Consider the following 115,343-nt stretch of genomic DNA (forward strand, 5'->3'; position numbering starts at 1 on the left):
GGACAATCCAACTGACTACGTGCAATCTAACGGTTCGGTAGTTTTGACTAACCCTTGGGTGGATGGTTTGAAGGTTACATTATCGGGTGCGATTGACAAAAACAGCCAAACTAGTAAGACTTGGCAAACACCATGGATGTTGTACTATTGGGACAAACAAACCTATCAATCAGATGGCGTAACGCCATTGTTGGTAGGTGCGATTCGTTCAAACTTTACAGATCCTCGTTTGAACCAATCATATAGCAACGTTTTGAATACCAACTTGACTGCCATGATTAACTATGACAAGAAATTTGGTGCAGATCATAACTTGAGCTTCTTGGCTGGTGTAACTCGTGAGACTTTCGATGGAGATAATTTCTTTGCTTACAGACGTAACTATATTTCTTCGGCTGTTGACCAGTTGTTTGCAGGTGGTTCTTTGCAACAGAATACAGGAGGTAGTGCTTACAACCGTGCTCGTTTGGGTTATTATGGCCGTGTGCAATACAACTACAAGGAGAGATATTTATTAGAATACATTTGGCGTTATGATGGTTCTTATATATTCCCAGGTGCTCATCGTTTTGGTTTCTTCCCAGGGGTGTTAGTAGGTTGGAATATCTCTAACGAAGATTTCTTCAAAGTAAAAGGTGTTGACAATTTGAAACTTCGTGCTTCTTATGGTCAAATGGGTAACGACCAAGTATTCTTCAATAACCAATTGCAAGAATATGCTTACTTGTCGACATTTGGTTTTGGACAATATCCTATCAACAACCAAGTGGTAACTACTTTGAACGAGACAGTTTTAGCAAACCCTAACTTTACTTGGGAACGTGCTAATAACTATAACATTGGTCTCGATGGGTCATTCTTAAATAACAAGATTAACCTAACATTTGAATACTTCTACAATAGAAGAGATCAAATCTTGATTCAAAAAACAGGTTCTACGCCAGCATCTTCAGGTATCAACTCTTTGTTACCTCCAGTAAACGCAGGTATTGTTGAAAACCGTGGTTTTGAATTCAACGTAGGCTATAATGGCAAAGCGTCAAAAGATTTAACTTTTAGAGCGGCTGTTAATGGTGGTTATGCTAAAAACAAAGTAGTATTTATGGACGAAGTACCTGGCGCGCCTAGCTACCAGTTACAAGAAGGTAAGCCAATAAACGGCTACTTGGTATATGAATATGATGGTGTATTCAAAAACACTGCAGAAATTGATGCAAACAAACTTGATTATTCTGCTGTAACATCAAAATTGATTCCTGGTGACATGAAATTTAAAGATGTAAATGGCGACGGTAAAATCAACGGTGATGACCAAGTAAGATTAGACCAAAACTCTACTCCGACTTTCAACTTCGGTGCTACATTCGATGTACGTTACAAAGGCTTTGATGTGAGTGTATTGTTCCAAGGTGCAATGGGTGCGGCTATTCGTATTCAAACTGAATCGGGTGATATTGGTAACTATTTGAAGTACTCTTATGATCACAGATGGTCAGTAGACAACCCAAGTAGTGTAGACCCACGTTTGGCAAGTAGAGGAGATACCTACTTTACTGGCGGTAACTACGGTAACAATACCTATTACCTATTTAGTAAAAACTATGTTCGTTTGAAGAACATCGAATTAGGCTATAATTTTCCAAGTAATATTACTGAGAAGTTAAAATTAGGAAGTTTGAGAGTTTATGTCAATGCCTTGAATTTGTTGACAATTGACAAAAACAAAATCTTTGACCCAGAGGCGACTGCTCAAGGTGGTGTGTACTACCCACAATCACGTGTGATAAATGCAGGTTTGAGTCTAACCTTCTAAAAACGTAATTTAACATGAAGAAATTTAGTATAAAAGTAGGCTTATTCGCTGCTCTGATGGGGCTTACTTTATCTTGTGATCAAGAATTTTTGAATACCAAACCCTTAGATAAAATATCGAGTGCTGCAACATGGGCTGATGGACCACTTTCGGAGGCTTTTGTTTTTAATGTGTACTCTTTCTTAGGATATGGTGGTTTCGAAGAGCAAGCTTTGGCGGCTTACACCGATGAAGCGATGTTTACGCACGCTGGTCGTAACATCAACACCTTTACTGAAGGTACTGAAAGTCCAAACAACATTGCTTGGGTGAGTGATACCTACGGTTGGGATAAAATGTATCTTGCGATTCGTGAGGCAAACGTAGCATTAGAAAATTTACCAACAGCTACTTTTACCAACGCTACACTAAAAGATCGCTTAATTGGTGAGTCATATTTCTTGCGTGCTTATTACTATCAACAATTACTCCGTTTTTATGGTGGTGTACCTTTGATTAGTAAATCTTACGGTTTGAACGAAGATTATACGGTAGCAAGAAGCTCGTATGATGAGTGTGTGAAGTTTATCGTGAGTGATTTGGACAACGCTATCAAACTTTTGGATGGCAAACCGTCTACCCCAGGTCGTGCTACTAAGTTGTCAGCGATGGCATTAAAAGCTCGTGTATTGTTGTATGCAGCGAGTGATTTGCATGATGGTCCTACGGCAAAGGCAAAATCGCCAGTGTTAGCTTCATATCAAAATATTGATTTGTTAGCATACCCTTCTGGCGACCGTGCTGCACGTTGGCAAGCGGCAAAAGCTGCTGCAAAGGCAGTATTAGATGCTACTACGGGTTACAAATTGAATTTGACAGCGCCAGTATCTGCTGAAGAAGGTAAAAATAACTATAATGCCATCGCAATGGGTGGTCAGAGTGCTGTGGCTGATCCAGCTGCTGCCTCTGAGTTATTATTCCAACGTACACATACAGCCTTGTATACTCAAGAAGACAACTGGCCATTGGGAGGTATTCACTATGGTATCAACAACGGACCAAACGGTTATCACAACTGGGCAGGTAATACGCCAATCCAGCAATTAGTTGATGACTATGAAATGATGGATGGTACCAAATTTGACTGGAATAATGCTACACATAAGGCAGCTCCTTACGAAAATCGTGACCCACGTTTCTATGCTTCGGTATTGTATGATGGAGCACCTTGGAAGCCTCGCCCTGCCGATGTTAGTGCATTAGATCCTGCTAACCAGATTCAGACAGGTTATTATGATGACGGAAAAGGAGGATTGTTAAATGGTATTGATACACGTGAGTCTGCTGTAGAAAACTGGAATGGTAGCCGTACGCACTATTACACTCGCAAGTTTATCGATCCAAACCCAGCATTGGCTGATAATCAATCTTCTGCACAGGTGATTCCATGGCCGTTTATTCGTTACACAGAAATGGCATTGAGTTATGCTGAAGCAAGTATCGAAACTGGCGATGAAGCGGAAGCTTTAAAGTGGATCAATAAAATTCGTTTCCGCTCAGGTATGCCTGCTGTAAATGACAAAGGTACTGCTTTGCGTGACCGTTTGAGAAATGAAAGACGTATCGAGTTGTCTTATGAAGAGCATCGTTATCATGATGCACGTCGTTGGATGATTGCAGCTTCTACCTTAGGAAGAGGGGTAAAATCTATCCACGTTGAGGCTAAACTTAAACCGGGTATGACGGCGCCTGCTACCTATAAATTCGATAAGAATCGTTATAATTATAGCTATTCAGTAGAGGATAATACCTCTAACGAAACTCGTACTTGGAACGACAAAATGTACTATCGTGCGTTGAGTCGTAACGAGGTATTACGTAATACTAAGTTGATACAAAACCCTGGATATTCGAATTAATCCTATCCCTAATCCAAATATCAATTAGGCAGTCAGAAATGACTGCCTAATTTGGTTAAATCGTTTTACATCTCTGGAGATGCTTTACCACTAATTCAATGATTTATTTCACTTTATGATTTTAACAATATAAAATATACATATATTGTGCACTAATCAGTCAATATTGGAGTTTTACTATTAAGTAGAAAGCGTTTGACTTTTCCTCTTTCAACATAAATTTATAAAACATGAAATCTTCAATGAAAAGCTTGGGTATTCTCAACGGGATAGTAGCGGTTGCTTTAGTTGGCTTTTGTATGAGTTGTCAGTTTTTTCAAAAGAAAATTACAGAGCAAGACTATGCCACTCGCTGGTCGGATATGGCTTTGTATATTACTAAAAATACCCCTGGAAACTCGCCAACCTATGCTTCCAGATGTCTCGGTTATATCGGTCTTACCATGTACGAATCTGTGGTGCATAGCGACCAAACGTATGCCTCAATGGCAGGTCAGTTGGATAGTCTACAAAGCTTGCCTATGCCTCAGCCCAATCAAAAATACGATTGGATTGTTGCGCTCAACGCCTCACAGGCATCTATCATCAAGGCGCTTTACAAACAAACTTCTGAAATCAATAAAGCTCAAATAGATTCACTCGAAAATGCTCTGTTAGAAGTACGCTCTAAGGATATTACTGACCCAGAAATTACAAAACGCTCTATTGCTTACGGTCGTGAAGTCGCAGAAAAGATATTCGAGTGGTCAAAAACAGATGGAGGAAATGAAGGTTATTTTAAAAATTTTGATAAAAAAAGAGTCTATCCTCAAAAACTAGGAGGATGGCAACCTCCACTCTATAGTCAATCTTTTAGTCGTTCGCCATTACATCCAGATTGGGGTAAAAACCGCACATTTTTAGTATCAGATCATAAAATTGCGGCACCAAAGCCCATTCCTTTTGACTCAGTGCCTCAATCAGAATACTATCAACAGTTTTTGGCGGTTTATCGCCAGCGCAATGCCTTGACCCAACAACAGAAGGAAGCTGCTGTATGGTGGGGAGATGATCCAGACGAAACTTTTACTCCTCCTGGGCACTCGTATTATATCGCAACGCTAGTGATAAAGAAAATCAATCCTCCGCTCATTAAGTGTGCCGAAACGTATGCCCGTGTAGGTATAGGAGTTGCAGATGCATTTGTGAATTGTTGGAAATGGAAATATGAGTTTTTTACTGAGCGTCCTAATACGTTTATTCCAAAGTATATCGATAAGTTCTGGGAGTCATTTTGGCCAGATCCACCATTTCCTGCTTTCCCATCAGGTCATGCTATTCAAGCGGCTGCAACTGCTACCGTTTTGGGTAATTTATATGGTAATTCTATCACTATCACTGATGACTCACACGTAGGTCGAAAACCCGATGGACTGAGAAATGTGGAGTTTAAAGCTCGTACATTTAATGCGCTTTGGGATGTTGCCAACGAAGTTGCCAACTCTCGTTTTTACGGAGGTATTCATACGCCGATGGACAACAATGCAGGCTTGCAAAAGGGAAAAGAAATTGGAGAAAATATCAATAGCCTAATATGGCAAAAAAGCCTCTATAAAAAGGAATAGTAAAAGCTGAAGTTTGCTTTTGAGTTCCTTCTAATAACCTCTAGTTACCTACAAGTATAAATAATAAAATGCCTTACATAGCTCAAGTTTGACACCTACCACTAGTAATTAACCCAATGAGCTATTGTTAAACTACTTGATATTTGAATGAGACGTTCAGTCTTATTCATAATGCTCACATTGGCCAGCCTTGGCGTTCTACTGATTTCAGGATAGATTATGGTTTGCAATGATACCATTGCAAGGTGATTCTTTTGTAGCCAATTGGATGAATTTTATGTCCTATCAAGGCTACTCTCTTTCATGTCTTTAAGCAAATTTCTATGATTAAACCTTTACTAAAATTAGGAATAGTGTTTCTTGCGAGCACTACTATTATTCAAGCGCAAAAAATGTTTACGGAAGTGTCAAAACAAGCAGGTATCAATCACCAGTTCGAAGTGTTCGAAGGGTTTTTGGGTGGTGGAGCGTGTGTGATTGACATCAATAATGATGGCTTCGACGATATTTTTATCGCTGGTGGTAAAGCCGATGACGTATTGTATCTCAATAATCGAAACGGAACTTTTACCAATATTTATACAAAATCAGGGCTTACCAAAACTCGAAATTATCTAACACAAGGAGCAGTCGCCGCCGACGTAAACCGTGATGGTTGGGTAGATTTATATATTACGACGATTACTTCAAAAGGTACCAAAAAGATTATTCCCCGAGAAATCAATTTGCTTTTTTTGAATAATAAAAACAATACTTTCAGAGATGCTACCAAAGAATATGGATTAGGCGAACTGTATTCGTTTAGTACTGGAGCCAATTTTGGTGATGTCAATGCTGATGGATATCCCGATTTATACGTTGGAAATTATTTTACCCAATACCCAGGCGATTTGAGTACCATCAATGCCTCGATGATAGTTGGTGCCAATCAAATAGGAGAGGGTAATTTGTTGATTAACCAACAGGGCAAAGGTTTTAAAGATGAATACAAAAACTACGGACTTTCGCATAAAGGTTTTGGTTTTGGAGGTGTTTTTACCGATTATGACAACGATGGCGATCAAGACTTGATTGTCAACCATGATTTTGGGTACAAAAAGACCCCAAACTTGTTGTTGGACAACCAATATCCTATGAGTTATTTCAATGACGTTGCGCCTAAATTGGGGATGGATTTGAAAATTAATTCGATGGGTACTGCCGTTGGTGATTATAATAATGATGGTTTGATGGACTATTTTTTTACCAATATTCGGTTTAATAAGCTGATGATAAATAATGGTGCAGGGAAACCATTTTCTGACAAAACCGCAGAGGCTGGTCTGAATACAATCACGATTAGTTGGGGCGCAAATTTTGCTGATTTTGATCACGATGGCGACCTAGATTTGTTTGTGGTCAATGGCGACTTGAATCCTAATTGTGTACCAATGGGCGATTTTTATTTCGAGAATAACAATGGTAAATATACCGACTTGGCTGGTCTCAAAGGTATAAATGACTACGGCATTGGTCGTGGTTCGGTTATGTTAGATTATGACAACGATGGCGACTTGGATTTACTAGTGGTTAATCAAAAGCCTGTATTACCCAATTTCCCAACAGAGTCGGTTACCCATTTGTATCGCAATGATGGCGCAAAAGGAAATTGGATAAAAATTGCCTTGAAAGGTATTCAAGCCGAAACGCATGGTTTGGGTTCTAAAGTGGAAATTGTAGTTGGTGGTAAGCATTATATTCGTGAAATAGACGGTGGGGGTTCTAGCCATTTGTCTCAAAACGCCACATTTGCCCATTTCGGACTTGGGAATGCAACACAGGTCGACGAAATTATTGTGCATTGGACGGGGGGATACAAGCAAGTACTCAAAAATCAGAAGGCCAATCAATTAGTGGTAATCACCGAGGAGGAACATGTTGATCCCTTAGTATGGACCAAATTAATCATAGGAGTAGTCGTGGTACTGGTGCTTTTGGGAGGGTATTTTATTTGGAAAAACGTACGAAAAAAGAAATAAGCATTTTATGGATAAATGAATGAGCGATAAAGAAAGGGGGCGTATATTATGCTCCCTCTTCTATATTAGGCTTTCGATAAAAGTGATGATTTTAGGTAAAAAGATAATAATATGGCAAATCATAGAAGCCATGGCCGTTATCCAAACCGAGCCAGCAGCGATATCTTTGGCTTTTTTGGCTAAAGGATGAAAGTCTGGAGATGCCAAATCCACAACCGCTTCAATCGCGGAATTAAACCCTTCTGAGGCAATTGCCAGTCCGTTGCCCAATACCACAAACAGCCACTCGGTAATGCTAATATCGAAAAACCAGCCAAACAAAAGCCCAAAGCCGAAAATTAGCAGATGTATCCGAAAGTTATTTTCTTTCAGCAACATTCCTAAGCCCTGAAAAGCATAAGTAAGACTTTTGAAAAATTTGAGAAATTGAATCATGGGATAGTTAATAGTTAAAGACCTTTAATAAGGTGTTTCCCTCGCAAAATAACTAAAAAAAGGCCAGTCCCCTGAACTGACCTACTAAATTAATGCTATTAAATCGATATGTCTAAATTGCAAATACGCAATGCACTGTATCTCTACAACCGTATCACCTAGTCCGAGACTAAGTCTCGAACTAGGTGATACGGTTAAATGCTAATAATTAGAAATTAAATTCACAATTCTTAATTCACAACTCAGCATTAATACTTACTTGCCACAATCTTTTCTACGAGTATCTGCTAGTGCGATGATTCTCCAACCTTCTGGAGTTTTGAAAAGCTGGAAGGCATCAACGCCACAATGACTAAATTTACCATTGGCATAAAATTCATAGGGAGTCCAAGCGGTTGCCATCTGCCCATCAATTCTGATTTCATAGCTCAATAACCTTTCTTCAATTGCCAAACTGGCAGGAAGTGAGCCAATTTGTTTGACAAAATCTGCAATTCCATTTTCGGTAGTAAGTTCCATTTGTTGTGTTTTACGACTCATTCCTATCGATTGCATTCGGATAGATGGGTGAAAAACTGCTTTAATCATAGTTGTATCATGCTTTTGCATACCAGTAAATAGTTGGTCGATGACCGCCTTTACTGCAGTTTCGTCGGCAGACTGAGCAGATAGTGTTGCTGTAATTCCTATGATGAGGGAAAAGGTTAGTATAATTTTTTTCATATTAAAAAAAGGGTTTAAATACGTGTGTCGACTCTGAAGTGTAAGCTGTAATAAAGATATTCATTTTCACATAAATGATTGACATGCTGAATAGTAAAAAAGGTTGTGCCGACATTTTTTCAAACATCAGCACAACCTTTAACGTTATTTATTTCTGTAGCATACAAGATATATCTTTCGGGTTATTTTCTAATAACAGATATACGTATAACTACTAACTAGTTCCTAGAATTCAGCAGTTTTTGGCGTACGAGGGAAAGGAATTACGTCACGGATATTGGTCATACCCGTTACAAACATCACCAAACGTTCGAAACCAATACCGAAACCAGCGTGTGGTGCTGTACCAAACTGGCGAGTTTCTAAGTACCACCAAATTGATTCGATTGGAATACCTACTTCTTGACAACGTTGTGCCAATTTTTCGTAGTTATCTTCACGTTGCGAACCACCGATGATCTCACCAATACCTGGGAATAATACGTCCATTGCGCGTACAGTTTGCCCAGGAACATTATCAGTTACTTCATCCAACTTCATGTAGAAAGCTTTGATGTCTTTCGGATAGTTGGTTAAGATAACTGGTTTTTTGAAGTGTTTTTCTACCAAATAACGCTCATGCTCAGATTGCAAGTCGATACCCCAAGCTACAGGATATTGGAATTTACCTTCTTTATGACGTTTTGAGCTCAATAAGATTTGGATTGCTTCGGTATATGTCAACTTGACATAATCATTGTCAATCACAAATTTCAATTTCTCAATAAGCGCCAGTTCTGAACGTTCTTCTTGTTTCTTATTTTTCTCTTCTTCTTTCAAGCGACCTTCCAAGAATACCAAGTCATCATAACAGTTGTCAAGCGCATACTTGATAACATACTTAGTAAAATCTTCAGCCAAAGCCATGTTGTCTTCTAATTCATAGAACGCAACTTCTGGCTCAATCATCCAGAACTCAGCCAAGTGACGAGCCGTGTTTGAGTTTTCAGCACGGAAAGTAGGACCAAAAGTATAAACTTTTGATAACGCCATAGCGCCTAATTCACCTTCCAACTGACCCGAAACCGTTAGATTTGTTTCACGACCAAAGAAGTCTTCTTTGTAGTTAACAGACCCATCTTCGTTCAATGGTGGATTCTTAGGATCGAGCGTAGTTACACGAAACATTTCGCCTGCACCTTCAGCATCCGAACCAGTAATGATTGGAGTATGAAGATAGAAGAAACCATTGTCGTTGAAGTATTTATGAATGGCATATGCCAAAGTGTGACGAACACGAAGGATTGCTGAGAATGTATTTGTACGAGGACGCAAGTGACCAATTTCTCTCAAAAACTCCAATGAGTGTTTTTTAGGTTGTAATGGGTATTTCTCAGGGTCGGCAGTACCATATACAAGTGCAGATTTTACTTGTAATTCTACTTTTTGACCTGAACCTTGTGACTCGATTAAAGTTCCTGTAATGGCTACACATGCACCCGTTGTAATGAGTTTTTGAGTTTCCTCATTCAAAACACCTGCCTCAGCCACAGCTTGGATATTGTGAATAACCGAACCATCATTGATATTAATGAAAGTTACGTTTTTAGATTCACGCTTGGTTCTTACCCAGCCTTTTACTGTAATTTCTGAGCCTACAGCTGCTTCTGCTAAGATTTGTTTGATTTGCATTGTCTAGTTTTACAAAATGTATTTGAATAAATCTTCTTTATACCTCCATACGTAAGTATTTTAGTAAATAGGATTGCCATTTTGGTTACCTACTATTCAAAATTACTTACAATTCTGTCAATTACCGAATGATGAATGGCTTTTCATAAGTTTTTTGTAAGTGGTCGAAAAAAGTTTGAAAATGTAAGTTTCTGTTTTACAGATTTTTATGTAAAATGATTATTTGTATTTGGGATTTGTCAAACATCTTAATTATTTTTATCGAGCAAATTGGCAAGATTGTTGATAGAGGGTGAAAAGAAAGACCGTCCTCAAACCTTATACCAAACTTGATGGATGTTTCTACAGTAATCCTTACATGTCATAAAATATGCAAAAACTATCCTTAAACCAGTCGCTTCAGCAGCGACTATCACCACAACAAATTCAGTTTATAAAGCTCTTACAAATTCCAACGTTTGAGCTGGCGGCTAGAATTGAGGAGGAGCTTGAGATAAATCCAGCTTTGGAAGAAGGCATGGAGATGGATAATGACGTCCAAGAGCAAAAGGAAGAATTTGATGAAGAATTCGACGACTATAAAGAAGATGAATTTGCTGATTATGAGGACAGAGATTTGGATATAGACTCCTACCTCCATGATGATTATAGTGGCTACAAAATGCAAGGTGACGGAAACGGAGGGGAAGAAGAAGAAAAAGAAATGCCAATCATGATGGTGGAAAGTTTAACAGACCATCTCAACACTCAGCTCGGTTTTCTTCGATTAGACGAAACAAAAGAAACTATTGGAAAACAAATCATCGGTTCAATTGAAGCCGATGGCTATATTCGACGTCCAATGCAGGCCATCGTAAACGACCTTGCTTTCACACAAGGTGTTTATACCAGCATTGAAGAAGTCGAGGAGGTTTTGCGTGCCATTCAGACTTTCGACCCAGCGGGTATCGCTGCCAGAGATTTGAAGGAATGCCTATTACTCCAACTTGACCGCAAGTCCCAAAACGAGCCACGTATTCAGGATGCTATCCGAATAGTAGATGAGTACTTCGATGAATTTTCGAAAAAACACTACGAGAAGATACAAAAGCGCCTTGGTATCACTGATGAAGCAATGAAGGAAGCTATCTCTTTGATTACTAAATTGAATCCCAAACCCGGTGCTTCTGACGATGATTCGAATGTGACGCAGTTCTTAATGCCTGACTTCATTCTGACGAATAATAATGGTAAGTTGGAAATTTTCTTGAATTCCAAAAATGCACCAGAATTGCGTGTGAGTACTTCATTCCACGAAATGCTCGAAACATATGACAAGAGCGACAAGAACAATAAATCAATAAAAGAAACGGTTACGTTTATCAAACAAAAACTGGATTCGGCCAAATGGTTTATCGACGCCATCAAACAACGTCAACAAACGCTCTTGAAAACTATGCAGGCGATTGTGGATTATCAAAAGGAGTTCTTTTTGTCGGGGGATGAGTCAAAACTTAAACCAATGATATTGAAAGATATCGCCAACGAAATCGAAATGGATATTTCTACCGTTTCGAGGGTAGCGAGTAGCAAATCGGTACAAACAGAATTTGGCTTGTATTTGCTTAAATATTTCTTCTCAGAAGGTATTTCGACCGAATCGGGCGAAGATGCTTCAAGTCGTGAAGTGAAAAATATCTTGAAAGAATTGATCGAGAATGAACCTAAGAAAAATCCGCTTTCGGATGATAAACTAGAAAAATACTTAAACGAAAAAGGATATAATATTGCTCGAAGAACGGTGGCAAAATATCGTGAACAACTCAATATCCCTGTAGCCCGCCTTCGTAAACAACTTTAATTGCAAGTCTATCATAAGTGAATGATGAATAGTTTTAAATTTGCTGTTGCAAGAAAATTATTCATCATTCACTTTTATTTTATTCGACTTTGAACGCTCGTCTCGCATATATTCTCTCTGTAGTACTACATCCCTTAGTTATGCCAACCTTGTTGTTTGGGATTATTTTTTACCAAGCGCCAGCTGCTATACCCAACCTAGAACTTTTTAACAGTGCAGCCAAAGTAGGAATGCTAAGTCTTAAATTAGGACTTTTGATTCTGATTTTTCTTCAAACCTTCCTTGTTCCAGCGCTTTCTATCTATTTCGTATTTCGTTTAGGCTATATCAAAACACTTGATATGCAGACACTTCGCGACCGACGATTGCCCTATCTTCTTACCGTGATTATTTACACCTTTATTACGGCATTTTATACAAAATCCATTCAACAATTCCCTGAAGTAGCCGTGCTGATGAGCAGTATTACCTTTTCTATTGCGGTGGTATCTTTTGTTAGTTTGTACTGGAAAATATCCGCTCATGCTGTTGGCATATCAGGAACTATAGGCGCAATCTTGGGTATTGCGATTCACTTACCAGAGGCGCACTTGCTTGGAACACTTGCTACGTTAGTAATTTTAGGAGGCTTCTTACTTTCCGCTCGATTACAGTTGGCAGCACATACACTTTCCCAGATTATTGCAGGTGTAGCAGTGGGTCTAGCTATTAGTTTATCAGTCACTTTGCTTTTATTGTGAGCATATATTTTGAAGTTTTTGTATGAGATAATTATCAAAACTAAAATTAAATAGTATGCTTGCATAACAAATTATTTTTTTAGAACTTCAAACATTGATTGTAAAACCTTTTTAACAGAAAATCTATGTTTGAATTACTAAAATATGAAGTGAAAAATGCTATTGCATTTATTACGCTCAATCGACCTGAGGTGTATCATGCTTTAAATCCTGGTCTGATTCAGGAAATAACCAAAGCCGTAAATATGGCATCAGAAGATACTGCTGTTCGTGTGATGGTGTTGACCTCAGAAGGGGAGAAGGCATTTTGCTCTGGTGCAGACTTAAAAGAAGGGTTGGGCAATATAAAACTACCAAGCGAATCATTACGTAAAAACTACAATCCGATGGTATTGGCTATGCGAAATTCTCCCAAACCAATTATTGGGGGATTAAATGGCATCGCTGCAGGGGCAGGGTGTTCGTTGGCTTTGGCTTGTGATATATTAATTGCCTCTGAAACTGCGGCAATGTCTGAAATTTTTGTCAGTATTGGCTTAATTATCGACGCTGGCTCTTCGTATTTCTTACCAAGAATTGTTGGTTCACAACGTGCTTTTGAGCTATGCTCTACAGGTAGGCGCTTAAGTGCTCAGGAGTGTTTGGAATTAGGTTTGGTTTCGAAAGTAGTGCCAGCAAATGAATTTAGAGCAACATTGGAGCTTGTAGCGCAGCAATATGCTAAAGCGCCAACCAAGGCAATTGGTTTAATCAAGAAAGTATTGAATCAATCTTCACATTCTTCACTAGAGCAAATGTTGGAGTTGGAAGCTATTCATCAAGATGAGGCAGCTCAAAGCCATGATTTTGTGGAAGGCGTTACCGCATTTTTACAGAAAAGACCTGCCAATTTTCTGGGTAAATAAAGGTGAATTTGTGGGCAAAAGAAAATTCATAGATAATGTCTACGGCTTTAGCAAAACGAGATAGGTATAAAATTAGAAAAGTCAAGAGTATCACTCTTGACTTTTTCTGTAACCCGAACCCATAAAAAAATAATCTAATAAAAGATTACTTAGTTAGTATTTTGAATGCTTTCGCAATAGAATATCGTATATCAGTTAATGATTAATGTCTTGGTAAAGTGATGCCTTAAATGCTTATTGGACGCAATGAAGATGAGCTGAGACTATATCTCAGAAACAAGTATGAAGAAATTAGTTTTAAATTAAGTAAGGTTATAATTTATACTAATTATATCATATCGTCATCACATCTAGCGGAATGTTTTGAGGACATCTATAACAAGAGCAATTTGCATTAGAATTGTTGAAATAGCAATATTTTTTTTAAATATTTTTCATAAAAAAACTACGATTTTTTGAAAGTATATATTTTTATCGTTGAAAAATCATGATTTTCGAAAAAATAAGGTGATTTATTTTTGCCTAATTCCGAATATTCATTCATTTTAAGAATTGCTTTAAAGTCGATTTTCTCCTAAATTTTAGACCTAATCGTCTACGAAATATTCTAAAAACAATGGCTTTTTTGAGTGTTCAGCTTTGTGTACATACAGAATCAAAAAGCGCTATTTTCTACTATATTCTTCACCAACTCCTTGCCAAATTACCTACAGATGTTTTATGCATTAAATCAAGAAAGTACCCCTTGTGCTAATGAACTTTTTTCAAAATATCTCTTTTATTCAATAAAGCTGTACTCTTTTACAAGGAATTAAACAATATACCCCGATGTTTTAACATTTATTGAGTAATTTGCAGAGTAAATAGCAATAACAACCAAGTTCTTTAATTTACGATTGATTTTGTGTAAAATAAAGGCTTGCATAGTGTTGGAGAACTCTCAAAATGACTAGCTAAATGTGGTATTTCGGACCATAGGTCTGTAATCCTATGCCACATAGCGCATACACTATAATGAATAGAAACCTTACTGACGGTCTGAATTTTATCTCAAAACTTACATGGAAGCGTTTCTGGAATGCTACTCAGGTGTTGGCGAGCTACTATTTCTCTAAATTTACAGGTAAGGTTCATCATTGGGGGCTTCCTATCAGTATTTCGTTTGAGCCAACTACTTCTTGCAACCTACGATGTCCCGAATGTCCAAGTGGACTTCGTTCTTTTACCAGACCAACGGGTATGCTTTCTGATGAGATGTTTCGTCGGTCTATAGATGAGCTTGCGGATACACTTACGTATCTAATTTTTTATTTTCAAGGCGAACCTTATCTTCATCCACAATTCTTGGAATTAGTACAGTACGCTGCCAGCAAGAAAATTTACACGGCTACCTCTACCAATGCTCATTATCTTAGCGATATACAAGCTAAAAAAACAGTAGAATCAGGACTTGACAGGCTGATTATTTCGATTGATGGAACTACCCAAGAGGTGTATGAACAATATCGTGTTGGTGGTAAGCTCCATAAGGTAATTGAAGGAACAAAGCATGTTGTCAAATGGAAAAAAGCGCTTAATTCTTCCACGCCACATATCGTATTTCAGTTTTTGGTAGTACGTCCCAACGAACACCAAATTGAGGAGGTAAAGCAATTGGCGAAGGAGTTAGAGGTAGATGAAGTTGCCTTAAAAACAGCCCAAATATATGATTATGAGCAAGGTTCAGCCTTGATTCCGACAATAGAAAAATATGCTCGCTACCAACAACAAGCAGATGGAAGCTATCAAATCAAAAATCATTTGCTCAATCATTGTTGGAAAATGTGGCATTCATGCGTAATTACTTGGGATGGATTGGTAGTTCCATGCTGTTTTGACAAAGATGCAGAACATAGATTAGGTGATTTGAGTCAAACGTCATTTAAAACCCTTTGGAAAGCTGAATCCTATCAGAATTTTAGACAAGTCGTTTTGAAATCAAGGAGTGAGATTGAAATGTGTAAAAACTGTACTGAGGGTACACAGGTATGGGCCTAAAGCCTTTATACAAACAAGATTTTAAGACAAAAATGTTAATAGAAGAAATATTAAAAAAATATGATTTTGCTCCAGTTGTGCCTTTCGAATTGTCGGAAGATACTCTGTTGAAGATCGACCTTACCGCTGAGAATACTGACCTAAAAAAAATAGATCTAACCGATACTGCTATTTTTTCAGAATATGTATTTGCTAAAATTCAAGAAGCGCAGGCAGTTTGTGCTATCGGCGGATATTTTGAAAATCGGTATATCTATCGTAGAAGTGAACATTTCCAGCAAACCGTAGAACCTAGGTCTATTCACTTGGGAGTAGATATTTGGGCAGCTGCTGGTACGCCAGTATTTGCACCATTGGCTGGTAAAGTCCATAGTTTTGCTAACAATGATAACTTTGGTGATTATGGTCCAACCATAATTCTGGAACATGAACTAGAAGGTTATATTTTTTATACGCTGTATGGACATTTGAGTGTGAGCTCTTTGGATGGACTAGCAGTCAATCAGTTTATTGATAAGGGGCAGCGTATAGCAGAATTCGGCAATTTTCCTGAAAATGGCAACTGGCCTCCTCATTTGCATTTTCAAGTGATGACTGATATGTTGGGCAAACAAGGAGATTTTCCTGGCGTATGCGAACCCTCCAAAATTGATTTTTACCGAGCTATTTGTCCCAATGCTCATATCTTACTTAAAACCGACACTTTATATTAGTACTTTAATCGCAAAAACCTTAAAACTGTATGCACATTGGCTTTTTAAATATTGATTTTATAGATGTAGTTGACGTAATGCTGGTAGCTTTCTTGCTCTATCAGATATACCGACTCATTCAGGGGAGTATTGCGAATAAGATATTTTTTGGCTTTATCATCGTATATGCTGTTTATTTGTTAGCAACGGCCTTTGGCATGGAATTGCTTTCTGCCATTTTAGGGCAATTTATGAATGTTGGAGTATTGGCGCTTTTAATTATTTTTCAACAAGAAATTCGTCGTTTTCTATTAATGTTGGGTCGCTCGACCTCATTCCAAGAAAATGCGATTTTGAAAAGATTTTATACGCCCAAAATTTCCAAAGATAAGGTATCCAATCTTCAAGCTATCGTAGAAGCAACACGTACAATGGCTGCTACGCATACAGGTGCGTTGATTGTTATTGAAAAAGAAGATGATTTGAAAAAATTCATTGAATCTGGTGATGAAATCGACTCTCAGGTATCCAAAAGATTACTCTTGACCATTTTTCATAAAAACTCACCACTACACGATGGGGCTGTTATTATCAAAAATAGTCGCTTGGCTGCGGCTCGCTGTATGCTTCCTATCTCGGAAAGTGGTACGATTTCGCCAACGCTAGGTTTCAGACACCGTGCTGCATTTGGGATGAGCGAACAAACTGATGCCGCAGTGATTGTAGTATCAGAGGAAAAGGGTGAAATTTCTTTTGTTTCTCATGGAGGAATTTTTAGAAATATGTCTACCAAAGATTTAGAGTCAAAATTAAGCGAGTACCTATTGAATTAAGAAAGAAGACGTTATTCGTTAATAGTATATTCGTTATTTGAAGTAGCTCATAATTAGAAGGTTAAATTAAAATTACATCTCGGATATACTATTAATTCACAACTCGCAATTCAGCATTAATAGTAATACATAAAAACAAAAAGGCTGTTTCAAATTTGAAACAGCCTTTTTGTTTTTATGATAAGTAAAAAGCCTTCATTGGTTAATAGTAGGAGAACATCCATTGTTGAAGTAGATAATCTCTGATAACATTCACACTAATAACCAATAACTTTTACCTACAAGATAAATCTAGTTGACAAGAAGTTAGATTCTTGATTTTCAACAATTTGATTTACCAATGCTTTGTTTTCAGCAGTTTGTTTTGTTGCTACAACCGTACGAATCGAGAACGAACGAAGTGCTGCTGTTACAGACAAAGTACCTTCAGCAGAGTCTTTACGACCTGTGAATGGGAATGTGTCTGGTCCACGTTGACATTGAGCATTGATATTCACACGAGAAACTTGGTTTACCGCAGCATCGATCAATTCAGAAATTTGATTTACATCTGTTCCGAAAATAGATACTTGCTGTCCGTGTGACGAATTAGTAATATATTCGATTGGTTCTTCAATATTGTTGAAAGGTACCACTGGAACTACAGGGCCAAATTGCTCTTCATGCCAGATTTTCATTTGGCTAGTTACTGGTGAAAGTAAAGCAGGGAATACGAATGATTTGAAGCTTTCGCCACCATTTTCGTTAATCACTTTTGCACCGTGTAACTTAGCATCCTCGATAAGCTCCTTCAAATATGCTGGCTTGTTTGGCTCAGGAAGTGGCGTAATGTTTACACCTTTTTCCCACATCAAACCTAATTTCAATTTGCCAATTTCTTCAGCCATACGTTGGTTAAACTTCTCTATCAATGTTTCGTGAACGAACATGATTTTGAGTGCAGTACAACGCTGACCATTGAATGACAACGAACCTAGCATACATTCTTTAACGGCCAATTCAAGGTCTGAACTTTCTGTAACGATAGCTGCATTTTTAGCATCCAAACCTAAGATTGCTCTCAAACGGTTTACTTTAGGGTGCATTTTTTTCAACTTATCAGCTACCTTAGATGAACCAATCAAGGTCAATACATCGATTTTACCTGATTCCATTAAGCTAGGGATAACCGAGTTTCCGCGACCATAAACTGTGTTGATTACACCAGCAGGGAATGAATCACGGAATGCCTCTAATAATGGGTAGTGCAATAATGTACCGTGTTTCGGAGGTTTAAACAACAACGTATTTCCCATAATCAAAGCAGGAATCAACGTTGTGAAAGTCTCATTCAATGGATAGTTGAATGGTCCCATACACAATACAACACCTAGTGGTGAGCGACGTACTTGCCCGATAATACCTTCTTCAATCAAGAAAGTAGATGAGTTACGGTCGATATCTTTAAGCGCATCAATTGTATCGTAGATGTACTGAACAGTACGGTCAAATTCTTTCTGTGAATCACCTAAAGATTTACCGATTTCCCACATCAACAATTTTACAACCTCGTCGCGTTTTTGAATCATTTTTTGAGTAAAACGCTCAACGCATTCGATACGTTGTTTTACACTCATCGATGGCCATTTGCCACGACCATTGTTGTAAGCTTTCACGGCTGCATACAATACTTCGATAGCATCTGGGGCATCTGTGATAGGGTAAGAACCAATGCGTTTTTGTTCTAATCCTTTTTCAGTTTTTACATAAACAGGAGACCAAACATCTTGGGTTTTACCAGCCCATTGACGCATCTCACCATTTACCAAGTATTCACGTTGCTCAATCGGCTCGGTGATATTATATTCTGCTGGAATATCAGCTTCCGCAGGGAATAAATTTTCGAGTTGGGATGTGTTCATATTGCGCTAAAAAAAATTGGCTTGAGATTATTATTTTATTTCAGTTAACAGTTTTATTACAGTGTTTGAATATGCTACGAATTGTACAATTTTCGCTGATTGATTTCTTGCCAAAGTTCAATAAAAAGCTAATTTCATTCGTCAGGCTTCGATGATTTATTGAAATTTTACAATGTTGGATTAGTTTTGTTCAAAAAATATCTTTTCAGCTTTAAGAAATGTCTTTATTATTATAAGCGATATTATTTATTATGAGTTCTATTTTTTCTGATTTTAGCGCTAGTTTTTACTAGAAATTAAGAAAAAAAAATACCCTCAACATTTGCTATAACAAAGCAATGTTGAGGGTATTTTTACTCTATTGAAAGATATATTCCTGCGACGAAATTCTATAAATTAGTAAGTCACCACTGGAGCCAAAGTTTTTGCGTGCTCGATAAATCCTTCTACTTGAGACAAGCTTGGAACACGTCCGCTTAAGCCTTTTGCTTCATTTGTTTCTACCATTTTAGCATGCAAGTTAGCAGCATTACGAGTTGCTAATTCTTTTACAGTATCCACACCAGCAGCCTCTAAAAGGTCAGATGTTTCTTCTGCAACGCCTTTGATTCTGAACAAATCAGCCATGTTTACCCAACGAAGGATGCGTTTTTCATCGATTCCTGTTTCATTTGCTAACGAAGAGCGACCTTTTTTAGTAGCGCCAACTTCAAGAAGTTGTTCAACAGTTTTGATGTTTACGGCACCTAATTTTTCAGCATAAACTGGACCGATTCCTTCGATGTCTAAGATGTTATAAGCCATTTTTTTCTAAAAGTTAAATAATTGATTATTAGATTGTTGTTTTTGTTTTACTCCAATCCTCAATCGATTAAAGAAAGAGAGTTATTGAGTAAAGATTATATTAAATTTATGACAAAAACTTCGTGCAAGCATAAATGATGGCACAAATACAGGTCTTTTACACAAACTTAATAGACAAGAAAAGCTAGATAGGATTTTGATGCTAAGCTACAATCAAGCTATTGATTTTGAAAGTAAATTTTCGAGGAGTCAGAAATTCAACTATCCAAAGTTATAGCAAGATGATATAAATGAAAAAGGGGCAAAAAAACAACTACCAAGGTTATATCTTGTTGTGAGTAAATTTAGAAATATATCTATAAAAAAAACAAGGATTATTAAGCTTTTTTCTATTCTGATGGCTTAAAATCCTTGTTTTTTGAAATATGTTATTTGTATAAAGGTTATAAGTTCAACGGTTTCTTTTTCACATAAATGTTAGAAACAATTTAGTGGACCCTAATTGAGTAACAGGAAAGATTAAATGAATGATAAATCTAAGTGCCTTTCTAATAGTATACCTCGGATTATGAGAGTATTCTGATAACTGATATACTATTAACGAATAACCTTTTACTTTTAAAATGAACTGTCTATTAAATACATGCTACGCAAACTGCTTCAGCATATATTTACGACGAAGCTGGTTTATTAAAAACTTCTTCTGCGCTGTAAAGCCATCAGGGTGCATTTCATTAAAAATCTTTTTCAATTCTGCGAAATGCTTTGGATTGTCCCATAAAAACATTTCAGCATTGATATTTTTTTCTTCGAGATATTGCTCAAATACCATGATTTTGTGATTTAAATATTAAGCAACAAGGTGCTTTTTCTGATTCTTACGTAATATTACTAAATACACCAAACTTACCAAAGATAATACCGCCGCAATGATGTACGAATAGGGTAGGTTTTCTACTTTACCTTGATAAAGTTTTCCTGCTACTACAGCGCCAATACCAATTCCTGCTTCAAGGGCAATATACATGGTTGCCATAGCACGACCTCGGTATCGCTCGTCAGACAAATCTACTGTCCAAGCGGTGAGGGTAGGGGTATTAAAGCCCCAAGAGAAACCAAACAGAATAGAGGCTATCATCAAAGCTGTAAAGTTGTTGGCATACCCTAAAATCAGCATAGATACCGCCAACAAAACACTTGAAATGATGAGTACTGGAATTCGCCCGTATTTATCTGAACTTTTGGCAAAAAACATTCTCACAACCAATGATGCAATAGTATAAACTGTAAAGAATATTCCTTTGTTGCTCATACCCAACATCTTAGTTTGGTCAGGAATGAGAGTCAGAATCACACCAGATGAAAACGACACTAATAACATGACCAAAAAAGTAGGAATTACTCTCGGTTCGAAGACGTCGACCCAGCCTATTTTGAAAAGTTTTAGCGAAAAAGGCTGTTTTTGTTCTTTGGGAAGGGTTTCTTTCATATTTACCAAAATCAAAATCGATAATAAGGCAAATGAAGAAGAAGTATAAAACATGGTATTTATCGAGAATAACTCAGTGAGGTAGCCTCCAATGGTTGGTCCCATCGACATACCTGTAGCGGTAAAAATGCCTAACATTCCTTGTGCCTCGCCACGACGGTCTTCGGGAATAATATCGGCAACGTAGGCGGAAGTTGCCGTAGGTTTGGTGCCTGTAGACATCCCATGAATAAACCTTAAGAAAAGAAATGTGGCCACACCACTTACCCAAGGATAAATACCGCCACAAATAAAACATACCACTGAACCAAAAGCCATAATGGGAACGCGGCCAATGGTATCGGTTAGTTTTCCAGAGAATGGTCTCGAAATACCAGCAGTTAATGTAAATAAAGCAATAATATAACCGATGTATTCTTTTCCACCCATGGATGCCAAATAATCTGGCAACTCTGGAATCATCATTTGGAAACTTGCTGAAAACAGGAAATTACTTAAACATAAAAGCCAAAACTGAAGGGTGTAAATGGAATTTGTTTTTGTCATCTTACTAAATGGATTGTGTCAAAACTCATACGTCTGAGCAATACAACTTATGAGAATGTATTAGGAATGTATCGACTTTTCAAAGAGCCTTAATAGCTCAAGAGCAGCCTTGATGGGTAATTTTTTTCCTTCTGTTACCGCTGATTCTACACTCGAAAGTTCTTGTTGAATCTGTGGATTTTGGTAAAATCTTTCCTCTAGTGTCTGCTTGATAAAGTCATGCATCCAAGCTAGATTTTGTTGTTTGCGGTTAATAAAGAAATAGCCATTTTGTTGTAAAAGTTCACGATGAGCAAGGATCGTTTTCCAAATGTCATCTATCCCCGTTTGGGTCACAGCCGAGCAAGTCAATACTTTTGGATACCAGCCACTACCGCTCGCAGGGAACAAATGCAAGGCATTTTCATAGGAAACTTTCGCCTGACGAGCTTGTAGTTCGTTACCCGAATCGGCTTTGGTAATTGCCACCAAATCAGCCATTTCCATAATGCCTTTTTTGATACCTTGAAGCTCGTCGCCTGCACCAGCCAACATGAGCAATAAGAAAAAATCTACCATGCCATGTACAAACGTTTCGGATTGTCCAACGCCAACTGTTTCGATGATAATCACCTCAAAACCTGCGGCTTCGCATAGCAACATCGTTTCTCGTGTTTTATGAGTTACCCCTCCCAATGAGATACCCGCAGGCGAAGGTCGGATATACGCCAAGGGGTCTCTCGAAAGCTCTTCCATACGTGTCTTGTCTCCAAGAATACTGCCTTTTGAAATTTGACTACTTGGGTCAATCGCCAGCACAGCAATTTTTTTCCCTTGATTGGTCAAATGTTTTCCAAAAGTTTCTATGAAGGTACTTTTGCCTACGCCAGGTACTCCCGTAATGCCTAGTCGGACCGAGTTACCAGTGTGTGGCAAGAGTGTTTCGAGTACTTCTCTGGCTAGCGCCTTATCTGTATCGAGCTGACTTTCGATTAGGGTAATAGCTCTGCTCAGTATCATTCGGTTGCCTTCTAATACTCCAGCAACGTATTCGTCCTTGCTAAGTCGTTTTCTCATTTGGTTTTTATATGGGGTTTTGTTTTGTTTTTTTGAGTTAATAGGGGTGAGGGTATAGGGTTTAGTTTTTCTTTTGAAGTAGGCACAAAGTGTTTTTAGGGAATAATAGTGAGGGTATAGGGTTTCGTTTTTTCGAAAAAAGTTGAAAAATGTGCGTTGTAAATGAGTAGATAGTGTGTGAGACTTTTTTACCCAAATCCCAAATCCCAAATCTCTAATCCCTATACTTCTCTAAAAGCATATTGGCAAACAGCAAGTCTTCTGGCGTTGTAATTTTGATGTTTTCATAAGAACCATCAATCAAATGAATAGGAAAGCCTGCTGCTTCTACTACGCTAGCGTCGTCGGTAAATGTGCTTAGTTCTTCTGTTTCAAAAGCTTTTTTCAAAATACTTACCTGAAATGTCTGTGGTGTCTGAATCAAACGTACTGTAGATCGGTCAACGGCGACTCCATTGACTCTTACCGAATCTTTGGATGGAACGCTTACCACGGCACTACCCAATGCCTGTGCTGTTTGGTAACTATTTTGAATAACTGCTACCTCTACAAACGGACGCACGCCGTCATGAATACTGACCAATCCATCACCTTCGATACGAGAGAGACCGTTTTGGGAAGACTGAAAACGGGTTTGACCGCCATCCACCAACCAGTGAGGAACTCTCTGCGCTATATCCGAATGTTTTTCGCAAAGAGATTGCCAGTATGCCTGATGGGCTTTGGGTAATACCAAAATCAATTGGATACTTTCGTCGGCTTGTTTGAAGCGTAAAAGGGTATGAAAAAGGATTGGTAAACCACCTAGCTCAATGAATTGCTTGGGAAGTTGGCTTTGCATACGACTACCACTTCCGCCTGCAACAACGATGGCATATTTGTTTGAAGACATAATGATGATATAAATGAGGAAACAGCCTTTAAACAAGAAGTCGTAAGAAATTTGTGTTGAAACAAACTCTTACGACTTCTCAAAGTATTGCTAATTCTTACGCTGGAAAGAAATGGATTAGATAATCAACATTGCATCGCCGTAGCTAAAGAATTTGTATTTTTCTTTAATCGCAATTTCGTATGCTTCTTTGATTAGTTCATAACCACCAAATGCACTTGTCATCATAATAAGGATAGACTCAGGCAAGTGGAAATTAGTTAAAAGAGCATTTGGAATACGGAAATCGTAAGGAGGGAAGATAAATTTATCTGTCCAGCCTTCAATTGGCTTCAAGTGACCATCTGCCGATACAGAAGATTCCAACGCTTTCAACGCTGTAGTTCCAATCGCACAAATACGCTTGTTGGTATCAATACCGTCGTTTACTAGCTTACAAGTTTCTTCAGGAATAAAGAAATTCTCTGAATCTGTTTTGTGTTTGGTAAGGTCTTCTACATCTACCTGACGGAAAGTTCCTAAACCTACGTGCAAAGTCAACGGTGTAAATGCCACACCCTTCAACTCCATACGCTTCATGATGATTTTGTTGAAGTGCAAACCTGCTGTTGGAGCAGCCACAGCACCTACATGCTCAGCATAAATCGTTTGATAACGTTCTTCATCACTTGTTTCTACTTTGCGCTTAAAACGAATTTCGTCTGGAAGTGGCGTTTCTCCCAATTCATGAATGGCTTTCATCAATGCATCATGATCGCCATCGTACAAGAAACGAATCGTACGACCACGAGAAGTAGTGTTGTCGATTACTTCAGCTACCAAATCACTGTCACCAAAATATAATTTATTACCTACACGAATTTTACGAGCTGGATCTACCAACACGTCCCACAAGCGGTGCTCACGGTTTAATTCACGAAGTAAGAAAACTTCAATTTTAGCACCTGTTTTTTCTTTTTGTCCAAACAAACGTGCAGGAAATACTTTTGTATTGTTAGTTACCATTACATCACCATCTTCAAAGTAGTTGATGATGTCGGAAAACATCTTGTGTTCAATTTGTTTTGTCTTGCGATTTACAACCATCAAGCGAGACTCTCCACGGTTTTCTGATGGATAAAGTGCAATCAAGCTCTGTGGCAGGTCAAATCTAAATTCCGAAAGTTTCATTATGCTATTTATTGCTGTTTATGTTCTGTCAAAAGACAATAAATGACCTATGCTACTACCATGTTGGTATGGACTAGGTTGTCTATTTGAAAGCGATTCTTGCAAATATACAATTTTACTATAGGCCTTGTCAATACATTTTCTATTGTAATATGGTAATTTTTGTTAGTTTATTTGATTTTTCTAACAATTGTACCCAAGTTATTTACTCCAAAAAGTACAAAAAAGTGCTTTTAGAGCTTTGAGATGATATCTTCTGAAATTTCTTTCGAATTTGTGAGTAGATAAAGAAAAAATGTTTCGTGAGAATAAAATCTTCTTTATTTCGAAAATAAATGACGAATTCCTTTCTACAGATATCATTATGGATACAAGGGGATTACCTAAAATATGTTGAAATCCTACAGGGGAGGTATTTTTGAATGGTAGAAATAGGCAGGTGGTGCATGGATAAGGCTTTGATTCATAGTTGAAGGTTTTTAAATTATATCTTGAGAAAATTACATTTTTTTTAGCCTATTCCCCAAATTTTATTGAGGTAATCTTCAAACAATTTTAGCAAGTGGTGAGTTTAGTAAGGATAATCAAATTTTACTATGTCAAAATACACCCTTTTTTGGTTTAGAAGAGACCTTCGTCTCCATGATAACGCAGGCTTTTACAGAGCTTTACGCAACCACTCAAATGTATTGCCGATTTTTATTTTTGATAGAAATATTTTAGATAAACTCGATGATAAGAAAGACCGAAGAGTAGAATTTATTCATCAGGTAATCACCGATTTGAACACTCAACTCAAAGCATTTGGAAGTGGTTTGTTGGTAAAGTATGGTACGCCCGAAACGGTATTTCCTGAGCTTTTGTCAACCTATGATATCGAGGCTGTTTATACCAATCATGACTTTGAAAGTTATGCTATCGAGCGTGACAATATGGTACATGAGTACTTGCAATCGGAGGGAGTTGAGTTCCGTACTTTTAAAGATCATGTGATTTTTGAAAAGAATGAAGTACTCTCGGGTAGCAAAACGCCCTACACAGTATTTACACCTTACAGTCGTAAATGGAAAGAAACCCTCAACGACTTCTATGTAAAGTCCTATCCTACAGAAAAATATTTTTCTCATTTATCCAAAATAAATTTACCCGAGCCTCCAAGTCATGAGTCGATGGGATTTGCACCTGTTGGAATGAGTTTTCCTGTTAAAGAAGTGAAGGATTTACTCGTAAAAAATTATGCTGAAAAGAGAGATTTTCCAGCTATTTTAGGTACCTCTAGGTTATCCGTTCACTTGCGATTTGGGACTGTAAGTATTAGAGAATTAGTAAAAAAAGCACAAAATTTATCAGAAACTTGGTTGAATGAGTTAATTTGGCGCGATTTTTATTTTAATATTGTATATCATTTTCCTCACATTTGTCAGGGAGAAGCTTTTCGCCGTGAGTATGATCAAATCGAATGGCGAAACAATGAGCAAGAGTTTGAAGCTTGGTGTAAAGGGCAAACTGGTTATCCAATTGTGGATGCAGGAATGCGTGAGTTGAATGCTACAGGCTTTATGCACAATCGTGTACGCATGATTGTGGCAAGCTTTTTGACGAAACATTTGTTGATTGATTGGCGATGGGGTGAAGCTTATTTTGCCAAAAAATTACTAGATTTTGATTTTGCCGCCAACAATGGAGGTTGGCAGTGGGCTTCGGGTAGTGGTTGTGATGCAGCGCCTTACTTTAGAGTATTTAACCCGACTCTCCAAACGCAAAAATTCGATAAGCAATTAGAATACACCAAAAGGTGGGTACCCGAATTAAATTCATTGTCCTATCCACAACCAATAGTGAATCATGAAATGGCTCGAAAAAGAGTCCTAGAGGTTTATCAAAAAGCATTAAAAAAATAAGTTTTTGATAAAATTGATTCACATTCTGTGACTTTTAACCTAAAATATAGTCACAAAATTAGTTGTGTTGAAAAAGGGTAACCATTTCTAATGGTGGTTAAGATTATATAATGTTGTGTAGATTTCGAGAAAGGTGAGAGGCTGTTGCTCTCACCTTCTTTGTTTTATGACAGTTAAGAAAACTCTTAGTTGTTATCAAATTTCAAATCTTGTTTCAAGCCACTGTAGCTTCGTAAGTCGAGTGCCAAAGCTCCAATTTTTAAGCCAATTTCTACCCGAATCGGAATTTTGTTGGCATCGTTTGATACCCAAATAATTACCGATTCTTCATCTACAAAGAAATTATTTTTGGGAAGCATAGGGATAATTTTATAAGTTTCTATCTTGCCAAACTTAGTTTTGATAGTCTCTTTTCCTTTAAACTTCAATCTCATGTTGTAGATTTTATTGTCAAAGAAAAATGATAGAGGATAGCTCTCACCAGGCTTGGTTTTATTAAAATCCATTGCCCTGACATAGTAATAGCTACTCACCACATCTTGTATGCCATCGGGAATACTTAAGGTTTTCTTTTCTTTATCATCAATGAGTTCAAAGGTTTTGGCCACATTTTGTTGATGGTCAAATATGACTTTTTCTTCAGCTTTATAATTGCCTTCTTGCTTTTTCATGTAAAACTGATGGGGCATAATTTTTTCGCTGTCGATATGAGATGCCCATGTGTCACGCACTCTTGTCACCCAATCGGTTACGCCTGTAGTACGACCATTTACCACTACTTTATAACAAGGACGACCATTAGCCATTTGGAACTTGTCGTCCACATCTACCACAGCTTCAGCAGCATTTACAAAGCCATAATGCACTCTATATTCGATATGTTCGCCTTTGACCAAACTTGTAGAATCAACGATTTTGTTGTTTTCTTGAAAAAAGCTAAAAGCGGTCAAGGATAGCAAGATTGTTCCCCCGATAAGAATATTTTTCATGTTACTTGAGAAGTTTGTGGTTGTTGGCTAATTGGTTGCACTATTGGATTTTTTGAAAGGTTAATTCTGTTTGTTATCAACCCAATCCATTAACCTAAAGCGATATTTATTCAAATCGCTTTTCTAAATACTCTAAAAATTTACGAAAGTCACCGCGAAATTGTTTTTCAAAAATCTGCTCAAACTCATTTTGTTTTGAATGATAAGTTTTAAAGCTCACAAAATACGCATTGTTTGGTAAGTCTTCGTTTTTTAACTTACTGGAAAGTAGCGGTTTATGTGATAGTTGTGCATAAAGACTATCTTCTTTCGCTACTATTTTTCTGATAAACGTATATTTTAAAGAATCCTTGTATGTTTTGGTGTATTCTGGTTTGAAAGTTTTGTATAAACTGTCCAGTGCAAGGGTAGATTTATTGAGATGCGTCACCAAAATTTTGCGCCATTCTTTTCCACGAGCAAATTTTTGGTATTCCTCAGATTCGATGCCATATTTAGCTTTTAGGTATCTTTTAGCGCCATATTCTCCAATAAAATTGGCTAGATTTTCGCTAGTTTCATGCTCGTTTTTGACAAAAATAGTTCCATGCGTCATTTCATGAATAATAAGGCTCGCGAGTTTGCCTTCCGAATAAAATAGCATACTCGACAGGATAGGCTCTGGGAGCCACCCCAATGTTGAATAGGCAATACCTTGTCCCAAATCGGTATCATAGCCTTTTTGCTGCCAAATTTTTAGTTCTTGAGCAGCCATGGTAGAATCAAAAAAACCTTTGTAAGTAAAATTCCCAATAATAGGAAAATGAAACTCTACGGCCTCCATTTTGTAAGGTTCGGCAGCCGTAACGAGATATACCAGTGGTTTGCCATGCTGATCGAATAGAGTTTGATACACGTCGGGATTATCTTTTAGGCCTAGCGAGTCTATGGCATATCTTTTGATTTCGCTGATCAGACGAATTCTTGCCTTGAGAGAATCAGGAACTTTCGGGTCTTTCAATACTTCGCTGAGAGGGCGAGTGTTAAAGGCAACATTCAATCCTCCTTTGGCTTGTGTATACAAGTAGACTGTCCAGTTACGTTGCCATAGCGCGATACCTAGCAGTAAGCATAGAATTAATAAAAGCCAGTATCTTTTTTTATTGATTATTTTTGACATGATTACTTCGAATAAGAATTTAAAGTTACGAAGACCTATTACATATGTGCTAAGGTTTTATAAAATCAAACCAATAAATCTAGGTCTATCACAATGAAATAAATATTGGTTATATCTCGGGTATTGACCCTCATGTAGCTTAGTTTTCATTCCTATTTGTTAGTTTGATTAATATTGTATACTTTTTTTATTTTTGTATAAAAATAATAGACTTTTTGCTGAAAAATATTTTCAAAAAGATTACTTTTTTTAGACTAAAGCTTGTAAATTCACATTCGGAAATCAAACAAGTAAAGAATTTCAAGATGATATGATTGCTACAAGCTCTCTCGATAAAAAAGGAAAGAAGTAATAGCTCATTGAATTTTTTTGTGTAAATTTTGCCTCAAATCAATCTATAGATTTGATTTTGAAGCGTAAAAATTTGTAAGTCAAAGCAAGCTTATTTATTTTTCGAATCTGATAGTAAAATCATTTTTGTTACCTATTGTGTTTTTTGCGTAACAAGCCTAGAATTATCTGATAAAATGCTTATCCTAGCTATTCTACAGTTAGTTCGTTCAACCAAAGTCATTTTTATCTTACATTTATACAACATGGCAAAGCAACAAGCTGAAGCAAGTAATCCTGCAGCAGAGAAACTCAAAGCCCTACAAACTACGCTTGAGCGTTTGGACAAGACTTACGGTAAAGGTACTGTAATGCGTTTGTCTGACAGTAAAGTTATAGACGTTCCAGTGATTTCTACAGGCTCATTGGGTTTAGATTTGGCACTAGGTATCGGTGGTGTACCTCGTGGAAGAATTGTAGAAGTTTATGGTCCAGAATCTTCTGGTAAAACAACTTTAGCAATGCACTGTATTGCTGAGGCTCAAAAAGGGGGAGGTTTGGCCGCATTTGTTGATGCCGAACATGCCTTTGACCGTGCATATGCCGAAAAACTTGGTATTGACACTAGCCAACTGTTGATTTCTCAACCTGATAATGGTGAGCAAGCTCTCGAAATTGCAGAACAATTGATTAGTTCAGGAGCTATCGACATTTGTGTAATTGACTCCGTAGCAGCCTTAGTACCAAAAGCTGAACTTGAAGGTGATATGGGTGATTCAAAAATGGGTCTTCAGGCTCGTTTGATGTCTCAAGCACTTCGTAAGCTTACTGGGGTAATTAATAAAACAGGTTGTTGCTGTATCTTTATCAACCAGCTTCGTGATAAAATCGGGGTGATGTTTGGTAACCCAGAAACAACAACGGGTGGTAATGCCTTGAAATTCTACGCTTCGGTACGTTTGGATATTCGTCGTATTGGACAAATCAAAGAAGGTGCTGATAATATCATCGGTAACCGTACTAAAGTGAAGGTGGTAAAAAACAAATTGGCACCTCCATTCAAGGTAATTGAGTTTGATATCATGTATGGTGAAGGTATTTCAAAATCAGGAGAAGTACTCGACTTAGCTGTAGAACTTGATATTGTGAAAAAATCAGGCTCATGGTTTAGCTACGATGGTAATCGTTTAGGACAAGGTCGTGATGCTGTAAAAGAGATGATTCGCGATAATCCTGAATTGTTGGATGAGCTTGAACGCAAAATTAAGGATAAAGTAAAAGGTGATGATGGCGCATTGCTTGACCCCGAAGGTGGTGTAGCAGATGACGGCGAGTTAGATGAAAGCTTATAATCCTATCTTTTATAAATGTAAAAAAGAGAATACCGAAAGGTGTTCTCTTTTTTTATAAAGAATAACCAAAAGTTAAAAGCCTGTTTATTCTATACCTAAAAGCATCGATCGCCTATGCAATAATTGAAAAAATGAGTATTTTGAGGAAATTTTATTAAACAACCTAAACCGTTTGGAGTTTTATCCCCTTTTCAGATTGATTTCCTCTCAGCGGTGCGTCACAAACCTTAAACTTATTTGAAATGTCGATACATAAGAATCGTCGTAAAGTAGAAGTCTGCCACAACTGTCATAACATGCTGAAGCCAGAAGATAATTTCTGCGCAAATTGTGGTCAAGAAAACCATGATTTGAAGGTAGGAGTGGGGCAGCTATTGTATGATGTTTTTGAAGGATTTACCAATTTTGATACAAAGTTTTACAATACAGCCAAATCAATTTTTTCTCAACCAGGCAAAATTACCAAGGATTTTTTGGAAGGAAGAAGGGCACGATATGTACCTCCAATTCGTTTATACTTCATCGTATCTTTTGTGTTTTTTATCGCTTTTGATGAGCTGGTTGAAATGGGTTTGAACTCTACCAATGACGTGGCAAGGGGAGTAATCGATGGATTGAAAGGGGATTCGAAACGTAAAGACAAAAGCGATGATGATGATCAAGAAAGTGACAAGAAAGAGAGTAAATCTATACAAAGTCAGGCGCTAAAAGCTATCATACAAAAGCGTGAAGAGAAAAGTAAGGAAATCGCTAACTTGAATATTGAGCTGGATTCGGCTAAAGCTAGAGAGGATACAAGTTTGCAACATACCTTAGAAAAGAAAATTGCTAAAGATGAGAAGCAACTAAAAACGCTGGATAAACAAACTAAATTAGCTTCTCAAGCAAAAGGATTTATTGACTATGTATCTAATTTTGATATTTCGACTGATGAGATTTTGGACGAAATGAATGTAGAAAGAGATGATACATTAAGGGCTATTATTGACTCTTTACCAGAGTATAAGCAACGTCCAGTATTAATTGAAATACAAAAGCAACTAGCTTTGGACTCGATACACACAGAAGCAATCACCGAACCCGCGGAGGATTTGAAGGCATATTTTACCGAAAGAATGGGGAAAAAAGGTAAGATAGAGTATACTCTGATTTTACATTCTTTGAAAAATAACGTGAAAGTACCTGTATGGATTGAAGGGGTGAAGATAATCACTAAAAGTAGTGATGGAAGCCTTCAAAATAGGACTTATAAAAAACGTTTGCTGAGTATGAGCAATGAAGATTTAGACAGTTTGATCGTAAAAGAGGAGGGAAGTAAAAGCGCTTTTGCTTTTTTGAAAAGGGGATTACGTCGTAATGTAACCTATTATGAATTAGCGTTTGACGAAGATGCAGAAAAAGCAATTGGAGAAATGGTACACTTTGGCGTAAATGTAATATCCTTTATGATGTTTATTCTGATGCCATTGGTAGCCCTTATGCTTAAAATCAGCTATAGTAAGCGTGTTCATAGTATACTCTGGTATCCGTTTAAATGGATATCTTACAGCTTCAGATTACTAAAGTATACTCTGACAGGAGGGTTTATGCGCCAAAAACCTTTCCCTCCGATTCCTAAGCTTTTTGATGGTCAAACGAGGTTTTATTACGAGCACCTGATTTTTTCCATACATATTCATTCAATTTTCATGCTCATGCTCATGATTTTTGTTGGACTAGGTTTATTGATTGGTCATTGGAATATCGTATTAGGCTCGGCTATGATAGTATTTATGATATATTTTGCCATGTCTCTCAAAGTGGTATATCGACAATCTTGGCTTAAAACTATCTGGAAATCTATGGTCTTGTTTTGTATGTACTGTTTTACGTTTACCATGGTACTAGGCATTACGGGCGCTATTAAGTTTGCCTTGCAATAGAAATTTGAGTGAATTAGTATCTAGTAGAAGAGTGAATATTCATGAATTTTACTTGTAGAGACGTCTTAGGATAAGCCATCCCGAATTTTATAACGGTGATGATTCAGTAATTTTCATTAAAAAAGCGGTTGAAAATAATTTTCCGACCGCTTTTTTAATATATGATAACTAAGCTTTTAAAATACTCACTAATATTTGCCTGAAAATTTGATTTTTAATACAGTTCATCACAAATCACTAAATGTGTTTATTAGTTGTCTTTTTTGATATAAGACTTGTTACCGTTTGAGTTAATGTAATAGCGACCACCTTTTGGACCTTCGTAGATGGTACGACCTTTATCGTCTTTACCTACAACTTTATCATCACCAGCAGCAGCTTTCTCTGTTTTCTTGTCAACTTTTTTAGGCTCAGGTTTTACTGTTGGGTTTTTATCTTCCACTTTTTTAGCCTCTTTTTCTTTTTTCTTCGCGTCTTTATCTGCTTTCTTATCTTCTTTAGCAGCCTTGTCTTCTTTTACTTTTTTGTCTTCTTTTGGAGCTTTTTCTTCTTTAGCTTTCTTGTCTTTTTTATCAGCTTTGTCAGCTTTTTCCTCCTTATCTTTTTTGTCTTTCTTTTCTTTTTTCTCTTTTTTAGCGTCTTTAGTTTCGTCTTTTGGTTTTTGAGCATTTGCATCCCAAACTAATACATTGGCCATCAAAAGGGCAAGGGCAAGTAACTTCTTCATTTTTTTACGATTGTTGAAATGGTTAAAATTGGTTTTTGAAAAGCACGTCTATAGTGACTAGACCGTATTTCTGCTCAATATAGCAAAATTTTCTATTCCGACTATATATACGAATTAAGTCACTTTAAATTGAGGGATAATTCAAAAATATTTTTGCTGAAACGGTATTCGTTTTGTTAAAAATTCAGATTGTTTTTTGACAAGAATAAAGTGTTACTAAAGCATATTTTTTTTGTACTAAACCTTGAATTTTTGAGCTATGATTCAAATATCATTGAATTCCTCCATTATCATAACTACCTTTGCGCTCATTTCGAGGCGTAATTTATGGCATTTGAGTATAATTATAGGGCGTTGTTTTTGTTCATCATTCTGATTGTTAGGATGTTGTCGTCTCCCTTGGTATATCTTGATTACAGCTTAAGAAAAGATTACATCGCCAAAAACCTTTGTCAAAACCGCAATCGTCCAAGTATGCATTGTAATGGGAAGTGCTATCTTTCTAAGCAATTGGCAAAAGCCGCAGAGCAAAAAGAGGCTCAACAGAAAAATACAATTGTTAGCTCAATCATAGATTTATATTGCCAAATCGGAAAGCTTACAAGTATTCCAAAATTCGAATTATTTCTTTACGAAATACCTAATCATTTTTTCTTACCTATATTTCATTTACAAAGCTTCTTTTCAAAAGTCTTCAAACCGCCCATTTATTGAGGTATTACTTCGTTGTACAAAAGTTTGAGCTATAGTGTATTATGTCAAAATACGCCTGTAGCACTATGTTGCTATATCCATAGCTTTGAAAAATTACACTTGTATGGTTTCTGTTTTTACAGAAGCTGATTCGCTGTTTCCCATGATAAATGCTAGGTTGATCCTATCTAATATCCCAAATTATAATCTCATGAAAAAAGTACTTTTTTCCATTCTATTTATAGGTAATTATGTTGCTTCTCAAGCACAAGAAAAAGATTCTACTATTCTAAAAAACACAGACTTGCATGAAGTCATTATTCGAGGAGTGAATAACTCAGCAGATGTGTCGAGTGAATATACTTCAAGAATACCTTTGAAAAATTTGGAGAACCCACAGGTTACGCATTCTGTCAATAGCAAATTGATTTTGAATCGTAATTATTTTGTTCAATACAACATGCTTTCGAATGTAACAGGAGTATCACCGAGTTGGGCGGGTGTTTCGCCCTATTATACGGTGCGAGGATTTCGTACTCGTTCTAATTTCAGAAATGGTATATTAGGATATGTAGCTTCTGATATAGACCCCGTCAATATAGCTCAGTTGGACGTGATAAAAGGACCAAGTGGAACTTTGTTTGGTAGTTCGATGACCGTTTTTGGTGGTGTAATCAACCGAGTTACAGTAAAGCCACAAGACGATAATTTTACGAGTATTACCTTAGCAGGAGGTAATAATAATTTTCAACGGGCTACTTTTGACGTGAATACAAAGCTAGACACTGAATCAAAAGGCTTGATGCGCATAACTGGTGCGTATACCAACAAAGAAAGTTTTCAAGACCAAGGAATTTATCAGAACCTGTTTTTAGCACCGAGTTTTACTTATAAGGTATCCGATAAGTTAAGAATTGATGCTGAAGCAGAAATTTTGAGAAGAGTTTCGACCAATAATCTGTTATTGACACCCATGAATCCACTCAAAAATGGTGTGTTGACTTATGCCGAAAGTCCAAGTGGATTGAATTTAGATTATTATAAATCTTACACAGATAATAGTGTTTTGTATAAAACTACCGCTATTAACTTTTACGGAAAAATTAGCTATATTCTGTCAAATCAATGGAAATCGGAAACAAATCTGATGACTTCAAATAGCGAGTCTTATGGTAATTATCAGACGATGGTCATGGCCAATAATAATGCCTCGATTGTGCGTAGAATTGTCAATTATGCACCAGAGACTATTATCAATCAGCAAGTTCAACAAAACTTTATTGGAGATTTGACAACTGGTTCAGTGCGCCACAGAGTATTATTAGGCGCTGATTATTATCGATATGTTTACGGAACAACTGCCAATGGGTTGGATGGTTCAAAGGCTAATGCTGCTAATAGTGTGGCACGCCCTACTTTTGATACGGTAGCAGTTGTAGGAAAAAGTGTAAACTATGGCTTGCTCAATGAAAGTGAAATCAACAGCAGATTGTTAGGGAGAGTACCTGCTATTACAAAAACTACCCTGACGACTTATTCGGTGTATGCCTCAGATGTGATTAATCTTACCAAAAACTTGACTTTGATGCTAAGTGCCAGAGTAGATTTCTTGCAAAATTCGGGTACTTATAATAAAACAACAGATGTTTGGACAGGAGCCTATAACCAGACTGCCTTTTCTCCAAAAGTTGGTTTGACTTATCAGCTATTACCTGAACAACTGGCATTTTTTGTTAGTTATATGAACGGTTTCCAAAATGTAGCGCCTGTAAGTCAGGTAGATGGAACAGTGGCAAATTTTAAACCCCAATACGGTAATCAGTTTGAAACAGGATTGAAATATTCACAGGAGAAACATTTATTAGATGCCAGTTTAAGCTTATATGATATAAGAATCAGTAATACTGTAAGAGCTAATCCTGAGAATGTATCAATGTTTATTCAAAATGGAGCGCAATATAGCCGTGGAGCAGAATTAGATTTACAAAGTCGTCCAATAGAAGGCTTGTATTTTCATGCTGGGCTTGCTTACAACGATAGCAAACTTACAGCTTCGGATGCTAACACAGAAGGTTTAAGACCTGTAAATTCAGGCCCTGCTTGGATGAGTAATTGGTATGCGAATTATACTTTTATGAAAGGTACTTTAAAAGGATTTTCAGTAGGTTTTGGAGGTAATTACTACGGAAAGGATAATATTATTAATACTAAATCAGCAGGAACATTTGCTACAGATGCCTACACATTGTTCAATGCAGTACTGAGTTATTCTCAAAAAGCATATACTTTATCGCTGAGTGGAGATAATATTTTCGACACACAATATTACTATGGCGGTCGTGGATTTATCACGCCTGGCAATTTGCGTCAGGTGATAGTTTCTTTAAAATTGAATTTATAGAAAATCATAATACCTGATTATTTCAGACAATAAGAGCAAAGTTTTAAGGAAATATTTCTTTTATAAATTTACCCTTATTGTCTGATTTCTTCAAACAATAATAATCTTTGGTATTTATAGAAGAAACTGACAACGCTACTTTATCTTTGTAAAATGGTAACAAAATACATATCACTCCTGCTAATTATCTTACTGAATGTACCAACATTTAGTAAATGGAGTGTTGTTATTTATTACCAAGTTAATAAAAGTTCAATTGCTAAGGAGCTCTGTATTAATCGCAATAGACCACAATTACACTGTGATGGAAAGTGTTTTTTAGCAAAAAAATTAAAAGCTGCTGACGAGCGAGAGCAAAAATCTACTTCAGATAAGCTTGAAAAAATGCAAGAAATAACCTTGTTTTTCCAGAAAATAGAAGCTGGAATAACAGGTGAAAGTAGAGTATTTCGAAACCTTATTTCTATCAACTATTTTTATATCGAACCTTTCTTAAGTGCTCGTGCTTCGAGCATCTTTCATCCTCCCCAATTTTAAATCAAGTATTGCGGTAACGTAACATCGACCATCTAAAGTGGTTGTTATACACCTGTGGACATAGGTAATGCTATTGTCTATTTGGTATATTTTCTTAGTGGCTATTTACTTAGTAGCCATGGTAGAGGGTATATCCTGATGGTGCTATTTCTTAATATTCAATTCATTAACAAATTATGAAAGTTTCTCGAAAAAAAGTCCTTCAGTCACTTGTAACTGGATTTGTTGCTGTGCCAAGTCTTTCAAAGGCTAATACTAATGTAGACTTATCAAAATATAAAGAAGAGTTTGCTGAAGCCTGGAAAAGTTCAAAGAACTATACTTTAACGATTTATAATCAAATGCCAGAAGAAAAGATGGAGTTCAAGTACACGCCTGAATCCTTCTCATGGCGTACACAGTTTGTACACTGTATTGTATTTACGACTGCACAGCTATGTGGACGTTTGAATATTGCCAATCCATACGAAGCGAAGGAAAAGAAGCAGGGATATTGGAAAACGTTAAGTAAATCAGAACTCGAACAAGAATTGATAGGCTTTTATGATTGGGTCGAAAAAGTAGTGACTGAGACTCATACAGATAAACTTTTACAATTAGAAAGTTATGCGGGAGGACAAATACCAATTTGGCGTTTGTTCTATGCGCTAGAAAATCACATTATTCACCATAGAGGACAAGCCATTTGTTATTTGAGACTCAATGGCATAACTCCAGTAGGTTATATTGGTTGGTAAATATTACATCATTAAATATAGAACGATATTCACATGAAAAAACTACTTTTTTTATTACTGACATTATTAGGAACGAGCAATTTATTTGCTCAAAAAACAACCTCATTGAGCATCAAATTTGACAACTTCGTCGGCAATGACCCCGTTGAACTTAATGCGAAATCTTACAAAAATCAAGCAGGAGAGGATTTCAATATTAGTCTTCTCCAGTACTATGTAAGTAATATTCAGCTTGTCAAAAAGGATGGTTCTGTATATACTGTTCCTCAAGATGATTCGTATTTCTTGGTTCGTCAGAATCGTCCTGAAACCCAAACTATCACTTTGAAGGATATTCCTCAAGATAAATATGTGGGAATCAACTTTATGATTGGCATTGATAGTGCGAGAAGCGCCTCCGAAATTGGTTACAGAAAAGGTTGTTTGGACGTTGCTGGCGATGCTCAAGATATGTATTGGGCATGGAACTCGGGTTATATTTTTGTCAAAATGGAAGGTGCGTCTCCTCAGTCAACCTTAAAGGAAAACATCTTTATGTACCATATTGGCTTATTTGGCGGTATTGGTGACAAAAAAACCTTAAACAACATCCGTAATGTAAGCTTAGCTTTCAACAACGAAACCATCAAATTAAAGGCTGGGAAAGTTGCTCCTGTTATTCGTATCAAAATGGATGCCTCTAAAATTCTCAATGGCGAAACCACAGTAAGTATCGCCAAAAATCCTTCGGTAATGGGTGGTCCATATTCAGCCAAAATTGCTGAAAACTATAAGTCGATGTTTTCTTATAATGGCATTGGAATGCCTGCACCAACCGAAAAAACTAGTTTAGGATTGAAATAATATTGTATCATGAAAAACAAGATTTATCTAACGCTATTACTGCTGTTTGGGCTTATGGTGTTGTTCTCGTTTAAGAGAGTAAAAGGAAATGAGGATGAGAATTTATTTGCCATTCCATCTAATTTTCCCAAACCCACTTATCATTTTAAAAGCAATCCACTAACCACAGAGGGAGTAGAGTTGGGTAAAACCTTGTTTTATGATGCCATTATTTCTTCAGACAATACCGTAAGCTGTGGGAGCTGCCATCAGCAATCGGCTGGATTTACACAACATGGACATGCGTTTAGTCATGGGGTTAATGACTTATTGACTAAACGCAACTCTATGCCTTTGTATAATTTGGCATGGTCAACGAGCTTCGGTTGGGATGGAGGTGTACATGATTTGGACTTGTTTGCTATTTCACCTATTACCAACCCCGTTGAGATGAATGAAAACATGGCAAATGTTTTGGATAAACTCCGAAAGTCTCAAAATTATCCTTCACTCTTCAAAAATGCTTTTGGTTCTGAAGAAATCAATACCGAAAGATTTTTAAAAGCACTTTCACAGTTTATGTTGACTATGGTTTCTGCCAATTCAAAGTACGACCAGTATATGCGTATGGAAGGGGTAGAACTAGACGAAAAAGAGCTAGCTGGTTTGGAGCTATTCAAACAAAAATGCGCTTCCTGTCATGCTGGCGAGCTTTTTACCGATTATTCTTTTCGCAATAATGGACTTGAACCAGCTAAAGTAGAGGACTTAGGACGTTTTGAGGTAAATCAACAAGAATCGGATAAGCATAAATTTAAAGTTCCGAGTCTAAGAAATCTCGGATACACAGCTCCATATATGCACGATGGTCGTTTCGAAACGCTTGAACAAGTGCTAGACCATTATGCTGGGAAAGTGGTAAAATCTGAGTATTTAGATCCTATTCTACAACAAAATGGAAAATTAGGAATCAGTTTAAGTTCGGATGAAAAAGTAAAGATTATCGCATTTCTGAAAACTTTGGATGACGACTATTTTATCAAAAAAGAGTCTTTTTCTGAAAGTTCTTTAAAAACAGTTATTCCTAAAAAAGATATTTTAGACGATGTCAAAAAACTGTCTTTTGGCAACGAGAAACATCAACTCATCATGAATGAAAGTTTAGTGTTTTACTTAAAGTTGAAAGATGCTATTCTAAAGAAAGAGACGAATAAGGCAGCAGTTTTAGCTAATAAACTTGCCTTATCGTTGGATAGAATTGATAGAAAGAATTTGGATATTGCTTCAAGAGTTTATTTCGATAAAGTTTACCAAGGAATCGCCTTCGATGCCGACCATATTATTGAAGGAAAGGCCTTGGCTCAACACCAGTTTGACCATTTTGGTGAATTATCCGCAAACATGTTTAGGCTAATGGCTTCTTTTAAACCCTCTGATAAGCCTTTGTTTTATTACGAAAGCTCAGAGAAAAAATTCTCATGGCTCAGTAATTTATCCAACGAAGAAAGCACCTCAATCATTAAGCCATATCAATTCAAGGATTTGAAAAAAAGAGCCATCCAGCCTTAGATTGAAATCCAACTTATACAAACTCACAAGATTTGAAACAGATAGTAACCTTTTTATTGGCGGTACTCATTTTCTTGCAAGCACTTTGCAAGGTTGGTATCTACCTATCTTTCAAAATCAATCAAGAGTACATTGCGAAAAATCTTTGTGAGAATCGTAACAAACCAAAAACGCATTGTAATGGAAATTGTCAGTTGATGAAAAAACTGAAAAACTCCGATAAAGAAGAGCAAAAACAAATTCCACAATCGCTCAAAGATAAATTTGAAGTGTTGTATTGTCATGACTTCAAAATCCTCTCATTAAGTACTCAGCCTTACTTTTTCGAATACAGAAAAGACTTGTATAGGGAGAAGACTTATGATCTTACTTCTTTCCATCCTGATATATTCCAGCCACCAAAACGTATTTTGATTTAATATTTTCGAGGAAAAAATCAAATAAAATCAATGCAATTGCCCACAAAGGTTTGCATTGATGATATGCTATGTGCATATCTCTTAACGAGGAAGTTCCATATTCAATCAAATTATAAAATGAGTTTCAAAAATATTATCGTCATTATTCTATGCCTTTGGGCAACTAGCAGTTTTGCTCAAAAAATACAAGGGACAGTTAAGTCTGAATCAGGAGAGGTTGTTAGTTTTGCAAATGTCGTAGTGTTAAACAGTTCTTTGGGAACAGTTGCAGATAAGTCAGGGAATTTTGCTATTCCTTTGAAGAAAGGTAAATACGAACTTCAAATTAGTGCTGTTGGGTTTGCTTCGAAAATTCAACAAGTGGAAATGATAGATAAATCCCTAATATTAAACATCACTCTGTCGGATAATACCCAAACACTGGATGAGGTAGTTATTACGGCTGACAAGGTTGAGGCAAGTTTACAAAAAACGCCTTTGGCTGTTACCTCCCTAAATGCCAAACAATTAGAGGAATATAGAGTCTGGACAATCAATGACCTGACTGCATTAGCACCAAGTACCTTCACGGTAGAGCATGGCAATAGTACAGGCTCTAGCTTTTTGAATATCAGAGGCTCAATGGGCTTTTCAAATGACCAAGCGGTAGCCACCTATGTGGATGGCGTTTATCAATTTGACTACTTCTCTGCGCCACTCAACTTCAGTAATATCGAACGAGTTGAAATTTTGAGAGGGCCTCAAGGCACGCTCTACGGTAGAAATGCCTTTGGAGGAGTACTCAATGTAATTACCAAAAGACCAACGAATAAGACTAGTGGTTTTGCCGAAATTGACCTAGGGAATTATGGACAACAGCGTTATAGCGTTGGTTTTAATGCTCCTTTGATAAAGGATAAGCTTTTTGTCAATGCTGGATTCCAATCAAATGGTCGTGGCGCGATTTATGATAATCCTACTTTGAATACCAAAGATTTTGATCAACATAATGCTTACATCGGCAATTTTAATCTAAAGTACCTTGTATCAGACCAATGGACTATCGACTTGAATACAAGATACGAAAGTGATAAAGACAAAGGCGCCTATCCTTGGTCGGCCACAGATAGTATTGCCAGAGCTAATCCTTACACTGTTTATGGAAATTGGGATAACACCGAGCGTAGAACCAATTTCAATACTTCTGCTGCCATAAAATACTTCGGTAATAACTTCAATTTTACCTCGATTACCTCTTTTGTAGATTACCACATTTGGCTCCCAGGACGATTTGACTTTGACTTTAGCCCTGCTGAATTAATTAGTTTTACGACTTGGACAAAGCAAAATCAATGGACACAAGAATTGCGTTTTTCTTCTCCCGCAAATGCAAACAGGTTAAAATGGACAGTAGGTTCCTTTCTGTTCGGAGAAAAAAGCACTAATAGTAGCACGACTTATTTTGATAAAGATTACACATTATTGGATCCCAATGCTCCTTATTCATCAATTGCAAATGGTAAACGAAATGCCTTTGGTGTTGCTTTCTTTGGTCAAGCTACGTATGCTCTTACTCCAACATTTGACATTACAGTTGGTACAAGATATGATATAGAGCACCGTGAACTTACTCAAAATTCGGCGTTTGAAAAAGGTGGTGTTGTAATGCCTATGACTACAGACAGCACTGCCAAGAAAACATTCAATGCCTTTACTCCAAAGGTAATTTTGAGTCAAAAGTTGACAGAAAATTCGATGATTTATGGTTCTTATGCCAAAGGGTTTAGAGTAGGAGGGTTCAATTTTGGAAACACGGCAAATCCTACATACAATCCTGAAAAATCAGATAATTATGAGGTAGGCGTTAAAAATACATTCCTGAACAACAGACTTAAAATTAACCTCACAGCTTTTTATTTTCAACAAAAAGACCAGCAAGTTTCTACCTCACAAGATGGCATAAACTATGCGACGCTCAATGTGGGTGACATGGATAATTATGGATTGGAATTGGAGGCGTCGGTACTTCCTATCAAAAATTTACAGATTAATTGGACTGCCAGTACATCGCATAGTGAGTATAAAAAATTAGAACTTTTTGATGCAATTTCAAATTCAGTGATAAATTATAAAGGCAACAAAGCCATTAATAACCCTGCTTTGCAATCTATGTTGGCGGTTCAATACGGCTTGCCTTTATCAAAATCTACTCAAAATCTAAAAGCCTTCGTTAGAGGAGAGTTTAGATACATTGGTGAATATCAACTAGATTTTGTGAATGCCTATCGCCAGAATGCCTATAGCATGGTGAATGCAAGAGCGGGTGTGACTAGCAACCATTTTGATGTGGCTATTTGGGCACGTAACCTCAACGACGTACGATACATGGCTTTCGGGTATGGCTCTTATATGATGGGTACACCAAGAATGTGGGGTGTAACTGTAACAGGAAAATTTTAATACTTTAGCACAGTAGGGTTGGTTTGACTAATCCTACTGTACTCAGTGATGGGGTTCTCTTTACTTAGATATTTAAGCGACTTGACCTTTACAGACAGGAAACAAACAATTATCATTGGTAAAAAATCAGATTCAGCTGAATTTTACAATAAGATTTCCTAAATTCAAGTATTAATATCCTTAACCTAATTCCACAAAAATATGGAAGAACAACATCTGGAAAGTTCTGATTTTTTAAAAGATATAGTTATCGGGATGTCCGATGGTTTAACAGTACCTTTTGCCTTAGCCGCTGGTTTGTCTGGTGCAGTAGCTGATACCTCGATTGTCACAACAGCAGGTATTGCCGAAATTGTAGCAGGTGCGATTGCTATGGGTTTAGGGGGCTATTTGGCTGGTCAGACCGAAGTAGAACATTATGACGCAGAATTGAAACGTGAATATGAAGAAGTAGAAAAAGTACCCGAACGAGAAAAAGAAGAAGTCCGAGAAGTGTTTGCTGATTATGGTCTCGATGCCGATATGCAGGAAGTAATTGTGGAGGCATTAGCAAAAGACAAAGACAAATGGGTTCATTTTATGATGAAATTTGAGCTAGGTCTTGAGAAACCAGACATCAATCGTGCAAGAAACTCCGCTGCTACTATCGGTATTTCCTATGTAATAGGAGGGATTATCCCATTGAGTCCATATTTTCTGGTCGATGATGCTATTTTAGGACTCAAATTCTCTGTGGCGATTACTTTATTGGCATTGTTCGTCTTTGGTTTTTTCAAAAGTAGAATCACAGGTCAACATCCATGGATAGGTGCATTGAAGGTCACATCTATCGGTGCAGCAGCCGCGGCAGCAGCCTTTGGTGTAGCTAAATTGTTTGGATAACTCTCTGTATGTTATCGGTTAATGGTGTAACTGTTATTAGAATAGTATTCAGATTTTTGATTTTTAAACATAAAAAAGAAGATTTGAGAATGAGTAATTTAGTACCCATTTTCAAATCTTCAAATTCTCAAATTTTCAAATTAGGAATCTGTTTTCAAATCAAAAAACTAGTATCCTACCGCAGTATCGTCGGCTCTTACATCGGCTCCACCTTCATATTGACCATTTGGTAATAACAAAATACAGTCCATACGACCAATGGTATTCTTCTGAGATTCCATCTTGTAGCCACGACCTAACAATTTTTGTAAAGTTTGTGGGGTAAAGCCTCCCTCTTCAAATGTCGTTCTATCAGGTAGCCATTGGTGATGGAAACGTAGCGCATCCACCGCTTGCTGCATATTCATGTCGTGTTCTACTACATTCAAAAATACTTGGAAGACAGAAGTGATAATTGTTGAGCCTCCTGGTGTACCAAGAATCATGAACAGTTTTCCATCTTTTTCAACAATTGTAGGCGTCATTGAAGATAGCATTCTTTTATTTGGGGCAATAGCATTTGCTTCGTTGCCTACCAAACCATACGAATTTGGATGTCCCGGCTTGATAGAGAAATCATCCATTTCATCATTTAATAAAAAGCCTCCTCCAGCAACTATAACCTTACTTCCGTAAGAGTTATTGAGAGTTGTTGTGATAGAAACAGCATTTCCCTCTTTGTCTGCGAATGAGGAGTGAGTGGTTTCCATACTTTCATAACCCGGAATAGCTCCTCCGGATACTTTTTTACTATCAGTGGCTAGATCAAAGTTGAAATCCTGCCAACGCTGTTTTAAGAACTCTTGACTCAATAACTCTTTTTGTGGCACCTTAACAAAATCTGGATCACCTAACCATTTAGCTCGATCTGCAAAGACGCGACGTTCTGCCTCAATCATTACTTGGGTCGTAGAGTCGCTATGCCATCCCCATTTCTTCAAAGGGTAATTTTCTACGTACTTTAGTAGTTGCATTAAGGCGATTCCACCAGAAGATGGAGGAGGCATGGTAATTACTTTCAGACCTTTGTAGTTTTCTACAACTGCGTCGCGCCAAACGGCATGATAGTTATCCAAATCTTTTTGGGTGATAATACCGCCGCCTTTGTTCATTTCAGCCAATAAAAGTTTTGCTGTTTCACCTTCATAAAAACCTTTACGACCCTCTGACTGAATACGACGCAAAGTTTTGGCTAAATCTTTTTGGATTAATAATTCACCTTCTTTCCATTCTGTACCATCAGCTTTGATGAAATAGGTTTTTCCTGGATTATATTTCAATAAATCTTCCTTAATTCTATTTAGTCCTCTAGCTTCACGGGCAGTAAGAGCAACGCCGTTTTCGGCAAGATCAATCGCTGGTTGAAGAATTTGCTTCCAAGATAGCTTCCCAAAGCGTTTATGTGCTTGCTCTAATCCATCTACTGAACCTGGGGTTCCACTAGCGAGATGTCCGTACCAGCTTGGCTGACCTGCCTTTACATTTCCTTTTTCGTCGAGATACATATCACGACTTGCTTTTTCTGGTGCTTTTTCGCGGTAGTCTAATGTATAAGTATTTCCTTTTTTGTCTCGAAATACCAAGAAACCTCCACCCCCAATATTGCCCGCTGCTGGGTGTACCACAGCCAAGGCGAATTGAGTAGCAATGGCTGCATCTATGGCATTTCCACCTTTTTTCATAATCTCAACACCGACTTTAGAAGCTTCTGGGTGTGTTGCGGCCACCATACCATTTTGTCCATACACAGGCTCTTTTTTAGCAACAAAAGGAGACGCATTTGGGTCATCATTCAAAAATTGATAAAAACCTTGATTTTCCTTAGGTTTGCTTATGGGAGAAGGAGTGTTGGTTACTTGTACAGCTGGAGTTTTACAGCTCCATAATAAGCCAAGCGTTGTCGATGAGAGTAAGACAATGTGTTTCAGTTTCATCATGATGAAGACGTTTTTTTAATTAACAAGGAGAAAGTCTCAAATCTATCCGAAATATTAAAAGGACAGATTTGCTGTTTTAGCTAAGGTAAAAGGGATATATCTTTCAAAAAGATTCCTTTATATCTTTCAAATATACAAAAAGCCCAAACTCTTTAAGGAAGTTTGGGCTTTATTTTCAAAACAAATGTACTTTTCTGTCTACTACAAAATTTTGTAAATATCAACAGAATCAATTTTGTCTTTCAACTCTTTAATGTTGATGCTCGATTTTATGGCAGCATCTTTCTTTTTCTTTTTAGATGTTAAATCTTTAATTAAATCATCATAAACCATTTGAGCATTTTTCTCGCCCACTGCTTCGATAATATTATTGCCTTTGGCTACATTGATTGCCTGTTTTACTTGATCAAAATAACGCGTTTCTAGGTCAAAATAATTGTCATGAATTCCAACAAAACGATTACAGAGCGACTGTAGGTAGTCTAGGTTGTTGTTGACATGACGCACATCTAATTCAGATTGCAATAACTCTCCAAGATTTACTTTGCCATCTTTTCCTGTATATTTTTTTTCAATTTCTGCCGTTTTCTTACGCATCAATTCTGGCGTAAATTCACCCATCACATAATTGAAATAGTCATCTATTGTTTCGTCTCCACGAATTTCTCTTGGGTTGAAGCCTATTTTTTGACCGTCTTTCTTAAATTTTTCTAAAACATCAAGTTGTAATGTTTCCAAAAGAGTAACTGTTTGCGAACTCGAAGTAGCATTGGTTAGGTTTGCTTTATCCAAAGCGTTATAAAAACCAGTGTAGCGCTGAAGCTCCTTTTCAAACTCTTTGATTTTGTCAAAGTTTACCTTTTTGTCTTGCACCCCTGCTGCGTACGCGACGTTTACAGCTGCGGTCGAAAGGTTCACGGCCTGTGATGCATAGGGAATCAGACCCACTATTGGGCTATCCTTCAAGCTTTTGAGAACAGATACAAAACGCTCATTTTTTTCTTTTTTATCAAAAATCGCCTTGTTTTGAGCTGTTTTTAGAATTACCTCTTCAAAAGAAAAGCCTAAGGGACCTTTTTCGACACTACTCAACTTTTTGATATAACCTTGATAATCTTGGTTGATTACTTGTGATTTTAGGTCGATAATATCGTCGCTTAAGATTTTATAGACTTCTGCACTTTTGACCAAATTTGTACGGATTTTCTCCCACTTTGTACGGTCAGTGAGCGATTGATTTTTAGAGATATCGTTCAAAGAAACGCTTTGTAATTCGATACGCCCTTTGAGATTTTCATTTTCGTTTTGTAGCTTAACCAGATTATTCTGAATGTTGACAATCAAGGAATCAGAATAAATTTGAGCGTTAATAGTTGTTGTTAAGCCAAAGAGGATCAAAAAAAGGAATGAGAATGTTTTCATCGTGCTTTACCAGAAATAGTTTTGGAATTTTCCCATCAAGAACGGAATGCCTATTAATTAATTGTCAAAGGTCTAAATTCCTTAGCATTTTTTATCTTGTTTTACCAAGTATTCTTATATTGATTATAGGATAAACTGGAAAAATTATATTTTCATTCTTGTGTTTATCCTATTGAAATAGTAATTCTGCAAATGCACTAAAGGTTTATTCAAAGACTTAATTTGACAAATTTCAAGGTTCAACGGGAAAAAAGATCTATTCATTATTAACGATTTGCCAAACGTTTTTTGTTCATGCATAAAGCTTTTTTGAGTAAAAGGATTGGTAAAAATGAGTAAATAAATGCTAGTCACAGGCAATGGGACACCCTATACTTGTTATTAAGTAGCTGTTAATTAACTATTTCCTATATGTCGAGAACTTTTTAGATACGAGAAGAATACTGAGAGGAGTAAGGGCAAATCGCAATATATTTGGAGAAAGCTGTTATTCTTAAAATAAAATTTGCTGAAGCGTCAAAAGAAGGAATTATTTGATAGGAAAGATTTAAGATAAGTTTGTCAGGCTGGAAAAAGCGAGATAATTTCTAAAAAATGATTCTAAATAAAATACAATTATATTTGTTAATGCAAAAAACTTAGGATACCTTTGTACCCGTTATACAAAAACATCCGCACGTCTCTGTGTTCGCTTCTTGGCATGAAGCAATTTCCAATCTCGAACTGTTATCAGTTTAAATCGGTTTCTCCAGAGCTTTAACGGATGTTTCGGGCATCATTAAAGCAAATTTTAACAATCACAATTTTGTCGTTTTTGACCAAGCCATAGATAGGGATTTTAACCATTCTGTTCAGGACGAATGAATGGCATACATCTCTGATGCCTTGTAACTAAGGTTACGTCAATTACCGACATTTCGAAAAACAATGAGTCAATTATTAAGATTCGACGAACTTTCATTATCACAAGAAGTTCAACAAGCGGTAGCAGATATGGGTTTTGAGACAGCATCTCCAATCCAATCTGAGGCAATTCCATTCATTCTTGAAGGTCGCGATGTGATCGGGCAGGCGCAAACAGGTACTGGTAAAACAGCTGCTTTTGGTATTCCAATTGTAGAAAAAGTAACTCCTTTCGAAAAGGTAGTTCAAGGTTTGGTTCTTTGTCCTACTCGCGAGTTGGCGGTACAAGTAACAGAAGAATTAAAGAAAATTGCAAAACATAAAAAAGGTGTTTGGGTAACTACAGTATATGGTGGTGACTCTATCGAACGTCAAATCAAATCTTTGAAGGCTGGTGCAAACATCGTTGTTGGTACTCCTGGTCGTGTAATTGACTTGATTGAGCGTCGTGCCTTGAAATTAGAAAATGTAAGTAAAGTAGTTCTTGACGAAGCTGATGAAATGTTAGACATGGGCTTTAGAGAGGATATCGAAAGCATTTTACAAGAAACTCCAGAAGAACGTCAAACTATTTTCTTCTCAGCAACGATGTCGAAGCCTATCATGGCCTTGACTTCTCGTTACCAAAACGACCCTAAATTGGTGAAAGTAGTGAAAAACGAAATCACTAACTCTAATATCGAACAACTTTACTATGATGTTAAAGGAAAGGCGAAAATGGAGGTAATGACTCGTTTGATGGATTTCTATTCAGTGAAATTATCATTGGTATTCTGTAATCAGAAGAAAAGAGTTGACGAAGTTGTAGAAGAGTTACAATTGCGTGGTTACGCTGCTGAAGGTCTTCATGGTGACTTGCGTCAGGCTCAACGTACTAATGTAATGTCTAAATTCCGTTCGGGTGTTGTAAATGTGTTAGTTGCAACAGACGTTGCTGCTCGTGGTTTGGACGTTGACGATGTAGATGCGGTATTTAACTACGATGTACCTTTAGACGAAGAATATTATGTACACCGTATCGGTCGTACAGGTCGTGCTGGTAAATCTGGTAAGGCATTTACAATGATTGTTGGTGCTGAACGTAACCGTCTTCGTGAAATTATGAATTACACTAAAGTAAAAATTGACAAAGGTGTAATTCCGTCATTCTCTGACGTAGTGGGTGTGAAAAAAGGAATGTTTATTGACCGTGTACGTGGATCTATCGAAGAAGGCGATTTAGAATTGTTCGAAGATGTATTACAAGCATTGCACCATGCAGGTTATTCTACTGAACAAGTAGTTTCTGCTTTGGTAAAAATGAACATGGGTATCACGAAAAATGAATTCGCTGACGAGAACCTTAGCGGTGAATTTGATCGTCGTGACCGTTTCAATAACAGAGACAGAGATAACAGTGGTCGTCGTGGCGAAGGTCGTTTTGAAAGAGGTGGTCGTGATGATCGTCGCGGTGGACGTTCTGAGCGTGGCGATAGCAGAGATAGAGGTAGTCGTTCGGAAGATAGAGGTCCTCGTTCTGACAAACAAGGTCGTCCTTACCGTCGCGATGCAAACATGGTAAGAATGTTTGTTAACATTGGTTTCAACGAAAAAATCTCTCCAGCGAATATCGTAGGAGCATTTGCAGGCGAATCTGGAATTCCAGGAAACGTATTGGGTCAAATTGATATCTTTGACAAATATTCATTTGTTGACGTTCCTAAAGAATTTGCAAATACTGTATTGAACCGTATGGAAGGTGCTTCTATTAAAGGTAAAAAAGTAAATGTTGAGATTGCAAAGCCTAACAACTAAGCATTCGATTTACAAAAAAAAAGGCCGCTGTGAAAACAGCGGCCTTTTTTTTTGCCTATACTTTTAGCTATACTTTTGCTCGATAAAAAAATAAAGTAAAATATGGTTATTTTATTTAAAATTATAACTATTTTTATTAAATCTTTATCCTATGCCACTTATTAGCCTCTTGTTGACTCAATAAATTAAAGTAAATTTTGCCTTAAAAAACATGCAGGTTATTATTTGGTAAAAATAGATACTTAAAGAATATAGCATTGGTTTTGTTGATTTGAGTAGAATTATATTTTGAGATAAGTATTAATACTTATATTCATGAAGAAGCTCTTTATAACTCAAATTGTCGACAAAGGAGTAATAATTATCGATTTGTTTCTATTATTTGTATATCCCACTACTAAAAATAGAGTTAAAAATGTAACTAAAGTAATTTTTCATTGTATTTTTAAAACAATTTTAAATAAGTGGCATATAAATAATTGTTAAACTAATTGTTAATGTATAATTTCACCTCAGTTTAGAAAATCAAACACATACAGAATCAAACTAAAGTCAGTTTTAATCATCAACAAATTATATTCCGTTTAATGCATGAAAGATAGAATTCTATAACATGCTACTACAAATCTTTGAGCGTTTTGATAATGCTACAAAGTAGGCTTAATGTATCACCTTAACTGTTACAAAAGCTTCTCGATAGTTTTGATACTATTTCCTAGATAAGTCCAGTCTTTGTTTGCAAAACAAAGTTACCTTAACCTGTTCTTATTGTTCCTTAGTATCAATTCCCCAAGCCATAAAAATCGGCAACGCTACTTCATTCGCCATTTGTTGTAGCACTGATTACTCGTTGGTTTCAACGTGGTAGGAGTATCGCCTCTGTTTACTTTTGGATTTAGTTTTAATAAATATAAATCAACAATTGTCAGGTAAAAACGTCAACAAGTAAAACCCTTTTATTGCATGAAAAAGAGACTTCTACTTACCATGCTGTTAGTGTTTTCTGCGAGCATAATCTTTGCTCAAAGCAAAATAACAGGTAAAGTCACAATGGCCGAAAATGGCTCAGATCTTCCAGGAGTTAGTGTATCTGTGAAAGGTACTACTCGTGGTACAACCTCAGCTGGAAATGGTAATTATACCATTAATGCTTCTCCAAACGAGACCTTGGTATTTACTTTTGTAGGTTTTAAACCACTTTCTGTAAAAGTAGGTAACCGTTCTGTAATTGATGTTCAGTTAGAATCAGATGTTTCTGAGTTGAGCGAAGTAGTAGTAATGGGTTATGGTTCACAAAGTAAAAAAGTTATTACTGGTGCTGTAACATCTGTTTCTGGTAAAGAAATCGCTACTCAGCCAGTTCAATCATTCGATCAAGGTTTGCAAGGTCGTGTTTCTGGGGTTAACATCACAACGCCAAACGGTGTATTGAACAACGCTCCAGTAATTCGTGTGCGTGGTACGTCTTCAATCAACCAAAGCTCGTCACCTTTGATTGTAATTGACGGTATGCCAATCAACTCTGGTGATGTATCTGCAGGTGGTTACACAGTGAACAACCCTTTAGGTGATATCAACCCATCTGATATTGAGTCAGTTGAAATTTTGAAAGATGCTTCTGCAACTGCTATCTACGGTTCAAGAGCTGCTGCTGGTGTAATGTTGATTACTACGAAAAAAGGTAAAGAAGGTAAAGCTAAGTTGTCTTATGATACTTGGGTAGGTGCTACTCAAACATTCAGAAGATTCAAAATGTTGGATGCTCAACAATTTATGGACATCAAAAATGAAGCTTCAAGAAACGCTGGCTTGGCAGATCAATTCTTCCCTTCTTACAATGCTGATGGTAGCTTGGTTAATACAAACTGGTACGATTACATCTACCAAACTGGATATTCTCAAAGCCATAACTTGAGCTTGAATGGTGGTAATAAAGATACAAAATACTCTTTCTCCGTAGGTTATACAGACCAAAACGGTATGTTGAAGAAAAACACATTTAGCCGTATGACTGGTCGTATGAATGTGTCTCACCGTTTGACAGATTTTATCACTATTGGTTCGAACATTACTTATGCTAACTCATTCAACCAAGCCCCTAACACAGGTACTACTGGTGCTTTCTCAACAGGTGGTTTAGGTCGTTTGCCATTGGTATTGGCTCCAAACGTGTCACCATATAACGCTGATGGTTCTTATAATATCAACAGATCTGCTAACAACTTAGGTTTAGGTAAAAACCTTGTTGGTCCTGGTGGTTACTACAACCCTCTTCCAGATTTGGAATTAAGTAAATTTACTTCTGAGAATGCTCACTTGATTGCTAACATTTTTGCTGATTTCAAATTGTACAAAGGTTTGGTATTCAGAACGTCTTACGGTATGGATAACACTCAAATTGAAGATATTCAATTCTCGAACCCAATCCATGGTGAAGCTGGTACTACAAACGGTTCTGCTTACAATACTTACACAAACATTAAGCAGTGGAACTGGCAAAACTATTTGACGTATGATTTCAATGTTGATAAAAACAACTTTACTGTTGTAGTTGGTACTGAAGCACAAAAATTCACTATCAACCGTTGGGGTGCTGGTCGTACAGGAGTTTCAGATCCATTCTTTACTTCATTCCAAGGTAGCTTTGTAAACAACGTTGTTGGTAGCAACTACCAATCACAAAATGGTTTGTTATCTTACTTCGGTCGTTTGAACTATGACTTCGACAAAAAATACTTGGCTTCATTCACTTTACGTAGTGACGGTTACTCAGCTTATGCAGTAGGTAACAAATGGGGTAGCTTCCCTGGTGCATCATTAGGATGGCGTTTATCAGAAGAAGCTTTCTGGAAAGGTTCTTCAATCAGCAATACTATCAATGAATTGAAATTGCGTGGTAGCTGGGGTCGCGTAGGTAATACAGGTGTAAGTGATTTTGCTTCTTTGAGTTTGTTTGGTTCTGGTTTATATGGTTCTACTCCAACATGGGCATTTGCACAAGCAGGTAACCCTAATTTGAGATGGGAGCAAAGTACTAAAGTTGACGTAGGTATTAGCTATGGTTTGTTCAAAGATCGTATCACAGGTGAATTGAATTACTACCAAAATAATATCACTGACCTAGTTTTGGCTGAGCCTCAAGCTCCTTCACGTGGTGTACCAAACAACTCAATCAACACAAACGTTGGTTCGATGGTAAACAAAGGTTTTGAATTTACAATGAACGCTTTAGTGTTAGAGAAGAAAGATTTCACTTGGAATGCTAACCTTAATATCTCAACTAACTCAAACGAGGTTTTGGCATTGGCAAATAACAACGCTGACATTATTGCTCAAACAGGTGGTTTGGAAAGTTCAAACATCGTTCGTGTAGGTTATCCTGTTGGTAGTATTTTCGTAATCGAAACAAGAGGTGTTAATCCTGCAAACGGTCAACGTATTTTTGTAAATGCGAAAGGTGAAGAAGTTCAATATTCTCACCCAGGTAAATGGACATATGTGAAAGATGGTTCAACTGCTCCTGCTATCACTGGTTCTGACCGTAAAGTATGGGGTACAGGTATGCCAACTTTCTTCGGTGGTTTCGACAATACATTTAAGTATAAGCAATTTGATTTAGGCGTGTTCATGCAATTCTCAGGTGGTAACTACATTTATAATGGTACTAAAGCTGGTTTGCGTGATCAACGTGCATGGAACAACCACACTGAAATCTTGAATCGTTGGCAAAAAGCAGGTGATGTGACTAACATCCCACGTTTGGTATTCGGTGATAATGTATCTAACGGTTCTGCAAACCCTATTTCTGAAAACGTAGAAAAAGGAGACTTTATTCGTATGCGTAACATCTCTTTGGGTTATACATTCAAGAAAGGTTTGTTAGAAAAGGCTAAAATCTCTAGTGCAAGATTGTATGCTCAAGTACAAAATGCATTCTTGATTACTGGCTACACTGGTGCTGACCCTGAGATCTCAACTAACCGTGGTTCAAACATTGCTCCAGGTGTTGACCGTAACTCTACGCCACAGGCGCGTACTTACACAGTAGGTCTTTCGCTTAATTTCTAATTTTAAATTGATTATACGATGAAAAAATATATAAACGTAGCTTTTAAAAATGCAGGGAAGACACTAAAAGTATCTGTGGCTGCTCTCATGATGTTGACGGTAGCGGTTTCTTGTACTGAAAAAGAATTGCTTGAACCAGCTCCAATTACATCATTGTCTGACTTACAGGCATTTGCAACACCTGACCGTATTTTGGCTCAAGTATATGGCTTGTACGGTAGTGCTAAGTCTGGCCAGTTGTTTGGTGGTCGTTATTTAATTTATAACGAAATTCGTGGCGAAAACTGGTTGAACGTTACATCAAATGGTGTGACTGGTTTGCAAACTTGGAACCACACAAACAACTCATCTTCAAATGAGCCAACTAACATGTGGAACGCAGCTTATCTTGCTGTAAACCGTGCAAACTTGTTTATCGAAGGTTTGGACAAAAATCCAAACGTAGTTGATGCAGCAACGACTTCTCAATATAAAGCAGAGGCACGTTTCTTGAGAGCATTGATTTATTTTTCTTTAGTAAATACATATGCTCAACCCTTCAATAAAGATGCAGGTGCTAGTCTTGGTGTACCTTTGCGTTTGAAAGGTGAAGTTGGTAGTGGAAATAACAATTTGAAAAGAAGTACTGTAGCTGAGGTATATGCTCAAATCTTAGATGATTTGAATTTTGCAGAACAAAACTTGCCAGCTTCATATTCATCGGCTTTGTTGAACACTACTCGTGCTCATAAAAACACAGCTATTGCGTTGAAGACTCGTATCTACTTACAAATGAGCAGATGGAGTGATGTAGTAACAGAAGCTAACAAAATTGTTTCGACTACTGCTCCTTTCAAAGCTTCAACTGGTGTAGCAAACGCGCTTCAAGCAAATATTGCTTCAGTTTTTGCAGCGCCTTACACAACTGTTGAGTCTGTATTCTCATTCCCAATGGGAGATAATGACCTTCCAGGTACTCAAAATGGTTTGCATAGTTATTATGTTCCAGTGACAGGTATTGGTGATTATTCATTGAACCCTGCTGGAGTTGTAGGAAACGCTGCGTTTACTGCAACTGATGCTCGTAGAACCAATTTTATCAAAAATGATATCGCTGGTGATGGTGGTCGTATCCGTTTGCTTAAATTCCCTACAGGACCTGTTCACAAAGATTTCGTTCCAGTAATTCGTTACTCAGAAGTATTGTTGAACTTGGCAGAAGCAAAAGCTCGTTTGGCTGGTGCTGCTGTTGATGCTTCTGCATTGACTTTGTTGAACGCTGTTCGTGGCCGCTCTACAACTGCTTACACTGCTGCTGATATCACAACAGGTACAGCTTTAGTAAATGCAATCTTGACCGAAAGAAACATCGAGTTCTTAGGAGAGGGTTTCCGTTCGATTGATTTACAACGCAATTTGCTAGCTCTTCCTGCAAAACCAACTGTTGCTGCGATTCCAACAACTTCGCCTGCTTACATTTGGCCAATTCCTCAGACAGAGATCAACGTAAATAAAGATTGTTTACCAAACCCATAATTTGGTAAGTATCATTAAAAAAGAGGTTACCCGAAAGGGTAGCCTCTTTTGTTTTGTAGCTAAATGAACAGATTTTGCCTCAATCTTGAAGCCAATCATCATAAATTCATTTTTTCCTTCCAATATTTGTAAGAAATTCACCCTTTAAAATAAAAACTAAATTTATGAAACAACTTCATCGATTATTGAGTGCGCTTGCACTCCTATGTCTACTTTTTCCTGCCACGGCTCAACAGTCTATTAATTGGAATAAAGGTGGAAGTGATTACACTACTTTAGAAGCGAACCAGATTGTTCGTGTGAATCCTATTACAGGTCAAAAAGATGTGATAATTGCCAAAAATTTACTTACTCCCAAAGGTGCTAATGACGAACTAAAAGTACGTAGTTATAGCTTTTCGGAAGACAACCAAAAAGTCCTTATTTATACCAATACCAAAAGAGTTTGGCGTTTGGATACAAAAGGAGACTACTGGATTCTGGACCTCAAAACCAACCAGCTTTCACAACTAGGAAAAGGATTTGATGCCTCTTCTTTGATGTTTGCCAAAATTTCACCAGATAGTAAATCTGTAGCTTATGTTTATAAAAACAATATTTATTCTGAAAACATCGCAACGCATAAAATCACTCCTTTGACCAAGGATGGCACAAAAAAACTCATCAATGGTACATTTGATTGGGCTTATGAAGAAGAATTTTCATGCAGAGATGGCTTCCGTTGGAGTCCAGATAGTAAGTCGATTGCTTATTGGCAAATAGATGCTAATACGATTAGAGATTTTTACATGATTAATAATACGGATTCGGTATATTCAAAAATTGTCCCAGTTGAATATCCAAAGGCTGGACAAACGCCTTCTTCGTGTCGTATAGGTGTGGTAGTATTGTCAACAGCACAAACGAAATGGATGAAACTTCCGGGGGCTACCAATAACAACTATATCCCTAAAATGGAATGGGTGCCTAACACCAATAAGTTGATTATTCAACAATTGAACCGTAAGCAAAATATATCGACTTTGTTTATTGCTGAAGCACAAACTGCTGCTACTACAGCCATCTATAAAGAAACAGACGAAGCTTGGGTCGAATTTAACAATCGTTCAGGCGAAAGTGTTGGTTGGGATTGGTTAGACAATGGAAAATCGTTTTTGTGGATTTCTGAAAAAGACGGTTGGAATCATGCCTATAAAATTACTTTGGATGGAAAAGAACAATTATTGACCCCCGGAGATTTTGATGTAATTGACATTTTGAGCTATAGCGAGCAAAATAATAAAATGTATTATACTGCCTCACCTGATAATCCACGTCAACGTTATTTGTTTAGTACGACATTGGACGGACAAGGTAAAAGTACACGTATTACTCCATTGACACAAAGTGGTACCCACTCATATGAGATTTCTCCAGATCAAAAAATGGCATTTCACTCATTCAACTCCAGCCAAATAAGCCGTATGAGTGAAGTGGTAAATCTTCCTGATCATAGCGTGGCGGGTGGAAAAGAAGGTATTGAAGCTAAACTTTCAAAGGTACGCTTGGCTCAACGACCAATCGAATTTTTCGATATTCCGATAGAAGGTGGCGTGAAGTTGAGCGCTTGGATGGTAAAACCAGCCAATTTTGATTCTACCAAAAAATACCCTGTGGTTTTTTATGTATATACCGAACCAGCAGGAGCAACTACCAAAGATGAGTACTACACGGGTCGTAACAATTTATACCAAGGCGATATGGGTAAAGATGGATATATCTACGTGTCTATCGACGGACGTGGAACACCACTTCCCAAAGGGCGTGCATGGCGCAAGGCTATTTATCGTAAGATTGGTCAAATCAATATTGCAGACCAAGCGGCAGGAGCAAGCTATTTGCTAAAAAGACCTTATATGGATAGCTCTCGTGTAGCAGTTTGGGGATGGAGTGGTGGAGGCTCTACTACGCTAAACCTATTGTTCCAATATCCTCAAATTTACAAAACGGGTATTGCCGTAGCCGCAGTTGGTAACCAGTTGACTTACGATAATATCTACCAAGAAAGATACATGGGATTACCACAAGAAAATAGAGAAGATTTTGTGAATGGTTCGCCAATTACGCACGCCAAAAACTTGCAAGGTCATTTATTATACATTCATGGAACAGGCGATGACAACGTACATTATCAAAATGCCGAGATGCTGTTGAATGAGCTAATCAAATACAACAAACAGTTTGAATTTATGGCTTATCCGAACCGTTCTCATGGAATTAGTGAAGGAGAGGGGACAGGAAAACACCTCTCTACCTTATACACTAACTATTTAAGAAAATACTGCCCTCCGGGAGGAAAATAAGGGCTAAGTGCACGATGATATCATTTTTTGTACGTTCTACACCTATACATTTACCCATCATTTACCAAAAAAAGCCCAAAAACTACAGTTTATCGAAATTTTTGGTTGAATCCATTTAGATTAAGTAAGTTTGTTCAATCAAGGTTTAACAATTTCGCCAATACCTTCTTAGCAATTGCATTAGATTACAATAGATATAGATAAGCAACCTAACCACTTTATATAATATTTTCGGTATTTCCGAAATACCTAACCACTCTTATTTTCTATAATAAAACAAAACCACAGAAACTTTTACCATTTGATAAGATTGGCATTTAAGTTGTGGGTAAATTAAATAATTATAGTAGTTTGCGTAGAATTAATAGTACTGATTTGTGGGTAGCTTATTTGATTACAACCATTATTGTACCACACTAACACAATTGAAACATTTCTTGTGTTATTATGCTCATCGCCAACTCAATAACTGCATAATAAAATCTCTCTAACACGATGAAAATTTGTCAAAGTACCTACCACTCAGACACTTGGGAGAGTGTAAGAATTGATGAAGGTTTCTCTTCAGAAAAAGCACAATTAGTAATGGTTTTTGGAGAACGCAAGCTTTTCGAACAAATGGATGTTTATTCGAAGGTTCGTGAAAATTTTCCAAAGGCAGAAATTGTTATAAATTCAACAGCTGGAGAGATTTTTGATGCTGGTGTTGAAACCCAAACAATTGTTGTTACGGGTATCGAATTTGAGGAGACGATTATTAAAACGACCGAAATTAATATTAAAGATACCAGTGAGAGTTATCAGTCAGCGTGTCAAATCGTAGAGGCACTTCAAGCTGATGACTTAGTTCATATTATGGTTATTTCTGATGGTGGTATTGTAAACGGAAGTGCTTTGGTAAGAGCATTAAACGAACATACAGCATCACACGTGACTGTCACAGGTGGACTTGCTGGGGATGATGATAGATTTGAGAAAACCTTGGTTGGACTCAATTCAGAGCCTACAGAAGGAAAAATAATAGGGATTGGTTTTTACGGAAATAAGTTAAGAATCGGTCACGGTACAATGGGAGGCTGGGATGTTTTTGGACCAGAAAGAGAAATCACCAAGTCGCAGTATAATGTGTTATACACGATTGGTGATAAACCTGCCTTAGAACTCTACAAAGAGTATCTCGGAAAATACGCCAAAGATTTACCGGGAGCTGCCTTGTTATTCCCGTTGTCGATGCGTGTTGATGCGGATGCTGCTCCAGTTGTAAGAACGATTCTTTCTATTGATGAAAAACAACAAAGTATGACTTTTGCAGGTGAAATCCCCAAAGGAGCACTCATTCGCTTTATGAAAGCCAACTTTGATAATTTACTTGATGCTTCATCAGAGGCTGCCGAAAATGCGCTACAATCCTTATCATTCAAGCCAGAATTAGCAATTTTAATTAGCTGCGTTGGAAGAAGACTCGTATTGGGATACCGTACCGAAGAAGAGGTAGAGGCCGCACGAGAAGTATTTGGACCAGATACATTTATTACGGGGTTCTACTCTTACGGAGAAATATCTCCTTTGATGGCCGAAGCCAAATGTGACCTTCATAATCAAACCATGACTATTACGACATTTACAGAGATTTGATTTATATGCAAAACGATCAATTACATAAACTTCTTTCAAAACAAGTAAATCGCTTTCTAAATACAGAGTCGCAGGGAAGAGAGGATGTGGTGAAGTTTTTGAAAGTAGTTAGTGACTCCTACGTGAACTTTGACAGAGATAAAGAACTTTTTGAACATTCTTCGTCTCTCAATGAAAAAGAATACGCTGAGATAAATATTCGACTTAAAGATGAAATAGGTCAACGAAAACGCTCTATCGAGAAATTGATTGAGGCAATTCATTCGCTTGAAACAGATAGCTCTTTACCTTCGTTTGATGCTGATAATTTGTTGCTTTTGGTAGACTACCTACAAAAGCAAATTGACAATCGTAAAAAGATGGAAACTGAGCTTCGTCAAGCAAAAGACGCTGCCGAAAAAGCTACACAAGCCAAATCAGAGTTTTTGTCAATGATGAGCCACGAAATCAGAACGCCACTCAATGCGATTGTAGGTATGACCTACCTGATGCAACAAGAGGAGTGTTCGCCTACAATGGCAGATAACCTCAAGACATTACAGTTTTCTACTGATAATCTACATGTACTTATCAACGATATCCTTGATTTTAGTAAAATTGAAGCAGGAAAAGTTGATTTGGAAGCCACTCCGTTCGATTTCAAACAATTAGTATCTAATATCAAAAGAGCCAATCAGGTAAAAGCTGAAGAAAAGGGAAATAGAATTCGCCTGATGGTAGATGATGATATCCCTGATTCATTGATTGGAGACCCGCTTCGCTTAGGACAAATTTTATCCAATTTGGTTTCTAATGCGGTTAAGTTTACGATTAATGGAAGTATTTCTTTAGAAATTTCGTTAGTGAGCAAAACTGAGGAGGAAGCCCAGATTTATGTATCAGTAAAAGACTCTGGTATTGGTATTCCTTTAGATAAACAAGAACTGATTTTTGAGCAATTCACTCAGGCAAATTCTGAAACCACCCGTAAGTTTGGTGGTACAGGCTTGGGCTTAGTAATTACCAAAAAATTGTTAGAGCTTCATGGAAGTAAGATTCAACTACAGAGTGAAGAGGGAAAAGGGGCTAAGTTTTATTTTACCTTAAAACTAAAAATTGGCAATGGTATCAAAACCATTCCAACCCCTGTTGCCGAAAGTATTAACGAGGTTAGTTTGAAAGGAGTGAAGGTTCTATTAGTGGAGGATTACCCAGTAAACGTAAAAGTAGCGACTAAATTCCTAAGTCGTTGGGAAATTGATTTTGATGTTGCGGAGAATGGTCTCGTCGCTGTCGAAAAATTTAAGAGTGGTAATTACGATGTCATTCTGATGGACTTGTTGATGCCTGAAATGGATGGCTATACAGCTACATTACGCATTCGTGAACTCAATCAAAAAATACCTATTATCGCATTAACGGCTTCAGCTACGCTCAATAATCAAGATAGAGCTTTTGAAGTAGGTATGAATGATTATGTAACCAAGCCATTTAACCCGAAAGAGTTATTCCAAAAAATTGGAAAATATAGCCATCGCGGTTCTTGATATTGATGAGTTTGTATAAAATGAAAGTGGTAAGTTTTCGTTACGAAAACTTACCACTTTTTATATCTTTCAAGAAGGAGTTTGAATCTGAGGCATTGTACTTTTATAACATATTAAGTCGATTCATCAATTCTGATTTATTCGCTCGGCTTATTGGAATTACTTTGTTGGCAATGACTAAATTGTTTTCTTCAATATCTACGATTTTATCAAGGTGTACAATAAACGAACGATGGACTCGTAAAAACTGCTTTCCTAATTTCTCTTCCAGTGACTTCATCGTGGTGTGAATAATGTAAGCTTGCTTGCTCGTATATATTTTCACATAATCACCTATATTTTCTACAAACTGAATATCTGAATAGGGTAACCTAATATAACGACCTTCATGCTTGATATAAATCTCGTTATGCTGTTGCAGTGGGCTATCTTTTTTCTGTCGTAAATCTAAGACTTTTTCTACAGCAAGATTGAATCTAGGTCCAGTAATGGGTTTCTTCAGGTAATCGGTCACTTGATATTGAAAGGCATCGTAGGCATATTCAATTTTTGAGGTTGTCAAAATCACTTGTGTTGTTGTTGTCGTGATTTTTTCTAACAAATCAAACCCTGTCATCTCAGGCATTTCAACATCTAGCCATATCAAATCAATTTCGTTTTGTTCCAGTACTTTAAGAGCTTGTTGGACGTTTTCACAAATGGCCACCAACTCCAACGCACTATGTTGTTCGCATAGCTTTTGCAGGGATTTCCTGGCCATGATTTCATCATCAACAATGATACATCGTAACTTCATTTTATTGGAGGTTTTGTAAGCGTTGCAACTCGTTTTCTAAAATTGGATGAATTTGGTTCAACGCCTTAAGCAATTGATCTACCCTAGCTTTTAGGTCGTAATATTCGGGTTTGTCCAATGCTCTGCGCTCAACTTCTACAAGTTGTTTTTCGAGCTGAGTTAACCCTACCATACCTAAAGTTGGTTTGAGCTTATGAGCCAATTTTTTCAATTCTGGAAAATTTTGTTGCTCCACGAGTGGCGCCAAATCTTTAAATTCGGGATAAACATCTGTTAAAAAGGTATCAAACATATCTGCTTGATATTCGACATCTCCCTCATACATTTCATCTAATCGCTCGTAGTCAATAGGGTTTTCCACGGTGGCTGTTTGTTGTGTTTGGGGTTCGGTATTTGAAACTACTGGGATAATTTCTTCAAAATCATCATCAGTTTCTTCATTAGACAGTTTTCTATATTTTTGTAACATTTCAAATAATTGATTCGGTGCAAACGGCTTAGGTAGAAAATCACTCATACCTACTGCCATTGCCTTTACTTTTTGGTCGAGCATAGCCGACGCCGTTAGGGCAACAATAGGTATATGTTGATTGGGTGTTTGGGTACTTCTAATGGCAATGGTGGCTTCATATCCGTCCATATGTGGCATCTGAAGATCCATGAAAATAATATCAAACTTATGTTTATGAATTTGTTCTACCGCTTGTCGTCCATCAGAAACCACTGTAAATTGACGATTCCATTTGTTTAATAGACTTGAAATATACTTTTGATTCATCAAATTATCTTCAACGACCAAGATGTGTCCATTTTCAAAATCTTTAGTTTCTGAAAGCTTACTACTTGGTGCTGGAGCGGTAATAATAATATTGTCGCTTCTTTTGTAAGGTAACGAGAAAATAAAGGTAGTACCTTTTCCTTCTACACTGGTAGCGTGAATTTCGCCACCTTGAAGCTCGATGAGCTCTTTGGTAATTGCCAAGCCCAAGCCCGTTCCTTTGTGCTTATGACCTTGCTGATTGATTTGTTTGAACTTTTGGAAAATCAATTCTAACTTTTCTGGAGAAATACCAATGCCTGTATCTGCAATCTGGAACTCCAATAATACTTCGTCTTTGGCGATTTCTTTTAGCTGTCGAACGGTAATATTGATTTCACCTTTTTCCGTAAATTTCTCAGCGTTTCCGATGATATTTAAAAGAATCTGATTGAGTAATAAATCATCCCCGACGTAGGCACCGTGAATCTTTGAGTCAATCATGACGTTGACATCGAGCGGACGATTCCCAATTTTGATTTCAAATACTTTCTGAACTGTTTTGAGCAAGCCCACAAGATCAAACTCCTTATGGTTGACCTCAATTTTACCTGCTTCAATTTTTGCCATATCCAACAAGTCAGAAATAAGACTATGCAAGAAATCTGCTGAACTTCTCAAAATCTCAAGGTATTCCACTTGTTGATTGGTAGGATGCGTATCAAACAGCAAGTGAGCCATACCAATGATAGCATTCAAAGGCGTACGAATTTCGTGACTCATATTGGCCAAGAACTGCTTCTCAGCTTGACGGGCATCTTCCGCAATTTGTTTTGCCAAACTCAATTCCTGTTCAAGCGTTTTGCGCTCAGTAAGGTCATAGTGGATACCGATAGAACCCACAGTTACTCCATGCTCGTCGATAATCGGAGCACCACTAATGAGCGTCCAAAGGATTTCGCCATCCTTTTTAAGAATCGGTAATTCATAAGAACTACTGCCGCCAATTTTTCGAAGATTCTGTTGTTCTTCAATAATCGTGATGAATTCTTTAGGAAGAAATAGCTCCATCGCATTTTTCCCTAACAACTCAGCTTCGGTATATCCTACCATTTTACAGAACTTATCATAAGCTCGTATAATGGTTTGATCGTTATCCACCTCCAATAGCCCCAATTCCATGTTATTCATAATACCACGATACTTTTCCTCGCTCTTACGAATGGTTTCTTGAGTATTGAAGTTTTCGGTCACATCATTATATCTCCAAAGATGCCCTGTATAATGGTCATCGATGAATATAGGAATGTAGTCTCGCTCTAAAATTCTTCCGTCGGCTGTTCTAACCTTTTCGTTGACTACTAATTTTTGTTCTGCAACCAAAGTGTTGACACGACTCGCAAATTCCTCTGGCTCACTAAAATAGTTTTTAAGCTCATGCAAAGCACTTTCACAGTCAATTCCAACAAGTGATTCGGGTGCGCTGTTGAAGCCAAGCGTATCACACAAGAACTGGTTTACTAAAATAATATGTCTGCTTTCATCTTCTACCAAAATACCTGATTGCATATTTGAAATCAGAGTGGAGAGACGAATTTGGGTACTTTTAAGAATCTCTTCTGTTGACTTACGATCGGTAATATCTCGAGCAACAGCCACCAGTTCGTTGATTTCTTCGTTTTCCAGCATCAATCTTACCGTCTGACCAATCCAGATAATATGTCCATCTTTATGAAATACTGGAAACTCATTGTAAGTGCTTTCCTGTTTGGAGGCAATCATCTCGTAGTAAAAATTAACGAGTGATTCTCGGTATTCGGGAAGCACTAATTCTGTAAAATGACGCCCTATAATTTCACATTCCTGATATCCGAGTCTTTGTTCAATAGTAGGGTTGACAAAGGTAAAATATCCATCAGGCGAAATTTTATATATAATATCTTGAACAGATTCAATAAGTTGTTTGTAACGGATTTCACTTTTACCGAGCTCAGCAACTTTTTCGTTGATTTGTGCTTCTAAGTTCTGATTAAGTCGAATCAGATTTTGATTTGACTCAAACAACTCCATAGCCTTTTCGTCCAAGATTGTTTCAGCTTGAATACGAGCGGCTCTTTCACGCTCAAGTTCCGTTTTTAGTAGCTCTATTTCGTTAGGATTCATTTATTTAGCTATAATTTCAAAACGCACCATGCAGTTACCTTCCGTTGAATAATAAATTTGAAAGTTGGCTTTGGGGGTGTGATTATCTAAGCAGTTTAATAATAGTCAAAGTGCAAAGTCTCCCATTCGGCGGTTAGAATGATAAATTGACACGAAATGCACACTGGTGATGTTTCGAGTATCAGAACGAGGTAATTATGTATTAGGGGTTAGTGTTCTGAACATGGAAGTGATTTTAGCCAGAGCCAGCTTTCACTTTTACACGAAAATTGATAAAAACTATATTTTTCATAAATAGATAAAATATAATGACGTTAAAGTCTGGTTAGTAATCTCTATTTGATTAGTATTCAAAATAATGCAAGGCTCAAGACTTTTGAAGTCAAAACGAATACTTTGCTTAATGCTTCTAATCTATATCATGTAGGAAAAACCATTGATAGGACTATGACAGATTTAGCAAATAATATCAAGTATTAGCCACTTCTTTTCCTGAACTTTGTCCAAGCTTAGCTATATTTCTTCAAAATGAAATCATGGTAATTTGGTAGGTATGTAGGTTGACGAGCGTTTGTTTTTATGGGTTTCAAATTAAGGATTTGGGCGTCAGCCTTACAATACTGCATACTCAGAGATTATTGACTAATGAAGAGTTCCCTTTTGATTTCTCGTATGAAGAGCGCATAGAGAAAATGCTTCTGGTTGAAAAATCAGAATATATATGTTGATTAAAGGGTTTCAATAATTTGGCAATAGTCTTTGAGAAAACAACAAGCAAAAATCGTGCATCTTCTTGTGAACTTTTACAATTTCTATGTTTTTACTCACAATTTTATTGAATTTCAACAATGAAAGTATTCAAATTAAATGTATATACAAATATTTATGCCGAAATACTTTTCACCCCAGACCAATGAGGTGCTTGAGAAACGTATAAAGATGTGAAAACATCAAGGATTGTTATTCCGAGAAGTGCTGTGATTTTACATAACATCTACAAAATATTATTTTCAAGAAAATCAAATAAATAGATGTTTCTAAAAAGTAGAAATGTTCAATGGTTTTATGGATGGGTATGTATGCTAAATTACGAGTTTTTAAAATAATTTTCATGATTTTTGATAATTTTCTTAAATCATGTACAAAATTTTTCGTATATCCTGAAAAATGAAAAAAAATGCAAAATACATTATTGCATATGCGTTGCTATTAGTTACCCTTGCAGTGAATGTTTCGATGCCATTATTTAGGGTTTATGCCCAGAATGAGGGGCTAAATAATGGACAAACGGCCTTGGTATTGGCTTCTTACATAGTAGGAATGCTACCTTGCTATATTTTTTTAGGAGGTATTTCTGATAAGATAGGTCGAAAAAAAATCATGCTATTGAGTGTATTATTTTCATTGATTTCTACCACCGCTATTACGCTTAGTCCAGAGATATATACTTTGATTATAGCTCGTTTTTGTCAAGGAATAGCCCTTGGCTTGAGCATGGGTACAGGAACAGCCTATTTGACAGAAATATTGATTCTGAATCAAGAGGAACACCCAGCAACACAGGCGGCCAATATAGCTTCATTTTCTACAGCGATAGGTTTTAGTGGAGGTGCCCTCACGACTACCTTGCTTGTTATACATGAATTTACCCTAGTGCCTCTTAGTTATCCTATTTTGATTGGCTTAACCCTTATTGGTTTATGCTTGATGCTCTTTCTGCCAGATTTGAAACCTTTGGGAGGAAAAGTAATGCGCTTGCCTTATTTTCCAGAAAATTCACTTCCTGTAAATGTAGGGATTGGCGTTTGCTGGGCTGTAACAGGTATTGTGATTGCTATTATCCCCGGACAGTTGGCGTTGATTGGTCTGACTACCTACGCTGGTTTTTGCTTGGTTCTAGTCAATTGGACAGGAGCTTTCCTGCAACCATTTATCAGAAATCACAACCCTAAGAGATCTGTGCAAATTGGCTATCTTCTAATTCCCGTCGGTTTTGGGTTGGTAATTTTAGGATGCTATTTATCGTATTTGTCTATTATTTTGTTGGGAGCTTCTGTAATTGGCATGGCTGCCTATGGATTTTCATATTTGGGAGGATTAGCTATTATTGCTAATATTGGTGGCGAACAACGAGCAAGAGCCGTTTCAGGATTCATGTTTGTAGGTTACATCGGGTTTGGAATCCCTGCTATTTTTCTAGGTTATTTGTCAGATGCCTTAGGCATTATTCGAGCGCTTGTGATTTTTGAAGTAATTATTATTCTAATCGGACTATATTTCTTTCGAAAAGTAAAATACAAGTAGGTTCGAGTGTTGAATCCTGAGTCAAACCTGTACGATTCGGATATCGGATGTTGGATTTCGGAAGTAAAAGCTTCTTTATTTCCGAAATCAAAAATCCCCAATCTGAAATTGTTTGCAAACTATCTATTTCAATACAAAATGCTGTTTGGCTTGTGTTTTTCTAAAAAGTACGATGCCAAATTGAAATAAGTCAATGCTTATGCCAACGCTAGGATGTTGCTTGATTTGTTCCCAAGCTTCTGTCATTTCTTTAGACCAGTAAATATCATCAAAAATCATGATGGAATTTTCATGAACTTTGGGCAAACAAATTTCAAAATAGGAAAGGGTAGGAGCTTTTCGATGGTTGGCATCTACAAAAATAAAATCCAATGACGAAAGTTTACTGACAGCTTCAGGAAGCGTATTGTCGATATTTCCTTCGATGATAGAAACGTTTCTGATTTGAAGTTTCTCGAGATTTTCTTGGGCAATCGCAGCTGTTTGTGGACATCCCTCAAAACTATACACCTTTGCATTTTGACCGCTCAATGCCATATAAGCGGTGGTTAACCCGAGCGAAGTGCCCAAATCTAAGATTGTAGTTGGCTGAAAGTAGACGACCAATCGAGCTAAAAGCTGAGCATATTTGGGAGGCTTTTGGGCGGTATTACTTAAGTCTGATATTTTACGCTGATTGCCAGCATGAATCTTCGAACCCGCACCCAATTCTGTAATTTCAATGGTTCTGGAATCTGATTTTAGTGTCTCACGGAGGGATTCAATCGACTGGATATGTTCTGGATTGTTTTGAATGCGCTTGGGAGCATTGGCGTCGGGAGGCTCAATACGCACCAACTGCAAATAACGACCATCACGAGATTTGATGGCACGATAATATAAATCAAATACAAATGGCGAATGAACCGAATGTTCATCACCTGCTTTTAGAAGGTATTTTAGATATGATAAAATCAAAATAGTCAATAATTAATTCAAACGATAAGGCACAGTCATCGTAAAGTCAGGAACGGCAACATTAAACTTTTTTCCATCAAAAACACGCTCCATGGTATAACTACCCTTCATTTTTCCGATAGAGGTATTAAAATTACAACCGCTCGAATACTCATGGGATTGTCCGGGCTCGATAATCGGCTGTTGCCCCACTACGCCTTCACCCGACACTTGTCGCTCTAGTCCGTTGGCATCTACAATTATCCAATGGCGATGAAGTAGTTTGACTGTATATTCGCTTTCGTTTTCTATTTTTATACGATAAGAAAAAACAAAATGGGCATGAGATGGATTAGAGTATTGTGGTTGATACTCCGTTTCTACAGTTACTTTAATGCCATGTGTAATTGCCGAGACCATGTTATTAATAATTTGGGTATGATGAATGTACGAGTGGTGCAAAAATTCTTTATCCATTAACAGCGTAAAAATAAATATAATTCCGATTTTACAACTGTTTTAACAAATACAAAGTTAGGTTTCAAAATGTGAAAATGTGTAGTTTTGTTAAAAAAGCACATATCAATTTTTATAAAAATTAAATACTTTCTGTAAAAACACCAAGAAACGTATGGATGTAAAAATAGAGTCTTCGTGGAAGACCAGACTTGCAGGCGAGTTCGAAAAGCCGTATTTTACACAATTAGTGTCATTTATAAAAGAAGAATACCAATCTCAAAAGATATATCCTCCTGGGAAACTAATTTTCAATGCCTTTGATAAATGCCCTTTTGACCAAACAAAAGTAGTTATTTTAGGACAGGATCCTTATCATGGAATCAATCAAGCAATGGGATTATCTTTTTCTGTCAATGATGGAGTAGCTTTTCCGCCTTCTTTAATCAATATTTTTAAAGAAATTAAAGAAGATCTAGGCACAGAAATGCCTGCTTCAGGGAATTTAGAGCGATGGGCAACTCAAGGAGTTTTACTTTTGAATGCTACTCTTACGGTTCGTGCCAATAGCGCTGGCTCGCATCAAAAAAAGGGCTGGGAACAGTTTACCGATGCTGTAATCAAATGTTTATCTGATGAGAAAGAAGGCGTTGTGTTTTTACTTTGGGGAAAATATGCCCAAGATAAAGGCGCTGTGATAGATACCAAAAAGCATTTGGTATTAAAATGCAAGCACCCTTCGCCTATGTCAGCCAATCAAGGTGGGTGGTTTGGGAATAAGCATTTTTCGCAGACAAATACCTACTTAGTTAGCAGAGGACAACAGCCAATTGTTTGGTAACAAATGTTCATGCAGAATTGTGAGTGCATTCGCAATTCATAACTCTCACTTATACTGTTTATTATGAAAAAAATCCTGAGTGTTTTAATCCTCTTGTGTTGTTCGCTTGGTACTAGGGCTCAGCAATCTGTTGTATCTCTCGAACTCACAAATACGGGAAAAGATACCTTATATCTTTCGTATGACCCACTTTTCCTTGGAGCAAAGGTGCGAAAAGACTTTTTTGTTGCTGCTTCTGGCATATCTGATGCTATCCAATTTGGTATAGCCGACGAAGGAATTGTGGATCTGAGCTTTAGAGGAAAGGTTTTTCATTTGTATTTGGAAAGAGGCAATCAAGTGAAAGTTAAAATTGATGGAAAAGATTGGCCAAAATCACTTCAGATTGAAGGTTCAATGAATGCTGAGAATACCTTTTTGCAGCAATTCAATGAAAAATTTGCTGATAACTTTAATGCCACAAAAGTATTTGCTCAAATGGCCGAGATCCCAATAGACTCATGGGAGATGACCTTATTTGATGCTAAAAAAGCTCAGTCAGATTTCTACAAAAAAGCAACGGGATTAGAGAAGTTTTCACCCAAGTTTAAGCAATATATTGAAAATCAAATCCGCTGGAATTATTGGAATTACCTGTTGGCATACCCGATTGTTAAAGGAAATACTAATACCGCTCTTACTAAGGTAATGGCTTTGCCAAATACTTTAGTCGCAGATTTGGATACCAAAAAAATGCAAGATGATGCCTTACTTTCGGACTCATATCGAAGCTTTTTGAGTTATTATGTTACCTATTTCAACTCAAAAGCACACGATTTTGAAAAGTACAAAGATCAAAGTAAGTCAATGACCGATAAGCATAATTTTGCTAGAGAACATTTGCCATTGCTAAGTTATCAGTATTATTTGGCGTATTTGCTCTATAACAATTGTGATAAGGTTTTGCCTTCGGTGGCTCGTAATACTTTTGCTGCGCTGTCGGTCTCATCTACTGCAGATGCGTGGTCAAAAGTGATTAAAGAAAAATGCGGTGTGGTTTTAGGAGCAAAAGACGCCGAAATAGCGAAAGTACTAGAAGCAAAAGATGGTTCATTTAGAGCTGTAAATCTGAAAGGAGACAGTGTTTCTTTGTCGAGTTTGAAAGGTAAAATATTGTACATAGATTTTTGGGCAACTTGGTGTAAGCCATGTATCGAGGAATTTCCTTATTCCAAAAAACTCATGCAATCTATTCCGAGTAAATTCCAGAAGGACATTGCGTTTTTGTATATCTCGGTGGACGATACAGAGGAATTATGGAAAAAAGGGGTAGAGAAGCATGTTTTGATGGATGGACTTAATTTGTTTTCAAAAGGAGGATGGTACTCTGAAGCCGCCAAACGCTTTAAATTGCAAGCGATTCCAAGGTATTTGATTATTAATAAAAAAGGAGAAATAGTCTACGAAAACGCCAAACGTCCTAGCGATCCACGAACTTTAGGAGAGTTGATACAACTACTTGAAGAGAAATAAATTTCTCAATTGAGTGATTCACCAGTAGATACGGAATGCCTTGCGGCTAGATATGTTTCAAACCGAATATTAAAACTAGGATGATTCTATAAATTTTATTAAAAAAGCGGTCGAAAATTGTTTTTCGACCGCTTTTTTAATACGACTATGCTATGTCTGACTTGGCTTAAGACATAAAGCATTGCATCTCTACTAGAAAACAATCACTCATTCGCTAAATTACTCAATCACTAAATTTGAAGTTAAACGTCCATTTCCTGCAATAAACTAGCGAAGAATACATATTTGCCTTTGTAGCGAGCATCTACTTTGGCGATGAGTCCATCAAAATGGATTGCCTCATAAATATCATAATGCTGCTTAGTTTCGAAAGCATATTGGAATGAATAAGTAGATCCACCATTGTGTACCTCTGTCAATAATTTTAAGATTTTGAAGTTGGTTGGCAAGCCTGTCGCCATGATTTCAGGAATATGTTGAGTTTTCATCCATGACAAAAATTCTACCTCAGCCTGCGTATCGATATTGAAAGTTACATTTTGCAAATACATAATTCTTCTGACCTTTTACAAAGATTGACTATTGAGAAAAATAAAATCCATTATCGGTGAGGATAATGGATTTTGCAAAATTACAGTAAAAAATCTTATTGGTTCGCCATTTTACGGATTTCATCAAACTTCGTACAGTTTGTGACACAATCGCCGCTACTGTTTAGAATAAACTTCCCCCCCGATGAATCTATAAGTTCGAATTGCTTAGTTGCTGGCAAAATATTGATTTCAGTAAATGAACATGGAGCAATTTTCGCATTGAATTTATTGATAATACCAAGCTTTCCATTGCCTTTTGACACAACTGCTAGGCCATTATTGAAAGGCCTTATTTCGTCATAATCAAAGGCAATTTGTACTTTTCCTTTCTTATCGATAAAGCCATATTTACCATTGTCAAACTTTACACCATACAAACCTTCTGTCGAATATAACATTTCTTTATAGGCGGGTTTAGCAACCACACGCCCCGATGTGTCAATGAGTCCCCATTTACCTTCTTTTTGTACTGGGAATAATTGGTTAGTATCAAATTTACGAATAGACTTATATCCTTGCGTTGTTACACGACGCCCATATACACGTTCTACCAAATTAAACTCCATTTCTTCATCTCCATCCTTGTTTGGTGTAAAAGTTTTTACTACCACATAGTTACCATTGAAAATAGTATCTGTGGTCGCATATCTAATACCAATTGGAGCTACTTCGTTTGTTTTGCCAATAACTACGGCTCCATTTTTATCATAAACCATATCTACTTTACAGTTCCCTGCTGGGATACTACAGTTTTTGGCATTTTCTCGTACTACTACCAAGCCAAATTTGTTGAAATTAGCAACTTCATCATATGCCAATGGAATCACTTCTGTACCATCATGTTTGATATAGCCACAACGAACAGCATTATTCACATCTTTACAAGCAGAAATTAAACCGTATTGGTTGAAACTTCCCAAGCTACGATAAATAGGATCAATAACCACTTTTAAGTCTGTGTTGATAAACCCAAAATATTTCCCGTCTTTGATAGGAGCTAGGCCAAAGCGGTTAAACTCTCCAATAGAAAGATAAGATTTGCTGGTACGTAGGTCTTTAAAATCTACCAATTTGAAGCCAGTTTCATCTTTGGCTAAGCCCAAATTGACACTAGCAATACTTGGGTCAACGGGCATAGGAATGATACTTTCAAAAATAGGCTTCAGACGAATATTACCTTCGGTATCCATCAAACCCATTTTTTTATTTTGTTCAATAATCATCCATTTACCTTGTTCCGTCGTAGCGCTAAGGTTATCGTAAATAGGATCAATTTTGACAGTACCATCATATTTGATAAGCCCAAAAAATTTACCCACTCTAACTCTAAGTAGTTCACGATTGAAGGCTAAAATTTCATCGTAGTATTCTGATAGTACCTTTTTTGACTGGTCGTAGGAGTTGTCGATAAGGGCAAATTTGCCATTTTTGAATTTAGCAACGCTAATTCCATATTTGAGTGCCTTTGCTTCTACAACATTTTCAAGGGCTTCACTTTCGTTGCCATATACATCTATGAAATACCATTCGAATTTTTTGACGAGCGCTTTTCCGTCATTAAAATTCTCTGCTTTTTCAAATTGACATGGAATCACCTCGTCGCCACAATAATTCAAGTATCCAAACACTTGGTCTTTCTTGATGCGAGCAAAACCTTGGTGGTAGTTTTCAACCAATCCATAGCGCGAGTTGCCTCTGAACGATTCGAGAGGAAATCCTACGATTTCCTCTCCGTCAAGGTCATTCATTTTTACAAAAATTCCATCATTTTTTGCGGAGAAACATTGTGCAGAAACTACCGCAGAATGGCGACTTTTGATTTCGCTTTTTTGTTCAATTTGAAAGATATCTCTGATATTGTCTGTTTCGATACTACGAATATCCGCTTTGTATTTTTTGTCTAGTTTGGCAATAAGACTAGCGAAAGTTTCTGTTGGCGTGGATTTGTCTGCGGAGTTAGATACAGAAGAGAACTCTACAACTAAGGGATTTCGATTGTTTTTTTCTAGTACTTCTAATTTTGAACGAAGTATGTTTACCGTTTGCTTACGAGCCGTACCAACGGACTCCAGTCGTTCGGTTACACGCATATCACCAATAAAGGTATTGGCTGAATCTTTTTTGGCTGCCGAAATGGCTTGTTGAGCAAAATTATAGTGGCAATAACTGAGTAGTAGTGTTAGGAGTAATTTTTTTTTCATCTTAATAAGGGCTTCTATACTTAAGGGTCGGGTTTTCGATAGTGATGTTGTATTTAAGGGGCAATTAAAATAATGGGTAAATTACTTTTGTAATAAGTATTGCGCAAAAAAACTTGATTTTGAGCGTTATTCTCTTACAAATGTAAGTAAATGACGATTAAGTGGCAAGTCTTATACGTTTCTAAAAAACACCTTTAAAGATAATACAAATGCTTGACAAACCATTTGTATTACCCAAAGATGTTTTACTAATAACATGTCAATATTCTTTTTTGCTGAGTCATCCCTTAGGATTCGTTCAAGGCATTCCATAAAATTTCGATTGGGTGCAACGCGGTTCTTCCAGTACCATCTTTGATTTGGTGACGACAACTCGTTCCAGGGGCTGCAATTAATACATCTTCTGGTTGTTGACGAACTGTTGGGAATAACACCAACTCCCCAATTTTCATAGACGTTTCGTAATGTTCCTCCTCATAGCCAAACGAGCCTGCCATTCCACAACACCCCGAAGGTATTAACTGTACTTCAAAGTTTTTAGGTAATGAAAGAAGCTTTTTGGTAGGAACCAGCGACGAAAGTGCCTTTTGGTGGCAGTGTCCATGCAATTTGATTAAGCGTTTTTCTTTGGTAAACCAATCTGGTGAAATGTGTTTTTTATCTATTTCTTGTGCCAAAAATTCATCTATCAAATAAGTATTGTCCGCAACCAACTCCGCCTCCGCACGATACTCGGCAGGAACCAAGTCCAGATATTCGTCACGTAAGGTAAGGATTGCCGATGGCTCAATTCCAATGATTGGACTTTGGTCTTCGAGAGCTTTTGACAATAGTTTTACATTTTGAATCGCAATTTTTTGCGCCTCTTTAACCATACCTTTCGACAAATACGTACGTCCACTTTCGATGTGTTCGGGGATATGAACTTCGTAGCCTAGAGCTGTCAATAACTTGATGGCTACTTTGCCTAATTCAACATCATTGTAGTTGGTAAACTCGTCACAGAAAAGATATACTTTTCCTTGTTTACGAATTTTACTTGGTTTTGGGTTAAATGGTTTAATACTGTTTTTTTGACGTTTGGCTTGTGTTTTCAAGCGATTCAATTGCCAGTCTCGAAGTGTTATGTGCCCAAGCAAAGGGAGAGTTCTCTCTTGTGCGAAACCCAAAGTCTTTTTAATGAATTTACTCGTGATTGAGTTTTGAGCAAAGAAATTATACACCCTAGGGAATGTCATTCCAAGAGCTTGTGATTTGGTAAAACTTCCAATCATTTTGGTTCTGAAAGGAATACCATTGACATCATAATAGTGCTGAAGAAATTCAGCTTTCATTTTGGCAATATCTACTTGCGACGGACATTCGGCCTTACAGCCTTTGCACGATAGACACAAATCCATCACCTCTTTGATTTCTGGATGATTAAATGGATTTTCTTGGGTAGAATTGGTCAAGAATTGGCGTAAAATATTAGCTCTTGCACGTGTGGTATCTTTTTCTTGTCGAGTTGCCATATAACTTGGGCACATGGTGCCGCCAGTGACTTCGGTTTTACGACAATCTCCTGAACCTGAACATTTTTCAGCCAATCTTAAAATACTTTCCTGTTTGCTGAAATCGAAAATGGTATTTACCTTATTAGGAACTTTTCCTGCTTCATATCGCAAGAATTCGTTCATAGGAGGTGTATCTACAATTTTATTAGCATTAAAAATCTTTTTCTCGTCAAAAATTCCTTTAATCTCTCTAAACAAATCATAGACTTCTTTGCCCATCATGAAAGGAATAAACTCGCCACGCAAACGCCCATCGCCATGTTCGCCACTCAACGAGCCATCGTATTTTTTGACCAAAGCCGCTGTTTCGGCTAAGACCGTTCTGAATAACTGCTTTCCTTCCTCAGTTTTGAGGTTAATCATTGGTTCTACGTGTAGTTCACCTGCGCCTGCATGAGCGTAATATGAGGCATTCAAACCATGTTTTTCAAGTAAAGCATGAAGTTCTTCAATATATGCAGGCAAGTGTTCAGGAGCAACAGCACAGTCTTCGATAAGATTGACTGGTTGGGTATCGCCTGGTAGATTTCGAATCAAACCCAGTCCAGCTTTGCGGACGTCCCAAGCAGGTTTGGTGTCAGCGCCTCTGATGATAGGATGTGCATATCCCAAATTAGCCTCTTTCAAATCTTTAATCATGGCATCACACAGTTTGGAAAGTTGTTCCTGTGTATCTGCCATAAACTCAACCATCAAGATAGCTTGAGGGTCGCCTTCAATAAAAAATCTATTTTTATGATATTCGTGATGTCCTTTAGTAAAATCGAGAATGTATTTGTCTACTAATTCTGAAGCCATTGGTCGGTGTTTCAGTGCAACCAAGTTGGCATGAAGCGATTCGCCAATCGAGTTACAATGAATACATACCAAGGCAGATTCGGTAGGAGGTAGAGGAAGAAGATTGATTTTAGCCTCCGTCACAAATGCTAATGTTCCTTCAGAACCAGCAAGTAGTCGGCAAAAGTTAAAAGGTTTTGTAGATTGAGGTTGAAAAATCTCGTTGTCGCTCAGCATATCCAAGGCATAGCCTGTATTGCGTCTTGTAAGATTTTTATTAGGAAAAGCTTTTTCTATAGACTCCTGAATAAAAGGGTTGTTGAGCGCACGGTGGACCTCTCGATATATATGTCCTTCTAAAGTAGTCAATCTGGCTTTTTCGTAAAAACTCTGTCTATCCAAGGACTTAAACTCAGCTTCAGAGCCATCGCTCAACAATACTTTCGCTTCGAGTAAATGTGTACGGGTATCGCCCCAAACAATCGAATGCAGTCCGCAAGAGTTATTCCCAATCATACCACCAATCATCGCACGGCTAGAAGTGGAGGTCTCAGGACCAAAAAGTAAACCATAAGGTTTGAGGAAGGCGTTTAGGTCGTCACGGATTACACCAGGTTGCACACGCACCCAACGTTCTTCCACATTGACTTCCAAAACTTGGTTGAGGTACTTCGAAATATCTACAATAATCCCTTTCCCAACTACCTGCCCCGCCAAGGAAGTCCCTGCCGAACGAGGAATCAGTGTTACCTGATGTTCGTTAGCAAAACGAATTAAAATTTGAATATCGCTTGTATTTTTGGGCACAGCCACAGCGATAGGTTTTTCTTGATAAACAGAGGCATCGGTCGAATATATCAACTTCTGAGCTTGATGCTCTGCCGAATTATCATAGTACAACTCGCCTGCAAAATTGACTTGCAAGTCTTGAAAATTAGAAATCGTAAGCTTTTTTGACATGCCTTTGAGCCATTAGGATTAGAATAACTAATCTTTCATGTCATTTGAACAATTATGAAAGAATTGGTTAGTGAGTAGGTAAAACCATCCGTAAATTTAGGATTTGATGTCACAATAATGAACAAAGTTTTCAACTTTATTTCCAGTCTTAAACTTATATTGCCACTCATGCTGTCAGAAAGTGCTATTGGTCATTTCTTGATTTGATTTCGGAATACACTCTCGTAATTTTAAATTACCATTTATGAGAAAACTCTAAAGTGTGTCTTCGTACGTTTATTCATCTTGTAGCATATATGAAGTTTCTTCGACAAATTTTTGAAAGCTTTCGCTTTGCATGGCAAGCTTTACGCACAAATCTTCTACGTACAACCCTGTCGTTGTTGGGTGTAACTGTGGGTATATTTTCCATTGTTGCCGTATTTACGGTGGTGGATTCAATGAATATGAACATCAGAAGCCAAATTGATTCATTTGGTAAAGGCGTTGTTTACGTAGGAAAATGGCCTTGGATCATGAGTAATAGCTATCCTTGGTGGAAGTACATCAATCGCCCCAATATGAAGTATGCCGAATACCAGTATTTGAAGGATAACTTAGAAAATGCTCAGGCAGTTTCTATTATGGACGGTCGTATGACAACCCTAAAACGCAAAAGCAATAGTATGGAGGTGCGATTGGCTGGGATAAGTTATGACTATAATGCTATTTCGGATGTGCCAGTTGGTGAAGGTAGATACTTTATGCCGAGTGAGACGGATAATTCTGCTTTTTCTATCATTTTGGGTGCCAAGGTAAAAGCGGCTTTATTCCCGAACCAAAGCGATGTGATTGGAGAGGAAATTAAAGTAAATGGTATCAAGTTTAGAGTCATTGGAACTATGAACTTGAAAGGAGAAGATTTGATTAGCTTGGGAGGTTCTCCCGACGATAGAGCGTATATTCCTTACACTACCTATGCCAATGTTTTCCAAAAAGATCAACCTGAACCAGATATCGCTATCAAAGCTTTTGATTGGGACACAGGTCAAGAAACACTCGAAGGTGAGGTTACGGGTTTGATGCGAGGAAGAAGAGGCTTAAAACCTGCTCAGGAAGAAAACTTTTCTATCAATAGACTAGATGGTGCGGTGAAGTTCTTCGATTCAATTTTTGCTCAACTCAATGTGGGTGGCTTCTTCATTGCCTTATTCTCCTTGTTAGTGGGTGGTTTCGGAATTGCCAATATCATGTTCGTGTCGGTAAAAGAGCGTACCAATATCATCGGTATTCAAAAATCTTTAGGAGCCAAAAACTACTTTATCTTGTTCCAATTCCTTTTTGAGTCGGTCTTGTTGAGTTTGATTGGAGGCTTTGTAGGAATTGGTATTGTGTGGTTATTATCCTTTTTACCGCTAGGCTCACTGACTTTGATTTTGAGCTTTAAAAATATTTTCTGGGGTTTATTTACCTCAACGATTATTGGAGTTTTGTCGGGAATTATTCCTGCGTGGTCAGCCGCCAGAATGGACCCTGTTACAGCAATTCGTTCAAAATAGTGTCCTTTCGAATTTATCTCGTCTGATGTATTGTAAAGCTTCATAAAGTTTCGCAAATTTGAAAAGACTATCACAAGGGTCTTTTTACAAGAATTAGAAACAAATATGGAGTTCTGTTGATGCTTTTTGGATAAACCATAGCTTCGACTTCATAAACAGCAAGATAATTTTCACACAAAACGTCCAAACAAGTATGGCATTCAACGAACAATTCGACGCCGCAAAAAAAGCCACTAGTGCATTTTTTAGAAAATTAATTATCAGCATCATAAGTATCGCACTTTTAGCGGTTGTTGGATCTTTTTTACTCACAAAAATCTCATATTCAGAAGGAGAGCGCGCAGGTGTTGTGTCAAAGTTCTCTAAAAAAGGGGTGATGTTCAAAACTTTTGAAGGAGAACTCAACGTAGGTGCGCAAGGGCAAGTGGGGAATATGGTCAATAATATGTGGGCTTTTACGGTAGATAATAACGACGAAAAAATTGTACAACAGTTAGAGGATGCTATGCTTACAGGAAAGCGTGTTCGTTTGCATTATGAACAACGATATATGAAGTTTTCTTGGATGGGAGATACGGAATACTTTGTCACACGTTTAGATTTCGCTCCAGACGGAAGATAGATATTTAAGGCATATTTTTTCAATGAAAATTAAAAGGCGACTTCATATTTGAGGTCGCCTTTTATTATGTTTCACTAGTTGATAATGAAGTATGAAAAATGGTTTTTGTGATAATCACCCATTTTTCAATCATACAATTACAAACTAAGTGTTGAAAGTACGTTGTTCATATTACGAACTGCATCAGCTGATTTGCTAAATAATGCTTGCTCTTCTTCGTTGAGGTTGTAATCAATGATTTTTTCCCAACCTGTTTTACCAAGAACAACTGGCACACCCAAACAGATATCTGACTGACCATATTCGCCTTCGAGGAATACCGAGCAAGGAATCACACGTTTTTCGTCACGGATAATTGATTCTACTACTGCTGCTGATGCTGCACCTGGCGCATACCAAGCCGAAGTACCTAACAAACCTGTAAGTGTTGCGCCACCTACCATAGTATCTGCTGCTACTTTATCAAGTGTTGCACCATCCAAGTAGTTGGCTACAGGCGTACCATTCCAAGTAGCAAGGCGCTTCAAAGGAATCATAGTGGTATCACCATGACCACCGATTACAGTAGCATGGAGGTCGTTTGGAGAAACATTCATGGCCAGTGACAAATAGCACTTGAAGCGAGCCGAGTCCAAAGCACCACCCATACCAATGATGCGGTTTTTAGGAAGTCCCGAAGCTTTCAATGCCAAATAGGTCATTGTGTCCATAGGGTTTGAAACGATTACAAAAATGGCATCTGGTGAGTATTGCAAGATATTGTCCACCACCGATTTTACAATGCCAGCGTTCACTCCAATGAGTTCTTCGCGTGTCATACCCGGTTTACGTGGAAGCCCCGACGTAATAACTACTACGTCTGAATTAGCAGTTTTTGAGTAATCATTCGTAACACCAGTTAAAGTTGTGTCCCAGCCCAATAGCGCAGCTGTTTGGAACATATCTAAGGCTTTTCCTTCTGCAAACCCTTGCTTAATATCCAGCAACACGACTTCGTCTGCTAATTCTTTACGAGCAATGTTATCGGCAGTAGTAGCACCCACGGCCCCTGCACCCACGACAGTTATTTTAGACATGATGATTTTTGATTAATTGTTTTGTTAAATAGAATGATTCAATCAATGCTTTCATAATGGAGAACAACGCCTTGAATTTTGCTCAAACATCTACTTTTTTGCATTGTTTGTCTTTGTAGCAAGACCCTACAAATGTAAAGCATTTAGGCATTCTGAAAACATGGATTTCTAAAATTATGTAAATTTTTTATAGGAAAGTTGCTAAATGGTATATTTGCCTTTTCTATTACTTTATTGGTACATGATAAATGTGAAAGACAAACAATCTTTTGATTATCAATTGATTTATCTCATCATTTATGAATAATTTAAACACTTTATATATCAAAAACGCCGCTTGTAGCGTTTTATGTTTTACCACAATATTAAATTTACTAACTTTCGGTAAATTTTGAGGGTAACAATTTTTGAAAATTAGCTATACTATGTTAAGCGAAATATAGATAAAATAGTGCCCATGTTCTGTTAAATAACTTTAAAATATGGCACAAGACGATTTAGCTTCGAGAGTATTAAATTCAATATTTTTTAAGAGTGCAACCAAAAAAGCCAGCAAATATGCCATGGGAAGTTTGGCTCTTTTGGAGTTACTGAGAGAGGTACTTTCTAAAGCAAAAGATATTGCTGATAAAGAAAATAAAGGTGTGGGTCAAGTCTTAACAGACAAACTTACCACCTTGTCGAGAATGGTAAAAGCGTACGTATCGGGACAATACCGTATAGTACCTTGGCCAACAATTCTCAAAATTGTAGCAGTTTTGATTTACTTTGTGTCACCAATAGATGTCATTCCTGATATTTTGCCCATTATTGGCTTGACGGACGACCTTGCCATTGTGTTATGGCTTTTTAGAGCATTGCATGAAGACATCGAGAACTTTGAAGCTTGGGAAAGAAATCAACTTTTTCAAGACTTTAGTATCGAATAAGTAAACCAAAATTCTTCAGGACTTCAATTGCCAAAATATCGGTAGTGAAAAGTCCATAATCCAAAATCATTAAGTATATTTACAAAAATTTTTAACTCAATACGGAAATGGAACTGACTTCAATCTTATTATTCTTGAACGGTTTAGGTGGCGGCGAATTATTGTTGATTGGCTTAGCTATGTTGTTATTCTTTGGTGGAAAAAAATTGCCTGAATTAATGAAAGGATTGGGTAAAGGTATCAAAGAATTCAAAGACGCACAAAAAGACGTTCAGGAGCAAATTACAAAAGGTTTGGACGATACAAAATAGTATTGGCTCATATTTGATTTGTATAACTGGGTCTCAAAACTCAGTACCAATCGTAGCATAATCAAATTGCCGAAAATAGTGCGTAACACGCTGTTTTCCTGTACTTATTACCTTACATAATTGCATAGTTAGGTTTGCATTGCAATCCTGACTATGCTCTTGTTTTTTTATAGTCATTACCATTTTATTTACTTTCTGTTACCTTGAAAAACTATACATCACTACAGAGTATCCAAGCTGATTTATATGCAGGAGATATTACCTGCCGCCAACTTGTAGAATTTTATCTTCAAAATATTGCTGAAAAAAATAACCAATTAAATGCCTTCCTGAAAGTGTTTGACCAAGAAGCATTGGCTAAAGCTGATGAAATTGATCAAAAAATCAAAGCTGGAACTGCTGGTAAATTGGCAGGTATGGTGATTGGTATCAAAGACCTATTATGCTATAAAGATCATCCTTCAGCAGCAGGTAGTAAAATCCTTGATGGTTTTGAATCTCAATTTAATGCTACTGCCGTTCAAAGGGTAATTGATGCTGATGCTATTATCATTGGTTCTCAAAACTGTGATGAATTTGGGATGGGCTCGACCAACGAAAACTCAGCGTATGGAGCTTGTCTCAATGTAGTTGGTGAAAATCGTGTAGCAGGTGGTTCTTCGGGTGGTTCGGCGGTTGCAGTACAGGCCGATATGTGTTTGGCATCATTGGGTACTGATACAGGTGGTTCCGTACGTATGCCAGCTGGCTTTTGTGGCTTGGTGGGTTTAAAACCTACTTACACCAGAGTATCAAGATGGGGTCTTATTGCGTATGCGTCATCATTTGATTGTATTGGACCTATTACTAAATCGGTGGAAGACGCAGCAATATTATTAGAGATAATTGCAGGAAAAGACGATCAAGATAGTACTGTTTCAACCTTAGATGTTCCTCAATATTCAGCTTTAGATACGACTCATAAAACCTTGAAAATTGGGTACTTGAAAGAGGCTGTTGAAAGTACTGGTCTTCAACCAGAAGTACGCGAAGCTACTTGGGCAAAACTTGAGGCGCTCAAAGCAGCAGGTCATGTAGTAGAAGCGGTAGATTTTCCATTAATCAAGTATTTTCTTCCAACGTATTATATTTTAACAACGGCGGAGGCTAGCTCTAACCTATCTCGTTTTGATGGAGTAAAGTTTGGTCACCGTTCCAATCAGGCTACTGATTTGATGTCAATGTACAAAAAATCAAGAGCTGAAGGATTTGGCAAAGAGGTAAAGCGCCGTATCATGTTGGGTACCTTTGTATTAAGTGCCTCTTATTATGACGCCTATTACACCAAAGCACAGAAAGTGAGAAGGTTGATTAAAGAATACACAGACCAATTATTATCTGAATATGACTTTTTGGTTTGTCCGACCACGCCAACTACTGCTTACAAAATAGGAGAGAAGACATCAGATCCTATTCAAATGTATTTGGGTGACTTGTTTACTGTTCAAGCCAATGTGGTAGGTTTGCCAGCTATTTCGATTCCTAATGGTGTTGATAACGATGGTATGCCAATTGGTTTCCAAATTATGGCAGGAGCATTCCAAGAGGAGGCCTTGCTAAATTTTGCAAAGAGCTTAAATTAGAATTTTAGTATGACGGTTAACAGACCGTCAAGACTTAGGTAATATAAAGTTTGAGGTCTAACATTAGTCTAAACCTAGATTGATGTTAGACTTTTTGTTTATGGGAATACTTTAGTCTACACAATTTTTTTAGACCCTACAGATACACACAGAGGATGAGTTTCGAAAATCCCTTAAAATAGAAGTATTCTTAATGTTTCTTGTAATAATTCAATACTTTGTTTTTGTCGTACAATAAAATTGTGGTTTACTTAGTTAAAAATCAGTAACTTTGTTTAATGTCCGAAAATTGATATTTTCAAAAAGAACAGATAAACACACTGCCCATAAGAATTTAGAAAAGATAAAGTGTTTCAAAAGCTTCTCATATTGCCTACGGGTTGAGCACGCATAACACGCCAGAGATATTAAATTCCGTAAATCCTTATTAGAGAATTAAATGACATTGACTACAATTCGCTCGATTTTGGCAGGTTCACTGTTGATGGTTGCTATAAGCAGCCAAGCACAGGTATCAGCAGCCTCATCGACCACCGAAAATCAAAGTACCGTGGACTCACTTTCGGTAAAGCCAGTGTATCCGCAAACGGCAACACCCCCAGCTGTTGTAGAGCCCACATGGTTAATTGACCCCAACATTGTTAAGCCTCGTTTAGAAGCCCTTCAGAGAGAAATTCCATTGACTTACAATAATACTACCCACCAGTTCGTGGAGTATTTTGCTTTTCGTAAACCTTCATTTACCAAAACAATGCTCGAACGAAAGGATATGTATTTTCCTTTGTATGAAAAATATCTCAAGAAATACGGTTTACCCGACGAATTAAAGTACTTATCACTGATTGAATCAGGCTTGAATCCAAGAGCCATGTCTCGTGTAGGTGCGGGTGGACTTTGGCAATTTATGCCTAAAACAGCTAGAATAGATTTTGGATTAAAAATTGATGATTACGTAGACGAGCGATTTGACCCAGAAAAGGCTACAGAAGCAGCATGCCGCTATATGCGTCAGTTGTACAATATTTTTGGAGATTGGCATTTAGTTTTGGCAGCTTATAATACAGGCCCTGGTAATGTTCGTCGTGCGATTCGTCGTTGTAATGGAGGACAAACTTTTTGGGATATTTATAACTGTTTGCCTAAAGAAACAAGAGGATATGTGCCACAATACATAGGTATTTTGTACATGATGAATCATGCAGACTCTCATGATATTGTGCCTGAAAATTATGAGTTAGCGATCGAACACGATACAATTCAGATTAACTCTTATTTGGATTTAGATAAATTGGCCACAATGGCTAATATCAATTTGGAAAGCATCCAAAAACTTAATCCTCATATCCTGACTCATATTTTACCAAATAATACCCGTAATTTCTCGCTAAAACTCCCTAAAAGTGAACTGGCATATTTCAGATCAAATCGTTTAATGATTATGGATTCTGCTTCAAAAATGCCAACCAATATGCTCGTTCCTGCTGGGGTAGAATTAGCAGGTCAACAACAGTCGCGTGAAGATTCAGTACCTATTGTGGTAGTAAACAAACCTACTGAACAACTAGTTGAGGACGATGTAGAGGAGGTAATCAAACGTAAACCTAAAAAAATCACATACAAGGTTCATAAGGGCGATAATCTTTTTGCCATTGCTGATAAATTCAATGTTGAAGTGTATGACTTAAAGGTTTGGAATAAACTGCGTAAGTCTGGTATTCAAACAGGACAAACCTTAGTGATTTTCAAGGAATCGGCAGTAACAAGTTCTGAGAAATATGCTCGCTCAAATGTGAGAGAAAAAGAAGACATTCGTAAGGGTAAAGTAAAGTTTCATACTGTTGAACAAGGAGATACCCTTTGGAATATTTCACAACGCTATGGAGGTATTTCTGTAGAAAAATTGAAAAAAATGAATGGAATTAAAGGTAACGTTGTTAAAGCTGGTATGAAGCTTCGCGTATCTTAAGTTACTTACACTGATATTAAATCATTTAAAAGTCCGCATAAAGGCAATTTGGCTTATGCGGACTTTTTCTGTATTTTTGAAAGATACAATTCTCAAGGAAAGTTATCATCCAAGTTGTTTTTTGCCACAAAAAAATGCTAGCCATAATACAATAAACTGGTATGATTTTGTATAGTAATATTACAAGTTTGGTGTGAGCACAAGCAAAACTTGAGCTGTATATTTTCTAAAACCTGCATTAAATACCTCTTTCTGATTTGCTAGGAGTATTTCTTCGGCCATATATCAAACTTTATTATTCAAACAAAAAGAATTATGATTGCCTATATAGATGGTAAGCTTGCGCATAAAGATCCAGCCTTTGTTATTATCGACGTCCAAGGAGTAGGATACGAAATCAAAATATCACTACAAACTTACAGCGCTCTCCAAGATGGAACAGAACGTTGTAAGCTCTACACATATCTCAATATCCGTGAGGATGCCCATGTGCTTTATGGGTTTAAGGAGTTTGACGAAAAAACCTTGTTTTTAGATCTCATCAGCGTTTCGGGTATTGGACCCAATACAGCCTTAATTATGCTTTCGTCATTGTCATCTGGCGAAATCCGTCAGGCTTTGGTAAATGAGGACGTCAAAACGATTCAGAGCATTAAAGGTATTGGTGCAAAAACTGCCCAACGTGCTATTATCGAACTGAAAGATAAGTTGAAGAAAGAAATATTAATAGGAGGTACCCAAACATCATTATTGGCTCCTTCTGGCAATAAAGTGCGTGGTGAGGCACTGGCAGCACTAGTAACACTGGGTATTCCTAAAAATGTGGCAGAAAAGAGTTTGGATACCATTATCAAGAAAGAAGGCGACAGCCTATCGGTTGAGCAACTTATCAAGCTTGCTTTACGATAATTTAATAGACAATTCAGCCTCAATTATAGCATGGGCTTCCAAAAAAAGCCCATGTTCCAAAATATAAGAGCTTGTTGGACGTTTTGGCTTTGTTGTGCCATTTTGAATTCACCAAGATTTTGACTTTTAAGCAATCAACTGTGCAAAGGAAAAAGTTTTACATACTTTCTGGAAGTTTAGTTTTATCGGTATTTGCTTCACTCGCGTGGGAGTTCCCTCTGCGTAGTCCTGAGTCTCTTTGGACAAGCAAGCCGTTTTTAGGCGTTTCTGTACCCGCCGATACGGTACAAAAATCTGGGCGTCGTCCCAAATATAAAATCAAAGATCGTTATACTAACCGTTTCTCTGATCGTTCGCCTTCTTCTCCATTTATCATAAAGGATACTAAATCGACTTCCACAGAATTTAAGTTGGATTCGGCTGGGCGTATAACGGTTTATGAGAAACTAACGGGCTCTGATGCCAATTACAGGCCATCACAACAGATGACCTTTGAAGAGTATCAGCAGGTGCAACAAAATCGTTTTGTTCGAGACTATTGGAAAAAATATGCAGCCTCTCAAGATGGAAAAGATGAAACTCGAGGGCGGGGTATTCTACCTAAGATAGAACTTCCACCTGCTATTGACCGAATTTTTGGCGGGTCTGAGATAGATTTTAAACCCAACGGAAATATCTTACTCGACATTGGTTACATTGGGCAATTTATCGATAACCCAGCCATTCCTGTTCAGCAACGATATATCGGAAATTTGAACTTTAACGAGCAAGCTCAAATTAACTTTCAAGGAAAAATTGGTAATAAGTTTAATCTCAATACCAACTTTGATACTAAGGCAAGTTTCAATTTTCAAAATCAACTCAAACTTAACTGGCGCTCAAATGAAGAAGATATACTCCAAAACATCGAAGTAGGAAATACCTCTTGGACGCTCAATAGCCAACTTATTCCAGGTGTTCAGAACCTATTTGGTCTGAAAACTTTGATGCGTTTTGGTAAAGTAGATGTTACTTTGGTCGCTGCACAGCAGCGTTCCAAACAAGACTGTATTACCCTAAAAGGTGGTTCGCAGGGTAAAACTTTCGAAATTCGCGCAGATAATTACGACGAAAACCGTCACTTTTTCCTATCGACATTTTTCCGTAATAAATATGAAAGTTCACTGAAGAGTGTTTCGGTAATGTCTTCTGGCGTTTCGACCAATTCTTTGAATAGTACTACTTCTTCAACTGATTTATCTCAAAGTTCACGTAGCACAACGAGTACCGAAACTGCCTATATTTCTTCGGGTATTACCATTACTCGTTTGGAGGTATATGTTACTAACCGTTCTCAAAATACAGAAACGCTCCGCAATATTGTGGGTTTTTCTGATTTGGGTGAAGGTGCGCCAACCAACCCTTACAATCCCAATAATGGGGTAGCACCTACTTCGGGAGCGAATGGGAGCACACCAGTAAACAACAAAAACAACACGCTTTATAATAAGTATTTAGATCCAAATTCGGCGAATACTTCAATCCGCAAAGCAGACCAGACTACAAGTTTGCTCGTAGCCGATGGATTGGACAAAGGAACCGACTTTGATGTATTGCGTGGTGCCAAAAAGCTTACAGAAAGAGAGTATCGTTTTAGTCCTGAATTAGGTTATATCTCCTTGGTTACGCCACTTCGTAATGATGAAGTGCTTGCCGTATCTTATGAGTATACCATGAATGGTCAAAAATATAAGGTTGGAGAGTTAACAGAGGATTACCAAAATCGTCAGGATAATGAAGTGTTGGTATTAAAACTTTTGAAGTCTTCAACTATTCGTAACGTATTGAATCACCCGATGTGGAATTTGATGATGAAAAACGTTTATTCATTAAATGGTTCTCAGATTTCTAAAACAGGTTTTCAATTACGTGTTATTTACAAAGACGATAATACAGGTATCGACAATCCAAGTTTGTTGGAAGGTCGCAATGTGAAAGATATTCCTTTAGTTCAAGTTTTGGGACTTGATAAAATGAACCAAAATGGTGACCGTCAAACCGATGGTAATTTCGATTTTATTGAAGGAGTTACGGTGGATAGTAGAAATGGTAAAATCATTTTTCCTGTCCTTGAACCATTTGGAGGTACTCTCAGAAAGAAATTTGAAGCAGATGAGTCACAGTTGGTTGATAAGTATGTATTCGATAAGCTCTATACATCGACACTAGCTGATGCACAACAAATTGCGAGTAAGAATAAATTTTTCTTAAAAGGTAGTTATCAATCATCACTTGGGGGAGATGTAAACTTGCCTTTGGGGGTTGACGGTAACTCTGTTCAGGTAACTGCTGGTGGGGTATCACTAACGCCAGGGGTGGATTATATTGTTGAACCACAAGTAGGGCGTGTCAAAATCCTTAACTCTGGAATTTCAAATTCAGGAAGAGAAATTAGAATTTGTTATGAAAAACCAGACCTATTTAACAATCAGATTCGTACCCTTTTAGGGACGCATATAGATTACACCTTAGGAAAAGATATTCACTTAGGAGGAACATTAGAACATCTTTCTGAAACTCCTCCCAATTTCTTACGAAGAGTACAAATTGGTAATGAACCAATCAATAACACAATGTTTGGTTTGGATGCAGCTATTCAGAAAAAATCGTTGCTCTTAACTCGATTGGTGGATGCTTTACCATTGATTTCAACCAAAGAAACTTCAGCCATTGATTTTCAAGGAGAATTTGCTCGACTTATTCCTGGGGTAAATAGTGCCGTGAATAGTAATGCCTTTATCGATGATTTTGAATCTGCTAGAAATATTTTTAGTCTAAATACCCAAGCAAACTCTTGGAGACCGGGGTCTGTTCCAAAAACAATTGTGCCCATTACGTCCCCTAACTCAACGGAAAGCAATTTTAATCGTGCAAAGATTTCAGCCTATACCGTCGATTACAGTTTGTATGGAACAAGTAGTTTGGAAACGGGTAGTTTGGGAATCAACTCCCAAGATGTAGCAAATTATGCCTACGAGCGTGTAGTATCATCACAAGCCTTATTTCCAAACCGCTCAGTGGTTAACAATATCAACGTTCCTGTTGGTATTTTGGACGTTTCCTATTTCCCTGGAGAGAGAGGGATATATAATTACAATCCTAAACTGGATCAGTTTATCGCCAATCCGAAGAAAAACTTTGGTGCTATCACACGTGCAATTAGCTCAGATACAGACTTTGATAATGCCAATATCGAAACCTTAGAGTTTTGGATGATGGATCCATTTGCGGATGTAGATGCAGGCGCAACGGCAAATTCAGGAAATAGAACGGGTATTGTTCGTTCCACTGGTGATTTTGATAAAGACAAGGAGGCTAGTTTAATACGTAACCGTACAGGTGGAAAACTGATATTCAACCTTGGAGATATTTCTGAGGATTTTATACCTGATGGACGTTACAATTTTGAAAATGGTATTCCTACAGGGCAAAAAATTACCCAAGGTTCTTTGGCCAATGTAGACTCTACCGTTTGGGGACTTGCACCTACACGTCAATTTGTAACCAACGCTTTTGACTTACAAAATGGTCGTGAACAGCAGGACGTAGGTTTGGACGGTTTGCCTAATAACCCAACAAGTTTTGATAATATTTGGAATGAAAAAGCAAAGTTTGCTGATTATGTTCGAACCATCCAAGGGTTGAACATTGATGCAAATATCAAGTCTGAAATTGAAGAAGACCCTTCAGGTGATGATTTTATTCACTACCTGAACGAACGATATAGTAGCACTTCCAGCCTTGTAAAACGTTACAAAAATTACATGGGCTTAGAAAATAACTCTCCGCCCTCTTCAACAAGTACTGCATCGGGTTATACAGAAGCTAGTAATCAACAACCAGATAGAGAGGATTTGAACAATGATAACACCATTACTGACACAGATGCCTATTACGAGTATGAACTCGATATGAAAAAGGAGAAAATGGCGGTGGGTCAAAATTACATTGTTGACCAAATCACAGAAGGAGGAGTGAGCTGGTATTTGTTTAGAATACCAATCAAAAACTATTCAAATAAGGTAGGTAATATCAATGGATTTAAGTCAATGCGCTTTATCCGAATGGTTACTACTGATTGGGAAGCACCTGTAGTATTTCGCTTTGCTTCTTTCCAATTGTCGGGTTATCAATACCGTACTTACACTGGCGAATTGACGCCAAGAGGTCTACAAGAAGTTCCAGAGCCTTATGATGCAAACTTTAAGGTTTCGACGGTAAATATTGATGAGAATGGACCTGCCAACAAAGCTGGTAAAACTGTACCATATGCAGTGCCACCAGGCTTTGAACGAGATCGTGATGTAACTACGGTAAACAATGTTGCCTTGAACGAACAGTCGATGTCACTTTGCGTAGACGGTTTACGTGATGGCGATTCGCGTGCGGTTTTCAAGAATACCGTATTTGATTTCTTGAATTACAAAAATCTAAAAATGTTTATCCACGCCGAAACAGACGATGCTAATACAAGAACAGGAGATATTTCAGCATTTGTAAGAATTGGTACAGATCAAACAGATAATTATTATGAAGTAGAAACGCGTGGTTTATCAATTACACCAAAGGGCAAAGGATCTTATTTGCCACAGGAAGTGTGGCCACTCGAAAACGAAATAGATATTCCATTTGATGCTTTGCGTGCGGCAAAATTACAACGCGATAAAGCCCAAGTAGCCTTAACCACACCATATCTTATGGATAGTGTGGTAGGTAACAATGGACAATTGTATCGAGTACGTGTAGTAGGGCGACCAGATTTGAGTGCCATAGTGTCTTTAATGATTGGGGTTAGAAATCCAAAATCCTCAGATGAGTTGCCCAAATCATTCTGTATTTGGGTGGATGAGTTACGCTCTAATGGATTTGACCAAACCTCTGGCAATGCCGCTGTAGGGAAACTAGGTCTCAAGTTGGCCGATTTTGCTAATGTTACTCTAAATGCCTCCTACAAAGGATATGGTTTCGGAGGTGTACAGTCTAAAATTTCTGAACGCTCACGAGAGACTTCTTATGCCTATGGAATAGCTGCTACGATTAACGTTGATAAGTTGTTTCCAGATAAATGGGGCTTGAGAATTCCTTTGTATATCAGTTACGATAAAAGTAATTCGACACCACATTTTAACCCTCTTGATCCTGATATTCCGCTCGAACAATCGCTCAATAATATTACGGATCCAGCCAAAAGAGCTATGCTTCAGAAAATTGTAGAAGATAACTCTGAGCGCCGTGCGATTAACCTTACCAATGTTCGTAAGATAAAAGTTGGAGGAGGAAAGGCTCATTTGTGGGATATTGAAAATATTGCCATTTCATACTCGTTTGCTGAGCTTACCCGAAGTAATACTTTGATCGATGCCTACAAGCAAGTTTCGCATAGAGGAGGCATTATGTATGCATATGCAGGAACTAGTAAACCTATCGAACCATTCAAAGGAATCAAATCGGATTATCCTTTGTTGAGATGGATTAAGGAAATCAATATTTCTCCATTGCCGAACTCTATTACGGTGCGTGCAGATATGGATCGTAATTTTGTGAAAACACAATTGCGTAATGCCGAATTGACCACCGACGGAGTTGCACCAATGTTTGAAAAATATTGGATGTTTACTCGTCAGTATAACTTAGGTTGGAATTTGACCAAATCAGTTATTGTAAACTACGCTGCCAATGCCCGTGCCATTATCGACGAACCTCAAGGGGAGATTGATACACAAGCTAAAAAGGATTCGGTTTGGAGAAGCATTAAGAATTTGGGTCGTACCAAAAACTTTGACCAAAACTTCGGTGTAGTTTGGAGATTACCGCTCAACAAGTCGCCATTGACCGACTGGATGTCTGCAGAATATAGTCATAAATTTGGTTATCAATACTTGGCTAGTTCGTATGACAGTCGCGACTCTTTGGATGTCCCTTTAGGAAATTTGATTAAAAATACTCGTGAAAGAGGTATTAATGGTAAAATTGACTTTGTGGCATTGTACAACCGTGTGCGTGCTTTACGTTTGGCTAATCAGCCAAGAATTGAACGTAAAAACGTGGCTCGAAGCCCTGGTGATGATGAGGATATTATCAAGCCTCAGCCAACTTTTGTACGAAGTGTAACAAGATTGATGATGGCTATTCGTGGTATCAATGTCAGATATACCATTAATGAATCTACTACTTTGCCAGGTTTTATGCCAGGGTCGGGTATCTTGGGTATGAGCGCTGCTGATGGTTCGGCACCAGGGTTTGGGTTTGTCACAGGTAGCCAAGACTATGATGTATTAACAAGAGCAGCAGCCAATGGCTGGTTGTCGAAAAGTATTGTTCAAAACGTACCATTTGTCCAAACCAAAACGCAAAATTTCACTTACGGCAGTTCAATAGAGCCATTTAGAGATTTTAGAATACAGTTGGAAGGTAAGTGGAGTAGAACAGATAATTACCAAGAGTTTTACCGTCCGACAGAAATGGGAGGGGCTTACAAACATCAAAGTCCAGTGCGCTCAGGTAATTATCAGATGACTTTCCTGTCATTCTTGACAGCATTTGACAGCAATGCACCAAATGAGTCGTCGGGTATTTTTAACAGATTCAAATCATATCGAAATATCATCAAGCAAAGACTAGAAGCATCGAGAGTGATTACTGGAAATGAGGCCTACGATATAAACTCGCAAGATGTGTTGATTCCAGCCTTCTTTGCAGCGTATAGCGGTATTTCACCAAACAAAGTAAGCTTCTCTCCATTTGTGAATATTCCTTTGCCAAACTGGCAACTAGATTACAATGGTTTGAGCAATGTTGGTTGGTTCAAAGAACGTTTCTCGAATATCTCGATTACACACCGATATAGCTCAACCTATTCGGTAGGTAACTTTGTGTCGTCGTTGGAATATGATAATCCATTTGAGCTGAAAATAGATAATATGCTTTATCCACTTTCTAGTAAAGTAAATGAGCAAGGCTATCTAATTCCTGTTTATGTGATGAGTACGATTAAATTCGAAGAGAAATTTGGGCCATTTGTAGGATTCAACGCTACTACCAAAAACAAAATATCTCTTCGTTTGGAATATGCACAAGATAGAAGTGTAGGCTTAAACTTATCAAACTCGCAAGTGGCTGAGCTTAGTAATAAAGATTTTACTTTTGGAATGGGATTTACTAAGGCAAATATGTTAGTGCCATTTAAGGTAAATGGTAGAAAAGTTCGATTGCCAAACGATATGAAGTTCCAGATGAACTTGACTGTTAGGGATACACGAACGATTCAAAGAAAGCTAGATGCTGAAACTGTGGTGACCAATGGATATGTCAATTTCCAATTTAGACCGCAGGTAAGCTATAACGTCAACAAGCGATTGAATGTGAATATGTACGTAGATAAGATGTTTAATAACCCGTGGGTATCTACTTTATATTATCGCTCAACGATAGCGGCTGGTTTCCAAGTAAGATTTAGTTTGTCTGACTAAGCTTAAGGAGTTGCTAATCAGAAGGATATTCTAGCTGAGTTCACTTTTGATTTATAGCATTAGTTTGACCTAAACTAAATCATTGTTTGAAAGATTGTCATTTTGATGTTTTTCCAGTAAATTGCACCATAATTCTTCAACAAAATTATCAAATTACAAACTGTAAACGCATAAGAGATGAATTTCCCAGCAGAACTTCGCTATACGAAAGAGCATGAATGGATTAAGGTAGATGGAGACGTTGCCATCGTTGGTATTACTGATTTCGCACAAGGCGAATTGGGCGATATCGTTTATGTTGAAATCGAGACGGTAGGTCAAACTTTAGCTGAAAATGATATTTTCGGAACAGTTGAGGCCGTAAAAACTGTATCTGATTTGTTCTTGCCAATCGCTGGAGAAATCCTTGAAGTAAACCAAACTGTAATCGACTCTCCAGAGACAATTAACTCTGATGCTTACGGTGAAGGTTGGTTAGTAAAAATCAAACCATCAAATTTGGCTGACGTAGAAGCTTTGATGGATGTTGATACTTACAAACAACACATTGGACTTTAATTTAGATTACTATTTTGTATAAAGCCCTGTTTTTCAGGGCTTTTTTTTGACCATATCTCGAAGTACGATTCGAGTAAATAGCACAATGAAAATTCTGATTCGTTCCGCAAAAATTATCCAAAAAGGGGCTGACCTCAATGGACAGGTTAGAGATATTTTTATCGAAAACGGTGTGATTCGCCAAATAGGCGAGCAGATATCTGCCGAAGCTGATGAAATTATTGAAGGTGAAAATCTATGTGTTTCTTTGGGCTGGTTCGATATGCGTGTACACGCTAAAGACCCAGGCTATGAGCACAAAGAAAGCTTGTATTCACTAGAAAAAGCAGCCCTTGCGGGTGGTTTCTCTGAAATCGCATTGTTGCCTAATACCAAGCCAACGGTTCAGACTCGTGAGAGCGTTCACTATCTTCGTAAATCTGGCGATATTATCAAGTTTCATCCATTAGCAGCGGTTACGCTTAAATGTGAAGGCAAGGATTTTACCGAAATGATTGACTTGCATCACGCTGGAGCAGTAGCATTTACTGATGGAGAACACCCTATTCAAAATCCAGATATTTTCCTTAAAACACTTCAATATCTTTCGCCAATCGGAAGCCTTTTAATTAATCGTCCAGAAGATACTGATTTGACACACTTTGGGCAAATGCATGAAGGTTCTGTAAGTACGCTTATCGGGATGAAAGGGATGCCTCAAATGGCAGAGGAAATCATGGTGATGCGTGATTTAAAACTATTAGAATATATAGTTGATACGCCGTTTGCAGAAGTGGATACTACTTTACCACTTTTACATTTTGCGTGTATTTCAAGTGCAGAATCTGTTGAGTTGATCCGTCAGGCTAAAGCAAAAGGGTTACCAATTTCTGCTGATGTTGCTGTACATCAACTTTGTTTTACAGAAGATGATTTGATGGGTTTTGATACTAATTTTAAAGTGAATCCTCCATTCAGAACGCAAAAAGATGTAGCAGCTTTATGGGCAGGATTGGCAGATGGCACCATCGATACGATTGTTTCTGATCATAATCCGCAAGATGATGAATCCAAGAATCTAGAATTCGATATGGCTGACTTTGGAATTATTGGTTTAGAAACACTTTTTGGTGTGGCAAATACTTATAACGTTGGTTTATCACTAGAAGACTTGATTGATAAAATAACGATTCAACCTCGTAAGATTTTACGTTTAGCGCAGCCACAAATTGCAGAGGGAGCAAAGGCTAACTTGACAGTATTTGAACCTGAAAAGGAGTGGACCTATTCCACCATTCTTTCAAATTCTAAAAATACACCATTCTTAGGTAAAACGTTCAAAGGCAAAGCTTTGGTAGTGATTGCATAAAATCTAAAAGTTTATGTTTAATAAGACATTTTGGAAAAATAGCCTCAAGTTTGGTGCCTTTGCAGGCATTGCCTGTTTGGGGTATAGCGTTGTTCTTGATTTAATTGGAATTACTCCGATTTCAGGTAAGTTATTCCCTAGCAATATATTTATTTTGATAGCTTCGATTCTGGCTGTAAAAAGCTATCGAAGAAATAACCCAGATGAGACACTTCATTTTTGGGAGGGTTTGTCATTATGTTTTGTGGTAGCTTTATCATCTTCAATTATTGTTGGAGGAGGTTTGTATTTGTTTTACTCAACACAGCATGGACAAGAGTTATTAGCGAAGTTTGTGGTAGAAGCCGTGAAAGAATATACCACTGCCAGACAGCAGATTATTAAGGAAACGAATCTAGAATATTTCAATAATTTGATTGCTGGTATCAAGGCTATTGACCCAGTGTCTATTGCATTTACGGAGCTAAAACAGCGCCCTCTTATTGCTATTTTACCATCCATCATGATTTCTTTGTATTATCGTAGACAGTATGTTAAATAGCATCAGCAAAACGCTAGTTTGCTATTAAACCAAAGTCTAAACTTTTAACAAATCAATCATGGAAAATCAAACAACTACCACAAAAGTTGCGCTCAAATGGGGTATTATTATTGGTATTTGTAGTGTCGTATTTAGTACCCTTATTATGGTGCTAGGGATGGTAGCTAATCAAGCTATAGGTTTTGTCGCTTATATTATCATAGGCATAGGGGTCTTTATGGCTATGAGTGCTTACAAGAAAGAAAACAATGGTTTTATGAGCTATGGCCAAGGTCTTGGTATTGGAGCACTGATGGCCGCAGTAAGTGGACTGTTATCTAGTGCTTACAGCTTTGTTTATATGAAATTCATCGACCCCTCGGTGATGGACCAAATATTCAAAAAAGCTGAGGCAGATATGGAGAAAAAAGGACTTTCGCCTGAGCAAATAGATCAAGCGATGGAGATGTCCAAAGTGTTTATGAGTCCTGGTGCGATGTTTGTTTGGGGCGTAGTGGGAAGTATATTGTTGGGATTTGTCTTTTCTTTGATTATTGCAGCATTTGTAAAGAAAGATAAACCAATTTTTGACTAAGCTATCAGGTTAAAAACTTATTATAAAAGGCTTTTGCTAGTGGAGAAATACTTCTTCACTAGCAAATTCGTTTAATAGGAGTGTCAGTTGAAATGACTGTAAAAAATATACAAACAATATGTTTCAAATTTTTCAAAAAGAAGTAAATTCCTTTCTTAATTCGCTCATTGGTTATATCGTAATTGGCGTATTCTTGACCGCTACTGGGCTATTTGTTTGGTTCTTCAAGGACAATGTACTTGACTATGGTTTTGCTGACTTAACGTCCTTTTTTCAAGTTGCCCCATTCATTTTCTTGTTTTTGATACCTGCTATTACGATGCGTGCTTTTGCTGAAGAATTCAAAACAGGTACTATCGAGTTACTCTTTACCAAACCACTTGGCGCATGGGAAATTGTTCTTGGAAAATATTTGGCTAGTTGTTTTCTGATTTTATTATCCTTATTGCCTACGCTTCTTTATTACTACTCTATTTATCAATTAGGGAATCCGCAGGGAAATATTGACTCCGCTGCTGTAATGACTTCTTACATTGGATTGTTTTTCCTAGGATGTGTATTTGCTGCATTGGGAGTATTTTCCTCTTCTTTGACCGATAATCAAGTGGTGGCTTTTGTGATTGGCTTTGTGATGTGTTTAATCTTGTACTATGGTGTAGGAAAATTAGCAGAATTATCACTAATGGGTTCGTTTGGTTATATTCTTGCGCAGATTGGCTTAGACTATCAATTTGAGGCCTTAAGTCGAGGTTTAATTGATTCTCGTAATATCCTTTATTTCTTATCTGTTATTGCGATTGCTCTGTGGGGAACCACCTTGAAGGTTACGCAAAAATAATAGGCATTTATTGACTATAAAATCAAAAAGGCGATCGAAAATCTAATTTCGACCGCCTTTTTGATTTAATATAATACAGAAGAAAAACACGATTTCTCAACTGATGAAAGGGGATTTAGAGAGTAATCACTCATCCGCTAAATTACAATTCACTCAATGTTATTTCACAATTACACCGTTGGCTACGAAGGTAATAGCCTTTTCAGGCTCTGTGATTTTTTCAATTTCTTCCTGTGTTTTGCCTGCATCTTGAGCATAATGCTTCAATTGACCTACTGAAGTAGTTTTAACTTGTGCCAAGCCTTCAAATACCACTGTTTTTCCGTCGATATCCTTCGGAACAAAGAATCCATAATCCTTGAAAGTCACACGCATACTAGAACCATCTTCTAGCTTAACTTTCATCCAACAACCTTTTACCTTACATACCGATTCTACAACTCCAGAAACTTTTGCCTTGACTTGTTCTTTTCCGTCCATTTTTTTTGCTAAATCTGTCGTAGAGATAGCTCCTTTTTCAGAAATTTTTTCACCAAAGTTACTTTGAGCATTAGCCCCAATCTGTATTCCTAATACGATAGCGAAAACGATAGCTATTTTTTTCATAATCAAAAATGTTGATTTGTTGAGAATATTTAATGACTACAAAAATAAGAATTGCTCAGGTAATCCCTTGATTTTGAAGAAATTTTTGAAAAAAAACTCCTTTGAATCTTATCAAAAGGTTATTTGTAATCTTGAATATTGAAAATGTTCGAACAGAATTCGTATTCGTTGGGCTGGTTAGAGCAAATAAAGAGCATTCGATCTTGAGAATACTTTTGCACATTTTCGAGATACCAGTTGGTAGCCTTTGCGTCCAAGTTGGATGAAGGTTCATCTAGCATTAATACTGGTGTATCTGACCAAAATGTCAAACCTAATTTTACCCTTTGCTTCATACCGGACGAGAAATGCTTAATGGCTTTTTGGCGTGCTTTGGGTAATTCAATAAACTCAATAAAATCTTTGATAGAATACTGCTGAATCAGCGGTTTGAATTGAATATGAAATTGAAGAAGTTCTTCTAGCGTAAATTCTTCGATAAGCTCAAGATAAGGCGCTGCGATACTAATTTCCTTATAAATTTGCTCAATTTCGAGGGGGAGTTGGTTTTTAAATGCGAGGATTTTTCCCTCAGAGGCAGGAATAAAGCCTGAAAGAATCTGTAAAAAAGTCGATTTTCCACTACCATTCGAGCCTGTAAACGTATAAGATTGTCCTTGCTGAAAACGAAGATTTACAGATTTAAAAATCCATTCATTTCTGAATTTTTTTCCTAGATTTTCGGTGATGATTTCCATAAAAAAAGAAGTAAGACAGCAGGGCTGTCTTACCTATTTGAATTGAATCTAAAATCGTAAAATGGGCTGATTAAAGTGGTCCTTTGATGATACCACGCTCAGCATTACGGATAAACTCTACGATTTCGTCACGCTCAGGAGTTGCTGCAATATCTTGTTCAATATTTGACAGTGCATCCGTAGTATTGAATCCTTTGAGGAATACATAACGATACACATCTTGAATCAAATTGACTTGCTCATCACTGAAGCCATTGCGACGTAAACCAATAGAATTTACACCCACATAAGATAATGGTTCGCGTGCTGACTTAGTAAAAGGAGGCACATCTTTGCGAATAAGCGATCCTCCAGAAATCATAACATGCTTACCAATTTTCACAAACTGATGAATAGCACAAGCACCACCGATACGAGCTGACTCGCCGATATGCACATGTCCTGCTACTTGTACACTATTGGCAATCACGCAGTTATCTTCTACCAAGCAATCATGAGCAATATGTACATAAGCCATTAAGAGGCAATTTTTGCCAACTTCAGTTTTAAATTTATCTTTAGTACCACGGTTGATAGTAACACATTCACGAATAGTCGTGTTGTCTCCAATAATGGTTAGTGTTTCTTCTCCGTCAAACTTAAGGTCTTGTGGAATAGCAGAAATAACCGCCCCTGGAAAGATTCGGCAATTTTTACCAATTCTTGCCCCAGGAAAGATAGTAACGTTGGGTCCAATCCAAGTTCCTTCGCCAATTTCTACATCTTGATAAATTGTTGAAAAAGGCTCAACAACTACATTTTCTGCGATTTTGGCGTTTGGATGAATATATGCTAACGGTTGTGTCATGGTATTGTTTTCAGAATAATTACTTCGCTTTTGAAATATGTGTTTAATCGAAATTTTACACTGCCAACATTAGGCAAACTCAATAGGCTCAGTAATTACGGTAATCTTTGCATTGAGACTTGAAAAGAATTAGTCAAAAGTAATAAATCTTTTCTGTATAAAATTGTACTATGACGGTTTATCATAGTCAAATCCTGATAATTAGCTGAGAAAAAGCCTCTAAAAATATACTTTTGGCACAAAACTCAGATCAAGATTCTCTACAGATAAATTCTCAATTGCTAATTGCTATAGTTTATATTAGCTCTTACGAACCAAGCTAGCAGTCATATCTGCCTCACAAACAACTTGTCCTGCGACATAAGCTGTACCGTGCATTTTAGCAATACCTCTACGGATTGGTGAGGAAAGCGTACATTTGAAAATTACGGTGTCACCAGGAGTTACATTTTTACGGAAACGACAGTTTTCGATTGCTACTAAATATGGCCAGTAATTTTCAGGATCTGGAACTGAGCTAAGTACAAGAATACCACCTGTTTGAGCCATAGCTTCTACTTGCATTACGCCTGGCATAACTGGGTTGTTAGGAAAGTGTCCCATGAAGTAATTTTCATTCATGGTTACTTGTTTGATACCAACTACGCTTTCATCATCCAAATACATGATTTTGTCAACCATTTGGAATGGGTAACGATGTGGCAATAGCTGATAAATACGTTCGTGTGTAAGAATTGGTGTTTGTTTTGGATCGTATTTTGGTACTTGGTTTTTGTCAGCTTCTAACATCAATTTCTTGATTTTCTTAGCCAAAGCAACGTTTGCTGCATGACCAGGACGAGCTGCCAAAATTTGAGCTTTGATAGGACGACCAACCAACGCTAAGTCACCAACCATATCCAATAACTTATGGCGAGCCATTTCGTTTTTGTAATGAAGACTTACGTTGTTAAGCACACCAATTTCTTTCGAAACACTTACTTTTGGTTTTCCTAAAACCATCGCTAAATGTTCCAATTCTTCTTCAGAATAATCACGGTCTGCAATAACAACAGCATTTGATAAGTCACCTCCTTTGATAAGACCTGCATTGTATAGAGCTTCTAACTCATGTACAAAACAGAAAGTACGACATTTAGCAAAATCTTCATTGAACTGCGTGATGTGCGTCAAATTTGCATGCTGACTACTCAAGAATTTTGAGTTATAATCAACCATTACCGTTAGGCGATAATCGCTATGAGGTAATGCTGCCAATTCTACACCTCTTTCAAGGTCTTTATATCTAACTTCTTCTGTTAATTCAAAGAATTTACGGTTTGCAGCTTGTTCTTCAAGACCAGCATCAAGAATTGCTTCTACAAACTTGATAGAACTTCCATCCATGATAGGAGGCTCAGGACCATCCAACTGAATCAACACATTGTCTACCTGACAGCCCACCATAGCAGCTAATACGTGCTCAACCGTGTTGATACGTGCGCCATTATGTTCGATAGTTGTACCTCTAGAAATATCAACAACATGGTCTACATCAGCATCTGCAATAGGTTGACCCGGTAAATCAACTCGTTGAAACTTGTAACCATGGTTTGGTGGAGCTGGTAAAAAAGTCATTGTTGACACAACGCCAGTGTGCAAACCAACGCCTGACAGCGTAACAGACTTTTTGATAGTGTGTTGTTTATTGTTCATTTCTTTATATGTGTGAGCAAAGTGCTCATTTGGGAGTTTTGGGATAAACTCTAAATTTTATTTCAATTTGTTTTCAACTTCTCTAAGACGTTGTTCGATAGTTGGCAACTTACGATACAATACATGAGATCGAAGGTTTTCTGTGTTTTCTACGGCAGGCGAGCCACTGAGTACAGTTCCTTCTTTTTTGATATTTTTGGAAATACCACTTTGTGCCGTAATAATGGTACGATTGGCTATTTGGAGGTGTCCAGCTATTCCGACTTGTCCACCAATCATACAATTCTCACCAATTTTACTTGAGCCCGAGATACCCGTTTGAGCTGCTATTACGGTATTTTTGCCAACTTCTACATTGTGAGCCACTTGTACTAAGTTATCAATTTTAGCACCTACTTTGATGACTGTGCTACCCATAGTAGCACGGTCTATACAAGTGTTGGCGCCAATACTTACGTGGTCTTCTAATACCACATTTCCAAGTTGAGGAATGGTTTGGTAAGTTCCATCACTTTGTGGAGCAAACCCAAATCCATCAGCACCTATTACTGCGTTGGCATGTACCGTACAATGATTACCCACCACACAGCCTTCGTAAATTTTTACTCCTGCATAAATGGTAGAGTTATCTCCAACTTTCACATTGTCACCAATATAAGCATGAGGATAAATTTTTACATTTTCACCAATTGTTACATTGTTTCCGATGTAAGCAAAAGCACCTACATAATGATTACCTCCAAGTGTTGAACTCTCAGAGATAAAGCTTGGTTGTTCGATACCTTTCTTGCTTCCAGCTATCAATTTTTGATATTCTTGAAGGAGCGTTGTAAACGCCGTATAGGCATTTTCTACTAATATTAGAGTAGGGGAGTACTCTTTTTTCGGCTCAAATGATTTATCTACGATTACAGCAGAAGCCTTGGTAGTATACAGATACTGTTCATATTTGAGGTTCGCTAGAAAAGAGATAGTACCTTCAGTTCCTTCTTCTATTTTTGCTAATTGGCTTACTTTGAGTGACTTGTCACCTTTTACTTCGCCATTTAGCATAAAAGCAATTTGTTCAACGGTAAATTCCATGTAATCAATTATGAGTGGTAAGTCGTTTACCTATGCTTGTGGTTTTAGACAAAAAAATTATGAAACCTATTTACTGCATTAATGGTTTTGGACTATTTAGTTTGCAAATATACATTCTTTGCCCAACATATGTAATATTTTTTGACGATGTTACTCAAGGCTTTGATCGTAGGCAAGTCGGAGGCTTCAGCTATATCCTTGACTTTTTTATCTTTGGTTAAAATATTAATACTTTGTTTTTCAGAAAGGTATGCAGCATTGGTAATATGGCCTTTTACCATTAAGTACGGGATGTCTTCAGGATATACATTTTCTTGACTTAATAGATCGATTTGAATTTTTTCAAGGAAGGAATCAGAAATAGGCTCATCTAACAAAATGATTTTATAAAGTTTTCGATCTAAAAGCATTTGACTGATACTCGACAAAAGTTTGTCAGGATGCTTTGCCCACACTTTTATGCAGCCCCAAACATCTGTATCGTCCATTTCGGTAAATGCCTGAATATAGGTTGGATTAGACTTAAAATCATCAAGTGATACGGCTTCATGTAAGAATAGACCAAATGCTGGAGTAGTAAATACGCTTTCTCCGTGCTTGATGAGTTCTTTAGCTCTTTTGATAATCTGGATCAACATAGTTTCTGCACAAATACAAGTTTTGTGTAGATATACCTGCCAATACATCAAGCGTCTGGCTGTCAGGAAGTTTTCAATTGAGTAAATCCCTTTTTGTTCTACCACCAATTCATTGTCTACAATATCCAGCATTTTCAAGATGCGGTCAGCCCCGATAAAGCCTTCTCGTACCCCTGTAAAAAAGCTATCGCGATTGAGGTAATCCATACGGTCGACATCCAGTTGGCTAGAAATTAGTTGATGAAAAAATCGACGAGAATAAGTGTCATTAAACATCTGGATCGCCATGTCGAGCGCACCTCCAAATTGTCTGTTGAGTTCTTGCATCAACAAAAGCGAAATTTCTTCATGTGGTACATGATTTAATATAGTATGTTCCAGCACATGAGAAAAAGGCCCGTGACCAATATCATGTAATAAAATCGCCATTTGTGCTGATTCAAATTCATCTTCAGAAATATCATGACCTTTGTATTTGAGTGCATTAAGTGCTTCTTGCATGAGGTGCATTGCGCCTAGTGCATGATGAAAGCGGGTGTGTAGGGCTCCTGGATACACATAATCGGCAGTTCCAAGTTGCTTTATACGTCGTAAGCGTTGATAATAGGGATGTTCGATAAGGTCGAATATAAGAGGAGAGGTAATATTGATAAAACCATAAACGGGATCATTTACAATTTTGCGTTTGTTCATAATATTGTGAAGCTTATTGAGGATTAAAATAGAAAAATATTCTCAAGTACTTACTCACTGAGTATGACTGCATTATCAGTGAGTAGCTACAAAAGTAGGAGATTATTTGCTGAATTCTTCCTATGACCACTTGCAATATTATGAGTATTTCATTAATTTTGCACTATTACGAAAAAGCACTACCAGTGTGTATTTGTAGGGACTTGTAGCTCAGCTGGTTAGAGCACCTGACTCATAATCAGGGGGTCCATGGTTCGAGCCCATGCTGGTCCACTATAACGGAAATGAGGTAAATAAAAGGCAATACTTAGGTGTTGCCTTTTTTATTTTATATCGTTTACTATCAGCAAAATACGCCTAAATCTCATCTAAACACGTTTCTTTTCGTCTCGCTTACAAACTCAGTTACACGTGTAATTTTCTACTTACATCACTTTTTCGAACTAGTGTTTTTGAGCATTTTTGAGGCTTAATTTTTTTAAAAACCTACACAAATGCCAAAAAAACGCTCTTAAAGCAAGTTAACTACATGCAAATTAACTACTGGTTTCGTAAGTCTACAAAGAATCCAGAATTGGGAAATCTACAAGCGGTGATTAAAATTGATGGGGTAGAGTCCAAACCTTTCAGTACTGGAATTGACTGCGAAAAAAAAAATTGGAATCATGACCACAAATGTTTTGAGGGAAAGGGTAGTGCCCAAAAAGAAAAAGCGCTACACAATTTTGAGCAACGAATGCGTATGATTCTTACTACACTGGAAGCCGAAAATCCAAATCAGTTCATTCACCCTTCAAAAATGATTGAATTACACCGTAATGACAAGGCTTCGAGGAAAAAACCTCAAGAAATTTTTACCATGCCTGATGCCATTAGGTTCTACAATGACTTAAGACAAGAACTTAATCAAGCTGGTCAGCTCGATGATGAAACATTAGAGAACGACACAAAGTATGCCAACAACGTTTTGAAGTTCTTGAGAGAAAAGAATCGAATGGCGAAACCAGCCGTAAATTTTGATTTGTCAGTCATGGATGAGTTTATTCATTACATGAAAGTGCTCGGTCGAAAACCTTATTATATCAATAGGCATATTATGTGGATTAAATCAGTGCATAAGCAAGCCTACAAAAGAAATAAGATAAGTTTCAAGCCTGTAGAAGATATGGATTTGCTCAAGGTGAAACAAGAATTACCGAAGGTACTTGAACCTTGGGAGGTGGATAAAGTCTATGAGTATAAATTCAAAAAGTCTTTGCAGGAAGTTGCCGACGCTTGGGTATTCTGTCAAGAGACATCTTTTTCGTATGCAGACTATATCTCACTAAGAGATGAGTTCTTGAACGTAGATGATGAGGGGATTTATTGGATTATTTTTCCAAGAGATAAGGTGGAAGAAAATAATTATATGACCCCATTGAGTGCCCGTGCCCTTGAAATAATAGACAAGTATGGAGGTTCGCTGGAAGGACTTCCTAAACGTTCGAATCAGACTATGAATGCCAGCCTAAAAGAAATAGCCAAATATGCAGGGGTAAACTCGAAGCTACATTTCCACATGGCCAGAAAATCATACGTTCACAACGCCCTTAACTATAAAGGCATGAGAGATGTCACTATTGCACAAACAGTGGGATGGTCAGACACTAAGATGCTAAAGGTATATGCAAGGATTAACCGAAACGCAATAATTAAGGAGTTCTTTAAGAAGTAGTACTCGCTTGAATTATAGCCCTGCACTTGCGGGGCTATTTTAAAAAGAAAGAACTTTACAAATTTTTGCAATTTTAAATCCACTTCATTTAACGATGTTTTAACACCAACTAAACTTTAATTTACAACAAATTTTAAAACACCATTAAAATTCAAAATGAAAAAAATCATTCTATCATCTTTAGTTTTCTTATGTGTAGCATGTAATAAGGATGTTTCACCAGACTACACCACCAACTTTCAGGGCTCTTATACTCAGAATTACGATGAATGGGGGTCAAATCTTTATCGAACCAAGGGAACTTACAAATTTCTTATTACCAAGTCGGGCGAAAATCAAGTTAAGATGGTTGCATCCAATACCTATGTTCTTACTCAGGGTTCGGAAGTAATAGAACAAGGAACTAACTCTATTACTATACCAGATGTTAAGTGTACCAGTGAAACAGAACTAACTGTCAATTCAATTATTAACTCTTCAGGGCAAAACTACATCGCGACAGGTAGCGGCAAGCTGATTGGAAAAAACTTAAAGCTTGAATTGACGTCTGATGATGGTAAAAATACAATCAGCCAAACCTTTTTATTGACAAAAGATTAATGATTGTAAATCCATGAATATAGATTTTGAAAAAATAGGAATGTCTATTAATCAGGAAAGATGCAAGGAGCATAATATTCCTGCAAAGTTTGAAGTCCTCGGAGATGAAGTTAGAATAAGTTGTTGTTGCAATGCATTTTTAGAGCTAATGTTCAAAAAGTATTATGATGACCTTGAAACTGAAATAATAAAAAATCTAAAGCCTTCATAATTTATTGAATACGTTTTGTATTTTTGGATAATAAAAATATTTAAAAATACAAAACGTGTTCTTTTATGATAACACACCCCTTGCTTGCTAGAAAAATCCAGTTTTTTGTTTATCATACTCTTAATGGTAAAATATTAGCATTATTGAATTTAGTTATCTGGTAGCTGATAGATTTCCCCTATCAGATTCTACATTTATTGAGTTCAATATTGTGGCTATTTTTAATAAAAGCCAAGTCAATATTTAGTATATTTGTTTATAGATAATCAAGATAGGTACATCTTTTGATGTAATTAATCAATGTTTAAATATAAATTTTTAAATATTTTATTGATTAAGTAATTGATTATTAGTGAGTTAATTTTAGTGTCTGTCAGAGTAGTACTTCCAAAAGAACAAGGATTGAGACAAGGCAGGAATTTTATCGATTGAGGAAATCTTTAAGAAGGTCAGAGTAGTACTTCCAAAAGAACAAGGATTGAGACAGTCAGGAAATTGTTGGATAAATTGTAAGATTGCCTGAGTCAGAGTAGTACTTCCAAAAGAACAAGGATTGAGACAAAGGAGAATGCCTACCAAATCCTTTTTTTGAGGGTCAGAGTAGTACTTCCAAAAGAACAAGGATTGAGACAGCAGAAGGTCTTTACCTTTGCTTAAATCCATAAGATTGGGTCAGAGTAGTACTTCCAAAAGAACAAGGATTGAGACGAAAGAATCAAACTCTCGGATTAATTCGTTGAAATCGTGTCAGAGTAGTACTTCCAAAAGAACAAGGATTGAGACTTTATAGTATAATACATCAATCACATTTAACTACATTAGGTCAGAGTAGTACTTCCAAAAGAACAAGGATTGAGACACAAATTCATATAAACAACCATCTTCGTGTACAATATGTCAGAGTGGTACTTCCAAAAGAACAAGGATTGAGACCTGTTAGGAATCAACTGTAAAGGTTCATGAACATCAAAGTCAGAGTGGTACTTCCAAAAGAACAAGGATTGAGACTAAGTTGGAAATTTATTTTAATTGTTAAATGATATGGTCAGAGTGGTACTGCCAAAAGAACAAGGATTGAGACTTCATGGTAAACGAATTTACTACAAACACACCGTCAAAGAGTCAGAGTGGTACTTCCAAAAGAACAAGGATTGAGACAAATTTAGTAGGTTTTCCTCCAATTACATTTCCTTCCTGTCAGAGTGGTACTTCCAAAAGAACAAGGATTGAGACTCTTTTTGACCAAAATCTTCGTAAACTTCCATTTTAGAAGTCAGAGTGGTACTTCCAAAAGAACAAGGATTGAGTATTGTATAAGCAGCCGAAAAATCAGAATTCTTGAAAGAGTTTTATTTTCTGCTGGTTATTTTCTACATTTGGGTAAATAGTAAACTTAGTAAACCCAGAACCTTGATTGACGAAACTTTAATATAAATGCAGTAGCCTAACTAAGCGTATATTACACTTAGCGGGGCTTTTTTTGTTTTATGACCTTGCAGATTCTAACCGCCCATTATACACCAAGTATTGAAGCCCCTGAGCTTCCCGCTTTTCGTGGAGCTGTGATAAAAACCTTTGGAAATGAGCACCAACTATTCCATAATCACCAAAACGAGAGCACATATTCATACCAATATCCACAAGTACAATACAAACGTATTGTGCAAGAGCCTGTATTGGTCTGCGTGAATATTCCAAGAGAAAATACTCAGCTACTTTTTACGCATCCGCATATATCCCTAGTATTAAAAGAAAAGACATTACAATTATCCTTACAGCAAATCAAGCTTGTTGAACATATACTTGGTTTCGGAAAAGTGCAATCATATCGCATTAATAACTGGATAGCACTTAACGAAAACAACTATAAAAAGTATCAAGAAATAGAAGATGAGTTGAGCAGAATAGGGTTCTTGGAATCGATACTCAAAGGAAATATTATATCATTTGCCAAAGGTATTGGTTGGGAAGTAGACCAAACACTCCAACTTCGTATTGACGAAATAAAGAAAATAAAATTAGTCCCATACAAAGGTCAGCGCCTCACGGCATTCGACCTAACCTTCCGCACCAACGCCCAATTGCCAGAGTATATAGGCTTGGGTAAGGGAGTTAGTTTGGGGTTTGGAACAATTGGAAACCTAACGTAATCAAATCAATATGAGAACGAAATATAGTATGTTATTAATTTGCTTAGTGTTAATTACGCACATTAAGTCATTTTCTAAAGTTGATTCTATCAGAATTCAAAATCTAGAAACAAAGGTTGGAGAAATAGGCGACCGAAAGTTAAAATATATTAATGAAGACCTAGAACGTATTCAAAAAAAACTCAAAGAAGCAGAAGGAACAATTGAAAAGCATGATGACCTCTATCAAAATTGTATATTATTTCTTTCGTTTTTAAGTACTCTTGGTATTGGTGGATGGCTCTGGATTAAAGATAAAGCTAAAGAAAAAGTTGAAGAGGTCATCCGAGATGAAAGTAGTACATTATCAAAAATATCATCAGATGTTAAAAGAGATATAGATATTAGACAAAAAACCAAAATATTAATTTTTACTAATGGAGATATACAAGATGATACGCTTAAGCTTTTACTAAGAAGAAATTCCTTTAAAGAAATTTTTTCTATGGAGTTCAACAAACAGATTGATGCTTCACAATATGACTTGATAATTTTTTCAGAGTCAGTAGAAATGAATAAAATAGTAGAATTCTTAAAATCTTCTTCTAAAGATGTAAAATATTTCTATTTCGGAAGTTCTTTATTTCCAGATGATATTGCAAAGAGCTTTGATTATAAAGTAAGTAGCTCAAAATTTCCTTCACAAGTTATTGGCAATATTATGAACCTATTAAAATACAACTAAAATATGTCTGCTTACACTACAGAATTCTTACATAATAAGTTACTTGTAAAAGGAGATTTTTCAGGAATACAAGAGTTTATATTCAACACAAAATCAAAGGGAGCTGCAAAAACTTTAAAGGGGAAATCGTTTTATATCCAAATTCTTGCCGAATTAGCTATTGAGTGTATTTACACCAATACTGGTATTACCTCAAATAAGGAATTGCACACTGTTTATAATGGTGGGGGTAATTTTTATTTACTCATTCCTGTAGATAAAAAAGAACAGCTTATTAAAGCTGAAAAGCGCATTCATCAAGATTTAAAGGACGAAGGAATAATGCTAATCATTAGCAGTATTGTGTATGATCCTCTAAAGTCTTATGGGGAAAATTTACAATTATTAAATGCTTGTGCGCAGGAAAAAGCATTGAATAGATTTGATGATTGGGAATACTTCTTTAAAGCAAAATCAATTAAAGTCAATGATAAAGCTGATCAGGTTATAGATAAAGAAGATTTTGGTAAAGAGATTGCTGAACATTTACTGCGAAATGAACTTAAATACCAAGTTAGAAAATTTGGTGAGATATTTTCTTTAGATAAATTTCCAAACTGGCAAAATTCTGTCAACTTTCAAGTTCCAAAATGGACAAAAGATTTAATAGAAAAATATAAAGACAGTATTTATATACAAGACCTTGCAGAAGATGAAAAATCGGATTTTACGTTATACAATACAATATCGTATAACTGGTTAGGAAACTTTGCTCATGAAAGAACAGGTACTAATAATCTTGGAATTTTAAAGTTAGATTTTGATGGATTAGGGGGAATTATCAGAGAAATTCAGACCATTGATGACAGTAAAATATTTTCAAGTTTATTAAGAGGGTTTTTTGAGCAAAAACTAAAAGAACTTTTTGAAAATGAGGATATTAATAAATTTGCAAACAAAGGTGTATCATATAAATACAAGGATTCCATTTCAGTAATTTTTGCTGGAGGAGATGATGCATTTTTGGTAGGCTCATGGGATGCAATAAAAGAATTTAGTTTACTGCTTAAAAAAGAGTTTGATAAATACTTTCAAAATAGAATTAACGAACTTGACTTTATCAAAAAGTTACCAACCTTTTCAGCAGGGCTGATATTTGTTACCTCTACATATCCAGTAAGTAGTTTCTCAAATCTTGCAGAAGAAGCGCTAGCAAACGCCAAGGATCATACAGATAAAAATGCACTAAACATTTTTAATCATACAGTAGATTGGAGTCAATGGAAAAAGGCTAATGCTCAAAGTGAAAAAATTATTGATGGAATATTGTACAAGAAAGTACCTAAGAGTATTCTATCTCGTTTGAAACAAACACATGAGGTATATGGAGAATTAGTTAGAAATAGGTATCAGTTAACAACTCTTACCCGATTTATCTATGACTTACGTTCCGAAAAAATCGATAAAGTTTTTATTAATGGCTTAAAAGAAACTTATCAAGATTATTTGAAAAATGCATTGAGTAATGAAGGAAATAAAACAGAGATATTAATAATTCCAATTGCAGCACGTTTAGCTGAGTTTTCAACCCGAAAAATAAACTAATATATGGCATCTTATGACAAACCACCAATTGGTAAGTTTATTACAGATAACACTGTGAATATCTTGGCTTCTGATAACCTACGAGATAACGAATTAATCAGTTTCATGAATGAATTTGAAGTCTTTGTGAAATCTGATGGGAAGTATATATCAAATGGTCAAGTTCGTATTCTTTTTGACTTAATTTCTAAGACAAAAGATTTTAATGAATTGCAATTAATTAGACCTCAAATAGCATTTGTAACCGCAAAGCAAATAAAGATAGAGACAAGGATTCTCATTGAAAAACTTCTAAAGCTAATAGGCGAAGTCAAGACCACTACTGAACATGAGAACATGAGAAGGTTTATTACATCATTTTTACATTACCATAAATTCTATCATTCAGAAAAATAGCAAATATGAGACTTACATCAAAAATAATAATTAAGGGGACTTTTAAGGTTAAAACAGGCTTAAGAATTGGTGCTGGCAACAACGATTTTGAATTAGGCACTCCTCAACTAAGTGTAGTTAGAAGTAAGGGGATTCCATTTGTACCAGGAAGTTCACTAAAAGGGAAAATGCGTTCCTTATTAGCAAGATATTATGGTTCTTCTCGTGTAGAGAATGATGTTGATATAATTAAAGAAATTTTTGGAGATTCTGCAGGTAAAGAAAATGGGCAATTTCGTACTAGGCTATTAGTGAGAGATTGTTCATTGATTCAAAGTGAGAAAAAGAATGAACCTCTAACTGAAACAAAATGGGAAAACGTAATCAAAAGAATGCAAGGTGGAGCAATTCATCCACGAGAAGTAGAACGTGTACCAGAGGGTTCTGAGTTTAGTTTTGAATTAGTTTATGATGAATATAATCACGTCACCAAAACTGAAAATCAAGATAATCTTTCATCTGAGAATCAGAGCCATTTAAAGCATATAAAGTTAGCATTACAATTATTAGAAGATGATTATTTAGGTGGTTGTGGCTCAAGAGGATATGGTAAAATTGAGTTTTGTAAAGACAAAATGTCCATAACTCAGCATAAAATTGAAAGCGAAATTTATAATAAAGTAGGAACACCTCTAACTAATGGATTTGTATGGGATTAACACAAGCGATTATTCTTGAGAGTAGGCCTTTTGCTCAATACCATTTTGGGGAATATAGTATAGATGATACTCGTTTAAATCATACTTCACTAATTCCTCATGCTGATACGATTTTTTCGGCTATTATTAATATTTACAATAGAACATTTTCAGATACTGATGATTTCATTACTGCTTTAGAGCTATACGATTTACAGATTTCATCTGGTTGTTATTGTCTTAGAGGCGATAATGGTAGTATTTTCTTTCTGCCTAAACCTCAAGTATTAGGTATATTAAATAATACCTCAGAGGACTTCAAGAAACAGAAAAAAGTTTTATTTGTATCAAAAAGTGTATGGGAAAGAGGGATTAATCCCGACTTATTTTTAACAGATGATACAGTACTTTTAGGAAATAAATTTGTCTGTACTAATAAGGAGATTAAGGAAATAAAAAAAGTAAAATTAAAAGCTAAATTTCATACCGAACTTTCCTTAGCAAACATTGGCTCATTAACCAAAAATAGGGTTCATACAGATAAACAAGAGAATACTCTCTACACACAATCAAACCTTCAAATCCAAGACTTAGAACAATTTGGACTTTCTGTTCATTTCTATTTTTTATTAAAACATGACTTACCAGTAGAATGGAAGAAAAAACTAGATTTAGTAATTAGTTTGCTACCGGAGTTTGGCTTAGGAGGTGAACGTTCGACTGGTTGTGGTAAATTTTGGGGCGTAAGTGCAGAAGAGTTTACAATCAATCCATTGAAACCCTCAGCAACCTTTCTCTGTTCTGCGTCCTTAATTTCTCCATACAATTTGGATGAGCTCAACAGGATAAATTACTATTCTACTGTAATTCGAGGTGGAAGAAGACTAGGCTCTGATGAAAATGCTGGATATAAGTTACAGCAAATTAGAATGATTAAAGAAGGTGCTTTAGTAAAAAATGATTTACCTATCGGGCATAATCCAAGCATTAAACCGCAAGGAAGTCAGGATGAATATTTGCGTTATGGCAAAGGATTTTTATTACCTATTCACGAAAACTGGACAAAACAATGGCAGGGTTAAATCATACTTATCATTTCAAAATTAAAACCTTATCGCCCATCTCAATTGGTAATGAACAAGAAGCGGTAACTTCCTTTTCAGAATATATTTATGATAATGATTATCTCTATTATCTTGATTTGAACAGTTTGAAAGGAATAGACAATGTTAAAATTGATGCGTTTATTCAAGGTATGCAAGATGGAATGTATAATAATAGTTTTCGCGACAACTTTTCCAAACTGGTACAAGATACATTGGAAGTAGATATTGAAACTTTAATGACAGGTGAAAAATATAGAATTCGTGGCTTAGAACCTGGGCATTCATTATCATTACGAGGATTGTTAAAAACTAGAAATTGCCCTTATATCTCTGGCAGTACCATGAAAGGAGCAATCAAGTCCTCCATTTTATATAATTGGTTGATGAGCGAAGGTAAGAATGAGTTGAAAGAGTTTGTAAAGTATATCGACCAAGTTTGTATTAACTTAGAAAAAAAAATACAACAATGTACTAAAGATATTGTTACTAGTAACCTTTTTAGTAATGAACAGAAGAATTTATTTAGTTCCAGCAATAATTCTCCAATAATAAACTTCATTAGATTTCTAAACTTTCAAAACTTAAGTGAAAAACAGAGTAAAATTTTAAGTGTTTCGAAAAGAGAGATTACTGAAGCCAGAATTAAAATTGAGAACGAATTTACCAAATCTTTAGAAGCTAAATTATTTCCTAGTAAAAAACAAAGGATGCTTTCAAATGGAAAGCCGTATTTGGATGATAATCGAAAACCTATTTATGACGATATTCCTTACGATTCATCTTATCTACGCGTTTTAGATACTCCTTCAATTGATAATCAGTCAATAGTTGTCGAATATATAAAAAGAGTAAATATTTACAATGAAAAAGCTAACGAGGCTATTCCATTCTTGATTGAAACCATCGAAGCTGATACCCGCTTTGATTTTCAAATTCAAATTCCGTCCAATAATTTTAAATTGAATCAAATCTTTCATCCGTCCTTGAAATTTCTTCAAAGCAAAGAAATGTATAAAACCTTGTTCAAGATTATCAATAGGTTTTCGGAGGATTTTATCAAGGAAGAATTAAGTAATACTTCAAATGTTAGTTTAAAAAGCTTTTATGAAGGATTGGAATCTGAAATAAACAAAGGTGATGAGGCAATTATCAGAATAGGTTTTGGTAAACATTTTCTAAATAACTCTATGGCATTAGCTGTAAAGCAAGTAGACAAAACTGTTTACGGAAAGCTAATAGAATTATTTATGGAAAGCGAAAATTCAGAGGATTTTCCCTCAACGAGAGTATTGACATCGAATAATCAACCACTGGGCTGGATGAAAATCCAATTTGTATCATCAAGAGAACCTATTAATCCTCCAAAACTTTGACAACTAAATTATTTACCTTTTCTAATTTTCCGATGCGGAATAGTGAGATAAAATTTTTTCGCACATTAGTGAATGATATGTTGAATTGGCAGAATAGACTTTTTCATCACCTTAATCATGAGGGTGAAGAGTTAATGGGCTACCCTAGGATACAATATAGATTATTTAAGGGGAAGGCAAGTTTATTTGGTATAAATGAAGGAGGAGATGCAATAAGTAATTTTGTTGCTGAAAATATGTATGAATTTCCAGAGGAGATGCAACTGGTATCTCTGAAAAGTGAAGAATTAGACGTAAAGATTTCCGAGGATAAATACTTTTATAAGTTACACTACTATGTTCCCTTTAGTGAGACTGAATATCTTAAGTGGAATTCCGTAGAAGGTTTGGTTCAAAGACTTTTAATTATTGAGGAAAAGATACGTTCTGACATTCACATATTTCTTAGGGACATGAATATGGAAGAATTTACAAATGATGTATGGGTTAAGATAGAATCATTTGAGGATAAAGGAAATACTTTACTGCCGAAACAACTTGATGAAGAACAAACCGGAGCCTTTAATATCTCGTTTTCTTCTAATATTATTGTTCCTTCTGATATCGCAATCGGGAAAGGTGTTCTTTATAATTATGGGGTGTTATCAAGAATAATAGTTTAATCAAAAATAAACAACTCTTTAGCGATTCTTTCTGGTATTTACATAGAAAAACCAATTTCGATGCGAATAAAATTACACCTAAAGCCAGTACGTGATAAACAGGCTTTGATTTTTAACTATCAGTATGCCTTTCAGGCATGGATATATGGTTTGTTGGCGAGGTCTGACAAGGATTATAGTCAATTTCTTCATGATGAAGGTTACCTAATTGGAGAAAGTAAAAAGTCCTTCAAGCATTTTACGTTCTCCTCTTTACAACTTGGACGAACAAAACCAATTCAAAAAGGAGATAAACACATTGAACTATCTTTAGATACTATCTTCCTTACCTTATCATTTTGTGTCGATTCTGCTGCCAAAGCTTTCATGATTGGATTGTTTCAGTCTCAAGAGCTGAGCCTTTTCAATATGGATTATAAAGCAGATTTTATCGTCGAAAGAGTTGAGTCTTTGCAAATACCAGCTTTACACTTTAATCACTCTCAGACTGTTACAAAAATTTTCAAAGTAGATTCTCCAATGGTATTG

At 36.9% G+C, this 115,343-nt stretch carries 84 protein-coding genes, 1 tRNA gene and 1 CRISPR repeat array (2 of these 86 cut by a window edge); of the genes, 56 read left to right on the plus strand and 29 right to left on the minus strand.

All coding sequences use genetic code 11. The features are described from left to right. The 4 genes from QM524_RS06560 to QM524_RS06575 all read left to right on the plus strand — a co-directional run. A protein-coding gene (locus QM524_RS06560) for a SusC/RagA family TonB-linked outer membrane protein (protein ID WP_283343951.1) crosses the window boundary here: on the plus strand, nt 1-1,813 show its 3' portion. It extends 1,385 nt beyond the left edge of the window; only the last 1,813 of its 3,198 coding nucleotides appear in the window; the start codon falls outside the window, past its left edge; the stop codon is at nt 1,811-1,813. 14 nt (nt 1,814-1,827) lie between these two features. Continuing rightward, nucleotides 1,828-3,711 (plus strand): RagB/SusD family nutrient uptake outer membrane protein, encoded by a 1,884-nt coding sequence (locus QM524_RS06565; protein ID WP_283343952.1) that lies wholly within the window; start codon nt 1,828-1,830, stop codon nt 3,709-3,711. Nucleotides 3,712-3,941: 230 nt separating this feature from the next. Beyond that, a complete protein-coding gene (locus QM524_RS06570; protein ID WP_283343953.1) occupies nt 3,942-5,315 on the plus strand; it encodes a vanadium-dependent haloperoxidase in 1,374 nt (457 codons plus the stop codon). Nucleotides 5,316-5,638: 323 nt separating this feature from the next. After that, nucleotides 5,639-7,333, plus strand: coding sequence for a CRTAC1 family protein (locus QM524_RS06575; protein WP_283343954.1), 1,695 nt, complete (start codon nt 5,639-5,641; stop codon nt 7,331-7,333). A 60-nt stretch (nt 7,334-7,393) separates the two neighbouring features. Here QM524_RS06575 and QM524_RS06580 read toward each other — a convergent pair whose 3' ends face one another. From QM524_RS06580 to asnS, 3 genes are all read right to left on the minus strand, one after another. Further along, on the minus strand, nt 7,394-7,768 hold the full coding sequence (locus tag QM524_RS06580; protein ID WP_283343955.1) for a diacylglycerol kinase family protein: 375 nt from the start codon (nt 7,766-7,768) through the stop codon (nt 7,394-7,396). Nucleotides 7,769-8,023: 255 nt separating this feature from the next. Continuing rightward, nucleotides 8,024-8,491: a nuclear transport factor 2 family protein gene (locus QM524_RS06585; RefSeq protein WP_166578582.1), complete on the minus strand. Its 468-nt coding sequence runs from the start codon at nt 8,489-8,491 to the stop codon at nt 8,024-8,026. A gap of 225 nt (nt 8,492-8,716) precedes the next feature. Further along, a complete protein-coding gene (gene asnS, locus QM524_RS06590) occupies nt 8,717-10,162 on the minus strand; it encodes an asparagine--tRNA ligase (protein WP_095166564.1) in 1,446 nt (481 codons plus the stop codon). A gap of 370 nt (nt 10,163-10,532) precedes the next feature. On the opposite strand from asnS, the gene rpoN reads away from it, so the two are divergent. The 6 genes from rpoN (at nt 10,533) to cdaA (ending at nt 17,209) form a co-directional block, all read left to right on the plus strand. Continuing rightward, nucleotides 10,533-12,002 carry an RNA polymerase factor sigma-54 gene (gene rpoN, locus QM524_RS06595; protein ID WP_095166566.1) on the plus strand — a complete coding sequence of 490 codons (1,470 nt, stop codon included), beginning with the start codon at nt 10,533-10,535 and terminating at the stop codon, nt 12,000-12,002. Between the two features lie 89 nt (nt 12,003-12,091). Further along, nucleotides 12,092-12,742, plus strand: coding sequence for a hypothetical protein (locus QM524_RS06600; protein WP_229363443.1), 651 nt, complete (start codon nt 12,092-12,094; stop codon nt 12,740-12,742). Between the two features lie 125 nt (nt 12,743-12,867). Next, a complete protein-coding gene (locus QM524_RS06605; protein ID WP_283343956.1) occupies nt 12,868-13,647 on the plus strand; it encodes an enoyl-CoA hydratase/isomerase family protein in 780 nt (259 codons plus the stop codon). 1,014 nt (nt 13,648-14,661) lie between these two features. Next, the gene (locus tag QM524_RS06610; RefSeq protein ID WP_283343957.1) at nt 14,662-15,684 is read left to right on the plus strand and encodes an SPASM domain-containing protein; all 1,023 of its coding nucleotides are present in this window, start codon (nt 14,662-14,664) and stop codon (nt 15,682-15,684) included. Nucleotides 15,685-15,716: 32 nt separating this feature from the next. Continuing rightward, a complete protein-coding gene (locus QM524_RS06615) occupies nt 15,717-16,397 on the plus strand; it encodes a peptidoglycan DD-metalloendopeptidase family protein (protein ID WP_283343958.1) in 681 nt (226 codons plus the stop codon). A 29-nt stretch (nt 16,398-16,426) separates the two neighbouring features. Then, a complete protein-coding gene (gene cdaA, locus QM524_RS06620) occupies nt 16,427-17,209 on the plus strand; it encodes a diadenylate cyclase CdaA (RefSeq protein ID WP_095166570.1) in 783 nt (260 codons plus the stop codon). A 278-nt stretch (nt 17,210-17,487) separates the two neighbouring features. Here cdaA and QM524_RS06625 read toward each other — a convergent pair whose 3' ends face one another. From QM524_RS06625 to queA, 7 genes are all read right to left on the minus strand, one after another. Beyond that, nucleotides 17,488-19,110, minus strand: coding sequence for an NADP-dependent glyceraldehyde-3-phosphate dehydrogenase (locus QM524_RS06625; RefSeq protein WP_283343959.1), 1,623 nt, complete (start codon nt 19,108-19,110; stop codon nt 17,488-17,490). A gap of 396 nt (nt 19,111-19,506) precedes the next feature. Next, on the minus strand, nt 19,507-19,914 hold the full coding sequence (locus QM524_RS06630) for a DUF4332 domain-containing protein (RefSeq protein ID WP_283343960.1): 408 nt from the start codon (nt 19,912-19,914) through the stop codon (nt 19,507-19,509). 646 nt (nt 19,915-20,560) lie between these two features. Further along, nucleotides 20,561-20,746, minus strand: a complete 186-nt coding sequence (locus QM524_RS06635; RefSeq protein ID WP_166552995.1) for a hypothetical protein — start codon at nt 20,744-20,746, stop codon at nt 20,561-20,563. A gap of 18 nt (nt 20,747-20,764) precedes the next feature. After that, on the minus strand, nt 20,765-21,949 hold the full coding sequence (locus QM524_RS06640) for an MFS transporter (protein ID WP_283343961.1): 1,185 nt from the start codon (nt 21,947-21,949) through the stop codon (nt 20,765-20,767). Between the two features lie 60 nt (nt 21,950-22,009). Then, entirely contained in the window at nt 22,010-23,005 is a 996-nt protein-coding gene (gene meaB, locus QM524_RS06645) for a methylmalonyl Co-A mutase-associated GTPase MeaB (RefSeq protein WP_283343962.1), read from the minus strand. Between the two features lie 214 nt (nt 23,006-23,219). After that, nucleotides 23,220-23,897 carry a 2-C-methyl-D-erythritol 4-phosphate cytidylyltransferase gene (locus QM524_RS06650; protein ID WP_283343963.1) on the minus strand — a complete coding sequence of 226 codons (678 nt, stop codon included), beginning with the start codon at nt 23,895-23,897 and terminating at the stop codon, nt 23,220-23,222. Nucleotides 23,898-24,014: 117 nt separating this feature from the next. Next, entirely contained in the window at nt 24,015-25,067 is a 1,053-nt protein-coding gene (queA, locus tag QM524_RS06655; RefSeq protein WP_166578483.1) for a tRNA preQ1(34) S-adenosylmethionine ribosyltransferase-isomerase QueA, read from the minus strand. Between the two features lie 596 nt (nt 25,068-25,663). Here queA and QM524_RS06660 point away from each other — a divergent pair. Then, nucleotides 25,664-26,968 carry a cryptochrome/photolyase family protein gene (locus QM524_RS06660; RefSeq protein ID WP_283343964.1) on the plus strand — a complete coding sequence of 435 codons (1,305 nt, stop codon included), beginning with the start codon at nt 25,664-25,666 and terminating at the stop codon, nt 26,966-26,968. 185 nt (nt 26,969-27,153) lie between these two features. On the opposite strand, the gene QM524_RS06665 is transcribed toward QM524_RS06660, so the two are convergent. Beyond that, nucleotides 27,154-27,957, minus strand: coding sequence for a DUF3108 domain-containing protein (locus tag QM524_RS06665; RefSeq protein WP_095166588.1), 804 nt, complete (start codon nt 27,955-27,957; stop codon nt 27,154-27,156). Nucleotides 27,958-28,063: 106 nt separating this feature from the next. Then, nucleotides 28,064-29,116 carry an aminopeptidase gene (locus QM524_RS06670; RefSeq protein ID WP_283343965.1) on the minus strand — a complete coding sequence of 351 codons (1,053 nt, stop codon included), beginning with the start codon at nt 29,114-29,116 and terminating at the stop codon, nt 28,064-28,066. A 596-nt stretch (nt 29,117-29,712) separates the two neighbouring features. Here QM524_RS06670 and recA point away from each other — a divergent pair. Further along, entirely contained in the window at nt 29,713-30,798 is a 1,086-nt protein-coding gene (gene recA / locus QM524_RS06675; RefSeq protein ID WP_095166592.1) for a recombinase RecA, read from the plus strand. A 242-nt stretch (nt 30,799-31,040) separates the two neighbouring features. Beyond that, nucleotides 31,041-32,720 carry a DUF3667 domain-containing protein gene (locus QM524_RS06680; protein ID WP_283343966.1) on the plus strand — a complete coding sequence of 560 codons (1,680 nt, stop codon included), beginning with the start codon at nt 31,041-31,043 and terminating at the stop codon, nt 32,718-32,720. 250 nt (nt 32,721-32,970) lie between these two features. Here the strand turns inward: QM524_RS06680 and QM524_RS06685 are convergent, their stop codons facing one another. Then, nucleotides 32,971-33,447 (minus strand): hypothetical protein, encoded by a 477-nt coding sequence (locus QM524_RS06685; protein WP_283343967.1) that lies wholly within the window; start codon nt 33,445-33,447, stop codon nt 32,971-32,973. 904 nt (nt 33,448-34,351) lie between these two features. Here QM524_RS06685 and QM524_RS06690 point away from each other — a divergent pair. The 8 genes from QM524_RS06690 to QM524_RS06725 all read left to right on the plus strand — a co-directional run bounded on the left by QM524_RS06690 (nt 34,352) and on the right by QM524_RS06725 (nt 43,946). Continuing rightward, nucleotides 34,352-36,541 (plus strand): TonB-dependent siderophore receptor, encoded by a 2,190-nt coding sequence (locus QM524_RS06690; RefSeq protein WP_283343968.1) that lies wholly within the window; start codon nt 34,352-34,354, stop codon nt 36,539-36,541. Between the two features lie 384 nt (nt 36,542-36,925). Continuing rightward, complete coding sequence (locus QM524_RS06695) at nt 36,926-37,078, plus strand: hypothetical protein (protein WP_283343969.1); 153 nt, start codon at nt 36,926-36,928, stop codon at nt 37,076-37,078. A 176-nt stretch (nt 37,079-37,254) separates the two neighbouring features. Then, entirely contained in the window at nt 37,255-37,815 is a 561-nt protein-coding gene (locus QM524_RS06700; RefSeq protein ID WP_283343970.1) for a DinB family protein, read from the plus strand. A 33-nt stretch (nt 37,816-37,848) separates the two neighbouring features. After that, nucleotides 37,849-38,658: an MbnP family protein gene (locus QM524_RS06705; RefSeq protein ID WP_283343971.1), complete on the plus strand. Its 810-nt coding sequence runs from the start codon at nt 37,849-37,851 to the stop codon at nt 38,656-38,658. A gap of 9 nt (nt 38,659-38,667) precedes the next feature. Beyond that, nucleotides 38,668-40,206, plus strand: coding sequence for a cytochrome c peroxidase (locus tag QM524_RS06710; protein ID WP_283343972.1), 1,539 nt, complete (start codon nt 38,668-38,670; stop codon nt 40,204-40,206). 32 nt (nt 40,207-40,238) lie between these two features. Beyond that, nucleotides 40,239-40,625, plus strand: a complete 387-nt coding sequence (locus tag QM524_RS06715; RefSeq protein ID WP_283343973.1) for a hypothetical protein — start codon at nt 40,239-40,241, stop codon at nt 40,623-40,625. Between the two features lie 117 nt (nt 40,626-40,742). Then, nucleotides 40,743-43,064, plus strand: coding sequence for a TonB-dependent receptor (locus tag QM524_RS06720; protein ID WP_283343974.1), 2,322 nt, complete (start codon nt 40,743-40,745; stop codon nt 43,062-43,064). 201 nt (nt 43,065-43,265) lie between these two features. Then, nucleotides 43,266-43,946 carry a VIT1/CCC1 transporter family protein gene (locus QM524_RS06725; protein ID WP_283343975.1) on the plus strand — a complete coding sequence of 227 codons (681 nt, stop codon included), beginning with the start codon at nt 43,266-43,268 and terminating at the stop codon, nt 43,944-43,946. 167 nt (nt 43,947-44,113) lie between these two features. Here the strand turns inward: QM524_RS06725 and ggt are convergent, their stop codons facing one another. Beyond that, a complete protein-coding gene (gene ggt, locus QM524_RS06730) occupies nt 44,114-45,919 on the minus strand; it encodes a gamma-glutamyltransferase (protein WP_283344024.1) in 1,806 nt (601 codons plus the stop codon). 204 nt (nt 45,920-46,123) lie between these two features. Continuing rightward, nucleotides 46,124-47,344, minus strand: a complete 1,221-nt coding sequence (locus tag QM524_RS06735; RefSeq protein ID WP_283343976.1) for a hypothetical protein — start codon at nt 47,342-47,344, stop codon at nt 46,124-46,126. A 927-nt stretch (nt 47,345-48,271) separates the two neighbouring features. Here QM524_RS06735 and QM524_RS06740 point away from each other — a divergent pair. The 6 genes from QM524_RS06740 (at nt 48,272) to QM524_RS06765 (ending at nt 61,127) form a co-directional block, all read left to right on the plus strand. Further along, nucleotides 48,272-50,041, plus strand: coding sequence for a DEAD/DEAH box helicase (locus tag QM524_RS06740; protein WP_283343977.1), 1,770 nt, complete (start codon nt 48,272-48,274; stop codon nt 50,039-50,041). 963 nt (nt 50,042-51,004) lie between these two features. Beyond that, nucleotides 51,005-54,109 carry a SusC/RagA family TonB-linked outer membrane protein gene (locus tag QM524_RS06745; protein ID WP_283343978.1) on the plus strand — a complete coding sequence of 1,035 codons (3,105 nt, stop codon included), beginning with the start codon at nt 51,005-51,007 and terminating at the stop codon, nt 54,107-54,109. An 18-nt stretch (nt 54,110-54,127) separates the two neighbouring features. Continuing rightward, nucleotides 54,128-55,624 carry a RagB/SusD family nutrient uptake outer membrane protein gene (locus QM524_RS06750; protein WP_283343979.1) on the plus strand — a complete coding sequence of 499 codons (1,497 nt, stop codon included), beginning with the start codon at nt 54,128-54,130 and terminating at the stop codon, nt 55,622-55,624. A 164-nt stretch (nt 55,625-55,788) separates the two neighbouring features. Further along, nucleotides 55,789-57,966, plus strand: coding sequence for a S9 family peptidase (locus QM524_RS06755; protein ID WP_283343980.1), 2,178 nt, complete (start codon nt 55,789-55,791; stop codon nt 57,964-57,966). A 495-nt stretch (nt 57,967-58,461) separates the two neighbouring features. Further along, entirely contained in the window at nt 58,462-59,601 is a 1,140-nt protein-coding gene (locus tag QM524_RS06760) for an FIST signal transduction protein (RefSeq protein ID WP_283343981.1), read from the plus strand. A gap of 5 nt (nt 59,602-59,606) precedes the next feature. Then, on the plus strand, nt 59,607-61,127 hold the full coding sequence (locus tag QM524_RS06765; protein WP_283343982.1) for an ATP-binding protein: 1,521 nt from the start codon (nt 59,607-59,609) through the stop codon (nt 61,125-61,127). 103 nt (nt 61,128-61,230) lie between these two features. Here QM524_RS06765 and QM524_RS06770 read toward each other — a convergent pair whose 3' ends face one another. Both QM524_RS06770 and QM524_RS06775 read right to left on the minus strand, forming a co-directional pair. Next, nucleotides 61,231-61,923: a LytR/AlgR family response regulator transcription factor gene (locus tag QM524_RS06770; protein ID WP_095160085.1), complete on the minus strand. Its 693-nt coding sequence runs from the start codon at nt 61,921-61,923 to the stop codon at nt 61,231-61,233. Nucleotide 61,924: 1 nt separating this feature from the next. Next, a complete protein-coding gene (locus tag QM524_RS06775) occupies nt 61,925-64,843 on the minus strand; it encodes a PAS domain S-box protein (RefSeq protein WP_283343983.1) in 2,919 nt (972 codons plus the stop codon). 1,167 nt (nt 64,844-66,010) lie between these two features. Here QM524_RS06775 and QM524_RS06780 point away from each other — a divergent pair. Continuing rightward, the gene (locus QM524_RS06780) at nt 66,011-67,147 is read left to right on the plus strand and encodes an MFS transporter (protein WP_283343984.1); all 1,137 of its coding nucleotides are present in this window, start codon (nt 66,011-66,013) and stop codon (nt 67,145-67,147) included. Between the two features lie 123 nt (nt 67,148-67,270). Here QM524_RS06780 and QM524_RS06785 read toward each other — a convergent pair whose 3' ends face one another. Next, on the minus strand, nt 67,271-68,104 hold the full coding sequence (locus QM524_RS06785; protein WP_283343985.1) for an O-methyltransferase: 834 nt from the start codon (nt 68,102-68,104) through the stop codon (nt 67,271-67,273). A 12-nt stretch (nt 68,105-68,116) separates the two neighbouring features. Next, nucleotides 68,117-68,503, minus strand: coding sequence for a Co2+/Mg2+ efflux protein ApaG (gene apaG, locus QM524_RS06790; protein WP_095160082.1), 387 nt, complete (start codon nt 68,501-68,503; stop codon nt 68,117-68,119). Nucleotides 68,504-68,714: 211 nt separating this feature from the next. On the opposite strand from apaG, the gene ung reads away from it, so the two are divergent. Both ung and QM524_RS06800 read left to right on the plus strand, forming a co-directional pair. After that, entirely contained in the window at nt 68,715-69,380 is a 666-nt protein-coding gene (gene ung, locus QM524_RS06795) for a uracil-DNA glycosylase (RefSeq protein ID WP_095160081.1), read from the plus strand. 63 nt (nt 69,381-69,443) lie between these two features. Continuing rightward, the gene (locus tag QM524_RS06800) at nt 69,444-70,892 is read left to right on the plus strand and encodes a TlpA family protein disulfide reductase (RefSeq protein WP_283343986.1); all 1,449 of its coding nucleotides are present in this window, start codon (nt 69,444-69,446) and stop codon (nt 70,890-70,892) included. Nucleotides 70,893-71,134: 242 nt separating this feature from the next. Here the strand turns inward: QM524_RS06800 and QM524_RS06805 are convergent, their stop codons facing one another. From QM524_RS06805 to QM524_RS06815, 3 genes are all read right to left on the minus strand, one after another. Beyond that, nucleotides 71,135-71,443, minus strand: coding sequence for a DUF4286 family protein (locus QM524_RS06805; RefSeq protein WP_095166430.1), 309 nt, complete (start codon nt 71,441-71,443; stop codon nt 71,135-71,137). Nucleotides 71,444-71,538: 95 nt separating this feature from the next. Beyond that, nucleotides 71,539-73,686 carry a WG repeat-containing protein gene (locus QM524_RS06810; protein ID WP_283343987.1) on the minus strand — a complete coding sequence of 716 codons (2,148 nt, stop codon included), beginning with the start codon at nt 73,684-73,686 and terminating at the stop codon, nt 71,539-71,541. A 287-nt stretch (nt 73,687-73,973) separates the two neighbouring features. After that, on the minus strand, nt 73,974-76,979 hold the full coding sequence (locus QM524_RS06815; protein ID WP_283343988.1) for an FAD-binding and (Fe-S)-binding domain-containing protein: 3,006 nt from the start codon (nt 76,977-76,979) through the stop codon (nt 73,974-73,976). A gap of 296 nt (nt 76,980-77,275) precedes the next feature. Here QM524_RS06815 and QM524_RS06820 point away from each other — a divergent pair, with 296 nt between their 5' ends. Together QM524_RS06820 and QM524_RS06825 are read left to right on the plus strand one after the other, a co-directional pair. Beyond that, nucleotides 77,276-78,517, plus strand: coding sequence for an ABC transporter permease (locus QM524_RS06820; RefSeq protein ID WP_283343989.1), 1,242 nt, complete (start codon nt 77,276-77,278; stop codon nt 78,515-78,517). A gap of 193 nt (nt 78,518-78,710) precedes the next feature. Next, entirely contained in the window at nt 78,711-79,139 is a 429-nt protein-coding gene (locus QM524_RS06825; RefSeq protein WP_166578465.1) for a hypothetical protein, read from the plus strand. A 137-nt stretch (nt 79,140-79,276) separates the two neighbouring features. Here the strand turns inward: QM524_RS06825 and mdh are convergent, their stop codons facing one another. Further along, nucleotides 79,277-80,215, minus strand: coding sequence for a malate dehydrogenase (gene mdh / locus QM524_RS06830; protein ID WP_095166440.1), 939 nt, complete (start codon nt 80,213-80,215; stop codon nt 79,277-79,279). Between the two features lie 482 nt (nt 80,216-80,697). Between mdh and QM524_RS06835 the strand changes: the two genes are divergently transcribed. From QM524_RS06835 to gldF, 11 genes are all read left to right on the plus strand, one after another. Further along, nucleotides 80,698-81,144 carry a YkvA family protein gene (locus QM524_RS06835; protein WP_095166442.1) on the plus strand — a complete coding sequence of 149 codons (447 nt, stop codon included), beginning with the start codon at nt 80,698-80,700 and terminating at the stop codon, nt 81,142-81,144. Between the two features lie 107 nt (nt 81,145-81,251). After that, nucleotides 81,252-81,455, plus strand: a complete 204-nt coding sequence (locus QM524_RS06840) for a Sec-independent protein translocase subunit TatA/TatB (protein WP_095166444.1) — start codon at nt 81,252-81,254, stop codon at nt 81,453-81,455. Nucleotides 81,456-81,658: 203 nt separating this feature from the next. Further along, complete coding sequence (gene gatA / locus QM524_RS06845) at nt 81,659-83,077, plus strand: Asp-tRNA(Asn)/Glu-tRNA(Gln) amidotransferase subunit GatA (RefSeq protein ID WP_283343990.1); 1,419 nt, start codon at nt 81,659-81,661, stop codon at nt 83,075-83,077. A 439-nt stretch (nt 83,078-83,516) separates the two neighbouring features. After that, nucleotides 83,517-85,043: a lytic transglycosylase domain-containing protein gene (locus QM524_RS06850; RefSeq protein ID WP_283343991.1), complete on the plus strand. Its 1,527-nt coding sequence runs from the start codon at nt 83,517-83,519 to the stop codon at nt 85,041-85,043. 315 nt (nt 85,044-85,358) lie between these two features. Further along, nucleotides 85,359-85,952 carry a Holliday junction branch migration protein RuvA gene (gene ruvA / locus QM524_RS06855; RefSeq protein ID WP_283343992.1) on the plus strand — a complete coding sequence of 198 codons (594 nt, stop codon included), beginning with the start codon at nt 85,359-85,361 and terminating at the stop codon, nt 85,950-85,952. Between the two features lie 140 nt (nt 85,953-86,092). Beyond that, nucleotides 86,093-93,460 carry a T9SS outer membrane translocon Sov/SprA gene (sov, locus tag QM524_RS06860; protein ID WP_283343993.1) on the plus strand — a complete coding sequence of 2,456 codons (7,368 nt, stop codon included), beginning with the start codon at nt 86,093-86,095 and terminating at the stop codon, nt 93,458-93,460. A gap of 177 nt (nt 93,461-93,637) precedes the next feature. Continuing rightward, nucleotides 93,638-94,018, plus strand: a complete 381-nt coding sequence (gene gcvH, locus QM524_RS06865) for a glycine cleavage system protein GcvH (protein ID WP_166552144.1) — start codon at nt 93,638-93,640, stop codon at nt 94,016-94,018. 85 nt (nt 94,019-94,103) lie between these two features. Next, nucleotides 94,104-95,366 (plus strand): dihydroorotase, encoded by a 1,263-nt coding sequence (locus QM524_RS06870; protein ID WP_283343994.1) that lies wholly within the window; start codon nt 94,104-94,106, stop codon nt 95,364-95,366. A 13-nt stretch (nt 95,367-95,379) separates the two neighbouring features. Beyond that, a complete protein-coding gene (locus QM524_RS06875) occupies nt 95,380-95,907 on the plus strand; it encodes a DUF4199 domain-containing protein (protein ID WP_283343995.1) in 528 nt (175 codons plus the stop codon). A 58-nt stretch (nt 95,908-95,965) separates the two neighbouring features. Continuing rightward, nucleotides 95,966-96,481, plus strand: a complete 516-nt coding sequence (locus QM524_RS06880) for a DUF4199 domain-containing protein (RefSeq protein WP_283343996.1) — start codon at nt 95,966-95,968, stop codon at nt 96,479-96,481. 118 nt (nt 96,482-96,599) lie between these two features. Continuing rightward, nucleotides 96,600-97,319 carry a gliding motility-associated ABC transporter permease subunit GldF gene (gldF, locus tag QM524_RS06885; protein ID WP_166578460.1) on the plus strand — a complete coding sequence of 240 codons (720 nt, stop codon included), beginning with the start codon at nt 96,600-96,602 and terminating at the stop codon, nt 97,317-97,319. Between the two features lie 159 nt (nt 97,320-97,478). Here the strand turns inward: gldF and QM524_RS06890 are convergent, their stop codons facing one another. From QM524_RS06890 to QM524_RS06915, 6 genes are all read right to left on the minus strand, one after another. After that, nucleotides 97,479-97,925: a DUF4920 domain-containing protein gene (locus tag QM524_RS06890; protein ID WP_283343997.1), complete on the minus strand. Its 447-nt coding sequence runs from the start codon at nt 97,923-97,925 to the stop codon at nt 97,479-97,481. 119 nt (nt 97,926-98,044) lie between these two features. Continuing rightward, nucleotides 98,045-98,662, minus strand: a complete 618-nt coding sequence (locus QM524_RS06895) for an ABC transporter ATP-binding protein (protein WP_283343998.1) — start codon at nt 98,660-98,662, stop codon at nt 98,045-98,047. A gap of 70 nt (nt 98,663-98,732) precedes the next feature. Next, nucleotides 98,733-99,509 carry an acyl-ACP--UDP-N-acetylglucosamine O-acyltransferase gene (gene lpxA / locus QM524_RS06900; protein WP_095166817.1) on the minus strand — a complete coding sequence of 259 codons (777 nt, stop codon included), beginning with the start codon at nt 99,507-99,509 and terminating at the stop codon, nt 98,733-98,735. A gap of 300 nt (nt 99,510-99,809) precedes the next feature. Beyond that, a complete protein-coding gene (locus tag QM524_RS06905; RefSeq protein ID WP_095166819.1) occupies nt 99,810-101,204 on the minus strand; it encodes a bifunctional UDP-3-O-[3-hydroxymyristoyl] N-acetylglucosamine deacetylase/3-hydroxyacyl-ACP dehydratase in 1,395 nt (464 codons plus the stop codon). A 57-nt stretch (nt 101,205-101,261) separates the two neighbouring features. After that, complete coding sequence (gene lpxD / locus QM524_RS06910; protein WP_283343999.1) at nt 101,262-102,287, minus strand: UDP-3-O-(3-hydroxymyristoyl)glucosamine N-acyltransferase; 1,026 nt, start codon at nt 102,285-102,287, stop codon at nt 101,262-101,264. A gap of 92 nt (nt 102,288-102,379) precedes the next feature. Beyond that, nucleotides 102,380-103,618, minus strand: a complete 1,239-nt coding sequence (locus tag QM524_RS06915) for an HD domain-containing protein (RefSeq protein ID WP_283344000.1) — start codon at nt 103,616-103,618, stop codon at nt 102,380-102,382. A gap of 199 nt (nt 103,619-103,817) precedes the next feature. Between QM524_RS06915 and QM524_RS06920 the strand changes: the two genes are divergently transcribed. The 13 genes from QM524_RS06920 to cas6 form a co-directional block, all read left to right on the plus strand. Further along, nucleotides 103,818-103,891 (plus strand) — tRNA-Ile (locus QM524_RS06920). Between the two features lie 256 nt (nt 103,892-104,147). Further along, on the plus strand, nt 104,148-105,332 hold the full coding sequence (locus QM524_RS06925) for a tyrosine-type recombinase/integrase (RefSeq protein WP_283344001.1): 1,185 nt from the start codon (nt 104,148-104,150) through the stop codon (nt 105,330-105,332). A gap of 156 nt (nt 105,333-105,488) precedes the next feature. Further along, complete coding sequence (locus tag QM524_RS06930) at nt 105,489-105,932, plus strand: hypothetical protein (RefSeq protein ID WP_283344002.1); 444 nt, start codon at nt 105,489-105,491, stop codon at nt 105,930-105,932. 13 nt (nt 105,933-105,945) lie between these two features. Continuing rightward, nucleotides 105,946-106,143, plus strand: a complete 198-nt coding sequence (locus QM524_RS06935; RefSeq protein ID WP_283344003.1) for a hypothetical protein — start codon at nt 105,946-105,948, stop codon at nt 106,141-106,143. Nucleotides 106,144-106,515: 372 nt separating this feature from the next. Beyond that, nucleotides 106,516-107,453: direct repeats of the CRISPR family, unit length 38 nt; unit sequence GTCAGAGTAGTACTTCCAAAAGAACAAGGATTGAGACA. A gap of 177 nt (nt 107,454-107,630) precedes the next feature. Further along, a complete protein-coding gene (locus QM524_RS06940; RefSeq protein ID WP_283344004.1) occupies nt 107,631-108,293 on the plus strand; it encodes a CRISPR-associated endonuclease Cas6 in 663 nt (220 codons plus the stop codon). A 10-nt stretch (nt 108,294-108,303) separates the two neighbouring features. Beyond that, a complete protein-coding gene (locus tag QM524_RS06945; protein WP_283344005.1) occupies nt 108,304-109,017 on the plus strand; it encodes an NARF domain-containing protein in 714 nt (237 codons plus the stop codon). A gap of 3 nt (nt 109,018-109,020) precedes the next feature. Then, nucleotides 109,021-110,601, plus strand: a complete 1,581-nt coding sequence (locus QM524_RS06950) for a Cas10/Cmr2 second palm domain-containing protein (protein WP_283344006.1) — start codon at nt 109,021-109,023, stop codon at nt 110,599-110,601. Nucleotides 110,602-110,604: 3 nt separating this feature from the next. Next, on the plus strand, nt 110,605-110,997 hold the full coding sequence (gene csm2 / locus QM524_RS06955) for a type III-A CRISPR-associated protein Csm2 (RefSeq protein WP_283344007.1): 393 nt from the start codon (nt 110,605-110,607) through the stop codon (nt 110,995-110,997). A gap of 5 nt (nt 110,998-111,002) precedes the next feature. After that, complete coding sequence (gene csm3 / locus QM524_RS06960) at nt 111,003-111,695, plus strand: type III-A CRISPR-associated RAMP protein Csm3 (protein WP_283344008.1); 693 nt, start codon at nt 111,003-111,005, stop codon at nt 111,693-111,695. Continuing rightward, the gene (csm4, locus tag QM524_RS06965; protein ID WP_283344009.1) at nt 111,686-112,756 is read left to right on the plus strand and encodes a type III-A CRISPR-associated RAMP protein Csm4; all 1,071 of its coding nucleotides are present in this window, start codon (nt 111,686-111,688) and stop codon (nt 112,754-112,756) included. The genes csm3 and csm4 overlap by 10 nt, the downstream gene beginning before the upstream one ends. Further along, complete coding sequence (csm5, locus tag QM524_RS06970) at nt 112,744-114,153, plus strand: type III-A CRISPR-associated RAMP protein Csm5 (protein ID WP_283344010.1); 1,410 nt, start codon at nt 112,744-112,746, stop codon at nt 114,151-114,153. The genes csm4 and csm5 overlap by 13 nt, the downstream gene beginning before the upstream one ends. Next, a complete protein-coding gene (locus QM524_RS06975; protein WP_283344011.1) occupies nt 114,150-114,815 on the plus strand; it encodes a CRISPR-associated endonuclease Cas6 in 666 nt (221 codons plus the stop codon). Before csm5 ends, QM524_RS06975 begins: the two co-directional genes overlap by 4 nt. Nucleotides 114,816-114,875: 60 nt before the next feature. Further along, nucleotides 114,876-115,343, plus strand: partial view of a CRISPR-associated endoribonuclease Cas6 gene (gene cas6, locus QM524_RS06980; RefSeq protein WP_283344012.1) — the 5' portion only. 366 nt of this gene lie beyond the right edge of the window; 468 of the gene's 834 nt are visible here — the first part of the coding sequence; the start codon lies at nt 114,876-114,878; its stop codon lies beyond the right edge, outside the window.

This window comes from Flectobacillus roseus, from assembly GCF_030056595.1.
In the GTDB taxonomy this organism is placed as follows: domain Bacteria; phylum Bacteroidota; class Bacteroidia; order Cytophagales; family Spirosomataceae; genus Flectobacillus; species Flectobacillus roseus.

Excerpts from the sequence above, each read along its gene's own strand:
- QM524_RS06665 (WP_095166588.1), bottom strand. The coding sequence starts at position 27,957 with ATGAAAAATATTCTTATCGGGGGAACAATCTTGCTATCCTTGACCGCT.
- QM524_RS06775 (WP_283343983.1), bottom strand. The coding sequence starts at position 64,843 with ATGAATCCTAACGAAATAGAGCTACTAAAAACGGAACTTGAGCGTGAA.
- QM524_RS06940 (WP_283344004.1), top strand. The coding sequence starts at position 107,631 with ATGACCTTGCAGATTCTAACCGCCCATTATACACCAAGTATTGAAGCC.
- QM524_RS06725 (WP_283343975.1), top strand. The coding sequence starts at position 43,266 with ATGGAAGAACAACATCTGGAAAGTTCTGATTTTTTAAAAGATATAGTT.
- QM524_RS06870 (WP_283343994.1), top strand. The coding sequence starts at position 94,104 with ATGAAAATTCTGATTCGTTCCGCAAAAATTATCCAAAAAGGGGCTGAC.
- QM524_RS06780 (WP_283343984.1), top strand. The coding sequence starts at position 66,011 with ATGAAAAAAAATGCAAAATACATTATTGCATATGCGTTGCTATTAGTT.
- QM524_RS06570 (WP_283343953.1), top strand. The coding sequence starts at position 3,942 with ATGAAATCTTCAATGAAAAGCTTGGGTATTCTCAACGGGATAGTAGCG.
- QM524_RS06640 (WP_283343961.1), bottom strand. The coding sequence starts at position 21,949 with ATGACAAAAACAAATTCCATTTACACCCTTCAGTTTTGGCTTTTATGT.
- QM524_RS06670 (WP_283343965.1), bottom strand. The coding sequence starts at position 29,116 with ATGTCAAAAATAATCAATAAAAAAAGATACTGGCTTTTATTAATTCTA.
- QM524_RS06605 (WP_283343956.1), top strand. The coding sequence starts at position 12,868 with ATGTTTGAATTACTAAAATATGAAGTGAAAAATGCTATTGCATTTATT.
- QM524_RS06580 (WP_283343955.1), bottom strand. The coding sequence starts at position 7,768 with ATGATTCAATTTCTCAAATTTTTCAAAAGTCTTACTTATGCTTTTCAG.
- QM524_RS06880 (WP_283343996.1), top strand. The coding sequence starts at position 95,966 with ATGGAAAATCAAACAACTACCACAAAAGTTGCGCTCAAATGGGGTATT.
- gcvH (WP_166552144.1), top strand. The coding sequence starts at position 93,638 with ATGAATTTCCCAGCAGAACTTCGCTATACGAAAGAGCATGAATGGATT.
- QM524_RS06755 (WP_283343980.1), top strand. The coding sequence starts at position 55,789 with ATGAAACAACTTCATCGATTATTGAGTGCGCTTGCACTCCTATGTCTA.
- QM524_RS06610 (WP_283343957.1), top strand. The coding sequence starts at position 14,662 with ATGAATAGAAACCTTACTGACGGTCTGAATTTTATCTCAAAACTTACA.
- QM524_RS06825 (WP_166578465.1), top strand. The coding sequence starts at position 78,711 with ATGGCATTCAACGAACAATTCGACGCCGCAAAAAAAGCCACTAGTGCA.
- QM524_RS06930 (WP_283344002.1), top strand. The coding sequence starts at position 105,489 with ATGAAAAAAATCATTCTATCATCTTTAGTTTTCTTATGTGTAGCATGT.
- QM524_RS06615 (WP_283343958.1), top strand. The coding sequence starts at position 15,717 with ATGTTAATAGAAGAAATATTAAAAAAATATGATTTTGCTCCAGTTGTG.
- meaB (WP_283343962.1), bottom strand. The coding sequence starts at position 23,005 with ATGAGAAAACGACTTAGCAAGGACGAATACGTTGCTGGAGTATTAGAA.
- csm3 (WP_283344008.1), top strand. The coding sequence starts at position 111,003 with ATGAGACTTACATCAAAAATAATAATTAAGGGGACTTTTAAGGTTAAA.
- QM524_RS06905 (WP_095166819.1), bottom strand. The coding sequence starts at position 101,204 with ATGAACAATAAACAACACACTATCAAAAAGTCTGTTACGCTGTCAGGC.
- csm5 (WP_283344010.1), top strand. The coding sequence starts at position 112,744 with ATGGCAGGGTTAAATCATACTTATCATTTCAAAATTAAAACCTTATCG.
- QM524_RS06915 (WP_283344000.1), bottom strand. The coding sequence starts at position 103,618 with ATGAACAAACGCAAAATTGTAAATGATCCCGTTTATGGTTTTATCAAT.
- QM524_RS06810 (WP_283343987.1), bottom strand. The coding sequence starts at position 73,686 with ATGAAAAAAAAATTACTCCTAACACTACTACTCAGTTATTGCCACTAT.
- QM524_RS06925 (WP_283344001.1), top strand. The coding sequence starts at position 104,148 with ATGCAAATTAACTACTGGTTTCGTAAGTCTACAAAGAATCCAGAATTG.
- QM524_RS06800 (WP_283343986.1), top strand. The coding sequence starts at position 69,444 with ATGAAAAAAATCCTGAGTGTTTTAATCCTCTTGTGTTGTTCGCTTGGT.
- QM524_RS06685 (WP_283343967.1), bottom strand. The coding sequence starts at position 33,447 with ATGAAGAAGTTACTTGCCCTTGCCCTTTTGATGGCCAATGTATTAGTT.
- mdh (WP_095166440.1), bottom strand. The coding sequence starts at position 80,215 with ATGTCTAAAATAACTGTCGTGGGTGCAGGGGCCGTGGGTGCTACTACT.
- ggt (WP_283344024.1), bottom strand. The coding sequence starts at position 45,919 with ATGAAACTGAAACACATTGTCTTACTCTCATCGACAACGCTTGGCTTA.
- QM524_RS06690 (WP_283343968.1), top strand. The coding sequence starts at position 34,352 with ATGAAAAAAGTACTTTTTTCCATTCTATTTATAGGTAATTATGTTGCT.
- QM524_RS06770 (WP_095160085.1), bottom strand. The coding sequence starts at position 61,923 with ATGAAGTTACGATGTATCATTGTTGATGATGAAATCATGGCCAGGAAA.
- cdaA (WP_095166570.1), top strand. The coding sequence starts at position 16,427 with ATGCACATTGGCTTTTTAAATATTGATTTTATAGATGTAGTTGACGTA.
- QM524_RS06835 (WP_095166442.1), top strand. The coding sequence starts at position 80,698 with ATGGCACAAGACGATTTAGCTTCGAGAGTATTAAATTCAATATTTTTT.
- QM524_RS06850 (WP_283343991.1), top strand. The coding sequence starts at position 83,517 with ATGACATTGACTACAATTCGCTCGATTTTGGCAGGTTCACTGTTGATG.
- QM524_RS06745 (WP_283343978.1), top strand. The coding sequence starts at position 51,005 with ATGAAAAAGAGACTTCTACTTACCATGCTGTTAGTGTTTTCTGCGAGC.
- QM524_RS06695 (WP_283343969.1), top strand. The coding sequence starts at position 36,926 with ATGCAAGAAATAACCTTGTTTTTCCAGAAAATAGAAGCTGGAATAACA.
- QM524_RS06935 (WP_283344003.1), top strand. The coding sequence starts at position 105,946 with ATGAATATAGATTTTGAAAAAATAGGAATGTCTATTAATCAGGAAAGA.
- apaG (WP_095160082.1), bottom strand. The coding sequence starts at position 68,503 with ATGGTCTCGGCAATTACACATGGCATTAAAGTAACTGTAGAAACGGAG.
- rpoN (WP_095166566.1), top strand. The coding sequence starts at position 10,533 with ATGCAAAAACTATCCTTAAACCAGTCGCTTCAGCAGCGACTATCACCA.
- QM524_RS06710 (WP_283343972.1), top strand. The coding sequence starts at position 38,668 with ATGAAAAACAAGATTTATCTAACGCTATTACTGCTGTTTGGGCTTATG.
- QM524_RS06805 (WP_095166430.1), bottom strand. The coding sequence starts at position 71,443 with ATGTATTTGCAAAATGTAACTTTCAATATCGATACGCAGGCTGAGGTA.
- QM524_RS06575 (WP_283343954.1), top strand. The coding sequence starts at position 5,639 with ATGATTAAACCTTTACTAAAATTAGGAATAGTGTTTCTTGCGAGCACT.
- QM524_RS06875 (WP_283343995.1), top strand. The coding sequence starts at position 95,380 with ATGTTTAATAAGACATTTTGGAAAAATAGCCTCAAGTTTGGTGCCTTT.
- gldF (WP_166578460.1), top strand. The coding sequence starts at position 96,600 with ATGTTTCAAATTTTTCAAAAAGAAGTAAATTCCTTTCTTAATTCGCTC.
- lpxA (WP_095166817.1), bottom strand. The coding sequence starts at position 99,509 with ATGACACAACCGTTAGCATATATTCATCCAAACGCCAAAATCGCAGAA.
- QM524_RS06840 (WP_095166444.1), top strand. The coding sequence starts at position 81,252 with ATGGAACTGACTTCAATCTTATTATTCTTGAACGGTTTAGGTGGCGGC.
- ruvA (WP_283343992.1), top strand. The coding sequence starts at position 85,359 with ATGATTGCCTATATAGATGGTAAGCTTGCGCATAAAGATCCAGCCTTT.
- QM524_RS06820 (WP_283343989.1), top strand. The coding sequence starts at position 77,276 with ATGAAGTTTCTTCGACAAATTTTTGAAAGCTTTCGCTTTGCATGGCAA.
- QM524_RS06585 (WP_166578582.1), bottom strand. The coding sequence starts at position 8,491 with ATGAAAAAAATTATACTAACCTTTTCCCTCATCATAGGAATTACAGCA.
- QM524_RS06950 (WP_283344006.1), top strand. The coding sequence starts at position 109,021 with ATGTCTGCTTACACTACAGAATTCTTACATAATAAGTTACTTGTAAAA.
- QM524_RS06565 (WP_283343952.1), top strand. The coding sequence starts at position 1,828 with ATGAAGAAATTTAGTATAAAAGTAGGCTTATTCGCTGCTCTGATGGGG.
- QM524_RS06625 (WP_283343959.1), bottom strand. The coding sequence starts at position 19,110 with ATGAACACATCCCAACTCGAAAATTTATTCCCTGCGGAAGCTGATATT.
- QM524_RS06700 (WP_283343970.1), top strand. The coding sequence starts at position 37,255 with ATGAAAGTTTCTCGAAAAAAAGTCCTTCAGTCACTTGTAACTGGATTT.
- QM524_RS06945 (WP_283344005.1), top strand. The coding sequence starts at position 108,304 with ATGAGAACGAAATATAGTATGTTATTAATTTGCTTAGTGTTAATTACG.
- QM524_RS06705 (WP_283343971.1), top strand. The coding sequence starts at position 37,849 with ATGAAAAAACTACTTTTTTTATTACTGACATTATTAGGAACGAGCAAT.
- QM524_RS06765 (WP_283343982.1), top strand. The coding sequence starts at position 59,607 with ATGCAAAACGATCAATTACATAAACTTCTTTCAAAACAAGTAAATCGC.
- asnS (WP_095166564.1), bottom strand. The coding sequence starts at position 10,162 with ATGCAAATCAAACAAATCTTAGCAGAAGCAGCTGTAGGCTCAGAAATT.
- QM524_RS06680 (WP_283343966.1), top strand. The coding sequence starts at position 31,041 with ATGTCGATACATAAGAATCGTCGTAAAGTAGAAGTCTGCCACAACTGT.
- QM524_RS06630 (WP_283343960.1), bottom strand. The coding sequence starts at position 19,914 with ATGGCTTATAACATCTTAGACATCGAAGGAATCGGTCCAGTTTATGCT.
- QM524_RS06720 (WP_283343974.1), top strand. The coding sequence starts at position 40,743 with ATGAGTTTCAAAAATATTATCGTCATTATTCTATGCCTTTGGGCAACT.
- QM524_RS06895 (WP_283343998.1), bottom strand. The coding sequence starts at position 98,662 with ATGGAAATCATCACCGAAAATCTAGGAAAAAAATTCAGAAATGAATGG.
- QM524_RS06650 (WP_283343963.1), bottom strand. The coding sequence starts at position 23,897 with ATGTCTTCAAACAAATATGCCATCGTTGTTGCAGGCGGAAGTGGTAGT.
- QM524_RS06660 (WP_283343964.1), top strand. The coding sequence starts at position 25,664 with ATGTCAAAATACACCCTTTTTTGGTTTAGAAGAGACCTTCGTCTCCAT.
- QM524_RS06890 (WP_283343997.1), bottom strand. The coding sequence starts at position 97,925 with ATGAAAAAAATAGCTATCGTTTTCGCTATCGTATTAGGAATACAGATT.
- QM524_RS06760 (WP_283343981.1), top strand. The coding sequence starts at position 58,462 with ATGAAAATTTGTCAAAGTACCTACCACTCAGACACTTGGGAGAGTGTA.
- ung (WP_095160081.1), top strand. The coding sequence starts at position 68,715 with ATGGATGTAAAAATAGAGTCTTCGTGGAAGACCAGACTTGCAGGCGAG.
- csm4 (WP_283344009.1), top strand. The coding sequence starts at position 111,686 with ATGGGATTAACACAAGCGATTATTCTTGAGAGTAGGCCTTTTGCTCAA.
- QM524_RS06750 (WP_283343979.1), top strand. The coding sequence starts at position 54,128 with ATGAAAAAATATATAAACGTAGCTTTTAAAAATGCAGGGAAGACACTA.
- QM524_RS06740 (WP_283343977.1), top strand. The coding sequence starts at position 48,272 with ATGAGTCAATTATTAAGATTCGACGAACTTTCATTATCACAAGAAGTT.
- recA (WP_095166592.1), top strand. The coding sequence starts at position 29,713 with ATGGCAAAGCAACAAGCTGAAGCAAGTAATCCTGCAGCAGAGAAACTC.
- QM524_RS06735 (WP_283343976.1), bottom strand. The coding sequence starts at position 47,344 with ATGAAAACATTCTCATTCCTTTTTTTGATCCTCTTTGGCTTAACAACA.
- QM524_RS06635 (WP_166552995.1), bottom strand. The coding sequence starts at position 20,746 with ATGGTATTTGAGCAATATCTCGAAGAAAAAAATATCAATGCTGAAATG.
- lpxD (WP_283343999.1), bottom strand. The coding sequence starts at position 102,287 with ATGGAATTTACCGTTGAACAAATTGCTTTTATGCTAAATGGCGAAGTA.
- QM524_RS06815 (WP_283343988.1), bottom strand. The coding sequence starts at position 76,979 with ATGTCAAAAAAGCTTACGATTTCTAATTTTCAAGACTTGCAAGTCAAT.
- csm2 (WP_283344007.1), top strand. The coding sequence starts at position 110,605 with ATGGCATCTTATGACAAACCACCAATTGGTAAGTTTATTACAGATAAC.
- queA (WP_166578483.1), bottom strand. The coding sequence starts at position 25,067 with ATGAAACTTTCGGAATTTAGATTTGACCTGCCACAGAGCTTGATTGCA.